The 115,343-nt window shown below is 56.2% G+C and carries 109 protein-coding genes and 3 tRNA genes (1 of these 112 running past the window's edge); 52 read left to right on the top strand and 60 right to left on the bottom strand.

The features are described 5' to 3' along the window. The 4 genes in view from hisA to VLY20_02185 are tightly spaced (at most 1 nt apart) and all read left to right on the top strand, a layout consistent with a single transcriptional unit that may run on beyond the window. Positions 1 to 332 carry the end of a 1-(5-phosphoribosyl)-5-[(5-phosphoribosylamino)methylideneamino]imidazole-4-carboxamide isomerase gene (hisA, locus tag VLY20_02200; GenBank protein HUK55452.1) on the top strand. It extends 400 nt beyond the left edge of the window, so the window shows 332 of its 732 coding nt (coding positions 401–732); its start codon lies beyond the left edge, outside the window; it ends in the stop codon at positions 330 to 332. Continuing rightward, positions 332 to 1,102 carry an imidazole glycerol phosphate synthase subunit HisF gene (gene hisF / locus VLY20_02195; protein ID HUK55451.1) on the top strand — a complete coding sequence of 257 codons (771 nt, stop codon included), beginning with the start codon at positions 332 to 334 and terminating at the stop codon, positions 1,100 to 1,102. Before hisA ends, hisF begins: the two co-directional genes overlap by 1 nt. After that, positions 1,099 to 1,779 carry a bifunctional phosphoribosyl-AMP cyclohydrolase/phosphoribosyl-ATP diphosphatase HisIE gene (gene hisIE, locus VLY20_02190; protein ID HUK55450.1) on the top strand — a complete coding sequence of 227 codons (681 nt, stop codon included), beginning with the start codon at positions 1,099 to 1,101 and terminating at the stop codon, positions 1,777 to 1,779. Before hisF ends, hisIE begins: the two co-directional genes overlap by 4 nt. Position 1,780: 1 nt before the next feature. Next, positions 1,781 to 2,125: a histidine triad nucleotide-binding protein gene (locus VLY20_02185; protein HUK55449.1), complete on the top strand. Its 345-nt coding sequence runs from the start codon at positions 1,781 to 1,783 to the stop codon at positions 2,123 to 2,125. Positions 2,126 to 2,228: 103 nt separating this feature from the next. Here the strand turns inward: VLY20_02185 and VLY20_02180 are convergent, their stop codons facing one another. Together VLY20_02180 and VLY20_02175 are read right to left on the bottom strand one after the other, a co-directional pair. Continuing rightward, positions 2,229 to 2,861 (bottom strand): hypothetical protein, encoded by a 633-nt coding sequence (locus VLY20_02180; GenBank protein HUK55448.1) that lies wholly within the window; start codon positions 2,859 to 2,861, stop codon positions 2,229 to 2,231. A gap of 209 nt (positions 2,862 to 3,070) precedes the next feature. After that, a complete protein-coding gene (locus VLY20_02175) occupies positions 3,071 to 5,065 on the bottom strand; it encodes an ATP-dependent helicase (protein ID HUK55447.1) in 1,995 nt (664 codons plus the stop codon). A 223-nt stretch (positions 5,066 to 5,288) separates the two neighbouring features. On the opposite strand from VLY20_02175, the gene VLY20_02170 reads away from it, so the two are divergent. Next, complete coding sequence (locus tag VLY20_02170) at positions 5,289 to 5,627, top strand: hypothetical protein (protein HUK55446.1); 339 nt, start codon at positions 5,289 to 5,291, stop codon at positions 5,625 to 5,627. A gap of 28 nt (positions 5,628 to 5,655) precedes the next feature. On the opposite strand, the gene gspK is transcribed toward VLY20_02170, so the two are convergent. After that, the gene (gene gspK / locus VLY20_02165; protein HUK55445.1) at positions 5,656 to 6,630 is read right to left on the bottom strand and encodes a type II secretion system minor pseudopilin GspK; all 975 of its coding nucleotides are present in this window, start codon (positions 6,628 to 6,630) and stop codon (positions 5,656 to 5,658) included. Between the two features lie 39 nt (positions 6,631 to 6,669). Here gspK and VLY20_02160 point away from each other — a divergent pair, with 39 nt between their 5' ends. Further along, entirely contained in the window at positions 6,670 to 7,569 is a 900-nt protein-coding gene (locus VLY20_02160; protein HUK55444.1) for a hypothetical protein, read from the top strand. Positions 7,570 to 7,574: 5 nt separating this feature from the next. On the opposite strand, the gene pilO is transcribed toward VLY20_02160, so the two are convergent. The 13 genes from pilO to VLY20_02095 all read right to left on the bottom strand — a co-directional run bounded on the left by pilO (position 7,575) and on the right by VLY20_02095 (position 22,442). Then, positions 7,575 to 8,162, bottom strand: a complete 588-nt coding sequence (gene pilO / locus VLY20_02155; GenBank protein ID HUK55443.1) for a type 4a pilus biogenesis protein PilO — start codon at positions 8,160 to 8,162, stop codon at positions 7,575 to 7,577. Beyond that, a complete protein-coding gene (gene gspL, locus VLY20_02150) occupies positions 8,159 to 9,778 on the bottom strand; it encodes a type II secretion system protein GspL (protein HUK55442.1) in 1,620 nt (539 codons plus the stop codon). Before gspL ends, pilO begins: the two co-directional genes overlap by 4 nt. Then, entirely contained in the window at positions 9,778 to 10,806 is a 1,029-nt protein-coding gene (gene gspN / locus VLY20_02145; protein ID HUK55441.1) for a type II secretion system protein GspN, read from the bottom strand. Before gspN ends, gspL begins: the two co-directional genes overlap by 1 nt. A 23-nt stretch (positions 10,807 to 10,829) precedes the next feature. Beyond that, on the bottom strand, positions 10,830 to 11,489 hold the full coding sequence (locus VLY20_02140) for a type II secretion system protein GspJ (GenBank protein HUK55440.1): 660 nt from the start codon (positions 11,487 to 11,489) through the stop codon (positions 10,830 to 10,832). Further along, positions 11,486 to 11,896 carry a prepilin-type N-terminal cleavage/methylation domain-containing protein gene (locus VLY20_02135; protein ID HUK55439.1) on the bottom strand — a complete coding sequence of 137 codons (411 nt, stop codon included), beginning with the start codon at positions 11,894 to 11,896 and terminating at the stop codon, positions 11,486 to 11,488. The genes VLY20_02140 and VLY20_02135 overlap by 4 nt, the downstream gene beginning before the upstream one ends. Beyond that, positions 11,856 to 12,407 (bottom strand): type II secretion system protein, encoded by a 552-nt coding sequence (locus VLY20_02130; protein ID HUK55438.1) that lies wholly within the window; start codon positions 12,405 to 12,407, stop codon positions 11,856 to 11,858. The genes VLY20_02135 and VLY20_02130 overlap by 41 nt, the downstream gene beginning before the upstream one ends. Then, positions 12,382 to 12,846 carry a type II secretion system major pseudopilin GspG gene (gspG, locus tag VLY20_02125; GenBank protein ID HUK55437.1) on the bottom strand — a complete coding sequence of 155 codons (465 nt, stop codon included), beginning with the start codon at positions 12,844 to 12,846 and terminating at the stop codon, positions 12,382 to 12,384. The genes VLY20_02130 and gspG overlap by 26 nt, the downstream gene beginning before the upstream one ends. A gap of 44 nt (positions 12,847 to 12,890) precedes the next feature. Further along, positions 12,891 to 14,153, bottom strand: a complete 1,263-nt coding sequence (gene gspF / locus VLY20_02120; GenBank protein HUK55436.1) for a type II secretion system inner membrane protein GspF — start codon at positions 14,151 to 14,153, stop codon at positions 12,891 to 12,893. A gap of 6 nt (positions 14,154 to 14,159) precedes the next feature. Continuing rightward, positions 14,160 to 15,872 carry a type II secretion system ATPase GspE gene (gene gspE, locus VLY20_02115; GenBank protein HUK55435.1) on the bottom strand — a complete coding sequence of 571 codons (1,713 nt, stop codon included), beginning with the start codon at positions 15,870 to 15,872 and terminating at the stop codon, positions 14,160 to 14,162. An 8-nt stretch (positions 15,873 to 15,880) separates the two neighbouring features. Beyond that, positions 15,881 to 17,539, bottom strand: coding sequence for a secretin N-terminal domain-containing protein (locus tag VLY20_02110; protein ID HUK55434.1), 1,659 nt, complete (start codon positions 17,537 to 17,539; stop codon positions 15,881 to 15,883). A 70-nt stretch (positions 17,540 to 17,609) separates the two neighbouring features. Beyond that, positions 17,610 to 18,494 carry a type II secretion system protein GspC gene (gene gspC, locus VLY20_02105; protein ID HUK55433.1) on the bottom strand — a complete coding sequence of 295 codons (885 nt, stop codon included), beginning with the start codon at positions 18,492 to 18,494 and terminating at the stop codon, positions 17,610 to 17,612. A gap of 115 nt (positions 18,495 to 18,609) precedes the next feature. Then, positions 18,610 to 20,391, bottom strand: a complete 1,782-nt coding sequence (locus VLY20_02100) for an XrtA/PEP-CTERM system-associated ATPase (protein HUK55432.1) — start codon at positions 20,389 to 20,391, stop codon at positions 18,610 to 18,612. 38 nt (positions 20,392 to 20,429) lie between these two features. Beyond that, on the bottom strand, positions 20,430 to 22,442 hold the full coding sequence (locus tag VLY20_02095) for a tetratricopeptide repeat protein (protein HUK55431.1): 2,013 nt from the start codon (positions 22,440 to 22,442) through the stop codon (positions 20,430 to 20,432). Between the two features lie 299 nt (positions 22,443 to 22,741). Between VLY20_02095 and VLY20_02090 the strand changes: the two genes are divergently transcribed. From VLY20_02090 to VLY20_02080, 3 genes are read left to right on the top strand one after another with little or no spacing between them, the layout of a single operon-like run. After that, positions 22,742 to 24,397 carry an AarF/UbiB family protein gene (locus VLY20_02090; protein HUK55430.1) on the top strand — a complete coding sequence of 552 codons (1,656 nt, stop codon included), beginning with the start codon at positions 22,742 to 22,744 and terminating at the stop codon, positions 24,395 to 24,397. Continuing rightward, a complete protein-coding gene (locus tag VLY20_02085; protein ID HUK55429.1) occupies positions 24,394 to 25,650 on the top strand; it encodes a HEAT repeat domain-containing protein in 1,257 nt (418 codons plus the stop codon). The genes VLY20_02090 and VLY20_02085 overlap by 4 nt, the downstream gene beginning before the upstream one ends. An 18-nt stretch (positions 25,651 to 25,668) precedes the next feature. Then, positions 25,669 to 26,121, top strand: coding sequence for a hypothetical protein (locus VLY20_02080; GenBank protein HUK55428.1), 453 nt, complete (start codon positions 25,669 to 25,671; stop codon positions 26,119 to 26,121). Between the two features lie 27 nt (positions 26,122 to 26,148). Here VLY20_02080 and VLY20_02075 read toward each other — a convergent pair whose 3' ends face one another. From VLY20_02075 to VLY20_02060, 4 genes are all read right to left on the bottom strand, one after another. Then, positions 26,149 to 26,673, bottom strand: coding sequence for a Slp family lipoprotein (locus VLY20_02075; GenBank protein HUK55427.1), 525 nt, complete (start codon positions 26,671 to 26,673; stop codon positions 26,149 to 26,151). A gap of 57 nt (positions 26,674 to 26,730) precedes the next feature. Further along, positions 26,731 to 26,994: a hypothetical protein gene (locus VLY20_02070; GenBank protein ID HUK55426.1), complete on the bottom strand. Its 264-nt coding sequence runs from the start codon at positions 26,992 to 26,994 to the stop codon at positions 26,731 to 26,733. A gap of 118 nt (positions 26,995 to 27,112) precedes the next feature. After that, positions 27,113 to 27,769, bottom strand: a complete 657-nt coding sequence (locus VLY20_02065) for a septal ring lytic transglycosylase RlpA family protein (GenBank protein HUK55425.1) — start codon at positions 27,767 to 27,769, stop codon at positions 27,113 to 27,115. A gap of 494 nt (positions 27,770 to 28,263) precedes the next feature. Further along, positions 28,264 to 28,680, bottom strand: a complete 417-nt coding sequence (locus VLY20_02060) for a PilZ domain-containing protein (protein ID HUK55424.1) — start codon at positions 28,678 to 28,680, stop codon at positions 28,264 to 28,266. Between the two features lie 144 nt (positions 28,681 to 28,824). Between VLY20_02060 and VLY20_02055 the strand changes: the two genes are divergently transcribed. After that, positions 28,825 to 29,313 (top strand): DUF4388 domain-containing protein, encoded by a 489-nt coding sequence (locus VLY20_02055; protein ID HUK55423.1) that lies wholly within the window; start codon positions 28,825 to 28,827, stop codon positions 29,311 to 29,313. 15 nt (positions 29,314 to 29,328) lie between these two features. On the opposite strand, the gene rpsR is transcribed toward VLY20_02055, so the two are convergent. From rpsR to VLY20_01970, 17 genes are all read right to left on the bottom strand, one after another. Then, positions 29,329 to 29,559 carry a 30S ribosomal protein S18 gene (gene rpsR, locus VLY20_02050; protein ID HUK55422.1) on the bottom strand — a complete coding sequence of 77 codons (231 nt, stop codon included), beginning with the start codon at positions 29,557 to 29,559 and terminating at the stop codon, positions 29,329 to 29,331. A gap of 125 nt (positions 29,560 to 29,684) precedes the next feature. After that, entirely contained in the window at positions 29,685 to 30,104 is a 420-nt protein-coding gene (locus tag VLY20_02045; GenBank protein HUK55421.1) for a single-stranded DNA-binding protein, read from the bottom strand. A gap of 5 nt (positions 30,105 to 30,109) precedes the next feature. Next, positions 30,110 to 30,511, bottom strand: coding sequence for a 30S ribosomal protein S6 (rpsF, locus tag VLY20_02040; protein HUK55420.1), 402 nt, complete (start codon positions 30,509 to 30,511; stop codon positions 30,110 to 30,112). A 117-nt stretch (positions 30,512 to 30,628) separates the two neighbouring features. Then, entirely contained in the window at positions 30,629 to 31,723 is a 1,095-nt protein-coding gene (ychF, locus tag VLY20_02035) for a redox-regulated ATPase YchF (GenBank protein ID HUK55419.1), read from the bottom strand. A gap of 6 nt (positions 31,724 to 31,729) precedes the next feature. After that, positions 31,730 to 33,757 (bottom strand): sodium-translocating pyrophosphatase, encoded by a 2,028-nt coding sequence (locus VLY20_02030; GenBank protein ID HUK55418.1) that lies wholly within the window; start codon positions 33,755 to 33,757, stop codon positions 31,730 to 31,732. Positions 33,758 to 33,830: 73 nt separating this feature from the next. Next, positions 33,831 to 34,403, bottom strand: coding sequence for an aminoacyl-tRNA hydrolase (pth, locus tag VLY20_02025; GenBank protein HUK55417.1), 573 nt, complete (start codon positions 34,401 to 34,403; stop codon positions 33,831 to 33,833). A 7-nt stretch (positions 34,404 to 34,410) separates the two neighbouring features. Next, positions 34,411 to 35,190: a 50S ribosomal protein L25 gene (locus VLY20_02020; protein HUK55416.1), complete on the bottom strand. Its 780-nt coding sequence runs from the start codon at positions 35,188 to 35,190 to the stop codon at positions 34,411 to 34,413. 14 nt (positions 35,191 to 35,204) lie between these two features. After that, on the bottom strand, positions 35,205 to 36,146 hold the full coding sequence (locus VLY20_02015) for a ribose-phosphate pyrophosphokinase (protein ID HUK55415.1): 942 nt from the start codon (positions 36,144 to 36,146) through the stop codon (positions 35,205 to 35,207). Between the two features lie 78 nt (positions 36,147 to 36,224). After that, positions 36,225 to 36,298 (bottom strand) — tRNA-Gln (locus tag VLY20_02010). Between the two features lie 102 nt (positions 36,299 to 36,400). Then, the gene (gene ispE / locus VLY20_02005; GenBank protein ID HUK55414.1) at positions 36,401 to 37,360 is read right to left on the bottom strand and encodes a 4-(cytidine 5'-diphospho)-2-C-methyl-D-erythritol kinase; all 960 of its coding nucleotides are present in this window, start codon (positions 37,358 to 37,360) and stop codon (positions 36,401 to 36,403) included. Positions 37,361 to 37,408: 48 nt separating this feature from the next. Continuing rightward, positions 37,409 to 38,848, bottom strand: a complete 1,440-nt coding sequence (locus VLY20_02000) for a sigma-54 dependent transcriptional regulator (GenBank protein ID HUK55413.1) — start codon at positions 38,846 to 38,848, stop codon at positions 37,409 to 37,411. A 2-nt stretch (positions 38,849 to 38,850) separates the two neighbouring features. Beyond that, positions 38,851 to 40,557, bottom strand: a complete 1,707-nt coding sequence (locus VLY20_01995; protein ID HUK55412.1) for an ATP-binding protein — start codon at positions 40,555 to 40,557, stop codon at positions 38,851 to 38,853. A 106-nt stretch (positions 40,558 to 40,663) separates the two neighbouring features. Continuing rightward, entirely contained in the window at positions 40,664 to 41,866 is a 1,203-nt protein-coding gene (locus VLY20_01990; GenBank protein HUK55411.1) for a type II secretion system F family protein, read from the bottom strand. A gap of 20 nt (positions 41,867 to 41,886) precedes the next feature. Beyond that, entirely contained in the window at positions 41,887 to 42,993 is a 1,107-nt protein-coding gene (locus VLY20_01985) for a type IV pilus twitching motility protein PilT (GenBank protein ID HUK55410.1), read from the bottom strand. A gap of 152 nt (positions 42,994 to 43,145) precedes the next feature. After that, a complete protein-coding gene (pilB, locus tag VLY20_01980; protein ID HUK55409.1) occupies positions 43,146 to 44,852 on the bottom strand; it encodes a type IV-A pilus assembly ATPase PilB in 1,707 nt (568 codons plus the stop codon). 88 nt (positions 44,853 to 44,940) lie between these two features. Beyond that, positions 44,941 to 45,795 carry a shikimate dehydrogenase gene (locus VLY20_01975; protein ID HUK55408.1) on the bottom strand — a complete coding sequence of 285 codons (855 nt, stop codon included), beginning with the start codon at positions 45,793 to 45,795 and terminating at the stop codon, positions 44,941 to 44,943. A 48-nt stretch (positions 45,796 to 45,843) separates the two neighbouring features. Continuing rightward, the gene (locus tag VLY20_01970) at positions 45,844 to 46,380 is read right to left on the bottom strand and encodes a CDP-alcohol phosphatidyltransferase family protein (protein HUK55407.1); all 537 of its coding nucleotides are present in this window, start codon (positions 46,378 to 46,380) and stop codon (positions 45,844 to 45,846) included. A 192-nt stretch (positions 46,381 to 46,572) separates the two neighbouring features. Here VLY20_01970 and VLY20_01965 point away from each other — a divergent pair, with 192 nt between their 5' ends. The 3 genes from VLY20_01965 (at position 46,573) to VLY20_01955 (ending at position 50,650) form a co-directional block, all read left to right on the top strand. Further along, positions 46,573 to 46,884 carry a hypothetical protein gene (locus VLY20_01965; protein HUK55406.1) on the top strand — a complete coding sequence of 104 codons (312 nt, stop codon included), beginning with the start codon at positions 46,573 to 46,575 and terminating at the stop codon, positions 46,882 to 46,884. 67 nt (positions 46,885 to 46,951) lie between these two features. After that, complete coding sequence (locus VLY20_01960; GenBank protein ID HUK55405.1) at positions 46,952 to 47,734, top strand: GAF domain-containing protein; 783 nt, start codon at positions 46,952 to 46,954, stop codon at positions 47,732 to 47,734. Positions 47,735 to 47,815: 81 nt separating this feature from the next. Further along, positions 47,816 to 50,650, top strand: a complete 2,835-nt coding sequence (locus VLY20_01955) for an FAD-binding and (Fe-S)-binding domain-containing protein (GenBank protein HUK55404.1) — start codon at positions 47,816 to 47,818, stop codon at positions 50,648 to 50,650. Here VLY20_01955 and VLY20_01950 read toward each other — a convergent pair. The 4 genes from VLY20_01950 to mpl are packed head-to-tail and all read right to left on the bottom strand — an operon-like array spanning position 50,640 to position 55,182. Then, entirely contained in the window at positions 50,640 to 51,659 is a 1,020-nt protein-coding gene (locus VLY20_01950) for a YCF48-related protein (GenBank protein ID HUK55403.1), read from the bottom strand. The genes VLY20_01955 and VLY20_01950 overlap by 11 nt on opposite strands. Before the next feature lie 47 nt (positions 51,660 to 51,706). Further along, complete coding sequence (locus VLY20_01945) at positions 51,707 to 52,624, bottom strand: LD-carboxypeptidase (GenBank protein HUK55402.1); 918 nt, start codon at positions 52,622 to 52,624, stop codon at positions 51,707 to 51,709. Beyond that, positions 52,603 to 53,748 carry a serine hydrolase gene (locus tag VLY20_01940; protein HUK55401.1) on the bottom strand — a complete coding sequence of 382 codons (1,146 nt, stop codon included), beginning with the start codon at positions 53,746 to 53,748 and terminating at the stop codon, positions 52,603 to 52,605. The genes VLY20_01945 and VLY20_01940 overlap by 22 nt, the downstream gene beginning before the upstream one ends. Positions 53,749 to 53,769: 21 nt before the next feature. Beyond that, complete coding sequence (gene mpl, locus VLY20_01935; protein HUK55400.1) at positions 53,770 to 55,182, bottom strand: UDP-N-acetylmuramate:L-alanyl-gamma-D-glutamyl-meso-diaminopimelate ligase; 1,413 nt, start codon at positions 55,180 to 55,182, stop codon at positions 53,770 to 53,772. 164 nt (positions 55,183 to 55,346) lie between these two features. On the opposite strand from mpl, the gene VLY20_01930 reads away from it, so the two are divergent. From VLY20_01930 to rnhC, 31 genes are all read left to right on the top strand, one after another. Then, the gene (locus VLY20_01930) at positions 55,347 to 55,568 is read left to right on the top strand and encodes a hypothetical protein (protein ID HUK55399.1); all 222 of its coding nucleotides are present in this window, start codon (positions 55,347 to 55,349) and stop codon (positions 55,566 to 55,568) included. After that, the gene (locus VLY20_01925) at positions 55,561 to 55,896 is read left to right on the top strand and encodes a hypothetical protein (GenBank protein ID HUK55398.1); all 336 of its coding nucleotides are present in this window, start codon (positions 55,561 to 55,563) and stop codon (positions 55,894 to 55,896) included. Before VLY20_01930 ends, VLY20_01925 begins: the two co-directional genes overlap by 8 nt. 79 nt (positions 55,897 to 55,975) lie before the next feature. Next, positions 55,976 to 56,425, top strand: a complete 450-nt coding sequence (gene rplM, locus VLY20_01920) for a 50S ribosomal protein L13 (GenBank protein ID HUK55397.1) — start codon at positions 55,976 to 55,978, stop codon at positions 56,423 to 56,425. A gap of 11 nt (positions 56,426 to 56,436) precedes the next feature. Then, complete coding sequence (gene rpsI, locus VLY20_01915) at positions 56,437 to 56,817, top strand: 30S ribosomal protein S9 (GenBank protein HUK55396.1); 381 nt, start codon at positions 56,437 to 56,439, stop codon at positions 56,815 to 56,817. Between the two features lie 81 nt (positions 56,818 to 56,898). Further along, positions 56,899 to 57,951 carry an N-acetyl-gamma-glutamyl-phosphate reductase gene (argC, locus tag VLY20_01910; protein ID HUK55395.1) on the top strand — a complete coding sequence of 351 codons (1,053 nt, stop codon included), beginning with the start codon at positions 56,899 to 56,901 and terminating at the stop codon, positions 57,949 to 57,951. A 24-nt stretch (positions 57,952 to 57,975) separates the two neighbouring features. Then, on the top strand, positions 57,976 to 59,193 hold the full coding sequence (gene argJ / locus VLY20_01905) for a bifunctional glutamate N-acetyltransferase/amino-acid acetyltransferase ArgJ (GenBank protein HUK55394.1): 1,218 nt from the start codon (positions 57,976 to 57,978) through the stop codon (positions 59,191 to 59,193). A 207-nt stretch (positions 59,194 to 59,400) separates the two neighbouring features. Next, positions 59,401 to 60,216 carry a 30S ribosomal protein S2 gene (gene rpsB / locus VLY20_01900; protein HUK55393.1) on the top strand — a complete coding sequence of 272 codons (816 nt, stop codon included), beginning with the start codon at positions 59,401 to 59,403 and terminating at the stop codon, positions 60,214 to 60,216. Next, positions 60,206 to 60,811 (top strand): translation elongation factor Ts, encoded by a 606-nt coding sequence (tsf, locus tag VLY20_01895; GenBank protein HUK55392.1) that lies wholly within the window; start codon positions 60,206 to 60,208, stop codon positions 60,809 to 60,811. Before rpsB ends, tsf begins: the two co-directional genes overlap by 11 nt. Continuing rightward, entirely contained in the window at positions 60,808 to 61,530 is a 723-nt protein-coding gene (gene pyrH / locus VLY20_01890; GenBank protein ID HUK55391.1) for a UMP kinase, read from the top strand. Before tsf ends, pyrH begins: the two co-directional genes overlap by 4 nt. 22 nt (positions 61,531 to 61,552) lie before the next feature. Further along, the gene (gene frr / locus VLY20_01885) at positions 61,553 to 62,113 is read left to right on the top strand and encodes a ribosome recycling factor (protein ID HUK55390.1); all 561 of its coding nucleotides are present in this window, start codon (positions 61,553 to 61,555) and stop codon (positions 62,111 to 62,113) included. 18 nt (positions 62,114 to 62,131) lie between these two features. Continuing rightward, positions 62,132 to 62,548: a PA2779 family protein gene (locus VLY20_01880; protein HUK55389.1), complete on the top strand. Its 417-nt coding sequence runs from the start codon at positions 62,132 to 62,134 to the stop codon at positions 62,546 to 62,548. Between the two features lie 63 nt (positions 62,549 to 62,611). Further along, the gene (locus tag VLY20_01875) at positions 62,612 to 63,178 is read left to right on the top strand and encodes a C39 family peptidase (protein HUK55388.1); all 567 of its coding nucleotides are present in this window, start codon (positions 62,612 to 62,614) and stop codon (positions 63,176 to 63,178) included. 5 nt (positions 63,179 to 63,183) lie between these two features. Next, positions 63,184 to 63,792: a tetratricopeptide repeat protein gene (locus tag VLY20_01870; protein HUK55387.1), complete on the top strand. Its 609-nt coding sequence runs from the start codon at positions 63,184 to 63,186 to the stop codon at positions 63,790 to 63,792. Next, positions 63,789 to 64,961: an alanine racemase gene (gene alr, locus VLY20_01865; GenBank protein ID HUK55386.1), complete on the top strand. Its 1,173-nt coding sequence runs from the start codon at positions 63,789 to 63,791 to the stop codon at positions 64,959 to 64,961. Before VLY20_01870 ends, alr begins: the two co-directional genes overlap by 4 nt. Continuing rightward, entirely contained in the window at positions 64,958 to 65,725 is a 768-nt protein-coding gene (locus VLY20_01860) for an ABC transporter permease (GenBank protein ID HUK55385.1), read from the top strand. Before alr ends, VLY20_01860 begins: the two co-directional genes overlap by 4 nt. 14 nt (positions 65,726 to 65,739) lie before the next feature. After that, a complete protein-coding gene (locus tag VLY20_01855) occupies positions 65,740 to 66,498 on the top strand; it encodes an ABC transporter ATP-binding protein (protein HUK55384.1) in 759 nt (252 codons plus the stop codon). A gap of 154 nt (positions 66,499 to 66,652) precedes the next feature. Further along, positions 66,653 to 68,098 (top strand): MlaD family protein, encoded by a 1,446-nt coding sequence (locus VLY20_01850; GenBank protein HUK55383.1) that lies wholly within the window; start codon positions 66,653 to 66,655, stop codon positions 68,096 to 68,098. Between the two features lie 98 nt (positions 68,099 to 68,196). Beyond that, positions 68,197 to 68,874, top strand: coding sequence for a heme ABC exporter ATP-binding protein CcmA (ccmA, locus tag VLY20_01845; protein ID HUK55382.1), 678 nt, complete (start codon positions 68,197 to 68,199; stop codon positions 68,872 to 68,874). Next, positions 68,861 to 69,538, top strand: a complete 678-nt coding sequence (locus VLY20_01840; protein ID HUK55381.1) for a heme exporter protein CcmB — start codon at positions 68,861 to 68,863, stop codon at positions 69,536 to 69,538. Before ccmA ends, VLY20_01840 begins: the two co-directional genes overlap by 14 nt. Positions 69,539 to 69,545: 7 nt before the next feature. Beyond that, entirely contained in the window at positions 69,546 to 70,250 is a 705-nt protein-coding gene (gene ccmC, locus VLY20_01835; protein HUK55380.1) for a heme ABC transporter permease CcmC, read from the top strand. 10 nt (positions 70,251 to 70,260) lie between these two features. Next, positions 70,261 to 70,758 carry a cytochrome c maturation protein CcmE gene (locus VLY20_01830; protein ID HUK55379.1) on the top strand — a complete coding sequence of 166 codons (498 nt, stop codon included), beginning with the start codon at positions 70,261 to 70,263 and terminating at the stop codon, positions 70,756 to 70,758. Further along, complete coding sequence (gene ccmE / locus VLY20_01825; GenBank protein ID HUK55378.1) at positions 70,751 to 71,203, top strand: cytochrome c maturation protein CcmE; 453 nt, start codon at positions 70,751 to 70,753, stop codon at positions 71,201 to 71,203. The genes VLY20_01830 and ccmE overlap by 8 nt, the downstream gene beginning before the upstream one ends. Before the next feature lie 24 nt (positions 71,204 to 71,227). Continuing rightward, positions 71,228 to 73,177 carry a heme lyase CcmF/NrfE family subunit gene (locus tag VLY20_01820; GenBank protein ID HUK55377.1) on the top strand — a complete coding sequence of 650 codons (1,950 nt, stop codon included), beginning with the start codon at positions 71,228 to 71,230 and terminating at the stop codon, positions 73,175 to 73,177. Continuing rightward, on the top strand, positions 73,174 to 73,728 hold the full coding sequence (locus VLY20_01815; protein HUK55376.1) for a redoxin domain-containing protein: 555 nt from the start codon (positions 73,174 to 73,176) through the stop codon (positions 73,726 to 73,728). Before VLY20_01820 ends, VLY20_01815 begins: the two co-directional genes overlap by 4 nt. Then, positions 73,725 to 74,210, top strand: a complete 486-nt coding sequence (locus VLY20_01810; protein HUK55375.1) for a cytochrome c-type biogenesis protein — start codon at positions 73,725 to 73,727, stop codon at positions 74,208 to 74,210. Before VLY20_01815 ends, VLY20_01810 begins: the two co-directional genes overlap by 4 nt. Positions 74,211 to 74,321: 111 nt before the next feature. After that, the gene (locus tag VLY20_01805) at positions 74,322 to 75,170 is read left to right on the top strand and encodes a tetratricopeptide repeat protein (GenBank protein HUK55374.1); all 849 of its coding nucleotides are present in this window, start codon (positions 74,322 to 74,324) and stop codon (positions 75,168 to 75,170) included. 155 nt (positions 75,171 to 75,325) lie between these two features. Beyond that, positions 75,326 to 75,874 (top strand): TlpA disulfide reductase family protein, encoded by a 549-nt coding sequence (locus tag VLY20_01800; protein HUK55373.1) that lies wholly within the window; start codon positions 75,326 to 75,328, stop codon positions 75,872 to 75,874. 2 nt (positions 75,875 to 75,876) lie between these two features. Further along, positions 75,877 to 76,623: a cytochrome c biogenesis protein CcdA gene (locus VLY20_01795; GenBank protein HUK55372.1), complete on the top strand. Its 747-nt coding sequence runs from the start codon at positions 75,877 to 75,879 to the stop codon at positions 76,621 to 76,623. A gap of 6 nt (positions 76,624 to 76,629) precedes the next feature. Continuing rightward, positions 76,630 to 77,727, top strand: coding sequence for a Do family serine endopeptidase (locus VLY20_01790; GenBank protein HUK55371.1), 1,098 nt, complete (start codon positions 76,630 to 76,632; stop codon positions 77,725 to 77,727). Next, positions 77,728 to 78,519 (top strand): prolipoprotein diacylglyceryl transferase, encoded by a 792-nt coding sequence (gene lgt / locus VLY20_01785; protein HUK55370.1) that lies wholly within the window; start codon positions 77,728 to 77,730, stop codon positions 78,517 to 78,519. 5 nt (positions 78,520 to 78,524) lie between these two features. Next, a complete protein-coding gene (gene rnhC / locus VLY20_01780) occupies positions 78,525 to 79,178 on the top strand; it encodes a ribonuclease HIII (protein ID HUK55369.1) in 654 nt (217 codons plus the stop codon). On the opposite strand, the gene VLY20_01775 is transcribed toward rnhC, so the two are convergent. The 5 genes from VLY20_01775 to VLY20_01755 all read right to left on the bottom strand — a co-directional run bounded on the left by VLY20_01775 (position 79,135) and on the right by VLY20_01755 (position 84,320). Further along, on the bottom strand, positions 79,135 to 79,923 hold the full coding sequence (locus VLY20_01775) for a C4-type zinc ribbon domain-containing protein (GenBank protein HUK55368.1): 789 nt from the start codon (positions 79,921 to 79,923) through the stop codon (positions 79,135 to 79,137). The genes rnhC and VLY20_01775 overlap by 44 nt on opposite strands. 11 nt (positions 79,924 to 79,934) lie before the next feature. Next, a tRNA-Ile gene (locus tag VLY20_01770) sits at positions 79,935 to 80,007 on the bottom strand. Between the two features lie 34 nt (positions 80,008 to 80,041). Continuing rightward, the gene (gene rpoD, locus VLY20_01765; protein HUK55367.1) at positions 80,042 to 81,865 is read right to left on the bottom strand and encodes an RNA polymerase sigma factor RpoD; all 1,824 of its coding nucleotides are present in this window, start codon (positions 81,863 to 81,865) and stop codon (positions 80,042 to 80,044) included. 107 nt (positions 81,866 to 81,972) lie between these two features. Continuing rightward, complete coding sequence (dnaG, locus tag VLY20_01760) at positions 81,973 to 83,766, bottom strand: DNA primase (GenBank protein ID HUK55366.1); 1,794 nt, start codon at positions 83,764 to 83,766, stop codon at positions 81,973 to 81,975. 95 nt (positions 83,767 to 83,861) lie between these two features. Continuing rightward, on the bottom strand, positions 83,862 to 84,320 hold the full coding sequence (locus VLY20_01755) for a GatB/YqeY domain-containing protein (GenBank protein ID HUK55365.1): 459 nt from the start codon (positions 84,318 to 84,320) through the stop codon (positions 83,862 to 83,864). Positions 84,321 to 84,505: 185 nt separating this feature from the next. Here VLY20_01755 and dksA point away from each other — a divergent pair, with 185 nt between their 5' ends. Beyond that, positions 84,506 to 84,910 (top strand): RNA polymerase-binding protein DksA, encoded by a 405-nt coding sequence (dksA, locus tag VLY20_01750; GenBank protein HUK55364.1) that lies wholly within the window; start codon positions 84,506 to 84,508, stop codon positions 84,908 to 84,910. Positions 84,911 to 84,914: 4 nt separating this feature from the next. On the opposite strand, the gene VLY20_01745 is transcribed toward dksA, so the two are convergent. The 3 genes from VLY20_01745 to VLY20_01735 form a co-directional block, all read right to left on the bottom strand. Beyond that, a tRNA-Val gene (locus VLY20_01745) sits at positions 84,915 to 84,989 on the bottom strand. Positions 84,990 to 85,101: 112 nt separating this feature from the next. Beyond that, a complete protein-coding gene (locus tag VLY20_01740; GenBank protein HUK55363.1) occupies positions 85,102 to 88,356 on the bottom strand; it encodes an efflux RND transporter permease subunit in 3,255 nt (1,084 codons plus the stop codon). Further along, positions 88,353 to 89,411, bottom strand: coding sequence for an efflux RND transporter periplasmic adaptor subunit (locus tag VLY20_01735; GenBank protein HUK55362.1), 1,059 nt, complete (start codon positions 89,409 to 89,411; stop codon positions 88,353 to 88,355). Before VLY20_01735 ends, VLY20_01740 begins: the two co-directional genes overlap by 4 nt. A gap of 205 nt (positions 89,412 to 89,616) precedes the next feature. Between VLY20_01735 and VLY20_01730 the strand changes: the two genes are divergently transcribed. After that, the gene (locus VLY20_01730; GenBank protein HUK55361.1) at positions 89,617 to 90,363 is read left to right on the top strand and encodes an FKBP-type peptidyl-prolyl cis-trans isomerase; all 747 of its coding nucleotides are present in this window, start codon (positions 89,617 to 89,619) and stop codon (positions 90,361 to 90,363) included. 7 nt (positions 90,364 to 90,370) lie between these two features. Here VLY20_01730 and VLY20_01725 read toward each other — a convergent pair whose 3' ends face one another. Continuing rightward, the gene (locus tag VLY20_01725) at positions 90,371 to 91,801 is read right to left on the bottom strand and encodes a sigma-54 dependent transcriptional regulator (protein ID HUK55360.1); all 1,431 of its coding nucleotides are present in this window, start codon (positions 91,799 to 91,801) and stop codon (positions 90,371 to 90,373) included. After that, positions 91,794 to 93,272 carry an ATP-binding protein gene (locus VLY20_01720; protein ID HUK55359.1) on the bottom strand — a complete coding sequence of 493 codons (1,479 nt, stop codon included), beginning with the start codon at positions 93,270 to 93,272 and terminating at the stop codon, positions 91,794 to 91,796. The genes VLY20_01725 and VLY20_01720 overlap by 8 nt, the downstream gene beginning before the upstream one ends. Positions 93,273 to 93,655: 383 nt before the next feature. Between VLY20_01720 and VLY20_01715 the strand changes: the two genes are divergently transcribed. From VLY20_01715 to VLY20_01690, 6 genes are all read left to right on the top strand, one after another. Then, positions 93,656 to 94,660 (top strand): sugar phosphate nucleotidyltransferase, encoded by a 1,005-nt coding sequence (locus tag VLY20_01715; protein HUK55358.1) that lies wholly within the window; start codon positions 93,656 to 93,658, stop codon positions 94,658 to 94,660. Next, positions 94,645 to 95,181 carry a BON domain-containing protein gene (locus VLY20_01710; GenBank protein HUK55357.1) on the top strand — a complete coding sequence of 179 codons (537 nt, stop codon included), beginning with the start codon at positions 94,645 to 94,647 and terminating at the stop codon, positions 95,179 to 95,181. The genes VLY20_01715 and VLY20_01710 overlap by 16 nt, the downstream gene beginning before the upstream one ends. Positions 95,182 to 95,268: 87 nt before the next feature. Further along, positions 95,269 to 95,679: a CBS domain-containing protein gene (locus VLY20_01705; GenBank protein ID HUK55356.1), complete on the top strand. Its 411-nt coding sequence runs from the start codon at positions 95,269 to 95,271 to the stop codon at positions 95,677 to 95,679. Positions 95,680 to 96,016: 337 nt separating this feature from the next. Further along, positions 96,017 to 96,586 (top strand): peptidoglycan-associated lipoprotein Pal, encoded by a 570-nt coding sequence (gene pal / locus VLY20_01700; GenBank protein HUK55355.1) that lies wholly within the window; start codon positions 96,017 to 96,019, stop codon positions 96,584 to 96,586. Between the two features lie 47 nt (positions 96,587 to 96,633). Beyond that, positions 96,634 to 99,600, top strand: coding sequence for a cbb3-type cytochrome c oxidase subunit I (locus tag VLY20_01695; protein HUK55354.1), 2,967 nt, complete (start codon positions 96,634 to 96,636; stop codon positions 99,598 to 99,600). Further along, the gene (locus tag VLY20_01690; GenBank protein HUK55353.1) at positions 99,597 to 99,776 is read left to right on the top strand and encodes a hypothetical protein; all 180 of its coding nucleotides are present in this window, start codon (positions 99,597 to 99,599) and stop codon (positions 99,774 to 99,776) included. Before VLY20_01695 ends, VLY20_01690 begins: the two co-directional genes overlap by 4 nt. Before the next feature lie 38 nt (positions 99,777 to 99,814). Here VLY20_01690 and VLY20_01685 read toward each other — a convergent pair whose 3' ends face one another. The 9 genes from VLY20_01685 to VLY20_01645 form a co-directional block, all read right to left on the bottom strand. After that, positions 99,815 to 101,152, bottom strand: a complete 1,338-nt coding sequence (locus VLY20_01685; GenBank protein HUK55352.1) for an MFS transporter — start codon at positions 101,150 to 101,152, stop codon at positions 99,815 to 99,817. Positions 101,153 to 101,249: 97 nt separating this feature from the next. Next, positions 101,250 to 104,153, bottom strand: coding sequence for a spermidine synthase (locus VLY20_01680; GenBank protein ID HUK55351.1), 2,904 nt, complete (start codon positions 104,151 to 104,153; stop codon positions 101,250 to 101,252). A gap of 5 nt (positions 104,154 to 104,158) precedes the next feature. Next, positions 104,159 to 105,376 carry a hypothetical protein gene (locus tag VLY20_01675; GenBank protein ID HUK55350.1) on the bottom strand — a complete coding sequence of 406 codons (1,218 nt, stop codon included), beginning with the start codon at positions 105,374 to 105,376 and terminating at the stop codon, positions 104,159 to 104,161. Continuing rightward, complete coding sequence (locus VLY20_01670) at positions 105,373 to 106,662, bottom strand: hypothetical protein (GenBank protein ID HUK55349.1); 1,290 nt, start codon at positions 106,660 to 106,662, stop codon at positions 105,373 to 105,375. Before VLY20_01670 ends, VLY20_01675 begins: the two co-directional genes overlap by 4 nt. After that, a complete protein-coding gene (locus VLY20_01665) occupies positions 106,659 to 108,011 on the bottom strand; it encodes a hypothetical protein (GenBank protein ID HUK55348.1) in 1,353 nt (450 codons plus the stop codon). The genes VLY20_01670 and VLY20_01665 overlap by 4 nt, the downstream gene beginning before the upstream one ends. A gap of 3 nt (positions 108,012 to 108,014) precedes the next feature. Beyond that, positions 108,015 to 109,271: a hypothetical protein gene (locus VLY20_01660; GenBank protein ID HUK55347.1), complete on the bottom strand. Its 1,257-nt coding sequence runs from the start codon at positions 109,269 to 109,271 to the stop codon at positions 108,015 to 108,017. Next, complete coding sequence (locus tag VLY20_01655; GenBank protein HUK55346.1) at positions 109,268 to 110,620, bottom strand: hypothetical protein; 1,353 nt, start codon at positions 110,618 to 110,620, stop codon at positions 109,268 to 109,270. Before VLY20_01655 ends, VLY20_01660 begins: the two co-directional genes overlap by 4 nt. Positions 110,621 to 110,686: 66 nt before the next feature. Next, positions 110,687 to 111,463, bottom strand: a complete 777-nt coding sequence (locus VLY20_01650) for a hypothetical protein (protein ID HUK55345.1) — start codon at positions 111,461 to 111,463, stop codon at positions 110,687 to 110,689. A 106-nt stretch (positions 111,464 to 111,569) separates the two neighbouring features. Then, positions 111,570 to 115,343, bottom strand: a 3,774-nt coding sequence (locus VLY20_01645) for a CARDB domain-containing protein (GenBank protein HUK55344.1), incomplete at its 5' end; no start/stop codon positions are given.

Here is a 115,343-nt window from a genome sequence, read left to right as displayed (position 1 = left end):
AGATATTAGTACAGGGATGGACTCAACCCACAGGGGAGGGTGTAATCGAATTTGCCAAAAAACTGGGCGGACTTAGAATCCTTTCCATCATCTTCACCGACGTCCAACAAGACGGCATGCTCCAAGGACCCAATCTCGATGCCATTCGGGAACTGGCCCACTCCGTGGAGATCCCGGTCATCGCCTCCGGAGGCGTTTCTTCTCTCGAAGACATCCGGTCGTTGTGCGAATTGGAGTCATCCGGGGTCGCCGGCATCATCATCGGAAAGGCCCTGTATACCGGCACCGTCAACCTCCGCGAGGCGCTTATGATCGGGCGAGGGGCGGTCTAATGCTGGCCAAGCGAATCATCCCTTGCCTGGATGTAAAGGATGGACGTGTCGTGAAGGGCGTCGGATTTCTGAACCTACGCGATGCCGGCGACCCCGTCGAGATCGCACGGCACTATGACGAAGAAGGCGCCGATGAGCTTTGCTACCTCGATATCACCGCTTCCCACGAGAAACGGAAAATCCTCCTGGACGTCGTGGAGCGGACGGCCGCCGAGGTGTTCATGCCGCTCACGGTCGGGGGCGGGATCCGGACCCTCCAGGACATCCGTGAACTCCTGCTCGCGGGCGCCGACAAGGTTTCGATCAACACCGCTGCCGTGGAGGACCCCCCTTTTGTAAAGACCGCCGTGGAACGGTTTGGCAGCCAATGCATCGTGGTCGCGATCGACGCCAAACGATCTCAGAATACCTGGCAGGTTTACACCCACGGCGGGAGAATAGCGACCGGGCTGGAGGCCGTCGCCTGGGCGGTCCGAATGGCGGAAGTTGGCGCGGGTGAAATTTTATTGACCAGCATGGATCAGGACGGCACTCGAAAAGGCTACGACATTGAACTCACGCGGGCGGTATCCGATGCCGTCTCGATCCCGATCATCGCGTCGGGCGGAGCGGGCAACTTGCAACACCTCTACGACGTATTGGCCGATGGAAAGGCGGATGCCGTTTTGGCGGCCTCGATCTTCCATTATAAACAGTATACCCTGCTCGACGCCAAGACGTTTCTCCGGTCCAAAGGCGTCCCGGTTCGCTTTCCGGTGAGGTTCAAATGAGGTTTTCAAAACGACTGCCCGCCGGTTTGAAATTCAATGCAGAAGGCCTGATTCCCGCGATCGTCCAGGATCAACGGGACAACTCGGTTCTGATGATGGCCTACATGAACCGCGAGTCGCTGGAAAAGACGATGCGGACCGGCCAGGCCCATTTCTGGAGCCGCTCGAGAAAATTGCTCTGGCACAAAGGGGCCACTTCCGGGAACTATATGAACGTGCAGGAAATCCAGATCGATTGCGACGGAGACACCCTCTTGGTCCGCGTCGAACCGGATGGACCTGCCTGTCACACCGGCCAGCGGTCCTGTTTCTTCAGAACTGTAAAGAACGGCCGTCTCCTTCGGCTGAAACCGACATCGGCAAGGGCGTTGGTCCTGGACCGTATCTATGAAGTTATCCTTGATCGAAAACAATCGCCTAAACGGAAATCCTATGTTTCCTGGTTGTTGACTTCGGGTCGGGATAAAATATTAAAAAAAATCGGGGAAGAATCGGGCGAATTGATCATCGGTTCAAAAAACAATCGCACGCCCGAGATCATCTGGGAGATCGCCGATTTGTGGTTTCACATATTGGTTTTGATGGGCTATCACAATATCGCCCCCGTCGACATCTATGAAGAATTGCAGAAACGTTTCGGCAAAATGAGCCGATTCATTCGAAAGAGGAGATCCTGACATGACCCAATGCCTGTTCTGTCGCATCGTTAAAAAAGAAATCCCGGGCCGCATCGTTTATGAGGACGAAGCGGTCGTGGCTTTTGAAGACATCAACCCTCAAGCCCCCGTCCATATTCTCGTTGTTCCACGGAAACATGTCGATTCGTTGATGAACCTGACCCAAGGGGACAAGGAACTGATGGGTTCTCTTTTTATGGTCGCAAACGAACTGGCGAAGACGCACGACCTCAACCCGTCCGGATTCCGAGCCGTGATCAATACAGGACCGGGAGGCGGGCAAACCGTCTACCACCTACACGTTCATCTGATGGGCGGCCGTCAAATGACTTGGCCACCGGGCTAATTTCCGAAAAGCATCAAGTTGAAAGCTCGTGAAGACGCTCTGAAAGATTAAGGCACTTGTATCGAAGGTCGGTGTCACAAATCTTGACCAATCGAGGAAATTGTCAGTATTGAAACGGGAGATGGAGACTGAGCAGCGCCCTGTTTTCATTCGGCGCCATGCGATATTCCAAGACGAGTCTGGAATGTTGGGAGAGATCCTTCTGAAGGCTGGCCCCCAGAATATCGTGCCCCGCCAAGAAATAGGTCAGATTGGAATGGACCGAGCCAAAGCTCGTCTGGAAGTTCAAGCCAAAATCCGCGTTGTTGACCAACATCAGGCTGCTTCGAAGTGCGTCCTGGGTTAAGGAATCGTCATGATTGCCGGCATGATTCAAGGATGGCCCTTCAAAATTTACGTTCCCATCACTAACTTTCATATTGGCCGTCGTCATGGCCCGACTGTACTCCTTTAATGTGTAGAGGAGATTTACATCGTTAACGGTGTCCTGAAGGGCTTTAAATAGGGCCTGTCGAGTCACAAAACGGCTTTCCTCATTCCGTTCGGTGTCCGACAATAGGTAAGCCGACCCTGCGTTTGTCGAAATATCACGATAATAAAGTGAGAGGAGCGGGTATCGGTCGTTCAGTGTTTTCTGGAAAGCCAGATCAAGATTGTTGGAGAAGGTCGTCAGAAATGTTCGGTTGTTTTCCTGAATAACATCGGCCTGGGAAGGAGTATGTATAATAGGATTCAAGGTCCCATCAAATGCATATCCTCCGCGGGGAGCACTCGTCAGGATGGTTAACAGTAAGACTAGAGTATGCGAGCGGACTCTTTTCACGGTTTAAACCTTCACTCTTTTTTTTATTTCCAATCAATTTTTTGATCACTTTTGTGATTTTTTTTAAATTTACCACCTAACGGCGTCTTTGTCAAATTTACAACTAATTGATTTCTAACACTTTACTCTAAAAGCGACCATGCGTCGAACAACGCCCGTGGGATCTCAGTTAAGAAACGGCTGGGCCTTGATAAAACCGTTCCTAAAACCTTCTCATAAACATTTATCGGATATGTAATGTATAACTCCTTCTTGGCACGGGTGGCGGCCACATACATCAACCGTCGTTCCTCTTCAAGTTCCTCTGTATTATCAAATGAATACATCGATGGAAATTTCCCATCCAGTGCCCAGATAATAAAGACGGCATGCCATTCCAGCCCTTTGGCCGAATGAATAGTCGATAGAATAAGCTTTTCATTTTCAGGACCGTTATGCTTTGCTGTTAGATCGCTCTCGGAAAGGGATTCGGCCGGCGGTTCAAGCGTGATATCGCTGAGAAACTCATCGAGCCTAAGATAACGTTCTGTAATCGCATACAGATGTTCAAGATCTTTGATCCGTTTGGGGTGGTCGTCAAAGCGTTGCGATAGGAGCGGCATGTAATAATCGTAGACCCGATTCAATTGCTCGGAGGGAACCGAAACGGTCCCCCGAAGGTCTTCGAATAAACGGGCCACCTCTTTCAATACCGCCCCACCTGAACCTTGCAGAGATTGCGCTTTCAATGCTTTGAGCCAATCCGTTTCCTTGGCCATGGCCGTAATTATCATCTGGCTCTTTTTCAGCCCCACCCCTTCGATCAACAGCAGGAGCCGGTTCCAACTCACGGCATCGCGGGGATTCTGTATAACCCGGAGATGGGCGAGGACATCCTTCACATGAGTCGTCTCGATAAACTTAAAACCTCCCCGCTTCACAAACGACAGGCCATGCTTGGCCAATTCAATCTCAAGATCAAAGGAATGGTGGCTGGACCGGAAAAGAACCGCGATTTCCCCCAGTGGCACTCCTTCGTCTCGCAGTTCCGATATTCTCTGACAAACGAACCGGGATTGCCAGTTCTCGGTCTCAGCCCGGACCAGCACCGGTTGACGTCCTTCCTTTTGATGCGTAAAGAGATGTTTGGAATATTTTTCACACGCTTGGTTGATAATCTCGTTCGTCAGATTGAGAATCGGCTGCGTGCTTCGATAGTTCTCTTCCAATTTGAAAATTCGCGCCTTGGGAAACTCCGTTGGAAAGTCCATGATGTTCTTGAAGTGGGCCCCTCGGAAGGAGTAAATACTCTGAGCGTCGTCGCCGACCACCATGATGTTTTCATGCCGAGCGCAGAGGAGACGAACAACACGCGCCTGAATTTTGTTGGTATCCTGATATTCATCCACCATGATGGTCCGGTAAGTCTCCGAAAGTTGCTCGCGGATGTCGCGTCGGGTTTCCAGAAGCTCCCGAAGCTTAAGCAACAGATCATCGTAATCCAGAAGCGCTCTTTGTCCTTTGTACTCGGCATAGGCCTTTTCCAACCTTAGAATCGGTCCGAGATGCTCGGAGAAGTGGGGATAACTTGTGAGAACAATCTCTTCAAGGGCGATGGCCTTATTCACCGAAGCGCTGAAGATGTCGGCGAGGGTATTCTTGCGAGGGAAGCGTTTTTCACGATCCCCAAGCCCGCGAGCGTTCCGCAGGAGATGGATCGCATCCTCGCTGTCGGATCGATCCAGGATCGTGAATGCCGGATCCAATCCGATGGCCGTCCCATATCGTCGAAGGATGGTGTTGGAGAAGGAATGGAAGGTCCCTCCGGCCACGCGATCGCACGCGGTTCCAAGCAGAAGGCCCGCGCGGTTCAGCATCTCCTGAGCCGCTTTTCGGGTAAAGGTCAGCAAGAGAAGATTTTGAGGGGGCAAACCCGATTCGATCAGACGGGCGACACGATAAACCAGGGTGCGGGTCTTGCCGCTGCCGGCACCGGCGATGACCAAAACGGGCCCTTCCAAGGCGCTGACGGCGGCATACTGCGCCGGGTTAAGCTCTTTTTCGTAATCGATCGTAAAACGCGGTGAAGCCTGAGTCGTGGATAGCCGTTTTAAAACATAGGAATGATCTTCGATCACGTTTGATCCTTAGGGCTTGAATTTCACAGCTGTTCTGCGTACACTATGGCGTGACTCTCGTGAGAAAAAACTATTGAAGGATAACACATCCGAGATCGGGCTTCAAGCGGTTGATCACACAATACGTGAATAAGCAAAACACATGCGTTTCCGTCTAATTCTTGTTGTCACGTTCTTCAGTCTTGTCTTATGGAATCGGCCGGCCCAACCCGCGAAAGTGCCAATGCCGATCACTCCCCTTGCCGTCCATGCGCACCGCTATCAAGACTTCCAGCGGAACGCGGTTGTTTGCGAGGTGTTTGGCGAAATCAAAAACACCGGAAGTCAACCTATTAAAAGCTTTACGCTTCATCTTGAGATGCTGGACTCGAAAGGAAAGGATCTGACTCAGGAAGATCTGACGCTGCCGCTTCGCGTCATCGTTCCCGGAAACCCGAAGGGCGAGCTGCGGCCCGTGAATCCGCAGGAGATCGGCAACTTCATCCAGGACACAAAAAACTGTCCGGACCGGTGGCTTGAGGGAAGGATCAAGTACAGTATCAAATCGGTCCAGACGGAGTGATGCTTCTGTTGATGATCATCGCACCGGATTATTCGATCTGCCATGAAACAAGGTTTGCCTTGCTTCCTTGCCTCTGAATCATGGCCGTAATGACCTTCTCCGTATCATACATCTTTCCGCTCGATTTCACCGAGAAGTAACTGCTCTGAACCCCGATCTGCCTGGAACAGACCGAAGACGGATCCTTGCATGGAGTGGCAACCGCACAACCGAAAAAATCGGACATCGAGCTGTTTTCATACGGTCGACGATCCTGGATGCAGGCCGCGGTTTCCGGGTCGATATTATCATCCAGTGCCTCCAGAACCGGCAGGCCGGCCGTGTTGACATTGATTGGACGGGATGGGGATGAGACCGTCGTCACATAGGGCCGGATTTTCTTGTAGATCTCCGGCGTGACCCCCTTCACTAAAAGCAACTCCGAAAGTGTATCCATCAGACCCTTTTTGCAATGATACGGCGGATTCTGTTGTTGATAATAAAACTCGTCCAGGCAGTCGTGCGCGGCGTCCGGATCCACCCAATTCTTGATCGCCTCGACAATCGGATCGATCACCCCGGGATCAACTTCCAACACCCTCAACAGCCTTTTCAACATATAGGCGGCGTCGTCTCTTGCTTGACTACGATTATTCCCCAGACGGTTGATATCGATTTTGCCGGCCTCATCCGCGATCTCGACCGAGACAAACCCGTCACCCACGGGATAAGGAGGGATGGGTTGGGCCCAGAACTCGGTCAAGGCGTCATACGCTCCGTGGTGCAGGGCGTCATCCTTCAACACCGCGCGGGCCGCGGCCACGCCCGATTTCGCCAGATAGACCGCCTGCACCTCATCCCGGAAATTGGCGGCCGTAATCAAATTCACTTTGGCGCCGTAATCGAATTCCACGATGATCGCCGTGAGCAATACCAGGATCACCAGGGTCAGAAGCAGCGCGACGCCCCGTTCATCACCCGGCAGCTTACGGTTTCCCATATTCACGACCGCCCGACTTTTCATTTTCAATCCGACGACCATTCTGCTAAAATGGTTTCCGGGATGAGTTTATTCTTCTCCATTAGAAATCTCCTGCCGGCCCCCGGATTTGTTTGGGCTCTGGGATTTTTTTTTCTTCCGCTTCTGCTCACGGCCTGCGGCGGGAAAAAAAACCAAGGGGTCGAGGCGTTGGTTGTGGCCGATTTCGGGAATTCCGACCCCAGCGGCGACAACGACAGCTGGCCCGACAGATTTATTAGTCCCAACAATTCAACGGTCACGGTCGGGGTGAAGAGCGTTCAGTTAATCAAGCCGGGTGAAACCTCTCCATCGTACACCGTCTTCGATACCCAGAGCACCACTGCGCCCATCGTCCTTAATCTGACCACGACGCCCCAATCCGCCGATGTGAACTCCGTCTATCCAAGCGCTTGTCCCTGCGACTTCAGCCAAGTGCAGGTCGAACTGACCTATTTCGAGATTCAGATCCCGGTGTATGAAAACGGCGCCCCTGTTAATCGGCGCTTTCGCTTTTATACGCTCGATCTCACCGATCCGACTCTCGGGGTTCCGGTCGATGCGGGCGACGTCCTGGTCGGCAATGTGACGGACAACCCACAGTTCAGCTGGATCGACACGAGCGATGGAACTTACGTGCCGCTCGCGGCGACTCGGCCCACCGTCCCTCTGCAGGTCCCTGCAGCCCGATTCCCCCTTCACGACTACAATTCCCTCATCACAATCGACCTTCCCAAGTTCTTCACGATCCCGGACAGCCCGAAAGGCATCTTTGCCCTGACCCTGACCGTTCACGCGGGCGGCATGTTCTTCTATGACGAAACAGACGCCACGGCCCCGCAGAACACCCGCTTCGACCGCTTCACGGACGGCCGGTTGGATGCAAACCAGCCCAACTCTCATTTCTATCCCGTCTACCCAAGCATCGACGCCGCCGGTCCCTAGCCCGTTCAGCCGGATTTCTCATAGGTGCTGACGAGGAAGGTCACATCTAAAAATTGGGGATCGGCGTAACGCGTCTTAAAATGGAGGTTCTTGATCTTCAGGACATGCGGGGCCTGTTCGATCGCCGAGAGAAACCGCACAGCCTGATCCAACGTGACATTCTCGATCTTCATCTCGACCGACGTCTCCCGGTACTGGTCCACCGGCACGGCCGCCTGGGGCCGCATGTAGGCGATCTTTGACCGGACATCGGTCGTCCCGGCCAGAGACTCGAGAAACGACAGAAGTGAAAAATTCCCCTGGTCCTTTCCGATCCGTTCATCCAGAGCACCGACTTGGCCTTTGATCTGGACATATTCCCGACGAAATTGATCCAGCGTGGTCAGAGCTTCTTCCTTCTGACGGATCAGCCGGTCGATTTCTTTCGTCCGATCGAGGTAAGAAGTGGCCGCGGAATAAAGTCCGTAGAGGAGGAGCCCGACCAGGGTCACGCCGCCGATGATGATATAGATCCGCTCGCGGGATGTGATCCGGTCGCGTCGAAGGCGCGCCAGAAGTTGCCGAACAAAATCCGCCCGGAAAAAAGCGTTCATCCCGCTCCTTTCGGCGCCACGGTCATCGTCAAACGGAAGCGCACGCGGGATTGATCGGCGCTGACCTTCGCGTCGCTGACCGTCACGTCCTTAAACGCCTCGAATTGCCCCAGCGACGCCTTGATCTTATCCACCGACTCGAAGCTATCCGTCTCGGCCTCCAGCCGAAGTCGCCCCGGCTCGATTACAAAATCCTGAACCTCGATCTTGACCGAGGGAGGGATCCGCCGGGTCAGTTCGGCCATCAGCTGCAACGGGGACCAATCATCCAGTCCAAACAGAGCCGATTTCTTCCTCATCTCGGTAACGGCCGTCTTCGCCTGCTGAACTTCATCCACCACATTCTTAACTTCCGGGAACATGGCATGGAATTCCTCTCGGACTTGGGTCTTCAGTCCCTGATACTTGTTGACTTGAATGTTGTACTTCATGTAGAGATCCGTGGCCGCGACGGCCGCCACGAGAAAGGCCCCGATCCAAACGTAGCGCGCGCGGGTCGCCGATACCGAGGTCTCTTGACCGTACGCAAACTCGCCCTTGCGAAAGTTCATCCGCGACCCGTCGGCGGTTTGGGTTCCTTTCAGCGCCAGTCCCAAACTCATGGCCAAGGCCGGATCCCATCGGTTTCCGTTGTTCGAAGCGATCTTGGGCGTGTGGGTGGAAGTGCGCACCCCCAGTTCGGATCCGAGATAGGACTCCAGACCTTTGAGCTTGCTCCCTCCGCCGTAAAGGACCAGTTCGGTTACGGTAGCCCGGTCCGCCGTCGGTTCCTGCCCCTGGTAACCATGGAAGGTCCGGACCAATTCCGACACCAGCGTATCCAGCGACTGACCGATGATCTTGGATACCCCTTTCTGGTGAAGGTGCGGAATCCCGTCATCCATCAAACCGGCCTGTCGCTTCCATTCCTCGGCCTCGGCCGGAGAAATCCCGCACCCCTCCGACAGGGCCGCCGTCGCATTCCGGCCTCCCCACAAAAGGGTCCGCAGAAAACAGGGCTGTCCCCGTCGCAGGATGCAGACTACCGTCTTCGATGCCCCGATATCCAAGACGGCCGTATCGTCGCTCGCGCGATCTCCTTCGCCGGGCGGTTCGGGAAACGCGTGGCGCGCAAGATTCGCGAGGGCCATGCCGTCCAATTCCACCGATTCCGGATCAACACCGACCCGGATCAGCTGGTCCAGATAATTTTTCATCAGACTGCGTGGAACGGCCGCCACCAAGAGATGGGACTTGCCGTCCCCGATGTCCATGACCTGATAGTCCACCACCACCTCTTCCAGCGAATAGGGAAGAAGGGCTTCGATCTCAAATGGAACCACCTTTTCGAGTTTCCGGGCGTCCTGAAAGGGAAGGGTCAGGGTTCTCAGCGAGATCAGATGGAGGGGCACCGAAACCACCACGCGGTCGGTTGCCAACCGATGCTCCGCAAGCCATTCCTTCAATCCTGAAAACGGCTCCTTGGCCCATTCAAAGAGGTCTTGTGTCCTGGACCAATCTCTCTGATACGCTCCGGCCCATTCCAGACCCGTCAGTTTTTTTCGTAGAGAAACCGCTTTGACGCAAGAAGATCCGAGATCAAGACCCAGAATGGGCTGTGTCAGACGAAAGTTCATCAATTACGGTCTCCCTGAACGTTTGGTCGGACAGGCGGCTGCGGGAAGGGTCCGGGTGCGGAAGACAAACCGGGACGAGCCGGAGCCATCGTGGACGGAGGTATCGATTTAACCTTCCGGTCGGTTCCCGCGGGCAGACTGGAACCGCCTGCACCAAGCGCCGGAAACGGAGCTCCGTTTATATACGGAATCGGTTGTTTCAAAGGCCCCCGAAGCGCAAAATCCAAGCGGCCGTCGGGAGAGGCCAGTGTAGACAACAATGTAAGCGGCCCGCTCGGCTTGTGTAACGATACGCGCGAGTTAAAGTTCAACAGGCTTTCCATAAAATCCGCCCGGAGCAGGAGGCTTCCGCTGCCCACCAGATCCAGGGCCTCTCCCTGAACGGAAAAGTTTTCCAGGTTGCTCATTCCGGCTTTCAAGGTCACATTTCCGTTCAGACGCTTGAAACGGATTTCCCACTGTTTAAGTTCCACCTCCGCCGCCTCCAACGACAAGACGCCTTGCCCTTGCATCCAGTCCTGATTCATCCAATCATGCTCAAACCGATTGATCCGAACCGTACCAACCACGCCCTCGGATGGAAGTTGAAACACGGCGGCCAACTTTCCGAGCTGAAAACCCTTGCCGCTCGCTTCCAGGCGGTATTGCATTCCCTGGGGCGCCCGGCGAGCCGTTAAACGGCCGTGGGCTTCTCCTCCCCAGGCCCGGACCGCCAGGTCCAGATCGATATGTCGCCGAAGGATCGCGCCGATCGGCCAGCCGACCGATATCCGATCCACCGCCATCAAGACCGGAGCAGGATGTCCCGCCCGACTTATCTCAACTCCATCCCAGACCAGAAGGAACGGAAACCGAACACGACTGTTCTGAACCGAAACCTGAAGATCCGTGGCCCGTTCGATCTTGATCCGGATCCACTCCGAAAGTTTCTGCCAGGGGAACGTCAGATAGACAAAAACCGTGATCGTGATCACGGCGGCGGTGGCGTACCCGATGGTCGTGATCAATCCGGCCCGATGCCGACTCACCCATTGGAGCCGCCTCCTAAGAGTCATGATGCCTGGCCGATAGGGATATCGGTTTGTGTAATGAACTGACGTTCCTGACCGGAGTAATCTTTGATAATGAGCTGAATCTCGACCGCCTTCGGCAATCTCTTTTTATCCGCATCGCTCCATTGATCCAACCAATTCTGTCCATCAAAATACCGAAAATTCAATCCGATCACCGATTCGGCCAGTTCATATTCTTCAAGACTGTTCTCCGATGGCTCGAGCGGGACGGTCTCCTCCCGGTGCATCAGAACGCTCGTCTGAGTTTCCGGGTCCGGAACCAATGCATACTCCACGACCGTGACGGTCGGATCGGCGCTCCCCTCGCCGACGCGGGCGTAGGAAAGCGTCGTAAACTGAAGCGTATCCGCGGGCTGATCGCTGTCGGAACTGTCCTGGCCGACGAACATAAACACCGTCGGCCCGCCGGTCCCGGATGAGGGGCGCCAATACGCCGACCGCAGTTCGTTCGTCATTCTTTCCATGCTGATCCGGACCATCTGATCGATTTCGCTCTCCGCATCCACCTCCTTCGTGGACCTGAGCACGGCATTAAAGGTCTCATACAGAAGCGTCACAACGATCGCGACAATTCCCAGCGCAACCAGCAGTTCCAGGAGCGTGAACCCCCGCGGGTCATTCCAGTGTCCTCTCCTCACGATTGTTCATCCATCACAAAAGTGACCAAAACGACCGATTGCGAATGCTCGCCCTCCCGCCAGGCCACCTCCATTGTAACTTCCCGGGCAAAATCCAACGGGGTGGTACCGACTGTCTGGGTCCAATGGAACATATCGTCCGGCTGGGGAAAATCGCCGGCCATAATGCCGAGCGGAGGGAAACCTGCCATCTCCACTTCCGAGATCTTTTTCTGGGCCAGCAACGTGGCACGGGTCAAGTATCGGGCCTCCAGATGCTGAAGGATGTCACGGTTCCGGAGTCCCAAGAGGACCACAAAGGTCACGGCCAGAATGGAAAGGGCGACGACCACTTCCAAAAGCGTGAACCCCTTCTGGGTCGATCGATCAGAAGGTCGATTTGGTCGTCTCTTCCTGATACCCTTCATATACCTTGACCCGTCCCGTAACCGGGTTGACGACGAGCGTCAAGTTGTCCTTCTGCTCATCGGTTAAATGCACCGTCGTCTTATCCACGCGCCCCACGGGAAAAAAATCCATGTAGGCCACGCCCAGCGTCAATTTACCCTGATGCAGGGTGTCTACATCCGCAAACCGAACCGTTTCCGGCAGGCTTGTGCGCGTCACGATGTCGGAGTCCGCCCGGACAAACTCGCCTTCCCCGGACTGGACGGTCACCCAGTACTCCCGGCGGTCCAGGTCGAAATTCAGACGATAGATCTGTTTGGTAGCCGCGGCCCGATCGGTCAGAAAATAGACGGTCCGGACCAGATGACGGGCCGACTGTTTCAAGGCGCTGGAGCCGAAGTTGTGGATGGTCGGAAAAGCCAGGGCCACAACCACGCCGAGGATCAGCATCACCACGGCCAGTTCGAGATACGTGAAGCCTGCCTGCCGGACAGGCAGGCCCCGTCTATTCGATATCCCAGCTTTCCACATCGGCGTCTTTCCCTTCTCCGCCCTGCTCGCCGTCCGCCCCGTAGCTCATCAAGTCATAATCCCCGTGGGAGCCCGGACTGATATAGACGTAATCATGGCTCCAGGGATCTTTGGGTAGCTTGGGCAGATAGCCGCCTTCCCGCCAATGCGGCGGGATCGAGCCGATCGAGGGCTTCGTCACCAGAGCCGAGAGGCCCTGCTCCGTGGTGGGATAAACACCGTTGTCCAGTTTGTACAGATGCAACCCTTCTTCGATGTTCTTGACTTGGACTTTGGCCGCGGTCCGACGGGCCTCATCCGTCCGGCCCATGATTTTTGGCACGACGATTCCGGCTAGCAGCGCCAAGATGAACACAACCACCATGATCTCAATCAATGTAAATCCAGATTGACGCGAAAAACTCTCCGGAACCGTCAAAGCGGGAGTACGGCGGTTCATGCACCTCCGGTCCGCGGCGTTTCGAACAGCGTGATCCATTACTTTTACCTCACAATTTGGCTGAGTTCAAATATCGGGAGAAGAATCGCCATCACGATAAATCCGATGATCGCCCCCATCACCAGAATCATGACCGGGGTCATCAGGGACGTCAGCGTGCTGATGATGGCTTCCACCTCGTTGTCGTAAGCCTCCGAGACCTTGACCAACATCGGCTCCAGTTCGCCGCTTTTCTCACCGACAGCGATCATGTGCGTCACGAGCGGAGGAAACATTCCGCTCTTTTTCAACGGTTCGGCCAAGCTCTGGCCCTCCCCGATGTTTTGTCGGGCCCGATCGATCGCCTCGGCCAGCACATTGTTCTGAACGACGTTTCGGACCACGTCGAGAGCCTGGAGCAGGGGTACGCCGCCGCTGAGCAAGGTGCTGAGCGTCCGCGTAAAACGCGAAATCGCCACCATCAGGGTCACCCGGCCCATAATCGGGACCCGCAACACGAAGCGATCATACTGGATCCGGCCCGCGGGCGTCCTGATGTATTGCTGCAGGGCAAATATTCCAACGACAACGGCCAACAAAATGAGCCACCAGTAGTCGTTCAGGAAATGGCTGACCGCGATGAGAATCACCGTCGGTAACGGCAGGACCTGATTCACTTCCTCAAAAATCAGCGTGATCTTGGGAACCACAAACGTCACCAATCCCAGCAAGATCAATCCGCCGATGACCACCATGAAGATAGGATAGGTCAGCGTTGAAACGAGCTGATTGCGAAGCTTGACCTGGTGTTCAAGATAATCCGCCAATCGGAGAAGCATGCCATCCAGAGTGCCGCTCGCCTCGCCCGCCCGCACCATATTGATGTAAATCTCCGAGAACGCGGACGGGTATTGGGCAAGCGCCGTCGCCAGAGAACTGCCTTCCTTGACCCGTTCGCGAACGCCCGCCACGACCCGCTTTAACTCTCCCTTTTCCAGTTGATCCATCAGGGCCGAAAGGGCCTCCATCAACGGAAGCTTCGCCCCGGTCAACGTGGCCAGATGGCGGGTCATGAGGGACACCTCCATGCTTCCAACCCGTTCCGCCACCCGGATGCGCGACAGCCACGAAAGGGAACGGTCCGGATGACCCGATGAAGCGGCGGAATCGGAGCCGTACGACGCTTCGCCTGCCCCCTCCACGACATCGGTGGGATAAATGCCCGACTGCCGTAGCTTGGCCCGCGCGGTCTTTGGGCTGTCCGCGTCAATGATGCCGGAGATATCCCGGCCTTCGGTCGTCAGGCCCTTGTACTCGTATACCGCCATCGCGCGTTACTCCATCACCAGTTCTTCCTGCGTGACCCGCAAGACCTCTTCCACCGTCGTGACGCCGTCCAGCACCTTTCGCGCGCCGTCGTCCCGGAGCGTTCTCATGCCCTTTTCGACCGCGCGGTTCTTAATCCGGTTGGAATCGACCTTGCTCAAAATCATCTGACGGATCTCGTCATCGATGAGAAGAATCTCGTAAATTCCGGTCCGCCCGTGATACCCGGTCCGTTTACAAAGGCCGCAACCCACCGCGCGGTAAAAGGACGGCGGCGATGCGCCCGCCTTGAAACCCAATTTGGACAACTCCTGCGATGTGGGCGAGTAGGCTTGCCGACAATCGGGGCAGAGCAACCTCACCAACCGCTGGGCGAGGATCGCAATCACGGAGGATGCGACCAAAAAGGGCTCGATCCCCATGTCAATGAGCCGCGTGATGGCGCCGGCCGTATCGTTGGTGTGCAGGGTTGAAAAAACCAGGTGGCCGGTTAGGGAAGCATGTATCGCGATCTCCGCCGTCTCGGCGTCCCGGATCTCCCCCACCATGATCACGTCTGGGTCCTGCCGGAGGATGGAGCGGAGGCCGTTGGCGAATGTCAGGTTGATCTTGGGGTTGACCTGCATTTGCCCGATTCCCTTGAGCTGGTATTCGATGGGATCTTCGATCGTGATGATATTCTTGTCCGGGGAATTGATCCGGTTCAACGACGCGTACAGCGTCGTCGTCTTTCCGCTGCCGGTCGGCCCCGTGACCAGCACGATGCCATGACTGAGTTGAATCAGATGGAACATGGTCTCTTGATCTTGCCTCGTCAGACCGATGTCCTCAAGGTTCAATAGACTGGTGCTTTTGTCCAGAAGCCGCAGAACAACCCGCTCCCCGTGGGCCGTCGGGATGACCGAGGCACGGATATCGATATCCCGGCCGGCGATCTTGATCCCGATCCGTCCGTCCTGGGGCAAACGCTTCTCCGCGATGTTCATTCCGGCCATGATCTTGATCCGGGAGATGATGCTGGACTGAAACCGCTTCGGGGGGGACAGAATCTTGTACATGATCCCGTCAATGCGGTACCGGATCTCGAGGTCGCGTTCAAACGGCTCAATGTGAATGTCGCTCACCCGGTCTTTGACGGCTTGAAACATGGTCGAGTTCACCAGCCGGATGATCGGCGCCTCGTCCGTAACCTCCAGCAGATCGACCGGTTCCTGCAGCTCGCTGGCCAACAGGTCCAGGTTCTCGGTGCTCAGGTCATCAATGACCTGTTGCGCCGTATCGGAAGCACGGTCGTAGACTTGATTGATGCAGCTTAGTATCACTCGGGCGGGCGACAGGACGACCTGAACGTCGCAACCCAGCAGAACGCGGGCGTCATCCAACGCGGCGAGCTGGAGCGGATTGGCCGTTGCCGTCATCACACGGCCGTTTTCCTCGCGAAGGGGAAGCAGTTCGTACCGCTTTGCAAACCCGATCGGGATTTTCGATAGAAAAACGGGGTCCACCTGGGTCGGAAGGATATCGGGGATGAAGGGAAGATGAAATTGAAGACCCAGGGCCTCCAGCACCTCGCCTTCCTTCACCGCATGCATCCGGACCAAAACCTCTCCGAGCAGCCCGCCCTTTTCCTGCTGAAGAGCCAGGGCCTCGCGGATCTGTTCGGCCGTGACGGCAAACTTCTCTTGAAGAATTTCACCGATGCGTTGCCACGGGCTGGACATGGACGGAACTACCTCTTGCCCTGGGGAGGGTTGATACTTTTCAGAAATTGTTCGCTCAGGGTCTGGTTCCTCAAGTCTCCTTCGGCCAACGTCCGCTGCATATCGATGCTCTTTTGCTGCCGGAGCGCATCCAGATCCTCGTTTTCATGTACGAGGTGGGGGGTGAGGAAGATGAGGAGATTCGTTTTGGTCAGATGTTTCGACTCATATTTGAACAGCCAGCCGATGAGGGGAATATCTCCAAGTAGCGGGATCTTTGATTCCGACTTATTTACATTATCCGTCATCAAGCCCCCGATGACGACCGTTTGATTGTTGGACACGATGACGGTGGTCGTCGCCTCCCGCTTATTCGTGGTCGGTCCCAGTTGAACCAGAACCGCCTGCGGGGTATCCGCTAAACTGGAGATCTCCTGACGGACATCCATCCGGACGCGATCGCCTTCCAGGATCTCCGGCGTGAGTTCCAGCGTTACGCCGACATCCTGACGGCTGATCTGTGTTTGCGTCACCCCCCCCACCGTCTGATTGTTCCCGGTGATAAACGGAACATTCTGGGCCACAACGATCTTGGCTTTCTGATTGTTGGTTGTCAGAAGTTGCGGCGTAGACAGGGTATTGACATCCGAAGAGCTCTGCAACGCGCTCAGAAGCACCTTGACATTCACAGTGCTCAATCCGATGTTCACTCCTCCCGTCCCGGCCAAGGTCGTGAGGCTCGTCAGATCCGAAATATCTTCATTCGCACCGCCGTAGGCCGTTAGTTTTTGATTGGTCGACTGGTAACCGCCCACGGCGCCCAACTGGGTTCCCAATTGACGCAGCTTGTCCTGGCTGACTTCCATGATGACCGCCTCGACATAGACTTGACGTCGACGCACATCGAGTTTCTTGATCACCTCTTTCAGCATCTCATAATCCTTGGGGGAGGCCGTGATCAACAAGGCGTTCGTCGTCTTGTCCGGAATAATCTGTACGGTTCCCTCGAACTCGCCCGTGGCTTTGACGATCGGCCGCCCGGCCGGCGCCGGGGCGCCGGTCCGGGTCACGATGCTGGTCAGCAGCTTGGCGGTGTCTTCCGCGTTGGCGTTTTCAAGATAGTAAACATTGATATCCCGTTCCGGCGGGACGTCCGACGCCGGGAGAATCTGAATGACATCTCCGGCAGGAACGGCCGCGAGTCCCTTGATATCCAGGACCGACAGAAAGACCGGGTAGACCTTATCGACCGAAATCTTGGCGGGTGAAAAGATCGTCACCTTTCCGCGTACCCGTTCATCGATAATAAAATTTTTCCCGATCATTTCGCTGACGAATTTCACGAAAACCGGAAGGTCGACGTTGTTGAAATCAAGCGTGATGAGCCGTTCCTTGGCCGATTTTGGCGGTTCCGGTATCGGAGACGTTGCGGGGGGATTTTGCCTCGGCGGTTCCGCTGTCGGGGATGTAGACGGAGGGGATGGGGTCACGGTCGTTTCCGGAGTGGTTGCGTCTCCCCCTTTTTGATTTTGTTTGGGCGATTCCGGTGCCGTAGACGGGAGCGGCAAGGGGTGTTGGGTCTCGGAAGGTTCCTGAGCCTGAGCAATGGCCGCAACGTCGGCCTGCAGAAGAAATCCGGAAGACAGGACCGCCCCGAACATCAGAAAAATCCATTTCAAGATCGGCATGCGCTTCCGCATTTGACATGTTCGAACTCGTCTTCGGCGGCCGGGCGACCGCAACTCGACCCGAGTCCCTCTAACGAATTTCATAGGTGAACGACTCTTTTTGGTTGTTTCGCATCAGATCCATCGTGATGTTGGTTTCATCTTTCAGTTGTGTAAAAACCTGCATAAAGGTCTGGGGATCCTTGACTTCGATCCCGTTGATCTGCTGAATGACATCTCCGTTCCGCAACCCGATCCGCTCATAAAAACTCGACGGAGAGATCGAGACGATCCGGAATCCGTCGCTTTGGCCATTGGGGCCTAGGTCCGGCACCACACGCGCCTTGGTCAAGAGCTGCGGCAGATTTTCCAAGGCGGACGCCACCTCCTGCTTGTCCAGAACCCAACTGTTCTGGGGTCCGGCCGGTCGGGGGGTCACGGGGGGCGTCGCGGAGTTGGGTTGGTTTGAGGAGGTTCGGCCCGGCACAGCTTGGCCCGGCGTGTCTTCCATCTCAACCGCCAAGGTCTCCCGAACCTTCCCGCGTAAAAACGTCACTTCATCACGACTCACCTCGATCAGCTTGGCATCCGATCCAACAATATCTTCGATATGATAAAGGCTTTGTTCCTTGGTCCCGAGATCCTCAATGACGGCGAAGGATTCTTCCGGGCCGCCCACAACCGTTCCCACCAACCGGAGTCGGAGCGGCGGCAATTGAACCTCCTGAGGCGCCGTTTCTGCAGGGCTTGCGATGGCCGCCGCCGGTTTGATCCCAAAAATATTCCGGTCGATAATGGAGGAGTAAACTTCTGTTGTCGGTTTCACCTGCGCCTCGGTCGTGGCGGCCCATTCCGCCACGGGCGAGCGGGACGGCAAATCCAGTTGACGACCGATAAACAGGCTCACCAAATCGGCCACAAAATAACTAAAACCCAACAGAAATAGAACATTCAACGTCCAAAGATATTTTCTCATGGCGAATCTCCCCCCCATAATCAGCCTGGCCGGTATGCTGACGTAAACGCATTAACCTTGTTCAATTATAGACGTTTTCTTGATAAAGTTCAAATAGAAACGCTCCATATCCATTCTATAGATTCCCTGCTTGAAGTCCGGGCGTTCCCCGGAACATGACTCTCGATAAAACGAGGTAACTTTCGAGATCGAAAACCCCATCATCCTTTAGGCCGTATTTTTGCTTGAAAAAGCGAATGGCTCGTTTGGTATTCATGCCCATTATCCCATCCGTCTTTCCCACATACAGTCCCTGGATCTTAAGGGCCTTCTGAACCGTTTTGACAGACGGATCCGCCGTTTTCGTTTTTATTAATGGTAAAGCGATTCCGGGAAACCGTTTCCAGTAGATCATCCCTTCCTCTCCCCACAACCCCTTTAACACGTCCAGACTGACCGTGATCTCCCCGCTCAAAGGATCCAAGACCGTCGCATCCTTCTTGGTGAGATTGGTTAGCACCGCATAGGTGGTGGCCGTGGTATGGGCCCAATGTCCACGGATCACGCAGGGGTAATCAAGTAGGCGGATCCGTTTCAAGTTGACCGTGAAGAGATGGGTTGAAAACCCTTTCGCGGACATGAGCCGATCGGCATTTAAGGATTTGAATTCTTCGGCTGAAGGATTCTGGGGGGTCCCCCAGATTTTCAGAAGCGTCAATAAGGCTGCCTTGTACGTCTCTTCAGGACGGGTCACTCGAAACACACCGTTTTCGTCAAACCATCCGGCCCGGTTTTCTCGTGGTGACAATGTGACGGACTCGGCCGGTGGAAGCACGGCCGCCGGCGGCGGCCTGACGGCCTCGGTCGGGATGTCTGGAACCGAGTTCGAGGCTATCGAAGATTTCGGCGAGGCCGCATTCATAACGGAGGGGTGGGGATTGAACCAGACCGGCACTCCCCACACCAGAGCAGAAAGCAGGGCAAGCAACAAGCCGATGACGGTTGTTCCCATAGGCGTGAACCAACGGGTATCCGATTTGCGTTTCTTTTCCATCGGGCGGTGGCGTCGGCCGGTTTTCTCGACCGGCAGGTCTCGACGAACCGGGGTTGACGACGGCCCTTCGAGCTCCGCAGCCGCCTGGTGGACGGTCGCATCATCGACCACGTGGCTTTCCCGTGCGTACGCGGCCAGGAGCGCTTTATCGCACAGAACGTTGATCAGTCTGGGAATACCGCCGCTGTGCTGGTAAATCTTTTTAAGCGCCTTGGGCGTAAAGAACAAGCGATCCTGGCCTCCCGCTATTTTCAGACGATACATCACATACGTCTTCGTTTCCTCCAAATCCAGCGGATCAATGTGATATCGGATCGCGATACGTTGATTCAGTTGGCGCAGCGCGGGGAGCCGAAGCATCTCTCGTAGTTCCGGCTGGCCGAGCAAAAGGATCTGTAGCAGTTTTTCCTTCTCGGTTTCCAGATTGGAAAGCATCCGAATCTCTTCCAGGCACTCGATCGAGAGGTTCTGGCCCTCGTCAATGATCAGGAGGGCGTTCCCCCCGTCCGCCAAGGTACTCAGGAGAAACTGGTTTAGCCTCATCAATAAACCCTTCTTCGACGGGCCCTCCTCGGAGATCCCGAAGTCCTGGTTGACCGCCTGCAGCAGTTCGATCGTGTTGAGGCTGGGGTTGAAGATCATCGATGTCCGGACTTTTTTGTCCAGTTTTTCCAGCAGCAGCCGGGAAAGCGTGGTCTTGCCCGTTCCCACCTCGCCCGTCACAACAATGAATCCTTTCCGCTGCTCAATCCCGTAGCGGATATGATCGAAGGCCTCTTCGTGTTCCTTGCTGAAGAAAAAAAATCGGGGGTCGGGGGTTAGATTGAAGGGCGGCTCGTTAAACTGGAAGAACTTCTCATACATTAACGACCAAATCCTCGTTAACCCGTTTCTCGAGGTCTTTATTCATAGCGATTGCCGTTCAGGTCCGAATACCGCACCCGCGTGTCCTTCTGGATTACCGTTCCGGCTCGAAGACCGGTCTTGGTCTTTACATTGACTACAAACACCTTTTTTTGATTCGGCGCCAGCTCCGTCACCTGCCACACCAAACCGCCTTCCGGCCGGTCGGACGGTTGCGGATCGGAATTGACATATTCCAGCTCGGTTGGAAGCAGATCCGTAATGACCACGTTCCGGGCGATTCCGGAACCCGAATTGATGGCGGTCAGTTGGTAGGAAATAATCCCGCCCGGGATGCTGTCCCGAGCGCCTTGCTGCGTCGAAACCGTCACGATCGGCAACGTGTAATGGAACACTTTGGTCGTGCGGGCCGAAACCGCACGGTCCAGCTTGGACTGGGCCATGAGACGCGCCTCGAGTTTTTGCCCATCGGCCTGCCGAACCGGAACGGTCACATGAACCATCACCGGAAAGGCTTCCCGGCTGCCCAACGGCGGGGTCTCGGTCAGGACCGGTTCTCCGGATTCATACCGGCCGTCGTTATTTTGATCGGTGTAGACCAGACCTTCGACGGCTTCATCGCCCTCCAGGCGGAGGCTGAAACTGTCCGCACCGTTGCCCATATTTTTGACCAGGTACGGAAGATCCAAAATATCGCCGGGCGTCACGGTCATTTCCTCCCGCGATCCCTCCAGGTTTACCATCGCCACTTGTTCCACCGTCACCAAGGGGGACGATAAGAGCATCGGCTCACCGCCGGCCGCCATTTCGAGTCCGCCCCGGTTGGTGATTTCCTGCCCCGCCGTCGCCTCATCCCCGACCTTGAAGCGGACCTCCATCCGTTTGGAAGATTGGCTGGGAAAGTTATCCAGCGTCCAGGCCAGCGTGCGGGAGGCCTGTTCAACGATGTTGGGCGTCGGCTGAGCCGAGAGAAAGATCAGGTTGGGATGATAGGTGTACTGAAATTTCACCTCCCGGGCTTCGGCGCTTCCGGTATTCTGGAGGACCAGCGTATAGCTCAGGCGATCGCCCGGTTTGACGCGCTCCTTGTCGGCTTTGAAGTCGGCTCGAATCAAGGGCCCCTTGGAATTCACGGCGGCCTTCACCAATTGTGAAATGTTCGGATCGAACGAAGAGGAGACCAGAATCTCAAACTCTTGCCTCTGCCCGTCCGGCGTTGTCGGAGGAAGATGAAGTACGAGGACGGCCGAAGCCGAACGGTTGACGTCAAGCGACGGCGTGGCCTGGACCGCCCGTTCACTCGCATCGATCTGCCCGTTCCCGTTGCTGTCCAAGTAGAAGACGGGCTGATATTCGGGCGGAAGCGTCGTCCGGAAAGTAAAGCTGTCCTCGGCATTGCCGGTATTGGTCACCTGAAACGGGATGGCGCCCGACTCCCCCGGGTAGACCGAGAGCTGCACCTCCTTGGCCTCGACCTTAAGGTCGGCCACTTGCGTAATCGTGAGCGAAAATCCTTTTGACGATCCGCCGGCGGGAACGGGCAGGGTCTGGACCACCGGCGGTTTGGTTTTTCGCGGAGCGGGCGGTTTGGGAGCGGGAGACGGCGCCGCACTCTTCGTCGATGGAGAAGCGGGAGGAGAGACGGATTTCTCGGCCACCTTCGGTGGCGGAGCCGGCTTTGAAGGTTTTGGAGCGGTCGCCGGAGGAACGGCTTCTGCGACCGGCGGTTGCGGTTTAAGCGATCGAGCAGCCACTTCCTTGTTCAGTTTCGGAACCAGCGGGCTATCCGGAAACTCCCGTTGAAGCTCGTGCAAGATCGTTTCGGCTTCGGAAGTCCGATGAAGGTCCAGATAGGCCCGGCCCAGCCAGTAGAACGTCAGGTCACGAATGTTGCTCTTCGGGTATTTTTTCAGAAGCTCGTTGAACTTGGTCGCGGCCTCCTCGGGATGCTTTTTTTCCATCAGGGACTGGCCCTGGTAAAAAAGAGTCGTGTCTTCCTGTTCCTCGGCAGCGGCGATATCGGCCCAAAGCAACGGCAGAAGTATGAGCACAAGACAAGCGGAGAATAGGATCCTCCGCATCGTCCAAGGACAACGGGTCATAAGATGGAGTCTCGGTCGCATGAGGGGCCTGAACCAATGATAATCTGTCATATTTCAAATGGATTGTCAACAGACACGGCCTCTCCCCCGTAGGACGAACGACGGAAACGGCGGATCCTGTTCGGCCGCGGACCGAATGCCGTCATCGGTAAGGCAGTCCGTGACATAGCCCAAGACGCAATGTCATCGACGTTGACTCTCCCAGAGGCGTATGATATAAACTTGGCACTTTACCGAAGGGGTCCTTCGTGCCATTTCGCTCCCGGCTAGGCTTCCGAGTCATCCGGATTCTTTCCTTTGCATTGGATGTCGCCGTCTCCTACCGCATTCATTTCTGGTGTTCGCCGTTTTACCGCGAAGAGACCCTCCTCCGGAGGCGTTCCCGTTTACATCAGAAGAAGGCCGACCGACTGTGTCGTCTGGCCATCGAACTCAAAGGCATTCTAATCAAACTGGGACAGTTTTTGAGCGCCCGGGTCGATCTCCTGCCGGAGGAGTATACCCGAACCCTGGCCCAGCTTCAGGATTCCATTCCCCCAAGCGATTTCGCGGTGATCAAACGACGTCTGCGGATGGACCTGGGTAAAAGTCCTGAGGAGGTATTCGCGGTCTTTCACGAAACCCCGATTGCGGCTGCTTCGCTTGGACAGGTTCACGAGGCCGTTCTCAAAGACGGACGAAGGGTCGCGGTCAAGGTCCAGTACCCCGGAATCCGGCGGATCGTCCAGGCGGATCTTCGCGCGGCGCGTTGGGCCGCCGCGTTTCTGCAACGGTTTCTCCGTCAGATCCGCTTCGACATCCTCTACCAGGAATTTTCCCGGATCCTCCAGCAGGAGTTGAATTACCTTCAGGAAGCGCGGAACGCCGAGCGGTTTCGTCAGAATTTCGAGGGGGACGACCGGATCGTGGTCCCCGAAGTGATCTGGGACTACACGACGTCGCATGTCCTGACGCTGGAATTCGTGGACGGAATCAAGATCGCCGAATTCGAGGAGATCCGGGCCGCGGGCGTGGAACTCCCGGCCCTGGCGCGGCTTCTGATGGAGTCCTACATGAAGCAACTTTTCGCCCACCGGTTTCTTCACGGGGATCCGCATCCCGGAAACCTGTTCGTCCGCCCGGGCCCGACGTCCGCGGACGGCCTCGCCCGCGACCCGGTTCTGATTTTCGTCGATTTCGGCCTGATGCAGCCCCTCACGCCCGCCATGCGGGAAGGCATCAAGACCACGGTCGGAGGGATCATCGACCGGGATATCCCCCTCATTATGCGGGGGCTGGCGGACCTCGGCTTTATCGACCGCGCGGGCGATCACCACGCGATTGAAAAAGTGGCGGCCTTTTTCATCGAGAGATACCGGGACATTTCGCCCAAAGCCTTCCAAGAGATCGGCATCGGCGACATCGCGTACGATCTGCACCAGATCTTCAGCGTCTCCTCGACGCTGCAGATTCCCAACGACTTCATCCTGATCTGGCGGACGCTGGGGATGCTAAACGGGATCAATTCCAAACTGGATCCGAACATGAACATCATCGATCTGGCCAAACCTTTCGCCGTTCCGTTTATCCGATCGGAAGAGGATGCGTTCGACCGGCTGTGGAAAACCGGACGGGAGATCGGCGGCTCTCTCCTGGCTCTGCCCAAGACGCTGGAGACCTTTCTGACCCTGGCCAACCGGGGCGAGTTCAAGACCAAGATGTCGTCGGATGACGTCACCGGCGCCTTGCTGAGGCTTTATCGGTTGGTTTACCGCGCCATCCTGGCGGCATTTCTTCTGGCTCTGCTGATCATCGCCCGTTTTTTCCAGCATCAGGGGGACACCTTGGAAAGCCGCACGGCCTGGGCCGCCGCGATAGTCCTGGGCGGCTTTCTCGTCCGGTCTCTTATGAAGGGTCGGCGATGAGCCGGTGGCCCGTTGGAAAAAAGGCCTTTCAGATGACCGGTCTGGCTCTCCTGTTGATCGTCATCGGTCTCATTCTGACCCGATCGTTGTCCAAACAGGGTCTGAACTTTCAAATCCGGGAAAGGTCTCTCAAGATCCTTCAGGACACTCTCCAGGAACAGGATCCGTTTTCGCGCGGCGCGGCGGCCAAGGCGATGGGAGACAGCCGTGATCCGGCCGTTCTTTCCTGGCTTGCGACCGCCTCGAAAGACACCGATTCCACCGTTCGCCTTTTTACAGTCGAGGCCGCGGCCCGCTTCGGCGCTCAGACGGCGATTCGGTTCATCGATCCGGCGCTGGCCGATCCGGACCCGTCGGTCCGGCTGACGGCCGTTCGCGTCCTGAGCGGATTGAAATCCGCGGCCCCTCCATCGCTCCTGAAAAAAGCGTTGACGGACGAAGACCCGGCCGTACAATTGCTGGGACTGGGCACCGCCGTCGGTGCCCTGGGAATGGATTCGTATCCCGGCGCGCTCAAGATTTTTGAGAAGGCATTGAAAAACGAAAATCCGGAAACCCGTCTCATCGCAGCGACGGGTCTCGGCAAAACGGGCGATGTCCGCGCATTGCCTCTGCTCGCACACACCCTCCGGGACCCGGATGCCACCGTCCGGAGCTACGCCGCCCAGGCCCTGACCGATCTCGGCACCGTTCATGCCGTTCCGGTGTTGTCCAACGCGTTAAGCGACCCCGATGCCGGAGTCCGCAGTCAGGTCGCGCTCGCGCTGGGCGCGTACAGAACATCCGACGTCTCTATTCTGCTTCAACAGGCCGCCCAAGACAGCGATCCGTTCGTAAGGCTTTCGGCCGCCGTGGCCTTGTCCAAACAGAACGACCCTCAGACCCTGGATTTGTTGAAAAGAGCCCTGGCCGATTCCGATTACGGGATTCGTAGCGCGGCCGCGCGGTCGTTCGGAGAAATTGTTCCGTCGGAGGACCCGGACTTTGGAAGAAAGGCGGCTGCGCTGCTTGTGCCTTTGTTGAAGGATCCCTCTTCGAGAGTGCGCTCGGCCGCGACGCGCGCACTGGGGATGATCGGAAAACCCGAGGTCTTGCCGGACCTGACCGAACGGCTGAACGATGCCGAAGGATCCGTGCGATGTTATGCGGCCGGCGCAATTCTGCGGATCCTTCATGAAGCGCCGCAAACGCCAGCGACGCGTCGCGATGCGTCGCTACAAAACCCGATGGTCTTTCGCACCCATCCATCCTAAGAAAGGAGTTCTGTTCCGATGAAATCGTTTTTTAAGTTCATCTCTTTTCTGTTCCTATTGATCGTTGCATTCGGAGCCGGATATCTCACGGGCTCTTTCAAGGCGGAAAAGCTCAACCGGCTTTTGACCGCCGCCAAGTCCGAAATGTCGATGAAAGTCGTCGGCCTGGAAGGCGAAGTCCGTTCACTGCGGTTTCGAATGCAACTCACGACGGCCCGCGACCGGATGCTTTCGGCCGAGAACAACATCAAGGAGCGAAATTTTGGAACGGCCGAGAAGGAATTGACGTCGGCCAAGGAGGAGCTTCATACCGCGCTCCCGATGGCGTCAAAAGAAGTCGGGGAAGCGCTGACCGGGCTGGAAAGTTCCCTTGGTGGCGTGATCGAGACCGTTCACCGGTCCGATCCGCGGGCCAACACGAAATTGAAGGAGGTGAAGACGGGGTTGGACCGGCTGATCAACCGATCCTGATTCGGCCGATGTTAAAATGAACATGAATCATCTCGAGAAGACGGCCCCGAAACCCAGGTTGAAATGAAAGGCCGGCTCCTGGGCGGGCCCCCAGAGCACCAACTGCTTGTCCGCCACGACCGGGTAGCGGTATTCCGCCTCGTCCAGCAATCGAGTTTCCAGGCCCCGGACCTCCCCGACGAGCGTGACCTCGCGGCCTCGTCCATAAACGGCCGGATCCAAGAAGCCATCGTGACGGATTAAAAAACGCCCTTCCGATGCCTCTCTTCGTATCGGGCGATCGTCGCCGGCCAACGGCTCCTGCACCAGTTCGATCCAAGTCACGTCCTTCGCGTTGCGGGTTCGGATGATGATCCCCCCCCAAAGAACCGTCTTGCCCTTGTAGGCGTCCGGGTCGTGAAACACGGCCTTGAACGTCGCGGTCGGATCCGCCTGATCCCGGACTCCTTTCGAGATGACCGGCGCGCCGCAACCGTTGATGATGAAAAAAAGCGCCGCGGCCCAGACGACCCGGGCAAGGCTCAGCGCCCCGACAGGGCCATTGATATTCATAGATGTTCCCCTATCCCATCACGCCGTCGATCATACCGATGATGAATTTGAATTTCGCTAACCGGCTTTGACTTCTTTTTCAGCGGCCGGTTTCTCCGCCGCCGGGGTCTTTCCCTTTTCCAATGTCTCACCCTTGCCCTTTATCCCGCGCTGCAGAAAGGCGGCCAGGACTCGTCGCCGGCGTTGAAGACGCTTCAACCGTTTTCGAACGGGCCGGAGTTCAAGCGGGCGTGCTTCCGACTCCGATTCTTTTTTTCTTTTTTCTGATAACGTTTTCTTAACGCGCTTTATCTTCTCTTCCAGTTTAGCCACATCGGCCATCGCATTTCTCCTTTGAACAGGTTCGATTGAGTTCCTGAAGCCCGCTGCCGTAAACTTGGCGACGTAACGAGGGCCGCGCACCAGGATTTTCATCCGAGTCGTGGCCGTATTTGCAATCTTAAGGATCTTTCCGCGTCACGAAGGGGTCCAGCCGTTCTTCCCTGGACAATCGCTCGGCCAGTTCAAATGCAACCTCTTTTCGACCAAGCAAACCCACCCTCACACGGTAAATCATGCTCTGATTCGACCGCATCGTCATCAAATAAACATCGGGGTACTTCTTCCTCAACCGTTCCGCCAATTGTTTTGCATTCTCCTCCACCTCGAACGCACCCGCCTGTACGGTAAACAGACCGCCCGCCGTCATCGAGGAATCTTTCGGGAGGAAGACCACCTCGATCAGGACGGGAGCCGTACCGGTCCCGGTCATGCCCAAAGCCCTGGCCGCTCCGTAGGAAAGATCCAGAATGCGTCCCCGCACGAAGGGGCCTCGGTCGTTTACCCTCACCATGACCGATTGTCCAGTCTCTCGGCGGGTGACCTTGACCGTCGTCCCGAGCGGCATCAGACGGTGGGCGGCCGTCATGGCGTACATGTTATACGTCTCACCGTTGGCGGTCGGTCTCCCTTGAAATTCCTCTCCGTACCAGGAGGCGATACCGCTCTCTCGGTACCCGACCGGATAATCAAGCCGAGACCGGGGAATCGAGGCGCAAGAAACAACGGCCATCGCCAGAATGAATCCCGAAAGCGGCATGAATACGGGATGTTTCATCCGCGCGCTCAACGTTGGGGCGACACCCGAATTTTGACGACCCGGACCTTGCAGGAAGGACAATAGTCGGTTGGGGTTAATTCTCCCCCGCAAGTGGGACAGAACTCTTTGCGCCGACCGGCCTTGCGCCGTTCCGTTTTGCGGCGTTCATTCGTCCGTCGGTCACGAAGCGGATCCCTACGATCCCTTCGTTTTCGCTTTTCCGCCTCCGGTTTGGCCGTCTTCGTCTTTCCGCCCATCCAGAAAAGCCTCTCTTTTATCCGGGTCGAAGGCCGCGGCGGCTTACACTTTAGTTTCAGGGACGAGCTTCGGAAGCCCGTAAACCCCGGTGACGGGCCGTGGCCTAAACCTGAAGGTCCATGAATCGGTCTGCATGCCGAACAGTTGGCGGATGGAGAAGTAAAATGGGATAACCCGAGGTGATCGTCGCAGAAATCGGAACCGTGCTACGCGGCGGGATCGGTACCGATGGACCCCATAGATCCACGACCTTCTCAGGCCTGTTTCTTTTTGGAGGTCTCCTGTTTCTTGATCCATTGACCAATCGCTTTCATTTTTTGGTCATTGAGATCCACGAAACGGACGCCGATGCCTTCCGAGCCGGCTCCCTCCGCCGCATAAGACCGCGTCCAGGTGACCTCTCCGGTGCAGTTGATCTTGGTTTTCCTGTCCGGAAGGACAAACTCGATCGGAAACTGTTCCCCGGCTTGAAGGGGACGTTCGGTGGACATGAACAGACCGCCGATGCTGATGTTCTGCGTATGACCGATGAATACCTTGTTGTATTTTCTCCATCTTATTTCCAATACGAACAAGGGCAAACGAAGTGACCGCCGCTTTTCGATAAAGGCCTGAAGGCCGTCCTTATTGGGTGAAACCGGATTAAACTGTGTCTGGGACTTGATTTTCAATTCCGACTCCGCCGAGGACCCTACTCAATGCCCGAGAACTATAACAAGTTGCGGTTCATCCGTCAAGAAAATTTATATCCGGCCGGGGTTCTCATTCTTGACAAGGCGTTTGGTTTGGATATAATTAAAACAACGCGGCCAACGATGACCAACCATGAACCCTTTTCCGGTAACCTTCAAAACATCCCTTTATCGGACCTCCTCCAGAATCTCCAATCATCCAAGGTTACCGGAACACTGACTCTGCAACACGACGGGCAGGAAAAATCGATCTACGTTAAGGACGGGAACATCGTCTCTGCGTCATCAAACTTATCGGGGGACCGGCTGGGATATATCCTGATCAACGCCGGAAAACTCAGACGCGAGCAAATGGATGCGGCGCTTAAACTCCAGGGTGCCACCCATAAAAAATTCGGCGCGATCATTGTGGAGCTGGGATTTCTAACTCCCAAGGAATTATTCGACGGACTCAAGCTTCAAGTCAAGGAAATTATCTACAGCCTCTTTCGGTGGGAAGAAGGTCATTTTCAGTTTACGCCCGGCCATCTGCCGGATCAAGCCATCCCGCTTGTGCTCAATCCGATTGAACTCATCTCGGAGATCATCGAACGGCTTCAGAAAGAACCTTGAGACGGGTCACGAATTCTATCGTTCTTCGGCAAACGCCAAAAGAGCAATGCTCCGGGCCCTCTTAATGGCTTGGCCGACATCTCTCTGATGGGACGCGCAATTGCCGGAAATCCGTCGCGGAACGATCTTGCCCCGCTCCGTCACAAAGTTTCGCAACAGCGAGGTGTCTTTGTAATCGATAAACTTGATTTTGTCGGTGCAAAAGCGGCAATTCTTCTTCCGCTGGGTAAACCGGCCTTTCTCCACTGAATCCTCCTTGTCGTTGCCTGAAGTGGTCTCGCTTTTTTATTTATTTATGGCCATGCATGCCGTCGCTTTGTGCTTCGCACGCAGACCTTCGATCGGGTCATGGATTAAACGCGCCGGGGAAATTAGAACGGCACATCGTTTTCCGCTCCCCCCAAGGCCGGCTCGACATCTTCCGAAACGGAGTCCGCCTTTCCGCTTGGAGGGGCCGACTCCCCGCGCTTAGGCATGAAACGGACGGCCTGAGCCACCACTTCATGCTTGCTTCGTTTCTGGCCGTCCTCGGTCTCCCATCGGCGCTCCTGAAGCCGCCCATCCACGATGACGCTCTGTCCCTTATTCAAATACTGGCCGCAATTCTCAGCCTGTTTTCCAAAAACGACCACATCGATGTAACAGACCTCTTCCTTGAGGTCGTCGCCCTGCTTGTATTTGTGGTTGACCGCAAGACGGAAGTTGGCCACCGGCGTGCCGCTGGGCGTGTAACGGATCTCGGGATCTTTGGTGAGGTTGCCGATCAGGATGACCTTGTTGTAACTGACCATCTATTCTAATCCGCCTTTTTACCCGATTCCGACCACCGGCGATCGTCCCGGTCATGTCCGGATCGGCTCCGGAAGGGGCGTCCTTCATCCGGTGACGGCATGACCAGCGTGCCCGAATCGCCTTTTGAAGGCTTCACCGTGAGAAACTTGATGATGGAATCCTCCATTCGATAGTTGTGCTCCAGGTCGTTGATCACTTTTCCGTCTCCCTTAAAACGAAAAATGACGTACGTCCCCTTTTTTTCCTTTTCCACTTCATAGGCCAGCTTCCGCTTTCCCCAGTTTTCGGACTGCAGGATGGTGCCGCCGTTTTTCTCGACGGCCCCTTTCATTTTTTCAACCACCTTCGTCACTTCTTCCTCCGTCAAGGTCGGCCGAAGGATGAAAATGGACTCATACATCTGCATAAAATTCGCTCCCTCCTGGATGTCAAGCCCTCAAGCCACGTTGAGAGCGAGGTGTCCTGATACGGACAATGTGTAACCCTTGTAACACATCCTTCCCGTTAAAATCAACAGGCCTTTTCAGACCTGAAACCTGAAGTGCAGGATATCTCCATCCCGAATGACATAATCCCGGCCCTCTACTCGAAGCAAGCCCCGTTCACGAACCGAGGTCGCATTTCCGCAAACCATCAGGTCGGAATACGCCATCACCTCCGCGCGGATGAAGCCCTTTTCCATGTCGCTATGGATTTTTCCGGCCGCTTGCGGGGCCTTGGTGCCTTGTGAAACCGTCCAGGCCCTTGACTCCGGCTCGCCGGCCGTGAAAAAGGTGATAAGCCCCAGCATTTGATACCCGGCCTGTATGAGGCGATCCAGTCCGGACTCGGCCAATCCCAATTCCTTCAAGAATGCAGGCCGATCCTCTTTGGGCAGCGCGATCACCTCGGCCTCGACCTGACCGCTGATCACGATCACACGAGCCGCTTCCCGCTCCGCGATTTTACGAACCTGCCGAACATAATCGGTTTCCCGACCCAGATCGGCTTCCGACACGTTGGCCACATACAAGACCGGTTTATCCGTCAGAAGATGCACCTCGTGCAGCAGCCGCATCTGCTCCGGCGTGTAAGGTCTCCCGCGGATCGGTTCACCTTTGGCCAACAACGCGTGAAGCTGCTGCGTGAAGGCATGCTCCTCCGCGGCCTTCGCCTCTCCCGATCGGACCTTTTTCTCGACAGTCTGAAGGCGCCGCTCCACCGTTTCCAGATCGGCCAAAATCAACTCGGTCTCGATAATCTCGATATCCCGCGCGGGGTCGACCGAACCCGAAACATGCGCCACATCCGGATTTTCAAAACAGCGAACGATATGGACGATCGCGTCCACGTTTCGGATGTGACTTAGGAATTTATTGCCCAGCCCTTCGCCTTGGCTCGCTCCTTTGACCAGTCCGGCGATGTCGACGAATTCCACCGTTGTCGGAACAATCTTTTTGGACTTGAAGATCTCGGCCAAGCGATCGAGTCGATCGTCCGGAACTTCCACGACTCCGACGTTCGGCTCGATCGTGCAGAACGGATAATTGGCCACGGCCGCGCCCGCGGCCGTCAAGGCGTTAAAGAGGGTCGATTTCCCCACATTGGGAAGCCCAACGATGCCGCAGTTAAATCCCATACTCGATTACACGAGCAACGGGATCATCAACAAGGCCACAATGTTGATGATCTTGATCATCGGATTGATGGCCGGGCCGGCGGTGTCTTTGTATGGATCACCGACGGTGTCGCCCGTCACGGCCGCCTTATGGGCCTCGCTTCCCTTGCCTCCGTAATTTCCCTCCTCGATATACTTTTTGGCGTTGTCCCACGCGCCCCCGCCGCTGGTCATCGAGATCGCCACGAACAGGCCGGTGACAATGCTTCCGACCAGGACTCCCCCCAAGGCCTTTGGTCCCAGGATCAACCCGACCGCAATCGGCGAGAGAACCGGAATCAATCCGGGAATGATCATTTCGCGGATCGCTGCACGGGTCACAATGTCCACGGCCTGGCCATAGTCCGGTCGGCCGGTCCCCTGCATGATGCCGGGAATCTCGCGGAACTGGCGACGGACCTCTTCCACGATCATTCCGGCGGCCTTCCCCACGGCCTCCATGCTCAACGCCGAAAAGAGATACGGCAGCATACCGCCGATGAAAAGGCCGACCAAGATATAGGGATCGCTCAGAGTGAAGACGACTTTGATATCGAGCAGGTTGTTCAGATCCTGCGTATACGATGCGAAAAGAACGATCGCGGCCAGACCGGCCGATCCGATCGCGTAGCCCTTGGTCACGGCCTTGGTCGTGTTGCCGACCGCATCCAGAGGGTCGGTAACGGCTCGGACGCTTTTATCCAAACCGGCCATCTCGGCGATTCCGCCCGCGTTGTCGGTGATCGGACCGTAGGCGTCCAGCGCCACAACCATTCCGGCCATGGACAGCATTGAAACGGCCGCCACGGCCACGCCGTAAAGGCCAGAGAGGTGAAACGCGGCCAGGACTCCCGCTCCGATCACCAGCACCGGCAGCGCCGTCGCTTTCATGCTCACGGCCAGACCGGCGATAATGTTTGTTCCGTGGCCGGTGGTGGAAGCCTTCGCAATGCTCCTCACCGGCCCGAAAGAAGTCGACGTGTAATATTCCGTAATCATCACCAGTGCAGCCGTTACCGCCAAACCGACAAGCACGGACCCGTAGATACGTGTCGGATCGACCGTCCCCAGTCCTTGAAAGATCCAGGCGGTCACAAAGTAAAGCGCGATCGCCGCGAGGAGTCCGGAGACGGCCAGACCCTTGTACAACGCGCCCATGATATAGCCTTTGATGCCGATGCGTGCGAAAAAGGTACCGATGATCGAGGAGATGATCGAGACCCCGCCCACGACCAGCGGGTAGACCAGGACCTGTGAGGCGTCTCTGAAGACCAGAAGGCCCAGAAGCATGGTTGAGATGATCGTGACGGCATACGTCTCGAACAGATCGGCCGCCATGCCGGCGCAGTCTCCGACGTTGTCGCCGACGTTGTCCGCAATGACGGCCGGGTTACGCGGATCGTCCTCCGGAATTCCAGCCTCCACTTTGCCGACCAGATCCGCACCGACGTCGGCCGCCTTCGTGAAGATCCCGCCGCCCAGCCGAGCGAAGATGCTGATCAGGCTCCCTCCAAACCCCAGACCCACCAAGGGGGTGATATCGACTTTCTGGCCGCTCGGTGTAAGTCCCACCAAAATGCCGTAGTACCCGGCGACCGATAGAAGGCCCAGGCCGACCACGAGAAGACCGGTAACGGATCCACCCCGGAAGGCCACGTTAAACGCCGCGGAGAGTCCTCGTTTTGCCGCTTCGGCTGTCCGCACGTTGGCCTTCACGGAAATGTTCATTCCGATATAACCGGCCGCCGCGGACGAGACCGCACCGATCAGAAATCCGATCGCCGTTTTGGCTCCCAGAGTGGCCCACAGAATGACAAACAAGATCAGACCGACACCCGCAATCGTCGTATATTGGCGGTTTAAAAAGGCCTTCGCTCCCTCCTGAATGGCCTTCGCAATCTCCTGCATCCGCTCCGAGCCGGCCGGAAGGGCCAGAACCCATCGAGCCGCCACAGCCCCGTAAACCACCGCCGCCGCCCCGCAAACCAGGGCAAAAAAGATCGAACCGCTTGTCAAATCCATGCTTGACGCCTCCTTATCCGCTCATCGGTCTGTGAGATTGAAATCCGTGCATGTCGAACTTTTTCTGTTAATGAAAGCGGTTCATGGTTGCTTCCGGCCCTTCCTTAAGAAAGCAGTCCAAGGCCATGACGGATCGCGCGATCATTCCCTGTACGATGGATCTTTCTTCCGGAAGAAAAAGCGAGAGAACATATTCATCCGCCGCCAAGTGCGCGGGCGGGCGGCCGATGCCTACTCGGAAGCGATAAAACTGGTGGGTCTGGAGTGACGCGATAATGGATTGAACCCCGCGATGACCGCCATGCCCTCCTTTGGACTTAAGCCGGAGACGCCCGAGACCCAGATCCAAATCATCGTGAACCACGAGAAGATCCGACGGACCGGCTCCGGTTTCCCGGAGCAGTTCCAAGGTCGCGGAGCCGCTTCGATTCATATAGGTCTGCGGCTTCGCAAGGATCACGCGTTCATCGTTTCGGTCTCGGCCGCGGATCGTACCGAAGGCGGTCACCATCCGCGAAGATGTTTTCCGAAAAGAAACAGCCAGGGACTTCGCGAAGGCATCGAGAACCATAAAACCGACATTGTGACGGCTGCGCGCGTAGTCCGCCCCGGGGTTTCCAAGTCCCACAAGGATCTTCAATATGAAATTAACCTTTCGCTCCAGTCTCCTTCTTCTCTTCCTTGCCGCTTGGTTTCGGGGCCTTGCCCTCGCCCTTGGCCTCGGCTTTCTCACCCGCTTTTCCGCCGGCCGCAGGCTCCGCCGCCGCTTCCACTTCCCCTTCCTCCTTCTTCTTCCCGATGACCTCGGGCTCCTTCGTCTCGGCCGGCGTTCCCGCCAGAATTTCCTCCAGCTTCGCCTCCGACATCGGAGCCGCGACCGATACAATCGCGAGATCCTTATCTTCCAGAATCCGGATCCCCTGTTCAACCTGAAGGTCTCTGACGTGAATCGACTCCCCGATCTTCAGATAGGCCGCGTCAACGTCAAGATGGTCCGGAATCATGGACGGAAGACACTCGATCATCATCTCCCGCAGGTTGTGCTGGAGGACGCCGCCCAATTTGACACCCTCCGGCACGTCGCCCTTGACCATGATGGGGACTCTCACCCGGATCGCTTTATTCATGTTGATCTCGAACAGGTCCGCGTGCAAGATGCCCCCCGTGATGGGATCTTTTTGAAAATCGCGAAGGATCGCCGTCCGGGTCTCGACGGATTTTCCGCCTTTAATCTTCAGATTGATCAGAGCGTTCTCGCCCGACTCCGATTTTAAAATTTTAATCAGATCCGCGGGGACAACGGCCAACAGGCTCGATTTCCCTTCGCCGTACAAAACCGCGGGAATCTTCCCGGACCGCCGAAGGGCGCGGGCCACTCCTTTTCCGCTCTGCTGACGCTGCTCCGCTTCCAAATCCATACGCTGCATTTTTCACTCCTTCTTCAAACAAACAGTGAACTCACCGACTCTTCATTATGAATCCGACGAATCGCCTCGCCCAAAAGCGGGGCCACGGACAGAACTTCGATCTTCTTGCAGATTTGCTCCTTACCGGCCAAGGGAACGGTGTTTGTGACGATCACCTGGCCCAGCACCGAGTCGTTGAGACGCTGCAAAGCCGGGCCGGATAAAACGGCGTGCGTACAACCGGCCAAGACGCGACGGGCCCCTTTATCGGCGCACGCCTGGGCCCCCTGGGTAATCGTTCCGGCGGTGTCGATCATGTCATCCAGGAGAAGGACATCCCGGTTGTCGACGTCGCCAACGATGTTCATGATCTTGGCCTGATTCGGTCCTTCGCGGCGCTTATCGATGATCGCCAGACTCGCGTTGAGTCGCTTGGCAAACGCACGGGCCCGCTCCACACCGCCGGCGTCCGGCGACACCACCACCAAGTCCTTCAAATCCATCGAACGAAGGTGGTTCAGAAGCACCGGCGTCGCATACAAGTGATCGACCGGGATATTAAAGAACCCCTGAATCTGTCCGGCGTGCAGATCCACCGTCAAGACCTTATGGGCGCCGGCCGTCGTGATCAAATCCGCCACCAACTTGGCCGTAACCGGCACCCGCGGTTGATCCTTCCGATCCTGTCGCGCGTAACCGAAGTACGGAATGACGGCCGTAATCCGACGGGCCGAGGAACGTTTCAGCGCGTCGATCATGATGAGGAGTTCCATGATGTGCTTGTTGACCGGATCCGAACAGGATTGAACCACAAACACATCCATTCCGCGAACGTTCTCTTCAATCCGGACGAGAATTTCCCCGTCGCTGAACGCCGAGACGGTCGCCGCGCCCAAGGCAACCCCGAGGTGGTCGCAGATCTCCTTGGCCAGCGGAATATTCGAATTTCCAGAAATCAGTTTTAATTCGTTCAGCACAAAGAACCCACCGTAAAATTAGGCACAGCGGGAGCCCCTTCCCGCATCATTCCGATGCTAATGGCCGATGCTTATGGTTGGTTCGGAGGTAGGGACTCGAACCCCAATTCGCAGCTCCAAAGGCTGCTGTCCTACCGTTGGACGACCTCCGAATATTCCCCTTGTATACTATTTCGGTCTAACGCGCGTCTTAACCAGCCAGGGAACTCATGGAACCCTTGGAAGGCACGGAACGATCAAACCGGTCCTTGACCCTACCAGGGAGGCCGGACCAGCAGCCTCGCCACCCGGATCGTCCAGCCCCCGTCCGGATGCGGCCACCCCCTCAACGTATCCTGTCGAAGGATCGCGGCCGCTTCGTGCGCGCACGAGCGTTCCTCAAACAATCCAAAAACGGTCGGTCCGCTGCCGGACATCAATGCCCCCTTCGCTCCCAATGAACACAGGCGCTCCTTCATGGTTTCAATGACCGGATATCGTCTGATCGTGATCACTTCCAAGTCATTGTGGAGGGGGAATGATCGATTCGTCAGCGGGAAGGTCTTGCTCGCACGGGGAAAGATTTTATGCCGATTCCGGTTCAAAGTCAATCCTATTTTTTTCATGGATCTTCTCTGCGGAATGCCTCCCGCGGTCCGGACCCGATCCAGCTCCGAATAGACCCAGGCCGTCGAGACCTCAAAACCGGGATTGGCCAATACGGCCCAGAGGTTTTCTCCCAGCGAGGCGGGACGAATTTGGTCTCCCAGCCCGGAGACCCACGCGGTAGGCCCACCGAAAAAAAACGGAACATCGCTTCCAAGACCCCGGCCCAAGTCTGCGAGTTCCGAATGAGGACGGCCCAGCCGATAGAGAGAATCAAGCCCGTAGAGCGTCGCCGCGGCATCGCTGCTGCCCCCCCCCAGTCCCGCGCCGAGGGGGATGGCCTTGTCCAAATCGATTCTCAAACCGGTCAGGATGCCGTAATGCTTCATAAAAATACGGGCCGCCCGGGTGATGAGGTTATCTTCGCCCAAGGGCAGGGTCCGTGTCCGTGTCACAATCCGAATCCCATACCGCTTCGGCCGCAACGTCAAGGTCAAGCGGTCCAGTAGATCCACCATCTGCATCAAGGAGAGGATCTTATGATATCCGGTCGCTTGACGCTTCAGAACATATAACAGGAGGTTGATCTTGGCCGGTGCGCGGACGGTTACGGTTTCGCGTGAACGCATGCGAGAGGATTCGTCCAATGAAATTCGGTGGAAGGTGATTGAAACCGCTTAAGGAGCGGAGGTGTCCGATTCCATTTCATCATTTTCCGGAGCGTCCGGAGGAGAACCGGGTTCACGATTTTTCCGGATACCGTGCTTTTCCAAACGGTACCGGAAGGACCGCATATTCAACTGGAGAAGCTTGGCGGCGTTCCGCTTGACCCAGTTGGTTCTCTCCAAGGCTTTCACGAGAAGTGTTTTTTCCAAATCTCCGATCACTTTATCGAGATCCAGTCCTTCGGGAGGCAGGGTCGTCAACGACGATTCCTTGAAACCCGCCGGCCGTTGCAAACATTCCATTACATCCTTGAGTTCGATGGCCTCTCCCGTGGTTAGAGCCACAACGCGCTCGATGACATTTTCAAGCTCCCGCACATTTCCCCGCCAGGGATGAGCCTGTAAGGCTTTCATGGCGTCGGGCGTAATGGCCCGGATCTTTTTATTCAACCCATGATTCATAACGGTTAGAAAATGGCGGGTCAGGAGTGGAATATCCTCCATCCGATCGCGCAGGGGCGGCAGATGAATGGGGATGACATCCAACCGATAATAGAGATCTTCCCGAAACGTCCCCTCCGCAACTGCCTTTTCGAGGTCTTTGTTGGTGGCCGCAATGATTCGGACATCGACATGAATATTCTGCGTCCCGCCGATCCGTCGGAACTCCTTCTCCTCCAAAACCCGCAGCAGCTTGGCCTGAATCCCCGATGGGGTATCTCCAATTTCATCCAGGAAAATCGTTCCCTCATGGGCGATCTCAAACAGACCCGGTTTGTTCGCATGCGCTCCTGTAAAGGAACCCTTCATATGGCCGAACAGTTCGCTCTCAAGAAGCGGCTCGGGAAGCGCGCTGCAATTCACGGTGACAAAGGGTTTGTCCTTCCGCAGACTGTCCGAATGAATCGCCTGGGCCACCAGTTCCTTCCCGGTTCCGCTCTCGCCGAGGATCAAGACATTGCTCTGGGTATCCGCGACTTTCTTCACCACCTGGATGACGCTCTGCATGGCTCCGCTTTGGCCAATCATATCCTCCAGCGTAGCGGTGCCTTTTACTTTTCTCTTCAAAAGCTGATTTTCTGCCCGGAGCCGTTTCTTTTCCAAAGCATTCTGGATAATCAGTTTCACTTCTTCGATTTGAAACGGTTTGGTGAGGTAATCGTACGCCCCCTCCTTCATGGCCTCGATCGCCGTCTCGGTGGACGCAAAGGCTGTAATCATCACCACGATGGTGTCCGGCGACGTCTCTTTCACCGTTTTGAGGACTTGCAGGCCGCTCATCTTGGGCATCTTCACATCCGTCAAAACCAGATCAAAGATTTCTTTCTGGACCAACCGGCTCGCCGTCTCGCCGTCTTCGGCGGTCGTCACCGCATAGCCCTCCTTCTTGAGCACGATGCTCAGGAAGTCCCGCATGCTTTTCTCGTCATCGACGACTAAGATCTTCTCCACGGTCAATGGCTCCTTGATTTATCAAGTCGGGTTGCGGACGTCGTTTCCCCAACCGGCAACAAGACGATAAACCGCGTTCCTTTGCCCAGCTGGCTCTCCACGTGCACGCGGCCCTGATGGGTCTCGATCACGCGGTGCACGATCGAAAGACCCAGACCTGAACCGCGATCCTTGGTTGTAAAAAAGGGGTAGAAAATCTTGTCCATATGTTCTTTGTCAATCCCATGACCGCTGTCTGAAAACGCCACTTCGACCCAGGCGGTTTCGAGAGATTTTTTATCGGAGTGCATCGCGACGGGACGGGTCGTCACCAGCAGCCGTCCACCCTTAGGCATGGCCTGACACGCATTGATCGACAGGTTCCAGAAAACTTGACGGATCTGATCCGCGTCCACAACGGCCTCCAATGGTCCCAGGGACAAATTCGACTGGATATCAATATTGTCGTGATATTCCTTGCCGTTTTGTAGAAGGCTCAACGTATCCATCACGAGCTGGTTAATGTCCCACTGTTTTTTGTTCAACGGCGAAGGCCGGGCGTATAATAGAAAGGCGGTGATGATGCCGTTCAGCCGTTCCGTCTCTTGCAACGCGATCTCCATCAGCCGATGCGATTCCTCATCATCCAGCCGAGGGTCACGGCTCAGCACCTGCATGGACCCGCTCAACGAGGCCAGGGGATTTCGGATTTCATGAGCCATACCGGCAGCCATCTCGCCGATCGTCGCGAGTCTTTTCCTGTGTTCGATCTCAAGTTCCATCTTTCGGATACGGGTCAGGTCCTGGAAGATCCAGACTCCGCCGATCTGCCGCCCTTCTTCGTTTTTTAGAGGGGATACGGTCATGCCCAACACCAGGCGCCCCCCGTCTTTTCGGCGGCACTCCCGGTCGAAACGGAAGGGTTCCATCAGCGGTTTTTCGGTGCTGATCAATTCTTTTAACTCGGGCGCCCCGAAAATCTCCCACCAGGGTTTTTCCCTTACCTCTCCAAACCGATATCCCATCATTTCTTCGGCCGCCCGGTTGAAGGAGGTAATCACACCGGAAAGCCTGGTAGTCATCAAGCCGGTGCTCATGCTCTGCACCACATGTTCGTGAAAAGCCTGTAACTCCGCCAAGCCGGCCGCTTTCTCTTTCAGGCGTTCGCGCGTCGTGCTCAATTTTTCGGCCAGTTCCCCCCCCAAATACGCCACGGTCAGAAACCCAACGACATTTAAAAAAAGGAAATAAAGTGTTTGCCGATTGGAATAGGTGCCGGCTCCCGTTTCGGGCAGAAGTCGAAAATATTGGAGGTCGACCAGCAAACCGAACAGTACGCTGGCCATGGACGCGGTCAGGACCCCGCCTTTCCGGCCCAGGATCACGCTCGCGGCCATCAAGGTGATCATATAAAATGGTGAAAACGGGCTTTCGATGCCTCCCGTTAAATAAACCAAGAGAGTTTCAAAGTTCAGATCAAAGAAGATCTGGGCGTAGGCAAACAGTGTGAGGTGTTTCAGCCGATTGAGAAGAAGGCTGTAAACGATCGTGAGACAATACGTTGAAGCAATCAGATAAGAAAACGAGGTGGTCGTTTTCCCGACATGTCCGTAACCGACCTGGAGAACGATCGAGGCACCCAGCAAAACCGTAACGATCACGACACGCAGGACCATCAGCCACTTCAGCTTGGCCCGCATTTCTTCCTGCTGGATCCATTGGAGCTCCATCGCCCACATCACAATCCGGCTGAGGTAAACAGAACGAGAGGAGGGGCCGCCCTATAAAAGTTCCGGCCGCAAGATTGGAACCTCGATATAGGAGACATCTGTGATCCTAGATGGTGCCGGCCATCTTGAAGATCGGCAGGTACATGGCCACCACAATGAACCCGATAATGGCGCCCAGGAAAACCATCAGAAGCGGCTCCAAGAGAGACGTCAACGCCGCAACCGCCGCGTCCACTTCTTCCTCGTAAAAATCGGCGATCTTGCCCAGCATCGCATCCAAGGCCCCGGTTGTTTCACCCACCGCAATCATCTGAACCACCATCGGGGGAAACACCTTCGTCCGTCCGAGCGGATCGGAAACCGTCTTGCCTTCGCTGATGCTCTGTCGGGCGACCATGATGGCTTCTTCAATGACCTTGTTGCCGGACGTTTTGGCTGTAATGTTCAGTCCTTCCAGGATTGGAACGCCGCTGCTGATCAAGGTCCCGAGGGTCCGAGTAAATTTGGCAACGGCCGCTTTGCGGATGAGATCACCGATCACCGGCATCTTCAGCGCCAGCTGATCCATGAGCTTTCGACCCATCTGCGTCTTGTAAGTCCGCTTCAATCCGAACCACGCCGCCACAGCCCCCACGGCCATATACGGTGCATAATGCTTCGAAAAGTTACTGGCGTTGATGACGATCTGAGTCGGCGCGGGAAGGGTCCCACCGAAGTCGGAGAACATTTTGGCAAAGACCGGGATAACCCAGATCATTAGAATGGCCACGATGACCACGGCCACACCCATAATCGTGCTCGGATAGACCATGGCCGACTTGATCTGTTTTTTCAACTTTGCGGCTTTCTCGATATGTTTGGCCAAACGGTTGAGGATGGTGTCTAGAATGCCGCCGGCTTCTCCGGCCGCCACCATGTTCACATACAGTTCGTCAAAAGCCTTAGGATGTTTCCTCAAAGCATCGGCATAGGTGGAGCCCGATTCCACTTCCTGTCGGACATCGCCCACCGTCTTGGCCAGGAATTTGTTTTCGGTTTGCGTCGAAAGAATTTCCAGGCATTGAACCAGGGGCAGCCCGGCGTCAATCATCGTGGCGAACTGCCTGGTAAAAACAACAATGTCCTTGTCTGAGACGGAGCCGCCGAAACTAAGATTGAGATTAAATGCCCCCGCCTTTTGCTGAATCGAAGTCACCAGGATATTCTGCTTCCGAAGAAGCCCGATCACTTCCTCCCGGCTTTTGGCCACAAGCTCGCCCTTTTGCGGAGATCCTTGTCTCGTTTTTCCTGTCCAAGCAAAGGTAGCCATAAATCCGTCGCGCTCCCGGGTTAGCGGACTGCCCGCTGTTCCTTCGCCGGTTGCGGAGCCATTCCGCTCCGGCCCAGCATATTCATCAACTCTTCCACGTTGCTGCTGCGGTTAATGGCATCGTCATAGGTGATCAACCGCCGTTGGTAGAGGTCGAACAAGGACTGATTCATCGTCTGCATGCCATACTTTGACTGGCCGGTTTGCATCGTGGAATAGATCTGATGGACTTTATCTTCTCGAATCAAATTACGGATAGCGGGGTTGGGAACCATGATCTCCAAAGCCAGAACTCTTCCCTGTCCACTGGCCTTGGCCATGAGTTGTTGGGATATGACGCCTTCCAGAACAAACGACAACTGGGCCCGCACCTGGGGCTGCTGAAACGGGGGGAAGACATCGACGATCCGGTTGATCGTCTGGGCGCAAGAGTTGGTATGGAGAGTGGCAAAAGTGAGGTGTCCCGTTTCGGCAATGGTCAAAGCGGCCTCGATCGTCTCAAGATCACGCATTTCACCGACCAGCACCACATCGGGATCCTGCCGGAGAATATATTTGAGGGCGGTCTTAAACGATTTGGTGTCCGAATTGACCTCCCTTTGATTGACCAGGCATTTTTTATGAGGATGAAGGAATTCAATCGGGTCCTCGATCGTCACAATATGTTCATGCCGCTCGGAGTTAATGCTGTCGATCATCGTAGCCAGGGTGGTTGATTTCCCGCTCCCTGTCGGACCGGTAACCAGAATCAATCCACGGGGACGCTTGACCAAGTCCCTCACAATCGCCGGCAATCCCAATTCCTCAAAGGTCATGATCTTGAACGGAATGGTCCGGATCGCTGCGGCCACGGCCCCACGCTGCATGAAAACGTTGGCGCGAAACCGGCTCAACCCTTTTAATCCAAAGGAGAAGTCCAGTTCGTTCTCCTCTTCAAATTTGTGTTTCTGGGCGTCGGTGAGAACGCTGTACACCAGCTGCTTGGTCTCGGCAGGCGTCATAGGCGGGGCGTTTAACGGGACCAGATCGCCGTCCACCCGGATTTGTGGCGGACTTCCCGTGGTGATGTGGAGGTCGGAGGCACCTTTCTCAATCATAGTCTGGAGTAACTGATACAGATTGGCCATTCGTCTCCTTGCTGTGACTATGTTAGTATACCGGGAAACCTCCCGGAGTTATAGCTTACTCTCCTCTTCACAACCGGCAAAGACCCCCCGCCGGGGCATCCAGTTATCGGAAAACTGCATATCAGATGTAAATCATCATGATTTTCTTAGTGTCAATCCGAAAAAGTCGAGTCCACAACCTCTTCCAACGTGGTCGATCCTTCGCGGACTTTGGCTAGGCCGCTCATCCGCAACGTTTTCATTCCTCCGCTGATCGCCCGCTTTTTGATCTCATCTGCTGAAGCCCCTTGAAGGACCAATTCCCGAACCCCTTCCCCGATCGGCATCACTTCATACAAAGCCACACGTCCCTTATACCCTGTATCGCTACATGTTTGGCACCCTTTGCCTTTGTAACAGACCGCATTTTTAGCTTCCTCTTCCGACATGCCCGCTTTGATAAGCGTCTGGACCGGAATCTTTTCAACTTCTTTACATTCCTTGCAAATCCGCCGAACGAGCCGTTGGGCCAAGATCAACACCACTGAAGAGGCCACCAAGAACGGCTCGATCCCCATGTTGAGAAGACGGTTGATCGTACTGGGTGCATCGTTGGTGTGTAACGTGGACAAGACCAAATGACCGGTCAGGGCCGCCTTGACACCGATCTCGGCCGTTTCATAGTCCCGGATCTCGCCGACCATGATGATGTCGGGATCCTGTCGGAGGAAAGAACGAAGGGCCGCTGCGAAATTCAGACCGATTTCGTCCTTCATTTGGACTTGGTTGATCCCCATCAGGTTGTACTCGACAGGGTCCTCGGCCGTCATGATGTTCACATCGATAGTATTAATATAATTTAAGGCCGAATAGAGCGTGGTGGTTTTTCCGCTTCCGGTTGGACCCGTGACCAACACCATGCCATAGGGACTACCGATCGCTTTCATAAAATCTTCCAAGGCATTGGGCTCAAATCCCAGCTTGGTGAGATCCAGCGTCAGGTTGCTCTTATCCAACAGACGCATCACAATTTTCTCGCCGAACAGGCATGGAAGACATGACACGCGAAGGTCAACCTCTTTTTCCTCAAATCTCATTTTAATACGCCCGTCTTGAGGAAGTCGCCGTTCGGCAATATCCAAGTCGGCCATGATCTTCAACCGGGAGGTGAGGGCCGCTTGGAGTTTCTTCGGCGGAGCCATCACCTCGTAAAGGGATCCGTCCAACCGGTAACGTACCCGGAAGCTGTGTTCATACGGCTCGATGTGAACGTCGCTCACTTTCTTCTTGATCGCCTCCACCAGGATCAGATTCGCCAGCTTCACCACCGGCGCATCCTCCACCTCCGCCTTCAATTTATTAATATCCACTTCCTCTTCGCGTACGACGGAGAGATTCGCCTCGGATTCCTGCACTTCAATGTCTTTAAGCACCGTCTGGAGTTGCTTGGTCGAAGCATCGTAGGACTTGGTAATGGCCGCCGTCACAGCCGCTTCTGAGGCGACCATGGGCTCGATCTCGTATCCGGTCATGAACTTGATATCATCAACCGCAAAGACATCGGTGGGATCCACCATGGCTAGGCTGAGCGTGGCACCGGAGCGTTTGACCGGTATGACATGGTATTTGTGAACCACTTCGGCCGGTACCAGTTTCGTGACGGCGGGATCGATCTGGATCTTCGAAAGGTCAATGGCGGGAATACCATAATGCTGGCTTAGAAACTTAAGGAGCTTATCCTCTTCAACAAAATTCATCTTGATGAGGATACCTCCCAGTCGGCCGCCCTCCTTTTTCTGGATTAGAAGAGCTTTCTGGAGCTGTTCCTCCGAAATGAGTCGAGCCGCCGTCAACACTTTCCCCAATCGTTCAGGAACCAAGGTTGTCACCTCTAATTCGGACGAACGAAACCCCTGCTTTTTCAGTTTACTGGATGGTTTTCAAATTGTCAATGTCGTCTCCCGACTCCTATCCCATGATAGCCCGCCCAACGGCCTCCCGCATGACATCCACCGGAGGTCGTTGACCGGTCCAGATTTCAAAGGAAAGCGCCCCTTGATGAACCAGCATCCCAAGTCCCGTGATCACCGTGGCCCCGGCCGCTTGTGCCTGCCGAAGCAGACCCGTCGTTGCCGGTTTATAAACAAGATCACAAACAATATGACGCGATTTCAAAACATCAGACGCAAGAAGGGGGGGATCAGACGGATTCATTCCCACCGATGTGGCATTAATAATGATATCGGTCTCTTGAACGGCTTTTTTAAGAGCCTTTTCAGTCCAGGGAAGGACAGAAAGGAAACACCGGTTCGGCGATCGCCCTAGATCACGGGCCAGCCCATGGGCCCTCGCCGATGATCGATTTGAGATGAACATTGTTGCCACGTTTTCAAGGATCAATTGAAACGCAACCGCCCGCGCCGCCCCTCCCGCTCCTAAAAGCAAAACGCGCTTGTCTGTTACCGTTTGACCGGTCACTTCCATGACGGATCTAAGGAATCCCCGACCGTCCGTATTGTGACCGATCAATCTACCTTGGTGAATATCAACGGTGTTCACCGCTCCAATGAGCTTGGCCTCCGGGGTCAACCGATCCAGATAGGCCATAATCCGTTGCTTGTGGGGAATCGTCACGTTGAAACCTCGGAACTGCAGCCATCGCAACGCTTTTACCGCGGATCGCACCCGAGGGGGTTCAACCGTCAAGGGAATGTAGCAGTAATCAAGGCCCAGCGCCTCGAAAGCGGCATTATGCATCAATGGGGAAAGGGAATGACGTATGGGATACCCGATGATGCCAAACCATCGGGTTCGATTGTTCATCAATTGGCCTATTTTAGATGGACTACCCGGCTGCCGTTAAAGCACTCACTAAACGTGTTCAGAATTCAAATGACGCACTCCCCGATAGATATAATGAAGACCGGAGAGAATCGTCAACGCCACCGTTGCCACTAGGACTGGAAATAAACCAACTGTGTTGCCCCGAACCACCGCAACAAATAAAACCAAAGTGACATAGGCCAACTGAAGCGCCGTTGTGCTTTTTCCAAGAAACGTAGGTGAGATTTCCAGACGAGCCTGGGTCAGGTGGAGAATCAAGGCGCCTAAGATCAAAATCATGTCACGACTGACGACGATCACGGCACTCCACACCGGAATAATCTGCAGGATTGCGAGGGTCAGAAAGGAGGCTGTTAGGAGCAACTTATCCGCCATGGGATCAAGATAGGTCCCCAGTCGCGTTCTCTGATTTGCGAGCCTCGCGATCAGACCATCCAGACTGTCCGTCAAGCTGGCAAAAAGAAAAACAGCCAGGGCCCATGCATGGTATCTGTAGATCAACAAATTAATGAAAACCGGTATCAACAGAATGCGAAGGATCGTGAGTAAATTGGGTAAGTTCATCCTCAACGGCCATGGGTCACAGAAAGCTTTATGGATTATAAGAAACAAGGGATGGATTGTCAAACGACTGCGACATCCCTATCCGGTTTCATGCAGGCGAATCGAAACCCGTTAAGCCCATCGCCATGCAAAAAAGTTATTGATTGCTCAGGTTGAAGTCGCTATAATCAGCGCCATCCTGGAGAGGGGTGGATGCAGCGCATTACCGAACGACACCAAATCGAAGGACAAGACGAGCGACAACGGGTCTTCAATCGGTTGGTGGATATTCAGCGAATCGACAAAGGGTACAAGGCCGTCTTTCATTATGAGGGACTGACGTTTGAGACGGAGGCGTTCCGGACCGTCGACGACGCGCTTCGCAGTTTCGTTTCTCAATTACAACGGTCCGGCTTCTCCAACCTTCGCACCCGTTTGAATTTCCGGGGTCCCCGCTATCTCGCAGAGCGAGAACCTTGGGTGAGTTATCCCGAAAGGGCGTTGAACAAAGCCGGTCGCGCCTGACATCGGCGGACGTTGGTTTCGTCACCAGGTTCGCGGCGCGCAGGGAGAGATTGTTCAGGTCCATCTTATGAGCCCAACCAAAAAGATGACCCCGGTTGAAAAGAAGCGATGGGAGCTCTGGGCCATCTCCTTCTTCCTCCTGCTATCCTCGGCCGGAACCGTCATCGTTTTCAGCCTTGTAACAGAACAACCCCCGATCATCATCATCTTCCTGGGCGTTTTTTTTCTGCTCTTCTGCGCTTACATCATAGACAATGAATTCAAACTTCAAAAGATCCAGAAACAACTGCGGGAGGAACAATTTAGAGTGCTTGAGGAACAAATCAAAATCTCGGCACTGCAGGTGCGGCTCAAGGAATTGACGGTGCTGCAGAAAGCGATGGCGGCCATCGGAATGGAAACACAACCCGAAAAAGCTCTCGACACGATCCTGAAGGCCGCCATGGAGCTTTTTATGGCCGATCGCGGTTCCATTCAACTGGTTGATGAGGCAAACCAAAGGCTTGTCATCGCCTCGTCCGTGGGCATCAAACCGGAAGTCCTGGCCCAGAGCCGTCCCAAAATCGGCGAGGGATGCGCGGGGTACGTCGTCCAAACCGGAGAGGCTTTGCTCCTGCCCTCCAAGATCAATCCGGACCAGTTTAAGAACTTCGAGGTCAAAGCGACCGAATTGCGCTCCGGAATCTGCGCTCCGCTACGCAGTCGGAACAAAATCATCGGGGTCATCAACTATTCCATCACCGACCCCACAAAACGGCACTTTACGGAATACGACCTCAAACTTCTCATGATCTTCGCACAGTACGCCACGCTGGTAATCGAGGCGGCCGGAGCCGCCCGCTTAAAGTAGAGGGCCTGTTTACCGACCGATCACTCATTTTTCAGCAACCTGCGCATTGCGCACCCGCGTCGGGCTTGTTATAATGTAGTCATGACCGCTTCGGTCTCCTCCCTCGTTTCAGACCTGGTTCATCTTCTCGGAGAGTCAAAGGTTCTGTCCGACTATGCCGCACGGACCGCTTACGCGATTGACGCCAGCATCTACCGGATCGACCCGCAGGCCGTTGTGCTGATCGAACAGGAAACCGACCTCCTGAAGGTGATCGAATATGCCCGACGACGCCGGATTCCCCTCACGGCGCGGTGCGGCGGATCCAATCTAACCGGCAACGCCATCGGAGAAGGGATCATTCTCGAATTTTCTCGACTGAACCGCATCCTTGAATTGAATCGCGAAGAAAAATGGGTCCGGGTTCAACCCGGAAAGATCTACGGCGAGTTGAACCGGGATCTGGAACGCCACGGTCTTTTCTTCGCACCTGACCCTTCCAGTGGCGAAGTTTGCAAGATCGGGGGAATGTTGGGCAACAACTCGGCGGGCCCTCACACCCTCAAGTACGGAGCCACGAAGGACAACGTCCTTGAACTCCGCGCGATTCTGTCCGATGGGCGAGCCCTTGCGGCCCGTCCCTATCCATTGGGTCGTCCCGAATTCGAACGGCTGATCGATCAAGAGACCCGTCTTCGCGAACTCTACGCCTTATTACAATCCAACCGATCCTTGATCCGGAGGCATCGGATCGGCGTGAGCAAGAACAGCAGCGGTTACAATCTTTTTGACATGGTCGACCATCTGGAACAAGGTCTCTTCGATCTCACAAAACTCTTTATCGGAAGCGAAGGAACATTGGGTTTCACCACAGAAGCTCGGCTGCGGTTGAGGGACCGTCCGGCCCGGACCGCGACGGCGCTGGTCTACTTCAACCGTCTGGAGGAGGTCGGCCATGCGGTCAATGACCTTCTTCCCCTTCATCCCAGCGCGATGGAATTGATGGATGCCAGTTCGCTCGACTTGATCGGCCGGGGCCGTTTCGGCATCCCGCCCGAAGCCGCAGCCATGCTCCTGGTTGAGATCGACGAAGAACCGATCGAGCAAAAAATTCATCTCATCCGTGAAGCGACAAAGACCTATCGGCTCAGCCGGCCGGTGGAGGTCGCCCGAAGCGACGAACCCGATGGGCAGGAACGACAAGAGGCGCTTTGGCGGGTCCGCAAAGCGATCTACCCGACCCTTTACCGGTACGACGCCAAAAAAAAACCGATCAATTTCGTGGACGACGTCGTGGTCCCGGCCGCACGGCTCCCGGAACTGATCGCCTACCTGGATCACTATTTCAAAGAGATGAGTATCCCCGTGGCGATCTACGGCCACATCGGCGACGGCAACGCCCACATCAATCCGCTGATGGACCTGAAAAATTCGGAAGACATACAGCGGATGGCAACCATCTCGAAAGAGATTCATTCCATCGTCATCCATCAATTTGGCGGATCGCTATGCGGAGAGCACGGGGACGGGCGGGTCCGGGGCGAGTTCCTGCGCGAACTGTACGGGGAAGAAGTCTATGCCCTCTTCACTCAGGTCAAGCAACTTTTCGATCCGGACCGAATCCTCAATCCGGGGGTCAAACTCACCGATGTGCCGTTCACGAGCCATCTGGACGTTGAACGGTTAACGAAACCCTGTGCCACCTGCGGCAAATGCAACACCGTCTGCCCGGTCTACGACGTCACACAGGAAGAATCGAACGGGGCCCGCGGCTGGTTCCACATCCTCACCGCGCCCGACTATTCCTATGAAAAGGCTTCCCGCACCGTCGAGGCCTGTGTCAACTGCAAATCCTGCTACGCCGTCTGCCCCGCGGGCATCGATGTCTCAAAATACGTTCTTGAAAAACGCGCGGAACACCCGAACCGGTTGACCGGTTTTATTTTCGGTCTTCAAACGCGACCCCTGCTGTTTGAATCCTTGCTGAAGCTGGCGGGGCTGACTCAAGCGGTCTGGGATAATTCCATCGGGCGATCGGTTCTGGATTATCTCACCCGGCCGGTCTTAAAAGGACTTTCACCGACCGCACGCTTTTCCCGCCATATCATCCTGCCCCGGCTGGCCACACGGACACTACGCCAACGTTTTGCCTCCTTGACGGATGACGCGGGGAGCAATGGAACGCTGGCCTATTTCCACGGCTGCGCGGCCAACTATTTCCGGGACGGCGTTGGGGACGCCGTGATCCGTCTTCTTCAACGGCAGGGGACAAGCCTTGTGCTTCCCCGGCAGCGATGCTCCGGAACGCCGATCGAGACCTACGGTCATCGGGATCGGGTCCGGGAATACGCGCGGTTTAATATCGAGTCCTTGCGCCGGTTTGAAACAGTCGTGACAGGATGCGCCTCCTGCACCTTCATGTTGAAGGATTACGGGCGACTTTTCTCGAACGAACAGGAACGAAACCAGGCGACTGATCTGGCCGGACGGGTGAAGCATATCACGGAATACCTGGTGCAGTCAGGAATCGATTTACCCGTCGCCGAGACGGACGTTATCCCAAAGACGGTCACCTATCACTCCTCCTGCCATCTACGCGCGGCCGGGGTCACCAAAGAACCGAGGGAGTTGCTCCGCCGATTTTCCGGCATGCGGTTTATCGAGATGCGGGACGCCGACCGCTGCGCGGGCGGGGCGGGAACCTTTATCATCAAAAACGATGCGCAGTCCCGGCGGATCTTCGAGCGTAAGCAACGGGCGATCACCGAGTCCGGGGCGGACGTGATCGCCACCAGTTGCCCTGCCTGCATGATCCAATTAAAAACCGGAACGCAAAACGGGATCCCCGTAAAGCATATAGCCCAGATCCTCGAGGAGGCGTACGAAACGGCGACAAGGGCCGCCGATGCTTCGCCTCCCCCTCCGCCTATCGCTTAAACTGTTTGATCCAGAAGCTTCCTCCATCGACGGAATACAGAATCGTTCCGTTGTCCCCCACGGCCCAACCGGTCTTGTCATTGATAAAAAAAATCGCACGCAGGGTCGCGTCCGTACCGGTGGACCGGGGTATCCAAAACGTGCCAACATTGGATGCCGCGCCGCCCGTGGTCTGAAGAAGGGTTCCACCCTCCCCTGAAATCCAGCCGACCGTCGAACCCGAAAACAGGATATCGGTCAAGGTGCCCGTCGCGACCGTTTGGGGGCCGCGCACCCAGGTCAGACCATCGTTCGCGCTCTGGAGAAGAACACCGCCCTCCCCCACGACCCATCCGGCGGTGTTTCCGTTCCAGTAAATGGCGTTCAGGTTTCGGGATGTGCCGCTGAGTTGGGCGGACCAGAGCGCCCCGCTCGTGCCGGTGGTGGTATGCAGAATCAAACCTTGATCGCCGACGATCCAACCGGTGTCGGGGTCCCTGAAAAAAACGTCGTGAAGATGGCCGTTTCCCGCTCCGACCTGGGTCATCCATGAAAATCCTCCGTTGACGGTGTGGAGGATCGTTCCGTTGTCCCCCACGGCCCAACCGACCATCGTTTCATTCGGCCGGAAGAAAACGCTGTTCAGCGGATTCGACGTGCCGCTGGTCTGTCGGACCCAATTCAGTCCGGAATTGGCGGTCTGAAGAACAACGCCGCCGTCCCCGACCGCCCATCCCGCATTCGAGGTCGAAAACTCGATGGCCCTCAGGTCCAGGGTCGTCCCACTCTGTTCAGAGAACCATGTGGCCCCTCCATTTCGCGTGTGGAGAAGGGTGCCGCCGTTCCCGACGATCCAACCCTCACTCGCATTGAGGAAATAAACATCGTTTAAGCGTTCGGTAAATGAAGCGGACGATGGGGACTCCGAAAGGATGTCACCCGATCCGGCGCACCCCGAGACGATCAAAACCGCAATTAATAGATCCACCAACTGGCCCAATCGCATCAAACGGCTGCCGGATGCAATCATGGTCCCCCCCCCGTTACGTTATACAAGGTCAATACTCCGGTTTGATTTTATTGAACCGCCGATTCCAAAAGCGTTACCGTGGCCGTTTCTCCATCGATTCGCACCGGAATCCCGATGGGAAGCGTCACCTGATCCCCGCCGTGGCCGGCCGGAAATCCGTACAGAATCGGAAAGTCTTGATCGGCCAACAGATCACGGATGACATCTTCCAGGACGTAAGCGGAACGGGTCGGCGGCTGGCATCCCGGCATTTTTCCGAAGATCATCCCTTTCACATTGCGAAACTTGGACGCGGCCTTCAACTGGTTCAACATCCGATCGATCCGATAAGGGGCTTCGTCAATGTCCTCCAAAAGAAGGACGGCTCCGTCGGTCTGAATCTCGTAGGGGGTCCCAAGCGCGCTGCAGAGCATGGTGAGACAACCGCCCACCAGCGGACCTTGACCCTGTCCTCCCCTCAAACTTTTCACACCCTCTACCGGGATCGGACCTTCCCCGTGACTACCCATTAAAATTTTCCGAAACCACGTATCGGTCAACCTCGACGGCAGCTTGCCGAAGTTCGGCGCCACCATCGGACCGTGGAACGTGACCCATTCAAATTGCTGGTGCAGATAATTGATCAAAAGGGTGACATCGCTGCTTCCGACCAGAATCTTCGGGTGGGAGGCGATCATGCCCCTATCCAAATTGGGAATGATCCGCGCCGTCCCGTAACCGCCGCGGGCGCAGACAATGGCCGCTATCTTGGAATCCGAAAACATCCGGTTCAGATCGTCCGCACGCTCGCGATCGGTTCCGGCCAGATAACGAGACCGTTTGGCAACCGCTTCTCCCAATGCGACATGAAATCCCATTTCCTTTAAACGGTCCGCTCCTTGCGCCAATTCGGAGGGATCCACCGAACCGGCCGGTGCAATGACGCCGATCGTGTCGCCCGGTTTTAGCCTCTTCGGTTTGACCATGGTCGGCCCCCCGGAACGATTTCCTGGACAATGAGATCATGAATAATCGGGCGGAACCTCCGGATTTTAATATTCCGGCTGGTCGGATGTACCCGGTTCGTCAGCAACACAACGACCAAGTCTTGTTCCGGATCGATCCAGATCGAGGTGCCCGTATATCCGAGATGGCCAAAGGAACGCGCGGAAAAGAACCGGCCCGAGGAAGACGGCGTCCCGGAAGACTCCGATGGGGTATCCCAGCCCAATGCCCAGCTTGAGCCCGGCGTCGTCTGTCGTGACACGAAACTTTTCGCGGTTTTCTGGGAGACAAAACTGCAGCGACCGCGCAACGCTTCCAACATTCCCTGTGCGAAGCGATTCAGATCGGCCGCCGTTCCGAACAGCCCCGCGTGCCCCGCGATTCCTCCCATCACATAGGCGTTGTCGTCATGCACCTGACCGATCACGATACGACGCCGCCAATCGCTTTGCTCGGTCGCCGCGAACCTTCCGGAACGGCGGGTTCCGGTCTTGATAAAGAAGGTCCGTTTCAGACCGAGCGGACGGAAGACGTGCTCACGACAGAAACGGTCCAAGGTCAGCCCGACGGCCCGTTCGACCACCTCACCCAAAAGGATGAATCCCAGATCACTGTAGAGACTCTGGGTTCCGGGCTTGTAGACCAGCCGGCTGCGGTGGATCCGATTCAGCACCCATCGCTTCGCATCCGAACTTCCGACAAAACCGATGCGGTTTTTGGCCTCCTTGATGGCCTCTTTGCAGAGAGGCTCCCATGCCCGGAGCCCGGAAGAATGGTTCAGAAGATCCCGGACCGCAATCCGATCTTTTTCACTACCTGAAAATTCCGGAATCCAGCGGTTCACCCGATCGTCAAGCTTCAAGACGCCCCGATCCACCAGCCGCATCACGGCCGCAGTGGTTGCGATCGGTTTTGTCAACGAAGCCAGATCAAAGAAAGTGGAACGCGTCAAGGGCACCTTCCGGGGCATGAGCACCGCAAAACCAACCGCCTGATGGATTTGGATTTGACCCCGGAAAGCGACCAGCAGCACGGCCCCCGGAAAAACTCCATCACGGACGGCGTCGTTCAAGGCGTTTAAGATCAAAGAATGCGGGTTCGTCATTTATTAGAAGAAGGATCGGGGTCAGAACCTTTGTTCCAAGGCCTTCAGAAGTTTTCCATGGATTCCATCGAATCCGCCGCTCGACATCACGCAGATTAGATCGCCGGAATTCAACTGGGGAGTGATCACGCGGACGATCTCGTCCGCGGTTGGGATGAACTCGGCCTCCTTGCCCAGACGCTGAAGGTCCCCGGCCACCTGTTTGGGATCCAACCGAAGCCCGGCCGGGAGCTTTTCCGGAGCAAAAATATCGGCGATAACGATCCGGTTGGCCGGATCAAACGCGGGAGGAAACTCCTTCTGGAACACACCCCTGCGACTGGTCGCTGACCGCGGCTCGAATACGGCCCAGATCCGCCGCTGCGGGTAGCGCAGACGGAGACCGGCCAGGGTTTCCCGAATCGCCGTGGGGTGATGAGCGAAATCATCCATCACGATGACGCCGCCCACCTCGCCCAACACCTCCTGACGCCGCTTAACCCCCTGGAAGCTTGCGACGCCTTTTTGAATCATCTCCGGAGACAACCCCAAAACCGAGGCCAGCCCGATCACGGCCAACGCATTGACCAGATTGTGGCGGCCCACCATCGCGCTGTGAAACAGGCCCAGGTCTCGCCGACCGTTTCTCACATGGAAGGAAACTCCATTGGTGTCGAACCGCACCCGGTCGGGATACCATACCGACGATGAATTCAAACCATAGGTAGATACCGGACAAGACAGGTCCCGGGTCACTTCACGGACCCTCGGATCGCCGTCCGCCGCCAGAAGGATCCCGTCGGATGGAATCAACCGGACGAAGCTCCGAAAGGCCGCCTGAATCTCGTCGAGGCTGTTGTAGATGTCTCCGTGATCAAATTCGATGCTGGTCAGGATCGCCGCGTGGGGACGGTAGTGAAGAAATTTAGGGCCCTTGTCGAAGAAGGCCGTGTCGTATTCATCTCCCTCCACAACGAAATAACGGCCCGTGCCCGGACGGCTGTTTGCGTCAAAATTCTTCACCCAGCCGCCGATCAAGAAACCGGGATCGAACTCCGCGCATTCCAGCACCCAGGCCATGAGCGCCGATGTCGTCGTCTTGCCGTGGGTTCCGGCAATCACGACCGGGGTGCGGTCCACAAGAAAGAATTCGGCCAGAGCCTGCGGAAAGGAACGGTACGGGATTCCGCGATCCAGAACGGCCCGGACCTCCGGATTGGTGTTTGATACCGCGTTGCCGATCACAACCAGGTCGGTATCGGGTTCGATATTTTCGGGGCGGAATCCAATCCGGCAAGGAATACCCTGCCGTTCCAGCATCGTGCTCATCGGGGGATAGACATTCGCGTCCGAGCCGGTCACCCGGTGACCGGCCACCTTGAGCATCCGGGCCAATGCGGCCATTCCGGTTCCACAGATCGCGATGAGATGGATATGCCGATAGGTGCGCTCCATGTGACTTTGAGTCTAACACACCATCCCAAAGGGTGCAACCGCGGGTCTCATATCCCGCTGACGATCGATCGTCTATGCATTGATTATTATCATGCGGCTTGTTAACATGGGTTTCATCTAACAAGCCAGTTGCCCGTTCGTATACTATGGGGACAGATTATCTCATGAAAAGTGCGTATTCGATGGACCTCATTTTCCTTATCCTCGTGGGTCTATTGACCGGGTGTTCCAACACAAACGGTGACGAGGAGGAGGATGAGGACGATGAGGAGGATGTACCGAATGAAGCGGAAAACGGCGGAGGAGAAGATGAAGAAGACGATGACGATGAGGATGAGGAAGACGACCTAATTGAACGTTCAAAAGAACGGATCTTCCATGCCTGAATGGATGTCCGATCCAAAAACATTCAGGATTACCACCGACCTGATCGTGGGCTCGATCATCATGGGAACGACCGGTGCCGTGATTGGTTTAAACCTCGGAGGGCCTGTTCTTACGGTTATGGGAACGTTCCTCGGAATCATCCTCGGGGGATTTATTTCGACCTTGGACGCCCGTCGATTCTTTATTTGCGTATTGGTGGGCATGTTTATCGGCGGCGCGCTGGCCCTGTGGCTGGGCGGACCCTACGCCTTCATCATCGGCGCCGGTTCGGGCGGCGCCACCGGTGGATTTATCGGCGTCAATATCGAGTTGTTTAAGAGAGGCTGATGAAACACGATTAATTACACTTGACATGCGGAATAACTTTATTTTATGATTAAATGTTTTTAATTGAATCGGGGATGTCATGAAAACGGTTTCAGCCAAGAAAAAAGATTTCAACCGAGCCTGGTACCTGGTGGATGCCCAAAACAAAATTTTGGGTCGTCTGGCCTCCGAGGTGGCTTCGATCCTCCGGGGCAAGCACAAACCGACCTTTACACCCCATGTGGACTGCGGCGATCACGTTGTGATCGTGAATGCCGCAGGAATCCAGCTCACGGGGGACAAACTCGTGAGCAAGGTTTATGCCCACCATTCGGATTATCCCGGCGGATTTAAATCCACCACTGCCGGCAAACTTTTAAACGAGCGGCCCGATCGTCTGGTCCGCTGGGCCATTCAGGGCATGTTGCCCAAAACCAAATTAGGCCGAGCCATGATCAAGAAACTGAGGGTGTACGCCGGTCCGGAACATCCTCATAAAGCCCAGTCGCTTCAAGCTCTGGAAGTGGCCGGAACAAGGAGAAACGGATGAACACCACCGGCATGATCGCAGCCACCGGAAAACGAAAAAACGCCATCGCGCGCGTCCAGTTGAAACCCGGTACGGGCCAGATCCTGATCAACGATCGGCCCCTGGAAAATTATTTCCCACGGGAGATTCACCGGATTCAGGTCCTCCAGCCTTTTCAGGTGACCAGCACGACCGGGAAGTTCAATGCGGCCGTCAATGTGCAGGGGGGAGGCGAGATGGGCCAAGCCGGTGCGGTGCGGCACGGGATCGCCAAGGCCCTGCTTCAGATCAACGGCGCACTGCGTGAGCCTTTGAAGAAGGAAGGCCTGCTGACCCGCGATTCCCGCGTGAAGGAGCGTAAAAAGTACGGCCAGAAAGGCGCGCGGCGGCGGTTCCAGTATTCCAAACGTTAAGGGTAACGTTGAATTGAAAAGGGGCCGCAGGGCCCCTTTTTTATTTCCCCTTTTTCGAAAGCGAACCAGGGAGGCGATATCATGTTCAAGGTTGCCGTACTCGGCGCCGGCGGCTATACCGGCGGAGAGTTACTCCGGATTCTCAGCCAGCATCCCGACGTCACACTGGCCGCGGCCACTTCGGAACAGTCGGCCGGCCAGCCGATCGACAAAGTCTTTCCGAATCTCAAAGGGCGGATGTCGCTGGCCCTGGAACCGTTGAATCTGGACCGCCTGATCGACAAAGCCGACCTGTTTTTCCTGGCGCTGCCGCACACGACCGCGATGCCGGTCGCGGCCCGGCTGATTCAAGAGAAGAAACGGGTGATCGACCTCAGCGCCGATTTCCGATTAAAAGACCCGAAAGTCTACGAGAGATGGTATAAGACGCCCCATCTGTATCCCGGACTGCTGGCGAAAACCCGCTACGGTCTGCCCGAACTCCACCGGAATGCGATCAAATCCGCCCGACTCGTGGCCAACCCGGGCTGCTACCCGACCGGCGCTCTTCTCGGGCTTCTTCCGTTGTTCCGAAAGCCCCTGATCGATGCCGGCCACATCATCATCGATGCAAAATCCGGGATTTCCGGGGCCGGACGGAGCCCGGGGCTGCCCTACCATTTTCCGGAGGCCCACGAGGCCGTATCGGCGTACAGCATCGGCCGGCATCGGCACCGGCCCGAGATCGAGCAGGAGCTGTCCGGGTTGATTAAAAAAAGGGTAACGGTAACCTTTACACCCCATCTGGTGCCGATCAACCGAGGAATCCTGTCGACGATTTACGTGAAGCTCACGAAACCGAACGAAACCGACGCCGTTCTGAAACTCTACCAGGACTTCTATAAAAGAGAACCGTTCGTCCAAGTTCTTCCGTCGGGCGAACTGCCCAATACGCGAAACGTGCAGGGGTCAAACGACTGTCACATCGGTCTGGTGGCCGATGGACACGCGGATCGCGGGGCGGCGACCCTCGTCGTCGTCACGGCCATCGACAACCTGGTCAAAGGAGCGGCCGGCCAGGCTGTTCAAAACATGAACCTGATGATGGGTTATGAAGAATCCCTGGGACTCACGGCCCCGGGACTGTTTCCGTAGAACAGCGAGGTCTAGGATACCAACATGGATCATGTGATGAAAGCGGTGAAAGGCGGTATTACGGCCGTCCCTGGATTTCTGGCTTCGGGAGTCCATAGCGGGATCAAAAAAATCAACGAACCCGATCTGGCCTTAATTTTTTCAAAAAATCCCTGTACGGCCGCCGGCCTTTTCACGACCAACCGGGTCGCTGCCGCCCCCGTTCGTCTAACCCAGGAACACATCCGGTCCGGCCGACTTCAAGCCATCGTGGCCAATTCCGGCAATGCCAACGCGTGCACCGGATCCCAGGGAGAAGCCGCCGCGCGGGAGATGACCGAGCGGGTCGCCCGATATCTCGGTTTCGCGCCCGAACTGGTCGCTGTGGCGTCGACCGGCGTCATCGGAGAACCGTTCCCCTTGGAGGCCTTCCGCACCGGCATTCCAAAATTGGTGAAAACACTCAATGGTCAAGGCAGTCGAAGCGCCGCACGGGCCATCATGACCACCGATACCAAACCCAAAGAGGCGGCCGTCCGCTTCAAGATCGGGAAGGGGTGGGTTACTGTAGGGGGGATTGCAAAAGGCTCCGGAATGATTCATCCCAACATGGCCACGATGCTTGCCTTCCTGACAACCGACCTGAGCATCGAACCCTTCCTCCTCCGGACGATGTTGACATCCGCCGCAAACCGCTCCTTCAATATGATCACGGTGGATGGGGACACCAGCACGAACGACACGGTGATCTGCCTGGCCAACGGCCGGGCCGGGAACCCGGATCTCAAACGATCCGAAAGCGCCCGATTAAAATTCCAGACCGCCCTGGACGCGGTCTGTCTCCAACTGGCGCGGATGATCGTCCAAGATGGCGAGGGCGCCACCAAATTGATCGAAATCCATGTCAGGGGCGCCGTCGACCCGGAAGGGGCGAAAACAATCGCGATGCGCGTGGCCAATTCCAACCTGGTCAAGACCGCTTTCTTCGGAGCGGACGCCAACTGGGGAAGAATCATGGCGGCCATCGGGGCGGCGGGAGTTGAACTGGATCCTTCCCGAATTGATATTTTCTTCAACCATGCTCCTATGGTTAGAAACGGGACTGGTTTGGGTAAAGCGGCCGAACGGAAGGCCGCCCGTGTGCTCAAAAAGCCGTTCTTTGTCCTGACAATCGAACTCCATACCGGTACGGCCTCGGCCACCGCGTGGACCTGCGATCTTTCGGACGAATACATCCGTATCAATACGGCCTACCGGTCCTAACCTCCCTTAGATGATAGGTCCACCTTTTTTCTTGCAAATCGATCTTTAATATGTTATTTTTCGAAGGGTTTGATGTAACTCATTTCACACGCCCGACCGTTTCTCGCTCGACAAGAGAAATCGGCGTTCGGAGTGGTGTCCGCCTGTATGCGGTCGGACGATCCGAACGGACAGACGGGCGGAGGATCAACCACAAAGGAGGTTTTCATGTCCGTGATTTCAATGAAAGAACTCTTGGAGGCCGGGGTTCACTTCGGCCACCAAACAAAACGTTGGAACCCCAAGATGAAAAAATACATCTTCGGGGAACGCAACGGGATTTACATCATCGATCTCCAGAAAACGATAAAGCGGTTTCTGACGGCGTATGAGTTTGTCAAACAGACCGTCGCGGAAGGACGGTCCATTCTCTTCGTCGGCACGAAACGCCAGGCTCAGGAGGTGGTCGAGACCGAGTCCAAGCGCAGTCAGATGTTCTATGTCAATCAGCGTTGGCTTGGAGGGATGCTGACCAATTTCCAGACCATCCGCAAAAACATCGACCGTCTGAAAAAACTGGAAGCCGCGCGGACGGACGGCACCCACGACCGCCTCACGAAAAAGGAAGTCGCGAATCTCGAAAAGGATCGGATGAAGTTGGAAAAATATCTCAGCGGGATCAAGGAAATGACGACCCTCCCGGGAGCGGTGTTTATTATTGACACCAAGAAAGAGCATATCGCGGTTCAGGAAGCCAAGCGCCTTGATATCCCCGTCATCGCCATTTTGGATACGAACTGCGATCCGGAGGACGCCGACCTGATCATCCCGGGAAACGACGACGCGCTCCGCGCGATCAAACTCATCACCACCCGCATTGCGGACGCCGCCGTAGAAGGGCTGCAGCTCCGCGCCAGGAAAAACCCTCCACCGGAAACGGCGGGCGCGGCCTCCTTGGCCGAGAGGAACTTGCCCGAGATACCGATCGCGGCTGCCGCCGGGGGGCCGACCGAAGGAATTGTGGAGGCGGATAATGTCCATTGATGCGACACAGGTGAAGGACCTGCGCGAAAAAACCGGCGCCGGCATTCTGGACTGTCAGAAAGCTCTGACCCAATCGGGAGGAGACGTTGCGAAGGCCATCGATTTTTTGAGGCAGAAAGGCCTGGCCACGGCTCAGAAAAAAGCCGGTCGCGCCACCAACGACGGTCTGATCGTCTCCTATATCCACGCCGGCAATAAACTCGGCGTTCTCCTCGAAGTCAATTGCGAGACCGATTTCGTCGCCAAAACGGATGATTTCCAGGAGTTGGCCCGGGACCTGGCCATGCATATCGCCGCGGCCGACCCGCAGTACCTCAAGCGGGAAGACATTCCCGCCGCGGTCCTGGAAAAAGAGAAAGAGATATTTTTAGCCCAAGCGAAGGAGAGCGGGAAACCCGCGGCCGTTCTGGACAAAATCATCGCCGGCCGCCTTGAGAAATTATACACCGAGCTCTGCCTGCTGGAGCAACCCTTCGTCAAGGACCCCGCAATCACGATCAAAGACCTTCTCGGTCAGAAAATCGCCAAGCTCGGCGAGAATATCTCCGTTCGCCGATTTACGCGGTTTCGCCTAGGTGAGATCGTCGAGGAATGACTGCGCCGAAATACCAGCGGGTGCTATTGAAGATCAGCGGCGAGGTTCTGGCCGGAGATCAAGGCTACGGCATCGATCCGAAAGTCATCGACGCCGTTTCTTCCGAAATCAAGGACATCCATGATCTGGGCGTTGAAGTGGCCGTCGTGATCGGGGGCGGCAACATCTTCCGTGGACTGGCCGCAAGCGCCGGGGGAATGGAGCGTTCCTCCGCCGATTACATGGGCATGCTGGCCACGGTCCTGAACGCGCTGGCGCTCCAGAATACCCTCGAACGCAAAGGCGTGTTCACCCGCGTGCAGTCGGCCATCGAGATGCGGCAATTGGCCGAAAGTTACATTCGCCGGAGGGCCATTCGGCATCTGGAGAAGAAACGGGTCGTCATTTTTGCGGGAGGGACCGGCAACCCGTATTTTTCGACCGATACCGCGGCGGCGCTCCGCGCCATGGAAGTCGGCGCGCAAGTCATCCTAAAAGGGACCAAAGTGGCCGGCATTTATGACGCCGATCCGATGAAGCATCCCAAAGCGAAACGGTATGACGAGCTGACCTTCTTTCAAGTCATTGAAAAAGACCTCCGGGTCATGGACGCGACGGCCGTCACCCTCTGCATGGACCACAGCCTGCCGTTAATCGTATTCAACCTGAAAGAAACCGGAAACATCAAACGGATCGTTCTCGGACATAAGGTCGGCACCATCGTCCGAAAAACGCTTTAACCCACGGCCGCGAGCGACTTATATGTCGGCAGATATCAAAAAAACCGTTAAGGAAAAGATGGAAGGCGCCGCCGAACATCTTCGTAAAGAGTTGGCCGGCGTGCGAACCGGGCGAGCCTCGTTGGCGTTGTTGGACAATGTCAAGGTGGATTATTACGGCACGCCGACCCCGTTACGCCAGGTGGCTGCTCTGTCTGTTCCTGAGAACCGATTGATCGCCATCCAGCCCTGGGAACCGAACCTCATCGTCGAGATTGAGAAGGCCATCCTGTCTTCCGATCTGGGCCTCACACCCAACAACGACGGCAAGGTCGTCCGGATCAATATTCCTCCCTTGACCGAAGAACGACGCAGGGATCTGGTCAAGCATTGCAAAAAAATGGGTGAGGATTCCAAGGTCGCCATTCGAAACTTTCGTCGGGATGGAAACGAAGAGCTTAAAAACCAACAGAAGTCCGGCTCATTGAGCGAGGATGCCCTCCGAAAGTTTCAGGACGAGATCCAGAAGTTAACCGATGAATTCATCAAGAAAATCGATGAAATCATTAAACATAAGGAAAGCGAGATTCTGGAAAAGACCTAGGGAACGGAGGTATCGTTCATGTTTCCGTTGTTTCTCACTCGACTTCGTTTTCTGATCGTTTGGATGCTGGTTGTCACGACCTTCAGCCTCGCGGTTGAAACACAGGGAGCCTCGGCCGCCCTTCTTCCCTCCGAGGCAACCTTGGACATGGGGATCCCCGGACCGGATCGAGAGAGTTCGATCAAAAAAATCCAAGCCGTCCTGGAATCCCGGATCATCGGCCAACGTCTGGCCGATCTTGGACTGACCCCGGAAGAAATAACGTCGCGCTTGGATCAACTCTCAGACCAACAGGCTCACGAGATCGCAACTCAATTAGACGCTTTACAACCGGGAGGGGATGCCCTCGGGACGGTCGTTTTGGTGCTGGTGATCGCGATCCTGGTGGTGATCCTTCTGCAGTTGACGGGCCACAAGATCATTATCACGAAGTAGATAGCCGGAGGGGAAGCGAAGCGAGCCCCTAATCATACAGACAACTTCCCTGCGTGGCATCGGTTGCGCTACCATTCATCATTAACAGAAACCCTGATCGTCGGAATCCTGACGCTGTTGTTTTTTGCGGATGGACGCACGGCATTTTCCGAATCCCCGCCCGCCGAAACATTACTGATCACCGGCGTTCCATTTTATCCCCAAGAAGAACTGGGATGCGGACCGGCGGCCGTCGCAAGCCTCTTGGCGTACTGGCGTCATCCGGTCTCGCTGGAAGAAATCACGCGCGAGGTTCAACTCGAAAAGGTAAAAGGCAGTTTGCCCATCGACCTCGAACGGGCCGCGCAAAAGCGAGGTCTCGCCGTCTCCTCTTACGCCGGCAGTCTGGAGGATCTCCGCCTTCATTTACGCAAAAACCAGCCCTTAATCGTCTTTCTCAATTTAAGATGGGTCGTTTTCCCGCAGGGCCATTTTGTCGTCGTCACCGGCTACGATGGAATTCACTCCATGGTCATCGTCCACTCCGGGGAACGCGCCTATGAAAAGATGCCGGTCGAGGTCTTCTTGAGGGCATGGTCCAAAACGGGCAACTGGAGCCTGCTGGTTCTTCCACAGGAGGTGACCTCATAACACCCATGAACAGCACCATCCAAACGCTGCTCGGACTGGGACTTCTTTTCGCAATGGGGGGTTGCGGATCCCTGCCGCGGATCGTCGTTCTCCACGACCCGTTGACCCCCGAAGAACATGTGCAACTCGGCGTAAGTTATGAATCGCAAAAAGATTGGGACGCGGCCGAGAAGCAATATCAGGCCGCTCTGGCGCAAGATCCGGACTTTTTACCCGCGCTGGCCGATTTGGGAAATGTGTATGCTCACCAGGAACAGTACGCCTCCGCCGAAAAAATGTACCAACGCGTGTTGCGCCACGATCCGAACCATCCCATGGCCAACAACAACCTGGCCTGGATTTATATCGCACAGGGGACCCACCTGGCCGAAGCCGGGGAACGGATCGACCGGGCCTTGGCGAACGATCCACAACACCGCGCGTTTTATGAGGACACCCGTGCCCTTCTTCTCTTAACCCTCGGGCAACCGGGCCGGGCCCAGGCCGCGTCGCGTCGGGCCGAAACCGCCGCCGGATCGGAACTGCCGGGCTTCGCACAGCAACACAATGAGACACGGTCGAAGATCGAGGCGGCCACGGCCACCCGGGGTTCCCAGGGGGCGGAGGGTCCGTGACGCTCGCCAAAACGCTGAAAAAAGCACTCGCGGTCCAACCGCCCCATCCCACCGTGGCCGAAATCGACCTGGCGGCCTTCCGCCAGAATCTCCGCTGGGTCCGTGAACGAATCGGTTCGCATCGCGGGATTCTGGCGGTGGTGAAGGCCAATGCCTACGGTCACGGCATCGTTCCAATCTCGCAGGCCGCCGTGTCCGAAAATGTCCGGGGATTGGGCGTCGCGTTCATCGAAGAGGGCGTACAAATTCGACGGGCCGGGATTACCGTGCCGATTCTGGTCATGGGCGGTTTTCTCCCTGAAGAAAGCGAAGGATTCTTGAAACACAATCTCACCCCGGTGATTTCCCACCCGGATCAACTGGAACCCTTAAAACGACTGGCGCAAAAAGCCCCCCGTCCCATCGGTGTCCATCTTAAAATTGATACCGGCATGGGCCGACTGGGATTGTTGGATCATGAGATTGGGCCCTTCATCGAACGGGCCCGCGCCGTTAAAAAAATCGAGATCCTTGGGTTGATGTCCCATTTTTCCGACGATGAACTGACCGATTGCCGATCGGCCGAAGATCAGATCGAGCGCTTCGAAAACGTTCGGCGCACGATCGAATCGCTCGGTCTTAATATCCCGTTGCTCCATATGTCGAACAGCGCCGCGATCGTGGGCCTGGAACGCGCCTGGTTCAACCTGGTGAGGCCCGGCATCGTGTTATACGGCTACGCTCCTGCATCTTCCGCGGTGGATACCACCCCGATTAAGCCCGTGATGACCCTGAAAACGAAAATCATTCATCTAAAACGCGTCCCGGCCGGGACGCCGATCAGCTATGGTCGCACATTCACCACGCCCCGGGAAAGCCTGATCGCTGTCCTGCCGATCGGCTATGCCGACGGCTACAGCCGCGCCTGGTCGAACCGGGGACAGGTGCTGATCGGCGGGCGACGCATTCCGGTCATCGGACGGGTCTGCATGGACATGACTGTGGTGGACGTCACGGCTCTGCCGGCCGCAAGGACCGGAGAGGAAGCCGTCCTGATCGGCGCTCAGGGATCCGAGTCCCTTTGGGCCGACGAACTTGCCCGGCAGCTCGGAACCATCCCGTATGAAATCCTGTGTGCCGTCAATCACCGGGTGCCCCGTCTTTATCGTAACGGAGTCGATCCCTCATGAGGTGGCTTGAACTGATCGGCTCCCGGACGACGAAATTCATCGAAGAGGTCGGAAATGTGTCCGTGCTTTTTTTGAGAACGGTGAAATGGTCTCTGCGTCCCCCGCTCGGATTTCGGAACATCCTGAAGCAGATGGAGGAGGTCGGCGTCCGTTCGGTTCCGGTCGTCCTGATTACGGCCGTTTCGACCGGCATGGTGCTGGCCCTTCAAAGCCACACCGGCTTCAAACGGTTCAATGCCGAGAGCCTGGTCGGAACCGTCGTAGCCCTATCGATGACCCGCGAGCTCGGGCCGGTCCTCACGGCCTTGATCGTTGCCGGCCGGGCCGGCGCGGCCATGGCGGCCGAGCTCGGGACGATGCGGGTCACCGAACAGATCGACGCCCTCAGCACCATGGCCACGAACCCGATCAAATACCTGGTCGTGCCGAGGTTGCTGGCCGGGATGTTGATGCTGCCGATCCTGACGATCTTCGCGGACGCCATCGGGATCGCCGGCGGCTATTTAGTCGCCGTCCAGATGCTCGACGTCAACCCGGTCGTCTACATGCGACGCACCACCGATTATCTGGAATACGATGACATCTTCGGCGGCTTGCTCAAGGCCTTCGTGTTCGGGATGATCATCGCGACGATCAGTTGTTATAAAGGATTCAACACCCAGGGAGGCGCGGAAGGCGTGGGCAAGGCCACGACCGGCGCGGTCGTCATCTCCTCCATGCTGATCCTGATCTCGGACTATTTTCTGACCTCGATGCTGTTCTAATAAGAAGGAACGTCGTGGGCGAACCGATTATTCAGCTTGTGGACGTCTACAAATCCTTCGCGGACAATCGCGTGCTCCAAGGCGTCACGCTCACGATCGAACGCGGCGAGACGATGGTGATCATCGGCGGGAGCGGAAGCGGAAAGAGCGTGATCCTCAAACACATCATCGGGCTGATGAAGCCGGATCGCGGAAAGGTCATCGTCGCCGGACAGGATCTCTCCACGTTGAAGGAGCGCGCGTTGGATGAGCTGCGAAAGAAATTCGGGATGCTCTTTCAATACGCCGCGCTGTTTGACTCTCTCTCGGTGTGGGAAAATATCGGTTTTTCGCTGCGCCAGAAAACCCTGATGACGGACGACGAAATCCGGCGGATCGCGACCGAGAAGTTGGGGATGGTCGGACTCCGAGGGGTCGAAGACCGAATGCCGGCCGACCTCTCCGGTGGAATGAAAAAGCGGGTCGGACTCGCCCGGGCGCTGGCGATGGAACCGGAAATCCTGCTGTACGATGAGCCGACGACCGGACTGGACCCAATCATGGCGGACGCGATCAACGAGCTGATCCTTGAGATGAAGCGCCGCCTTCAGGTGACGGGAGTGGCCATTACCCACGATATGACCAGCGCGTACAAAATCGCGGACCGCATCGCCATGCTGTACCAGGGGAAAATCCAGGCCGTGGGAACGCCGGACCAAATCAAGAACAGCGACAATCCGATCGTTCATCAATTTGTCACCGGCAGCTCGGTCGGGCCGATTATGACGGTTTAGGTATTTTCCGGAAGGATCCTCCGGCTCGTCCTCTCTGCAGGTGGTAACCCAACGAGCACGGCGAGCGAGAGGGGGGAAGCTCCATTCGGCTTTGGCCGATGGAGGGGGCAACGGGAGCCCCTACCCATAGAATAGAAAGGACACCGCCACTATTATGCGCTTGAGCACCGAAGCCCGAGTTGGACTGGTGGTTCTGCTCGGGGTTCTCATCCTGACCTATATGACGTTTAAGGTGGGCGGCTATCGTTTTGGCACCGAAGCCGGCTATCGCATTTTCGCGCTTTTCGACACCGTGGCGGGGCTGGATACCAAATCCAAGATCCGGGTCGCCGGGGTAGAGGTGGGCCAAGTTGAAACGATCACGCTGCTGGACGGACAGGCGAAGGTCACCTTGAGGATCAATCCGGACATCAAACTTCGCAAAGGAACCCAGGCAGCCGTCCGCGCCACCGGACTCCTGGGAGATAAGTACCTCGAACTCGTTCCGGGAAAAGAAGAGGGTTATCTGAAGGACGGCGATAGCATTCCCCAGAGCGAACAGGTGGCCGATTTGGACCGGCTGATCAACCAATTTAGCAGTATTGCGACCGACATCAAGGCGGTCAGCGCCTCCCTGCGCGAAGCGCTCGGAACGAAGGAAGGCGAGACATCGATGAAGGAGATCGTGGCCAACATCCGCGATCTGAGCCACAACCTCAGCGGCGCGGTGAAAGACAACCGCGAGAATTTTACCAAGGCCGTTGCCAACATTCAGGACGTCAGTGCATCGCTCAAAACGGACCTGCCCAAGTTGATGGAAAGTCTCAATCGCACCTCCGAAAAACTGGAGGCGATCGCGACCAAGGTTGAAAAAGGCGAAGGGACATTGGGAAAACTCGTTCAGAACGACGACGTGTACAACAAGCTGGACTCGGCCCTTCAAGGGTTGAACAATATCACGCAGAAGGTCGAAAAAGGAGAGGGCACGATCGGGAAGCTCTTCACCGATGACAAGGCCTACGATCAGATCACCACGGCCCTCGAGGGCTTCGGCAACGCCGTGAACCGCATCGAGCGGTTCAAAACCACGATCGGATTCCGCAACGAGTACCAACTTGACACTCACGAAAACAAAGGTTACTTTTCGGTTCAACTCCAGCCCCGAGAAGACAAATTTTATCTATTGGAGCTGGTGGACGATCCCCGGGGACGGGTCATCAAAACCATCACGCAGTTCGATAACAACGGCCCCGTGACGCAGTATGAAACCCAGCACCGCTTGAAGTTCAGCGCCGAGTTCGGCCGCCGGTTCTCGGATCTGGCCCTGCGGGTCGGGCTGATGGAAAACAGCTTCGGCGGGGGCGCCGATCTCTATCTCTTCAATGACGCCCTGAAGCTCAGCGCGGATATTTGGGATTTCAACAGCGATGATCCGCTGAACCCGCATCCTCACATCAAGACCACGGCCGGCTACACCTTCTTCAAATACCTCTTCGTCCAAGGCGGCTACGACAACTACCTCAACCGGAAGCTCGACACCGGCTTCATCGGCGGCGGCCTCCGATTCGAAGACGACGACCTTAAATACCTCCTGGGCAGCGGCGCGCTGAGAGTCCGATAAAGAATGATCCGTGGGGCCGTCTTTCCCGTCATTGACAAACCGGCCGAGATTAAAGTATCGTTACACATTTGATTTGCGCCGACGGGATGAACCCAATCATGTCCGCGATCCGAGGAATACAACTCAGCAAATCGTACCGTCATTACCAGGTTTTGAAGAACGTTTCATTCGAGGTGGCGTCGGGAGAATGCTTTGCGTTGTTCGGACCGAACGGCGCCGGGAAGACCACGCTGTTAAAGGTTTTGGCGACGCTGCAGAAGCCGTCCTCGGGCCGGTTCGAAATGATGGGTTATGACGGAATCCGGAATCGGAATCAGGTCCGTGAAATTCTACTGATGATCGCCCACGGGTCGTACCTGTACAGCGAGCTCGACGCCGTGGAAAACATCCGCTTCGCCCTGGGGCTTCGCGGACGGGTCCCGACCACTCATGAGATCAAGGTCACGTTGGATCGGGTCGGGATCGGAGCCTTCGCGGCCTTCAAGATCCGTTCCTTTTCCGAGGGAATGAAAAAGCGGCTCTCGATCGCCAAGGCAATGCTGATCCGTCCCAAAGTTCTTCTGATGGACGAGCCTTACTCGTCCCTGGATGAACGGGGGATGACGATGATGAACCACTTCATCCGGGAGAGCACCGCGCAGGGTGCGGCCGTTCTCATGACCTCCCACAACCGGGTTCAGTCCGCCGAGGTCGCCGGCAAGGCCGGTGTGCTGCATCAGGGAGTGCTGCGTGAAATCCCCGTGAAGGATCTGGTCGCCGCCCATGAACTTTTTTAACGTGATCCGATGGCTTGCGTGGAAAGACCTGATCAGCGAGATGCGAAGCCGGGAGAACATCTCCTCCATGTTTTTTTTCGCGCTCATCGTCATTCTCATCTTCAGCTTCAGCTTTTCGATGGACCAGAAAACGGCCGAGGAGCTGATGCCGGGGATCATGTGGGTCGCCTTCATCTTCACCGGAATCATCGGCCTCGGCAAATCCTTCACGGCCGAACTGCAGAACGACTGCCTCGAAAACCTCCAGATGAACCCGATTCCACGGGGGGCCATCTATCTGGGAAAGCTGGCGAGCAATTTCTTGTTCATGTTGACCGTCGAGGTGATCCTGTTTCCGCTGTTCGTGATTTTTTTCAACCTGGATATCTTTGATAAGATTCCGCTCATTGTGCTAATATTGGTGGCTGGAACCTTGGGTATCTCGGCGGTCGGCACGCTTTTTTCGGCGATGACGGTCCAGATCCGTGCCCGTGAGGTGATGCTTCCGATCCTGCTTCTGCCATTGATCGTTCCGGTCCTCATCGGCGCGGTTGAAGCCACGGGCGGCGTCTTACAGGGAGAATCCGCCGCCCTTTATCGGCCATGGATCCAGTTGCTGATCATTTTTGACGTCATCTTTACGATCGTCTCCTTTTGGGTGTTTGAATTTATTCTGGATCACTGAGTCAACCATGTCCATCATCCGTAACATCCGACGTTTTGAAGGCTGGTTTGGAGCGGCCGGAGCCGTCTGCATCGCGATCGGCCTCTACTTCGGCCTGGTGGCCTCGCCGCCCGATTCGTACCAGGGCGAGGTTGTCCGGATCATGTACGTCCACGTCCCCTTCGCCAGCACCTCGATGGCGGCCTACGGCGTTTTGACGATAGCCAGCCTGTGGTATCTCTGGAAGCGCGACCCGATCGTCGACAACATGGCCCATGCCACCGCGGGCATCGGCGTCTTTTTTACGGCCGGGGCGCTCTTCACCGGATCGGTCTGGGGCAAACCGACCTGGAACACCTGGTGGACGTGGGACGCCCGCCTGGTCTCCTTCACCATTTTACTGCTCATTCTGATCGGCTATCTCATGTTGCGGACATTTATCGAAGAGAAGGAACGGGAGGCGCGCTACGCCGCCATTCTGGCGATTGTCGGAGCCGTGGACCTTCCGATCGTTCATTTTTCTGTGGAGTGGTGGCGCACGCTGCACCAGCCCCTTTCGATTTCCCAACGCGGGATAGCGATCGCCAGCGTTATGCTCTATCCCCTCATCTTCATGTCGGTGGGCTTCTACCTGCTCTTCACGTATATGGTGGGAGTCCGCACCCAGATGCTTTACCTGCAGCAGCTTCTGGAGGCCAAGAAAGGCCGCCTGCTGGGGGAGGTTCGTTTGTGAGCGCGGGGCGATGAAGGGATTGTATCTCCGCTGGGGAGGACTGCTTTTGGTTGGTCTCTGGATCGCCGCCGTCGGAACGCAGCGCTATAACCGCGACGTGCGGCCTCTGACCCCGGATCAGGTCTTGAAAGATCATCCCGCCGAATCCGTTCGCATGTTGGGAATGATCGAGGCCGGAAGCCTTCGGAAAGACCCCGTCACTTCCCACAGGCTGTTTTTCATCGTGGGAAAGGGGCAGCGCGTTCCGGTCGACTATCAAGGAAGCGACACGGACGACCTCCGTGAACTCAAGACCCTGGTCGTGGTCGGACGGTGGGATAACACCGCGCAACAATTCGTGGCTCAGGACATCGACCTGATTCCTAACTATGGATTTATTATCGCAGCGTATCTCGTCATGATTCCCCTGGCCCTTTTTCTTTTTATGATGGAACGGCGTGTCCGATTATTGTATAATGAGATCAAACAATCCAAGCAGTACGAACCCGATGTCGGTGACTTTGAGTAAGAGAAAAAAATACGGCCTGATTCTCAGCCTGATCGCGATCGCGGGAGGATTGCTTTACCTGGGATTGGGGCAGTTCGGACAGAATTTAGTCTATTTTTTCACCCCATCCGAAGTGGTTTCTTTCTCGCCGGCCTATTACGGCAAAAAGGTCCGGGTCGGAGGAATGGTCGTCAAAGGGAGCCTTCAGGTCGTCCCCAATACGCTGAAACTAAGTTTTGCATTAACGGACGGTGAGGCCGCAATCCCGGTAGACTTTGAAGGAATTCCGCCCGACCTGTTCAAGGAAGGCAAAGGGGCCGTCGTTGAGGGTTTCTGGGATTCCCAAAAACGGTTTCACTCCAACCTGATCATGGCCAAACATTCCGAGGATTATATGCCGATTGAAATGAAACGAGCCGGGGTGCAGTTTCCCAAGAAAGACCTCTTGAAAACCCTACAACAATAAACGACCCCCGCGAAAGAAAACCGGATGTTTATTGAAATCGGTCATTTTTCCGTCGTTCTGGCCTTGGTTCTCTCGGTCGTCGCCATGGTCAGCCCGATCGTGGGCCTGAAAACCGGCCGTCCCGATTTGGTTCGGGTCGCCCGTCAGGCCGTAACGCTGAATTTCTTTCTCGTTTCGATCGGCATGGCTTCATTGATCTATTCTTTTCTGACCAATGACTACTCCGTAAAATACGTGATGGCCACCTCCAACAGCAAACTCCCGGTCTTCTACAAAGTGGCGGGTCTGTGGGGAGGCCACGAAGGATCTCTGATGCTTTGGGTCTGGATCCTGACGGCCTACAGCACCCTCGCGGTCTGGCTGCACTGGAGAACCCAACCCGTCATCATGCCGTATCTTTTGTCGATCCAATCGTTGATCATGTTCGGATTCCTGAGCATGATCGTTTTTCTATCCAATCCTTTCGAACGTCTCTATCCGGTCCCGCCGGACGGACGAGACCTCAATCCGCTTCTTCAGGATCCCGCGATGGTCGTTCATCCTCCGATGCTCTACCTCGGCTACGTCGGCTTCTCGATCCCATTCGCTTTCGCCATGTCGGCCCTCTTTTCCGGACGGCTGGGGGAGGAATGGATAAAAGTCACGCAACGGTGGACGCTGTTTGCCTGGATTTCTCTGACGACGGGCATCCTCATGGGCGGGTACTGGGCGTACTATGAGCTGGGCTGGGGCGGATATTGGGGGTGGGACCCGGTCGAAAATGCCTCCTTCATGCCTTGGTTGGTCGGCACCGCCTTCCTGCATTCCGTCATGGTCCAGGAGAAGAGGAAGATGTTCAAGGTCTGGAACCTTTTTCTCATCATCGTGACCTTTTCCCTCTCGTTGATCGGAACCTTTTTAGTCCGCAGCGGGGTTCTCTCGTCGGTTCATTCCTTTGCAACCGATCCCGGACGAGGACTGTACATCTTGGTCTTCCTGGCCGTCATGATGTCGTTGGGTTTCGGAACGCTGATTGCCCGTTCGGGCAGGCTCCGGAGCCAGATTGAGATGGACTCGGTCGTTTCAAAAGAGTCCGTCTTTCTCTTTAACAACCTTTTCTTCCTCGTCGCCGCGGCGACCGTTTTTCTGGGAACCCTCTACCCCCTTCTGGTCGAGACGCTCAAGACGGCGAAGGTCAGCGTCGGCCCCCCTTATTACAACGCCGTTTTTATGCCGGTGGCGCTCGGTCTGCTTCTGATGATGGGAATCGGTCCCTCCATCGCATGGCGAAAGGCCTCGTTGGACAATCTTAAAAAGAACTTTCTCCCCGCCGCGTTCGTGGCCGTTGGAATGACCGCCGTTGCGTGGCTTATCGGAATCCGAACGGTGTTCGGAGTGGCGGGCGCCTTGGTCGTCTCCTTTGTCTCCACGACCATTTTTGTGGACTTTGGAAAGGTCTCGGCCCTTTGGGCCCGCCGCCATGAGACCAATTACCTGATCGGTTTTTATCAGGGGTTCACGAACAATCAGAGACGTTCTGCAGGTCTTGTCACCCATCTGGGCGTGCTGATCATGGTCGTCGGCATCATCGCCTCCACCATCTACCAGGTTGAGAAGGTGGTTCCGATGCGGATCGGCGACACCATCCAGTTAAAAAACTACACGATCAAAATGGTCGGGCTGCATGAGGTCTCGGGAGCGAATTGGACAGCCCAGGAGGGTCTCTTCGAGGTTTACAAGGGCGACCGACTGCTTACGGTCCTCAAACCTCAAAAACGCATTTATCCCGTGTCCGAGACCCCAACGACGGAGGCCGCCCTCTATACCATCCATCTGGGACATATTTTTCTGACTATGCCCGATGTCGGATCGGACAGCGTGACGGTCCGGGCGCTCATCAACCCGCTTGTTCTGCTGGTCTGGATCGGGGGCGGCATCATGGGATTGGGGGTCATCCTCAACATTTTCAGGCCGAAGACAAAGGTGTCCGGATGAAAATCTGGCATTTTATTCTCGTCATCGCGTTGGCGGGACTCCTGGCTCTTTTCTATAAAGGACTGTGGGGCGACCCCAGGGCGATTCCGACCGTCCTGATCGGCACCCCTGCAGCGACGTTTTCCGGGCCGGAGGTTCGCACCGGAGAAATTCTGTCCTTGAACCGCTTTCAAGGCAAGGTGGTCCTCGTGAATTTCTGGGCCTCTTGGTGTCTGGAATGCCGCACGGAACAGGAAAATCTTTTGGCCCTCAATCGACGATTCAGTCAGCGCTCGGATTTTGTGATGCTGGGGATCGATTATCAAGATCGTCTGGAAGATGCCCAGCAATACCTGAAGATGTACGGCAGCAACTTCGACCACGTGCGGGATCTGAAGGGAACGATCGCAATCGACTACGGCGTCTACGGTGTTCCGGAGACCTTTGTGATCGACCGGCAGGGCATCATCCGCTACAAGTACGTCGGCCCGCTGGTGGGTCCCGGCTACGCCCACTTGGCCGACGATGTCCTACAGCCCTTGCTGGAAGGACGCTCCATCTCCCGTTCATGAAGAAAGCCCCGATCGCGTTCATTCTTCCTATGCTCCTGCTGCTCTCGAGCCCTCTGCCCGCCGTCCTGGGTGCAACGGTCGAAGAGCAGCAGATCGATCTACAGGTGCGCGACATCGCCAAAACACTCCGCTGCACAATCTGCCAGAACGAATCCATCTGGGAATCGCAGGCGGAATTGGCGCAGCAGATGCGCGATCTCATCAAGGAAAAACTGCTCGAAGGCGATTCGCCCGATCAGATACGGGCCTATTTCCTGAGTCGGTACGGAGATTATATTCTCCTGACGCCGAGAAAGAGCGGATTGAACTGGATCCTGTGGGCCGGCCCCTTTGTCCTGTTGGGCATCGGCGGGATTTTCCTCTACCGAACCGTGGCACGATGGGTCGCACAAACAGCCGCCGTAAAACACGAAGACCCGCCGCCCATCGATGACCGCCTCCGCAAACGCATCGAAGAGGAGTTGCAAACCCGGGGAGATTAATCGGGTACCCCATCCATGCTCGTATTCGCCCTTACAGCCGGCCTCATCCTCATCGCCGTCATCCTTATATTGGCTTACCCTCTATGGAACAAGGATGCCCATCCGATTCCCATGGGCCTCGAAGCATCCATGAATCAAGAGCGGATCGACCTCGAGATTGAAAAACAGACCCTCCTGAACTCGTTGTCCGAATTGGATCTCGACCTGGCCCAAGGCCGGTTGAACCCCTCCGATCATCAACGTCTCAAAGCGGTGGATGAGGCCCGGTTCGGTCGAATCTTGGACAAACTCGATTCCTTCTCCAAACAAGATCCGCCGTTAGGAAGTCGAACCGTGAAATCGGCATCAGGATCCTCCGGGCTGCTGAGGTGGGCCGGGTCGGTCACTCTCGGTCTTGTGGTGGTGGGAAGCGCCGTCGGGATCTACGAATACATCACGGCCAAGATCGGTCTCGAAGCGCAACGACGGTTCGCGGAAAGCGGAGACGCTGCCGGTCCTCAAGGAATGCCGAATCCGGCCGAGATGGTCGCGCAGCTTGAGCAACGTTTAAAAAACAATCCCAACGATCTGCAAGGTCAGATCATGGCCGGGCGCTCCTACATGACCTTAAAGCGGATTGACGATGCCCAAAAGGCCTGGAGCAAAGTGGTCGAACTGGACCCCGGAAACTTTGAAGGAAATTTTTTCCTGGGGTTAATCCAACTCCAGACTTCTCCTCCGGATGATCGGAAAAGTTCGCAGGAGGCTCTCGGTCGCTTCGAAACGGCGTTGGTCACCATGCCGAGGGACCCGGCCGTGCTTTGGTACAAGGGCGTGGCTCTCGTGCGGCTGAAACAATACGATTTAGCGGACCGAAGCTGGACCACTGCCTTTCAGAATCTCACGCCTGGCACGGAAGATGCCGAGTTCGTTAAGAAAGCGTTGCAGAGCCTTCGAGCTGGAAATCCCCCCGCGCTCTGAGGGATAAACCGCATATCCCGCTTGTCCTTCGGAGGGATCTGTTGTATAATAAGACGATTTGAAATTGCCTCTGAAAGGTTTGAGGTCCTCTGATCATCGGTTTTATTCATTTACCCCGTGATTCAAACATTCCGAAGGTTTTCGGCACAAAACTCATGAGAGCGTCCGTTTACCCAGTCACCATCTCAATTGGTTTGGCGCTGCTTCTTGTCAGTTGTCAGCAGGCTTCTACCCAGGCCGGCGCAACCGCCATCGCCACTGAAGAAGCGCCACGAATCGGGTATCTCGCCCCGAATTTCCGGTTAACCAATCTTCATGGCGAAGAAGTCAGCGTGGCCAGTCTGGAAGGCAAGGTCGTTTTTATCAATTTCTGGGCCACTTGGTGCGGCCCTTGTCGGGCTGAGATGCCTTCTATGGAAGCTCTGTATCATGACTTCAAGGATCAAGGACTGGAAATACTGGCCGTTTCGAGCGATATGGACGGAGCATCGGCCGTTCAACCGTTTATTCGAAAACTCGGCCTGTCGTATCCTATCCTGCTGGACCCGGATTTCCGGGTGGACGATAAATACCTGATCCAGTCCGTTCCGACAACCATCTTGGTGGATAAGAAAGGGGTCATCACGCACCGACTGGTGGGTGGGCGGAACTGGAGCAATCCGGAATCACGAGACCTGATTGAGAAACTTTTAAAGGACAAGTAACCATGTCGGAAGCTCCCCCAACCGTTTCGTTTATGATCGCCTTCACGGCCGGATTTTTGTCCTTCGTATCCCCGTGTGTTTTGCCGCTGGTACCATCGTATGTTTCCTACATCACAGGCCTTTCTCTGGAACAATTAACCGATCCCGCCGGACAAAAAAAGGCTCGTTGGGTAACGATCAAAAACTCGCTTCTCTTTATCCTCGGTTTTTCGCTGGTTTTTATCGCATTCGGCGCATCCGCCACGGCGGCGGGTCAAGCCCTGTTGACCTATCAGGGAATCCTTCGAAAGGTCGGCGGGATTTTAATCGTCGGTTTCGGCCTGTATCTGATCGGTATTTTGAAGATCCCTTTTCTCATGACGTATCGACAATACCAGTTTCAAAACCGACCGGCGGGGGCCCTCGGATCCGTTCTGATCGGCGTCGCATTTGCAGCCGGGTGGACCCCCTGTGTCGGGCCGATCCTGGGAACGATTCTCCTCTACGCCAGCGCCACCCAATCCATGGCGGGTGGGATCGAACTGCTTTTGGTCTACTCGATCGGACTCGGCCTTCCTCTCCTCGCCACCGCCCTCGGCGTCAACCTATTTCTGATCTCTTTTAGAAAATTGAAAGACTACCTGTGGATCGTCTCCTTGGTCAGCGGAATCTTTTTGATTATCGTGGGGGTTATGATTTTCACAAATTCCCTCCGATGGCTGGCCGCGTGGCTGACCCGCTATGGAATCGGGTGGTCCATTGGACAATAAACCGTCATGAACATTCAAACCCGTACTTGGTTCGGTTTTTGTTTTGCGCTTCTGGCATCTGGATCGACGGTCGTCTTTGCGGACCCGGGGAACCAGCACCCGCTCCAGCCGGAACCGAAATTTTTCTCGTTCGCCGATATCGTCCGTAAAGAAAAACCGGCCGTCGTCAACATCAGCACGACACAAAAAACTCCGGCCGCGGAGAGCCCGCTTCCCGAGGATCATCCCCCGTTGGGGGATTTTTTTGGAAAGATATTTCCAAAGGAATACAAAGGAGAGAGCTTGGGGTCGGGATTCATCATCAAGAAAAACGGATTGATCCTCACCAACAACCATGTGATCGAAAAAGCGGATAAGATTATCGTGCGTTTATCCGACGAGCGCGAGTTCGAAGCGAAGGTGATCGGCCGAGACGATAAAACCGATCTGGCCTTGATCAAAATTCCGCATCAGGACAATCTCCCAACCGCCCGGCTGGGGGATTCCGACCAACTCGATGTCGGAGAATGGGTCGTTGCGATCGGCAACCCCTTCGGTCTGGAACAAACCGTCACGGTCGGGATCGTCAGTGCCAAAGGACGCGCCATCGGCAACGGACCGTTCGATGATTACATTCAGACCGACGCCTCGATCAATCCCGGCAACAGCGGCGGCCCGCTTTTCAATACCAACGGGGAAGTCATCGGGATCAACACCGCGATAAGCCCTTCCGGTCAAGGGATCGGGTTTGCCATCCCCATCAATCAGGTGAAAAAAGTCCTGGATCAGCTGGAAACGTACGGGAAAATCACGCGCGGATGGTTAGGTGTCATGATCCAGGAGTTAAACGACGACCTCGCTCGCTCTTTCCACCTTAAGAGTAAGAACGGAGCACTGATCTCGGATGTATTTGAAAACAGTCCCGCGTTTAAGGCCGGGCTCCAGCGCGGGGACGTCATTGTCGAATTTGACGGCAAAGAAATTGTCCAGATGCGCACGCTGCCCTTAATCGTTGCGGAAACACCGGTGGGAAAAGAGGTCAAACTAAAGACCGTTCGCGACGGTCAAGAACGGACCGTCCTGATCCGGGTCGGTCCGATGGAAGATAAGGGAGAAAAAAAGTAAATGCATCCCATCCTGCTCCAGATCGGCAACGTGGAAATTCGATGGTATGGAGTCATGATCGCCCTGGCCTTTCTGGCCGGAACTTTTCTCGGCGTCCGCGAAGCCCGTCGAAGAGGATACGATCCGGAACTGGTCTATGATCTCCTCTTCTATGTTATGATTGCCGGCATCGTCGGAGCCCGTCTTTACTACGTCATGGTTTCCAATCCGGTTTATTTCGCCCATCATCCTCTTGATATCGTCGCGATCTGGCGCGGCGGATTGGCCTTGCACGGCGGATTGATTGGAGGAATGCTGGCCGGAGTCTGGTTCTGCAAGAAGCGGCAACTGGCTTTCTGGAGCTTCGCCGATCTCCTGACCCCTTCGATCATGTTGGGGCAGGCCATCGGTCGCGGGGCCTGCACTTTAAACGGCTGCAGTTATGGAAAACCGACCACGCTCCCCTGGGCGATCACCTTCACCAATCCGGCGGCGCAGGCTCCGCACAATATCCCGCTCCACCCGACCCAGTTTTACGAAATGGCCACGGACCTGCTCATCTTTGCGGTCCTGTGGAATCTCCGAAAAAGAACCCGGTTCGACGGCCAACTGTTTCTGATGTATGCGGTCGTCTACGCCGTCGCACGGTTCGTACTGGAATTCTTTCGCGGTGATTCCCTCCTGTTCGGTGGTCTTTTCCCGGTTCCCCAAGTGTTCAGCGTTTTTCTGTTTATCACGGCGCTCGCAGTGTATGTCTGGCGACAATCGACCTCCGAACGCCTTCCCTCCGGCACCGTATCCATTCAGCAGTGAAACCGGTGTCCACCCAAGACTCGTGGATCGGTCTGGATGAATCCGGAAAGGGGGATTATTTCGGGCCGCTGGTGGTAGCCGGCGTTCAAGTCGACCCGGAGATCTCGGTCCGACTGACGGCATGGGGCGTGAAAGACAGTAAGCGGTTGACCGACAAGCGCATCTTGGAACTGGAGCCGATGATCCGACAAGCCTGCCGACATGCGGTCGTGGCGATCGGACCGGAGCGATATAACGCCCTGTACGAGAAAATGCGTAATTTGAATAAGTTGTTGGCTTGGGCGCATGCCCGGACCCTCGAGAACCTCCTTACGGAGACCGAATCCCCCCGGGCCATCGCGGATCAGTTCGGGGACGAGCGGTTCATCAAAAACGCTCTCATGGAAAAAGGACGTCAGATCGTGCTCGAGCAGCGCCCCCGCGCGGAAGAAGACCCCGCCGTGGCGGCGGCCTCCATCTTGGCGAGGGCGGAATTCTTGAAACGGCTCAAACAATTGTCGGAAGAGCACCGGATGGACTTACCCAAAGGGGCGTCGGATCAAGTACGACAAGCGGCGGTCAAATTGGTGAAGGAACGGTCGGCCGAGGCCTTAAAAAAAGTGGCGAAATGGCATTTCAGGACGACGCAGCAGGTGCTCCAGGAGTGCCCGCCTCATTAATCATCACGGCGGCTTGTTCGATGGAAGAGGGCCAAAAAAGAATCCTCTGACACTGGGAACAGGTCAGAATGCGTTGTCGGGCCTTCACCTCGGCCACCATCTGGGGCGGAATGTTCATGTGGCAGCCGCCGCAGGTTCCATGCTGGATCGGAACAACGGCCAACTCCCGGTGAAGATTTTTAAGCTGCTGATAAATCTTCAGCAGTTTCGGATCGATGGTCGGGATGACCGCAGCCCGTTCTTTTTCGACGACGTCCCGTTCCGCCTTTAACGCTTCGGATTGGTTCTCCAGTTGGCTCCGCTCCGAATCGAATTTTTGCTCGGCAGCCTTGATGGTCTGGGCCAATTCCGTTTCTCTGCGTTTGTAAACATCAATCTGCTCCATTAAGATCAGCAATTCCTCCTCCACTCGACCTTTCTCGGCCTTGAACGTTTCGATCTCCTGGAGATGTACCTGATACTCTTTGTTGGTCTTGATCTCGCTTTGGCGATTACGGGCTTTTGAGAGCCGCTCCTCGCAGGTTTCAAGATCCCGCTCTTTGTCCCGCTTACGCTGGTTACACGCCTCCCAATCCGCGTGACTTTGAGCAAACTGTTTCTGAGCTTCGGTCAAGAGTTTTTGGGCGGTTTCCACTCGTTGCGGAATACGGGCGATCTCACTTTTTATGATGCTCAGACGGTTGTCGATCTCCTGAAGGCGGATGAGATGCTCCAGTTGGTCTTTCAAACGGGTTTCCTCTGACACCGGATCTCCTCTGGGCCCACCTGGGATCGAACCAGGTACCTGACCCTTATAAGGGGTCTGCTCTACCAAATGAGCTATGGGCCCGAAACCACTCTGCAATCCATAAAACGGCTTGAAATTACAAACTTTCCACAAAACTTTTTAACTTCTTACTCCGGCTGGGATGACGCAGTTTTCGAAGCGCTTTCGCCTCAATCTGGCGAATTCGTTCTCGGGTGACCTCGAAATCTTGTCCCACTTCTTCAAGGGTATGGTCGGTGTTCTCTCCAATCCCAAAACGCTTTCTTAAAACTCTCTCTTCACGCGGCGTCAGCGTCTGGAGTATGTTCGTGATCTGCCGTTGAAGATCGTACCGGATCGCCGCCTCGATCGGAGAAACCGCTTTTTTGTCCTCGATAAAATCACCGAGATGGCTATCCTCTTCCTCTCCGATCGGCGTCTCCAATGAAATCGGCTCCTTGGCAATCTTCAGGATCTTTCGAACCTTTTCGATGGGCAAATCCATCTTTTCGCCGATCTCTTCCGGCATGGGCTCACGGCCAAGTTCCTGCACCAAATGCCGAGAGGTGCGGATCAACTTGTTAATGGTCTCGATCATATGGACCGGAATCCGGATCGTTCGAGCCTGATCCGCGATGGCCCGGGTGATCGCCTGCCGTATCCACCAAGTCGCATAGGTGCTGAATTTGTATCCCCGTTTGTATTCGAACTTGTCCACGGCCTTCATCAGCCCAATGTTTCCCTCTTGGATAAGATCCAGAAATTGGAGCCCGCGGTTGGTATACTTCTTCGCTATACTTACCACCAGCCGGAGATTGGCCTCCACCAAGTCGGTTTTACCGGATTTGATCTTATTTTCCCCCTGATCGAGGAGTTTGACGGCTTCTTTGATTTCCTCGGCCGTCACCATGGCCAGGGTTTCCGCCGCCCGGATCTTTTTCCGGGCCTCCCGGTAAATCTTGTCGACGTCATGGAGCGCTTCGGCGGAGAGATTGGTCTTTCGACGAACCGACTTGAGGCCAGCCGGACCTCTTCCGATTTTTTTGAGGAGCAGAAGGCCCTCTTCGCCCGATACCCCCAATCGTCGTTTGCAATTAGTGATCTCCCGCTCGGCATGCATGATATCGACAGCCAAGGCCTTGACTTGACCGATCATTTTCTCGATCAACGTCGGATGCAGGTTGACTTGTTCGATCCTTTCCGCGATCTGGAGTTTTATCTCGCGAAGTTCGACCTTAATCTTGCGACGCTTTGCGGAGTCGGAGCCGGATCGTTTTAATCGTTGATACCCTTTCATGAGATCTCGGTACGGACCTCTCATCTTTGAAATGGCTTCGATGGTGCGAGCCGTCAGTTCGGCGTCATCCTGTTCTTGAACCACCCCTTCCTCGTCGAACTCCTCATCAAAGGCCGAGACCACTTCCCGAATGCTGATTTTTCCGTGCCGCAGCTTTTCACTGATTGACAAAAGGTCCTTGATGATCATCGGGGTCCCGAAAACAACGGTCGCGACCTCCTTTTCGCCCTCTTCGATTTTCTTCGCAATTTCGATCTCACCCTCACGGGAGAGCAACGGAACGCTTCCCATCTCCTTCAGATACAATCGGACAGGGTCGGCGGTCCGGCTCAGAACTCCGGGCGTCAGATCGATCTCCTTGACCTTTTCCTCCTCTTCGCCCTCCTCTTCCCCCTCCTCCAAGCCTTTAAACTCCGTCCTCCCCTCTTCGGGCTCCGTCATCATCTTCTGATAACGTTCCTCTTCTGGCGTATCGATAATCTCGATATCCATCTCCCCGAACATCATCATCAGGTTATCGATTTGTTCGGAGGAAACCATGTCCGCCGGAAGAGCGTTGTTCAGTTCATCATAGGTCAGGTATCCTTTTTCTTTGCCAAGCGAGATCAGCTGCTTGACTTCATCGACTTTCTCATCTTTGGACATGAAACCTCCTCCGGGGCATTCAGCCGTCCGCGGCCATCGAACCCGTCGTAAAAAACACCGCTTTTCATATCGGCGGGATCAAAAACGTGTCGATCACCGTTCATGGTCTAACTGTTCACTTCCAAACTCATTTTTTTAAGTCCGATCAATTGATCCAGCAAGGATTTGACATGGGACCCATTTCCGGACTGTTCCGCGTCCCGGATCTGGGTCTCCAGGGTCTTCATGGCCGTTCGGATTTTCTTCACCCGAAGAGTCCGTATGCAATCCTTCAACGTCTGCTGGGAATCCTCATAATCAGGTTCCTTCACCATCAACGCCGATAGGATCGAAGCCCGCCGGGGATCGGCCATGTCGGTATGGATCGGCATGTCCGAACGCAGGGCTTCCCCTCCCGTCCGTGATATTTCAACACATCGACTGAAAATCTGTCGGAGTTGACCATCTGTAAAATGATCTTGATCGATCTGCTGAAGCAAAGTCGGGACCGTGACACGACGATGCAGCAAAAGATGGATCAGGATTTGTTCCTCCTGTGGCAGTCGCGATAGGGAACCTTCCGTAAACGGCGCGGCCGTCGTAACGGTTTCACCCAATTGAGCCATTTCTTTTGCGAGGTCCCGTTCTTCCAATCCGAGACTTTCCGCAAGATGTTTGACATAGTAACTGCGCTCGACCGGTCGTTTCACTTTTCGCACGACGGGAAGAATGCGATCCACGATCTTGAGCTTTCCTTCAATGGTTCCGGAAGTGGGTTCGGACAAGCCCCGCCGGATTGCAAAATCCAAAAGCTTGGTGGACTGATTCAACAACCGATTAAAAGCCTCGGCACCGCGTTTTTTAATAAAACTGTCCGGATCTTCTTCACGGGGCAACAAAACCACTTCCCCGGCCACAGAACTTGGAATAATCAAATCCAGGGTTCGCAGCGCAGCCCGGATTCCGGCATCATCCGGATCAAAAATTAATTTAACCGTCGGTACAAACCGGTGTATCCGCTCCAGATGATCCGATGTCAGAGCGGTCCCCAACGTCGCGATGACCGGATGAATACCAGCCTGATGGGCCGCGATGGCGTCAAAGTAACCCTCCACCACGGCCAGGTAGCCGCACTTACCGGCGGCCTCTCTCGCTTTGTCCATGGCATACAGTTGGCGGCCCTTGCTGAAAATCGGGGTTTCCGGAGAATTGAGATACTTGGGAAGACTGTCATCCAGCACCCTCCCGCCAAAACCCGTCACCCTATTTTGCAAATCAAAGATCGGGAAAATTATCCGATCTCTAAAGCGATCGTAATAATGCTTTCGTCCCGGAGCCGACTGAGCCTTGGCAATAATAAGGCCGGCCTTTTCAATCTGTTCCGGAGACCAGCCCTTCTTGACGAGAACCTGTTGGAGTCCGTTCCAGCCGGGAGGTGCAAAACCCAGAAAAAACGCATCAAGGGTCTGCTTCAAAATTCCCCGTGCGTGAAGGTATTCCCTGGCCCGTTGAGCTTCCGGGTTGTTTAACAATACCGAATGATAATATTCCGACGCATCCCGATGGATCCGATAGAGTTCGTCTCGGAGTTGTTCGGCTTTATTGGCCTCCGCCCCCCGTTGCTGAAGAATCGGTATGCCCAGCCTCTCAGCCAACAGCTTGATCACCTCCGGAAACGTCAACCCATCCATTTTCATCAAAAACCCGATGAGGTCTCCCCCAACACCGCACCCAAAACAATGGTAAACCTGCTTGCCGGGACTTACCGTGAAGGAGGGGCTCTTTTCGGTATGGAACGGGCAGAGCCCGACCCAGTTCTGTCCCGTCTTCTTAAGCGAGACGTACCTGGACACCCATTCCAGAATATCGCTCTCTTGCTTTATCTTCTGGACAAGCTCTTCTGAAAAATATCCCCGCTCCATGATCGACCCATAAAAATTTTCTAGGTAGAAAGTGAAGATAAGAGAATGGCGGCCGTCTCTTTACAAGCAAAACGAAAAGCGGGTGTCAGACCCGTTTAGGATGACGGGGTTAAAAGGTCCTTCACCACCTGCCCGACAACCGAGCCATCAATTTTCCCCGCCACTTGAGGCATCAAGATCTTCATGATCTTCCCCATATCTTTCTGCCCGTTTGCGCCGATCTCCTTTATGAGAGCCTGGGCCTTGGCCTTGAGCTCTTCAACAGAAAGGGATTGTGGAAGATAGGTTTGTAGAATCTCAAGCTCATTTCGTTCCTTGGCCACCAGATCCATTCGTTTCCCCTTGGTGAACTGCTCAATGGAATCCTTGCGTTGTTTCGTGGCCGATATAATCGTTTCCAGTATATCTTGTTCGGTCAAAGGATTTTGTCTTCCCTTCGAAATCTCCTTGTTTTTAATCGAGGCCCGGAGCAATCGGATGACGGAAACCTTCAACGCATCTCCGTCACGCATAGCCGTTTTCATTTCTTCGAGGAGACGTTGTTGTAAAGACATCGGTGGGCTAAACTGTTTGAAAATAAATTATATATGTAAATGTCAATTATATCAGGTAAATCTCTTGGTGTCAAGGAAGCCTTTTAACCTTAATCTTATTGACTCAAAATCGTCTTTCTGATATAGTTTCGCATTCGCTGGTGTTGTCATCGGCAAATTTGACCACCACAAATAAGGGGCGCTCTATGGTCGGAAAAGATCGAAAAGTAAAGAAAGAACGCGAACTAAAAGAAGGAAAATACGAAGGAATCAAAAAGGACCTGGAACGCCAGAAAGCCGTTCTCTTGGCCGAATCCGGTGAAATCATTTCGGGCGGTCTAAATCCGGGCACGGAGAACTTTCCGGACATGACCGATCAGGCCTCGGCCGAGACGGATCAAAATTTTATACTGCGCCTCCGTGAACGAGAACAAAAACTGCTGAAAAAAATCGACGAAGCATTGGACCGCATCAGCAATGGAACCTTCGGCATTTGTGAAAGCTGCGGCGAAGAAATATCCCTGAAGCGACTGGAGGCCAGGCCCGTCACAACGCTGTGCATCGATTGTAAAACACAGCAGGAAGCGGATGAGAAAATCCGGGAATCCTAAAGCATGGTGGGCGATGCTGGTATCGAACCAGCGGCCTCTTGCGTGTGAAGCAAGCGCTCTACCACTGAGCTAATCGCCCCTGACAAGCCGTTTTTGTAACACAGTCATTTCGATATGTCAATGATGGATTGAATTCCGGTTTCTCGGCTCCGTTCTTTTCTATTATGTTTAGGTGGAGTCCAAGTTATTCCTTAGGTCTTTTTTCTCTTCTCCTCCCACTCTCCTAAAATTACGTAGATAACAGGAATCACAATCAGGGTCAGAAGGGTCGAAACAAAGACACCGAACAACAGCGAAACCGCCAATCCCTGGAAGATGGGATCAAAGATGATGACAAACGCCCCCACCATTAAAGCCGCGGCCGTCAGGAGAATCGGTCGCGTGCGCACCGCCCCGGCCCGAATCACCGCCTCGGACAACGCCTTGCCGTCCTTCTGCTCGGCCAGAATAAAGTCCACCAGCAAGATGGAATTCCGTACGATGATACCGGCCAGGGCGATAAAACCGATCATCGACGTGGCCGTGAAGTAAGAACCGGTTAGCCAATGGCCCGGAACAATTCCCACCAAGGTCAGGGGAATGGGGGCCATGATCACAAGAGGGGTGACGAAGGATTGAAACTGGGCCACGATAAGAAGGTAAATCAGAAGAAGGGCGACGCCAAAGGCGATACCCATGTCCCGGAAAGTCTCGTAGGTGATCTGCCATTCTCCGTCCCACTTCAGCGCCGGTTTTTCTTCTGATCCGGGCGGCCCTGTATAATATTCCTGAATCGAGTTTCCCCCCGGAAAGCGTAACGCCTTCAGTCCCTTGCTGATGTTGAGGATGCCATAAATGGGGCTCTCCTCCCTTCCGGACACATTCCCGACGACATAGGTCACGGACTTCAGATTCTTATGATAAATGGCTTGCTCCACCCGTCCTTCACCGACCCGCACCAACTCTGAAATCGGGATCATCCGACCGGAAGAATGCCGCAAGTAAATTTGTCCCAGTCCCTCGGTCCCCGAACGCAGCGGTCGGGATAGTCGAAGATCGATCACGACCGGATTTTTTTCCTGCAGGATGTGGGCGAGGCCAGTTGCATGGCCTCCAAGGGCCAGTTCGAGGGTTCGGACGATCTCTTCGGTGGAGATACCGTCCAAGCCGGCCTTCACGGTATCCACCCTGAACTCATACTGAACTTGGTCGGCCTCGATCGAGTCGTCAACATCCACGATACCGGCTGTCTCCTCAAAAACCTCACGAACCCGCCGGGCCAGTTCGGTGCGTTTTTCATCATCCGTTCCGTACACCTCCGCAACCAGAACCGCTTGGACCGGCGGTCCGGGCGGAACCTCGACCACCTTGACATTCGCGCCGAACCGCTTGGCAACGGTCTGGACCTCCGACCGGATCCGATTTGCGACGTCGTGACTCTGGCTCGACCGCTCCTGTTTTTCAACCAGATTGATCTGGACGTCGGCCATGGAGCCAGCTTCCCTTAGGAAGTAATGCCGGACCAGGCCGTTAAAATTAAAGGGCGAGGCCGTTCCCACATAGGCCTGGTAATGATCCACCTCGGGAACGGTTTTCAGGTACGACGTCAGGGACTGGGTTGCCCGGGCCGTTTCTTCCAGAGGAGTCCCCTCCGGCATGTCGACGACGAGTTGCAGCTCGCTCTTGTTGTCAAAGGGCAGCATCTTCATTACCGTCAGCTTGAAATAAAACAGAGAGAGAGAGCCCAGCAGCAGGAGACCCACACCGCTTAAGAGAAGGACGCGATTTCGGACACTGCGAATCAGCGGGGTCAGGAGCCATCGATAGAACCGATCCAGACCGGAATCGCGCGAAGACTCATCGGGACCGGACGTACGATCTTCGAAGGATAGATTCTGATGACAGATCCGGCAAAACCAGGGCACGATCACAAAAGCGACCAGGAGGGAGAAGAACATGGCGATGGAAGCGTTGACCGGGATGGGCCTCATGTAGGGCCCCATGAGACCTGAGATAAAGGCCATCGGAAGCAAGGCTGCAATCACCGTCAATGTGGCCAGGATGGTCGGATTGCCAACCTCGTCCACCGCCAGGATCGCGGAGAGGATTCCTCCGTCACGCCGGTCTTTCGGTTCCAGCCGGAGGTGGCGATAGATATTCTCGACGATCACGATCGCATCGTCGACCAAAATACCGATCGAGAAGATCAGGGCAAACAGCGTGACCCGATTAATCGTGTAGCCGATCAACCACGAGACAAACAGGGTCAGGGACAAGGTCAATGGAATGGCCAGGGATACGACGCCGGCTTCGCGAACCCCCAGGGCCAGTCCCAGAAAAATCACCACGGCCAGGATCGCATAGAGAAGATGCTTTAAGAGTTCGTTGGCTTTTTCATTGGCCGTCCGGCCATAATCCCGCGTTACCGTCACATGGATATCCGACGGAATTACTGAACCTTTCAGATCCTCCACCTTTTGTATAATGGCGCGCGACACCTCAACAGCGTTGGTACCGGCCTGCTTGCCGACCGCCAGAGTGACCGCGGGGTAATCCGATGAAGCATCGATGGCAGGATCGGACATTGAATCCCGGGAGGATTCGTTCGCCCGATTTCCGGCACCGGTCCCGAACCATACATAACGAGACGCCTCTTCCGGACCATCCCTCACTTCCGCCACGTCCCTTAGAAAGACCGGCCTACCTTCATGCATTCCGACCACGAGCCGTTCCAGATCTTCCGGACTTTTGATAAAGTCGCCGGATTCAACCTGATACTCCCGGTTTCCGCGTTGAAAGCGGCCGGCAGGAAGCTTTTGATTGCCTTCTTGGATCGTCGAGACCAGTTCAAGCGGGGTCACACCGTAGGATTTCATCCGCCCCGGATCCAGGATCACACGAAACCGGCGTAGCCTTCCGCCCACGATGAATCCGCCGGAAGTCTTCGGAATTTTCTTCACCTCTTCGAGCAGATGATCCGCGACGCGGCGCAGTTGAAAATCATCGTAGCGCGGGCTCCAAAGCGTCAGGGTCACGATCGGCACATCATTGATGTCCCGGGGCTTCACCATAAAGTCCGGGGCGCCCGGAGGCAACAGATCGCGATTGGACATCAGTTTGTCGTACAGATCCACCAAGCTTTTTTCGAGGTCCTCGCCGACATAGAAACGGACAATGAAAAACGCCATGCCCGGCTGCGAGGTGGAGTAAACGTATTCCACCCGACGAATCTCGGTCAGCTTGCGTTCAAGGGGTCGGACCACCAGTTCCTCCACTTCCTTGGGCGAAGCCCCGGGGAAAGGGATAAAGACATCCGCCATGGGAACAACAATCTGTGGCTCTTCCTCCCGAGGGGTGACCAGGATGGCAAAACTTCCCAGCAAGAGCGAAGCGATCATGATGAGCGGGGTAAGTTTGGAGCGGATGAAGACCTGCACGATCCTTCCGCTCAGACCCAATCCGGTCATGGTCGGTCGCCCTTCCCCTTCTCGATAACCGCCCCCTCCCGACCCTCCGAAGCGCGGGTCAGGATTCGCTCGCCGGGCGCCATCCCGGAGAGGACCTCGACCCGATCTCCCTGCATCTGTCCCAGTCGGACCAGTCTTGACTGGACAACCTCGGATTCGCCCACAACGTAGACCCGGGATAGTTCTCCCTCCGTCCGGACGGCGGCTTGAGGAATCACCAAGGCCGTTCGTTGTCCGATGACGAGGATCATCCTTCCATACAAACCGGTCTTGATCCCGGGAATGGACGGTAGATCCGCCTTCATCCAAAAAGAGTGCGTTGACGGATCGGCGGACGGCAGGATCTGGACGACACGGCCTTCGATAACCCTGTCTCCCAAGACGTCCAGACGGACCACGACCGTTTGGCCGATACGCAGGCCGGCGACATCCATTTCGGCCACGGGAACTTCAAGACGGAGATGTTCTTGATCCTCGATTCGCAACAGGGATCGCCCCGGCGAAGCAAGTTCTCCGACCTCGATCATCTTTTCCGTGATCACACCGTCGAAAGGGGCTTTGATGATCGTGTAAGACAGATCGGCCCGGATCGCACTTAATACCGCTTCCGCCACTTTATAGGCTCGTTCGGCATTATCCAGCTCTTGTTGGGTCGCCGAACGTTCCGTAAACAACGTCTTGACCCTCTCAAAATCGATCTTCGCGTTCTCAAGCTCGGCCTCCGCCCGTTCACGTTGAGCTTGGAGAGCCCGGCTGTCCAAGATGATCAAGACTTCACCCGTATGGACCCGACTCCCTTCTTTCACCCGGATTTCTTCCACCAGCCCGAGCCCCTTGCTTGCGAGGGTGGCCTCGGATGCGGCGGTGACGGTTCCCGTAACCTCCCTGTACACCGGGATCTCTTCCGAATGGAGAGTGATCACTTCTGCTCGGATGACCGGCCTTTCGAACCGAAGGGGACCGACCTTTTTTCCAGGGATCGTCAGGAATACTGCAAAGAGGATCAACGACAGGAGACCGGCCAGCCAGACCCATTTCCACCGGATGGTACTCATTCAGAGGCCTCCTTGCGTCAAGGGCTTAATTACTCCTTGGCACGTCGCCGTAATATTAACATAATGATTGACTCGATCAGGGAATTCGATTATACAGGAGAGGCACAAATAACAAAAGTTCCATGAAATTACCTATCCCAGCGATGCCTGCGTAGGAAACGGCCAGCACAGCGCCGGGCATTGATCAACCCAGAAAGGAGATCTTATGTTATTGCGACTGGTTGCCGTATTCGGTATTGCCCTGCTGCCCGGTTCGGTGCTCGCAGCGGATTCCACGGTCCTGAAGACCGAAAAGGACAAGGTCAGCTATAGTATCGGGCTGGATATCGGAGACAATTTCAAAAAACAATCCATCGAGGTCGATCCGGATCTGTTGGCCCGAGGCGTCAAAGACGCGATGTCGGGTGAGAAACCCCTGCTCACGGAAGAGGAGGTCCGAGCCGTCATGTCTGCGTTTGAACAGGAGATGCAGGCCAAGACGATCGCGCACAACAAAGAACTTGGAGACAAAAACATGAAGGAAGGGGAAGCCTTCCTGGCCGAGAACAAGAATAAAGAAGGCGTGGTCACGCTTCCGAGCGGTCTTCAGTACAAAGTGATCACAACCGGCAAAGGGAAGAAACCCAAAGCCACCGACACGGTCACGACTCAGTACCGTGGCACTCTGATCGACGGCACCGAGTTCGACAGCTCGTACAAACGCGGACAGCCCGCCACGTTCCCGGTAACCGGCGTCATCGCCGGCTGGACCGAGGCGCTCCAGTTAATGCCGGTCGGCTCAAAATGGCAGCTCTTCGTCCCTGCAAATCTGGCCTACGGCCCGCGGGGCGCCGGACAGGTGATCGGACCCAATGCCGCACTCATTTTTGAAGTGGAACTGCTCTCGATTCAGGAAAAAGCGAAAACTCCAAAAGCACCAAGTCAGGGAAAAGCAAAAACTCCGGTGAAGTGACATCGTCTTAGGGCGACTTCCCTTTTTCGGTTATTGAGGGCGTCAAACTTCCGCCGGGAGTGAGCCCGTACTGACGAATCTTGAGACGAAGGGTTTTGTAGTCGATCCCCAAGACCTTCGCCGCTTTGACGCGGTTCCAATTGGTCTGGAGGAGGGTTTCCACGAGAAGAACTCGTTCCGCCTCTTCCGCGGCATGTCGGCTGACCTCCCGAAGGGAGCTCGCCTTGGTCCGGTCTTCCGTCGCACCCGGAACGCTCGCAGGCGAGGGAACGTCGAACGGATAGAGATGTATTTCTCGGGAGGTGATGACTTTTCCATCCGAGAGGATGATCGCCCGTTCGAGGAGATTCTCAAGTTCCCGGACGTTTCCTGGATAATGATATTTCATGAGAGCTTCCAAGGCCTCCGGAGATATCTGCACCTTCCGTTTTCCCTCCGTCTGAAATTTTTTCAGAAAGTATTCCACCAACTGGGGAATGTCTTCCTTCCGTTCGCGGAGTGGCGGTACGGTAACCGGCACCACGTTGAGACGATAGAAAAGGTCTTCGCGAAATCGTCCCCCGCGAACCTCCTCTTGTAGGTTTTTATTGGTGGCGGCAATGACCCGAATATTGACCCGGTGTGTGCGTGTTCCACCGACGCGTTCAAATTCTTTGGTCTGAAGCACTCGAAGCAGTTTGCCCTGGATATCGCCGTCCATCTCGGCCACCTCGTCCAAAAAGAGCGTACCCCGATCGGCCAGTTCAAACCGACCCGGTTTGGCCAGCGTCGCGCCGGTGAACGCCCCTTTCTCGTGTCCGAAAAATTCGCTCTCCATCAGACCCGCCGGAACTGCGGCGCAGTTGACGACGATAAACGGGGCTTTTTGCCGGGGACTCCTCTGATGAATGGCCCGCGCGATGAGGTCTTTTCCCGTTCCGGTCTCACCCTGAAGCAAAACGGTGGCCTTGTCATCTTGGGCCACCTTGGCGATGATCCGGTGAATATTCTGGATGGCTTCGCTCCTCCCGATCAGCCGGACGGAATCTTCGAGGAGGCCCAATTCTTCGCGGAGATAAACATTTTCCCGAACCAGTTCTTGATTTTTGATGGCGCGCTGAATGGTGATCAGGAGTTCCTCTTTCGAGAAAGGCTTCATGACATAATCAAAAGCCCCTTCGCGCATGGCTTTTACCGCGGTCTCGATCGTTCCAAAGGCGGTCATGATGATCACGTGAAGGTCCGGATTGATTTTCCGGAGCCGTTTCAGCAGTTCAATCCCGTCCATCTGGGACATTTTCATGTCGCTGATTACCAGATCGAAGGACTGGTTTTGGGCCACGGCCAGGGCCTGTTCCGGATTGTTCTCCGTGGTCACATCAAAACCCTCATGGGTCAGGATGTCGCCCAAAATACTGGTCTGCACTTTTTCATCATCGACAATCAGAACGCTAGGCATGGCCCCCTTCCGTTTGGATCGGGAACAGGAGCGTGAAAACCGAACCCTCTCCGACCCGGCTTTCAACCTTGATCCTCCCGCCGTGCTCCTGAACAATCCGCTCGACGATCGAAAGCCCCAACCCAAAACCGCGCTCTTTGGTGGTGAAATACGGACCGAACAGTTGCGGCAGGTTTTCAGGGGGGATTCCGCAACCGGTATCCCGGACGGAGACGGCAACCGCTTCGGTCCCGTTGTTGGAAACCGATGTGGAAAGGTGAAGCTCGCCGCCATTCGGCATCGCCTGCAAGGCATTGATCAATAAATTGAGGAGCGCCTGACGTAGTTGGTGATAATCCACCCACAGTTTTGGAAGGTTCCCCTGATACTCCCGATAAATCTTGACCTGTTGTTGGTCCACCTCGGGGGCGATCGAGGCCAAGGTTTCATCGATCAAGCCGTTGAAATCCGTTGGTTGCCGCGACAGAGAGGTCGGCTTTGCGGATCGAAGAAAGCCTTCAACAATTTTATTGAGTCGATCCACCTCCCGCTGCATGTTGGTGGACAAGTCCATAAATTTCTCTCGTTCCGGGTGACCGGCCGGGGCAAACCGGTCTCGTATATGATCGATGATAAGGCCGATGCTGTTCAGCGGGTTCTTAATCTCGTGGGCCACCCGGGCGGCCAACTGGCTTGCGATCTCCAGCTTTTCCACCCGTTTTTGCGCTTCCTCCAGTTTGACAATGCCCTCGCTCATCCGGTTGAAGGTGGCCATCAGGACGCCGACCTCGTCCCGGCGGGACTCGTCCAGGCGCTGATTAAAGTCCCCCTGGCCGATCCGGACCGCCGCCCGGACCAATTCGCCGATCGGCCGGGTCACACTTTTCGCGAAGTAGGAAGCAAAAATCAGACCGATCATAAAAAGACCCGCCGTCGTGATCAAACCCCAAAGTTTGATCCGGTTCAAAAGCGCCACCGCATAATCCATCGACATCTCGATCCGCCCAAGTCCCAGAAGCTGTTCTTTATGGAAAACGGGAAAGGTCATGAACATAAAGGTCCGATCACCCCGCTTCTGGATCCGGGTATCGATCTTATTCTTTTTCAGGTTGGCCAGGGTCTCCGGAGTGATTTGTTCATTCGGCGGAAGAGTCCGTCCCTCGCTTTGCGCCGGATCGTCGATGACGACTTTATTCTGATCGTTAATAAAATAGAGGTCGTTGATTCCTTCATTAACACTGAAAATATCGAAGCGAGACTCCTCTTCGCTGAAATGCCGTATGAACTCTCGGATTTGTTGTCGGTCGTCATCCGAAAGGTTGGAAAGAACCTGATGATCCGTTTTTAAAAGCAAGCGCGATAGATTCAGTTGAAGGGTCTTGCCCATGAGCAGGGCGCGTTGACGGATCTGATCGGTCAGAACCTGTTTTTCCATTTGATAGTTCAGAATGAACAGCAGCCCCGTCGTCGTCAACAGGATCAGAAGCATCATCCATGTAAGGCGCCACCTGAACGACCAAATGGAATACATGCCGTTTATGCTACCATACGAAGTGGTCACGTCACAAGTCACGGTCCTGCCTCGCATAGAATTCTCAAGCAAATTTCAGACCATCTTCCACGGTGGCCTTAATCCTGCTAAAAAGGGTTTATCATCCTAATCAATCAGTCATCGCCTCCCGAAATCCGGGTATGACGACCCCACTTTCAGTTCCTTTTCTGGTACTCATTCATAGCGATAAGCAGCCAGGTAATCACATTTTTGTCTGGTATGGTCCTTGCAGATGGCGTCCACTGAGTCCGCGACATCTCGGACGCAATGATCATCCGTTGGGGGTGAAAACCATGATCAAAAAATGCTACAGAGAAGACTGGTTGAGCGAACCCCTGCGTTGTGGGATCGTCTTGGCGGCGGGTGACGGAAAACGCCTGCGATCGTTTATCCACCGGCTTCGAGGGGACGGAATCCCAAAACAGTTCGTCAATTTCCTGGGAACCCGTTCGATGCTCGAGCAAACGTATCACCGCGTCGAAAAACTGATCCCCCCGGAATATCTCTTAACCATCGTCAACAGGGATCACCTTCGTTATCTCGATGTCCGCCGTCAGCTTTCGAGTCGGTCCGAAAAAACGGTCATCGTTCAGCCCGAAAATAAGGGTACCGGTCCCGGACTTTTCCTGCCGTTGATGCATCTTTCCAAACGCTATCCGGCCTCCGTTGTCGCCGTCTTCCCTTCGGACCACTTCATTCTGGAAGAGGATTCATTCATAGAGCACGTCGCGACGGCCTTTCGGTTTGTTGAACGAAATCCATCCCGCCTCGTGTTGTTGGGGATCCAGCCGTGGGAACCGGAGTCGGAATACGGCTATATTCTTCCGGGCTCACAGGTCGAGGATCTCGATTCGGGGGAGGTCCGAAATATCCTGGAGTTCGTGGAAAAACCCGAACCCAGAATAGCCAGCGTCCTTATCCAAAGAAGCGGGTTGTGGAATTCTTTTGTGATGGTCTTCCGAGCCAAAACGATGCTGGATCTGATGGCGCTCAATTCCCCGGATCTCTATCTCGCCTATCAACGCATCGAAGATGCAATCGGGACGGCCCTGGAGCGGGACGTGGTCGAATCGGTCTACGCACAGATACCGACGATGAATTTTTCAAAGGAGGTGTTGGAAAATATTGTGCGAAGCTACCCGTCCCACTTGGCGGTGTTGACCGTTGCCGACATTACGTGGAGCGATTGGGGGTCAGAACGCCGCATTTTGGGCGATTTGAGGCGATTGGGTTATCTGAACCGCTTGGATGAAATCGGCCGGTTAAAACATGCGGAAACCAAGCCGCCTGAAAGCGAAGGGGGTGATTTTGTATGGGAAAATTCATGAATGTGGGCGGCGGGGCCTTATTGCTTGCGTCCGTTGTTTTGGTGGTTCTGTTCCCGGTCCCGGCCTCGCCCGCGGTGCAATTAGAAAAGGGAGATCTCTGGATTAAAACCGCCTTGGAGTCCGTCATGGAAAAAGATGGCCGTCTGGACTTGAACCGCATCGGAGTGTCGTCCCGCAAAGGGATCGTCAAATTGGAGGGAACGGTCCTGACCGGCGAGGAAAAGGGCCTGGCCGAACTGCTCGCGATGCAGATCCCCGGTGTTCGAGGGGTTCAGAATAATATGCAGGTCATACCGCCGCTCAATCAGGACATCGCCATCGAAAAAGAGACCCAGTCGGTCTTGATCGAAAACCCCCTGATCGATATTGAGGCGCTTCATGTTCGCGCGAATAACGGCATCGTAACGATGTCGGGGATCGTCGATCGGCCTTGCGAGAAACATCTGGCGGATCGACTCGTTTCCATGTTGCCGGACGTCCACAAGGTCGTCGACCGGATGGAAACGCTTCAGCGGACCTGATCGGATTACAGGAAAGGGGATATTCAGACCAGGGGGCTCGACCGGACGTTCCGTTCGGTCCGCGCTCTTATCTTAAAGGAGGCCATCATGGCGATTCAAACGCTGTATCGGATGATTCAGGATATCAAAGGAACCAACACCATGCGCATCCATACCGGAACGGGAGGCATGGCGGTTGCTCAGATGTTGCTTTCGGCGCACACCCCGGAAGTCCCGGTCGTGGACAAGCAGGGCCGCTTCGTCGGCCATGTCGGCGAATCCGAACTGCTCCAGGTCATTGAATCCGGGAGAGAACTGCGGTCGGTCAAGGTGGAGGATATTATGAGCCGGGAACTTCATGGCGTGCCCGAGACCACCCCGATCGAGACGGCCCTGAGCTTCATGAAAAAAAATCGCCTGCTCAATCTTCCCGTTGTGGAGAACGGCATTTTGATCAAGACCGTCAGCACCCACGATCTTCTCAGGGCGATGGTCGACGCCGGACTCGGACTGGAATAGGAACACCCCAGGATGCATCGTAAAAAAGACCCGATGAGGGAGGATATTCTGCGGCGCGGGAGGGGACTAGCGTACAGGAACGATGCCATGAACCCTTTTTATGGAAAGGAGGAGCCCATGGAATGTCAACGATGTCATGGAATCATGATTGAAGAACGGATCTTTACCCGGGACGGGGGAACTCCCATGGTTCGATGTATCCATTGCGGAGATCTGGTCGATACGGTCGTCATTTCCAACCGGAACCGGTCCGCGGCACACTTCCAAAAGGGCCGTGAGAGACGGGACCCGTATCTATGAATCGATCATTTTGAATTCTGACGAAAGGAGTACGCCGATGCGACCTCTGCAATCCGGTATTCCGATCTTTCTCCTATTGATGATCCTGACGGTTGTGACGGCTTGCAACCGGAAAACGGCGACGGCCACCGTCAAGGCCGCCGCTTCCTCAAACACCGGAGCCACGAAAGCTCCGGAACCCCCCGCGGACGCGGCCTCCGTTCCCAAGAGTCAGATACCGGAGTCGGTCGAGGCCTCCAAACCGATGAACGTCGGACTCTCCGGTCAATCACTCCACGACGCCTTCTTTGATTTTGATAAGTCTCAGATCCGGAACGACGCCCAACGGTCCTTGCAAAAAGACGCCGAGATCTTGAATCACAATCCCGGCCTGAAGGTCCGGATCGAGGGACACTGCGATGATCGCGGAACGGAGGAATACAATCTGGTCCTGGGAAGCCATCGGGCGGAAGCGGTAAAACAATATTTGGTCACATTGGGTGTGGATGCTTCGCGGATCTCGACCATCAGCTACGGAAAGGACAAACCCTTTTGCTCCCAACACAACCCAACTTGCTATCAGGAGAACCGACGCGGTCATTTTCTCCGCTTAAGCGCGGGAACGTAAGGGCCATCCTTTAAATAAATGTGTCCTTCCATTCAAGGAGACATCGCATGAATGACGAGGTCCTCGTCAACCGATCGTTAGTGAAACAATGGCTGGCTTGGGCCATGGTCTGGCTGACCGTCTTTCCTCTCGTAGGCCTGCTCGTTTCGATCAAGTTCCATGAGCCCGACTTTCTGGGCGGCATTTCGTGGCTGACCTTCGGACGCTTGCGTCCGGTTCATGTCAACGGCGTAATCTTCGGAGCGTTCTCCACCACCTTCATCGCCCTGGCCTACTATTTCGTCCCCCGCCTCTGCGGGGTCCGGATGTATAAAGAAGAATGGGGCCGGTGGTTGTTGTGGATCTGGAACGCCTTTATCGTCTTCGGCGCCATCTCCTTCATGCTGGGCTACAACTCGGGACTGGAGGCCGGAGAATTCGAATGGCCCTTCGCGATTCTGCGTTTCATTGTCCTGTCGGCGGTCACCATCCAGATCATGGGAACGATCTGGCGGCGCAAGGAGAGGCGGTTTTACGTGGCGATGTGGTACACCACCGCGGCCTTCATCTGGACCGTGATGAACCTGGTTTTAGGGGATGTCATTCTGAAATACGTCCCGGCCTTCTCCGGCGTCAACAGCGCCGCGATGCACGGCCTGTATATTCATTATATCGTCGGGCTGTGGCTGACGCCGGCCGGACTCGCGACGATTTATTACTTTATTCCGGTCAGTTCCAAGAACCCCCTCTACAGCCACCGCCTGTCGTTGTTGGGATTCTGGTCGCTGGCCCTCTTCTATCCCTTCGTCGGAATCCACCATTATCTTTACAGCCCGATCCCGAACATGAATCAGACGATGGCGATCACGACCAGCATGTTTCTGATCATTCCGGTCTGGGCCGTGACCGTCAATTTCTTCGGGACGATGGCCGGCCGCTGGGGAACGATCCTCGGCGGCGGAGGAGGAGACAACTACGCCGCCAAGTTTTTAATTCTCGGCGCCATTTATTATTTCCTCGGCTGCTTTCAAGGATCAACGGAGGCGCTCCGAAGGGTCCAGCAGCTGACCCATTTCAACGATTTCGTGATTTCGCATTCCCATCTCACAGTCTTCGGGGCCATGGTCCTCTGGGTCATCGGCGGACTTTACTATGTCTGGCCGCGGGTGACAGGGCGTGAACTGTGGAGCAACCGCTTGGGCAGCTGGCATCTCTGGCTCACCATCACGGGGTTCAGCCTGATGGCCGCCGTCCTGACCGCCATGGGGTTTGTCCAGGGCTCGATGCTGGAGTACCAGGCCAATTTCGTCGATACCGTGAAAGAGTTGAAGCCCTGGTGGGCGGTCCGCAGTCTCTCCGGGCTGACGATGGATATCGGCTTCGTACTGTTGGTGATCAACCTATATAAAACGGCGCGCGAAGGAAAACCGGTGGAGCGGGAGGTTCCGGACACCTCCCTTTGGGAGCCAACCCCGTCAACAATGGCCCCGCCCCGAGGGAGTTGGGTCGAGACCCCCTCCACGGTTTTCCTCGCAGCCGGACTGGGATTTTTCTTCCTCGCGGTCTTCGTGCAGGGGATCGTGCCGTGGATGATGCCCCAGACTCGCACCGATACGGTGATCGATGAAGCCACGAAAAAACCGATCCGTGTGGCCGACTACACGCCGCTCGAAGCCCGAGGGAGAAAGGTCTATATCCGGGAGGGATGCTGGTATTGTCACTCCCAATATGTCCGCTCCGTCACGGGAGAAACGCTGCGTTGGGGACCGGTTTCTCAGGCCGGCGAATACGCCTATGATTTCCCCCATCTCTTCGGAACGCGCCGCATCGGTCCGGACCTGACACGGGTGGGAAGAAAATACGGGGATGACTGGAACACGGCCCATCACTGGAACCCGCGTCATGTCGTTCCGGACTCGATCATGCCGTCGTTTCCCTGGCTTTTCAATCCGGCGAAAGGAAACGAACCACCCCGACTGAACGACGATGGGAAGGCGCTCGTCGCGTACCTCCAGCGGTTGGGTACGGGAATCGGAGACTGGCGCGAGACATTTATACCAACCCGCTTATCCTCCGGAGTTTCGCTCACGATGGCTCCCCGGGAGCGAGCGCAGCTCGTCTTGTTGGGAAAAGAAGTCTACGAACGGCGTTGCATCGGCTGTCATGGGGAAAACGGTGACGGACAGGGGCCATCCGCCGTCTTTTTAGACCCCAAACCGCGGGACTTCACCCGAGGGGTTTTCAAATTCCGCTCGACGCCGGGAAAGGATTCCCTGCCGACCGACGGTGATCTTTTTATTACCGTCACCCATGGACTATGGGGAACGGCCATGCCGACCTGGCAGGAGATCTCGGAGCGTGAACGGATCGCGGTTATCCAGTACATTAAAACCTTCTCGGATCGCTGGGCGAAAGAGCCGGTCGGTGAACCGATCCCCGTGCCGCCCGAGCCTCCGGTCACCGAGGCTTCGATCGAAAACGGCGAGAAACTGTTCCACGGCAAAGCCATCTGTTATTTATGCCATGGTGCAGCAGGACAAGGCGACGGGATACTGGCCAAAGGACTGACGGACGTTTGGGGTCATCAGGAACATCCGGCCAACTTTACGTTGCCGGCCGGCGAGCACGGCGGGGTAAAGCTGGGCCATGACGGAGACCACATCTTTAAGACGATCATGACCGGCGTGGGCGGAACCCCCATGCCGGAATTTGAAAGTCAGCTCATCCCCCCGGATTTGAGAAAGCGTAATAGTTGTGCGGCCCCTCAGGGTCTGACCCCCATGGGGATTTGGGACATTGTGCACTATGTGCAGTCCTTGCGCGTCCAGGCCCATGCCGGCGAACTGGTGGCCGTGGGACTGAAAACATCGGACCGGACCGAGGCGCTGTCCACGGTCTGGGCCTCGCTGTCGGACGCCGCGCAAACAGGTCACTTGGATCACGGTGTGATTCAAGAGGAGCTGGCGCAATTGGATAAGCATCCATTGAAGGTTGCGCAGGGGCCGGCGCCGGCCTTCCCCGGAGGTCGACCATGAACAAAGAAGCCAAACCACCCGATCAAGAAACGCACGGTGAAGGGGAACTCTATCTGTACAAAGAAGCCGGGATTTCGGAACGACACGGAAAAATTCCACCATGGCTCGTGGTCGTCGCGATCGCCCTGCTGATCTGGGGGGTCTATTACACGATACAATACTGGAGCACCGACTAAGGGGATGACCGATTTGTAAACTGAGCCAAGGATGAAATCTAATCCGGCAGGGGCTTCCCCTTCGTTTCCGGCGCGAACGGAAGTACGACGATTCCCAGAAGATAGACGATGCCGATCAAACTGGCCGCCTTGCCGGGTTCAAGCAGCGTCCCCAGGTACCCTTTGACCAAGGGCCCCGTCGAAGCCAGAACTCGCCCGATGTTGAAACAAAATCCGACCCCGGTCGCACGGATCGAGGTGGGATAGAGTTCCGGAAGATAGATCGGGAACCCGCTGAAGATCCCGTTGTTGAAAAAACCCAAGATCGGCAGCAGCCATAATACAATGGTATAGTCCTTCGTAGTATAAAACGTGACGGGCAGCATCACAAAACTGCCCAGGCACATGAAAAAGAAAGCGGCGCGGCGGCCGACGCGATCGGCGATCGGCCCAAACGCCAGATAGCCCGCCAGCGCGCCGAAATTAAGGCTCATCACGGAATAGCTCACGTACCGGTTGACCTCATCGGGATCCAGGTTCTGGGGCACCAGCAACTCACGGACCAAGGTCGGGGTCCAATTCGTGGCCCCCCAGAGACCGAAGACAGCAACGAAGGCCAAGAGAGACCCGACGAGCGTGCGACTCCGGAGGTCTCGGCGGAACAATCGTTCGAGGCTGAACGCGATCAGCTCCTGTTCCCTCTCCGATCGCGGGGTGTGGGCCTCCTTCTGAAGCGCATGTCTCCGGTCCTCCCTCGCCTGCAACCACCGCTCCGGTTCCCTTACCGTAAAACGAACGAGGAGGGTCACCAGCGCCGGCAGTACACCGACGAGAAACAGGATTCGCCATCCGTAGGCGCCGATGAATAAATTGGCCAACGCCGCCATGAAGAATCCGGCCGCCCAGGCCGATTGAAGCATCCCCGCGGCTTTGGCCCTTTTAGCTTCCGGCCAGATCTCAGCCACCAGCGAGGCTCCCGCCGCCCATTCGCCGCCGATGCCCAGCGCGGTCAAAAACCGGTACCCCATCAGTTGCCACCAGGTCTGCGAGAGCGCGGCCAGGCCGGTGAAGATCGAATAGATCAGAATGGTAAGCACCAGGGTTTTTGTCCGACCGAGATAATCCGCCAAGATGCCAAAAAACACCCCGCCCAGCGCCCACCCGATGAGGAAAACGGAAAAGATGACGCCCCCGTACAGTTCAACGCCCTGCGTCGAACCTCCGGGACCCAGCAGTTCATGAAGAGCCGGCTGTAGCGCCACGGCATAAAGGGTGGAGTCCATGGAGTCGAAGACCCATCCCAGCCAGGCCACGATCAGAACCAGCCACTGGTATCCGGTCACTTCGGCCCAAAAACGCTTCGGTTCCCGTTCTCCTTGGCGCTCCTGGCTGCTCACGGCTTTTCTCCCGACATCGATTTCATCTCCGCTCTCGGCCCCCGTTTCGCTCCATCGTCCGACGGCGGCTTTGTCGCGTTCCGGGACCCGGTTTCGATCATGGGGCGGGGCGCAACGTTTCCCCCGTCGAAGCCCGTGGAATCGGTGCGCCCGTGCGGGGATCGATCCCGAAGGTCTGCTTCATCCACATCCAGAAAGACGGAAGCGGGATTTCCTCGGCGGACTTCACAGGGATGTCTTTCGCCGTCGTCAGAAGCTGCGCAAAACGCTCCTGCGTCAAACGTTGGGCCTGATCAATTTGACCGGACATGCAGAGTGCATAGATACGGAGGCGAAACGCAGCTTCACGAAGCGGCGGGAGTTGTTCGGCTTGGGTCAGGGGTTCCACGGCCGCGGCGTAATCGCGTTCGGAAATGAGGCCGATCCCGAGCTGGAATTGCATGGCGGGCTCTGCCCGTTCCGCGGGCTCCGCATCGGCCACGATCCGCTGAACGTCCCGATCACTTCCCAGGCGCCAGAGGACCGGGGTAATCAAGTGGGATCGGGTGAGGAGATGATGCGCATCGAGGATGCCGGGGTGCTGCTTTTGCATTGTACCGTACCAGTGGGCGTTTATAATGTCCTGAAATTCGAAATAGGGAAGCGACGCGTTCAGCAGCGGCTCCGGCCACAGGCGTTTGATCAGGGGGCTCCGACGGAAGCGTTCTTTCGCGGCGGCCACATCGGTGAAGCTCTGAAAGAGCCGGGCGACTTCTTCTTGAGAACCCAAGGGGGCCTCGATGAGCTTCGGATAATTATCCACCAGGGGCGGAGAATCGGCGATGATCCCTTTCAGATACTCGGCATCCCCGATGAAAAGCGCGCCAAGCTGCTCCGGCCGTTCGAAACCGACCGCCTTCATCTCACGCGCCACAACCGGATCGCTCCACTGACGCCTGAACTGGTCCTCGGAAACCGGACCGTTGGCATTCCGGGTTCCCACCATCATCAAACTCGTGCCCATGCCGTTCCAGAGCGAGCAGTCTCCGAACACGTCGCAGAAGGCTCGGAGAATCGCCTTGGTGCTCACATCGGAAAGCGAATGGAGAGGCAGCCAGTAGGTGACGATTCCTCCATCCGCAAGCCGGTCGTGAAGCAGTTGGAAGTACTCGCGCGTGTACAGATTCTCGACCCCGGCGATGCCCGGGGGCGGCGGTTCGGCCGTGATCAGATCGAAGCGCCGTTCGGTCGTCTGGAGAAAGTACCTCCCGTCTTCGATATGTACGCGAACCCGAGGATCTTGAACGGGCCGATCGGCCGGATTGGGATAGACCAGGTTGTTCATCTCCACAACATCGCGGGAAATATCCACCACATCGATGGTCTCAAGACTCTTCGAATCGGTCATCGCTTTGGCCGTGTTCCCTACCCCGTAGCAGATCAGGAGAGCCCGTTTCAGGTTTGGATGAACCGCCATCGGCCAGTAGACATAGAGCTTCATGTAGCGGCGGGATGCGTCCTTGGTGCCGGACATCGACACCGAGTTGGTCAGCATCGTGTAGTACGCCGGTTTTCCAAACACCAATGTCTCAAAGTAGATGATGGTCTCGGTGAGACCCTCGCGTACGCCGGCTATCCGGCTTTCGGTATTTTGACGAAGATACCGCTTCACGGGTACTTGCAGAAGACGCTTCTCCATGGACCCGAAGGGAAAAAGAACGACGCTCAACAAAAATACGGCGGCCGTCGCATAGGCCATTCTCCGCGGGGCCCGGCCCTTCACAAGCAACAGCGCCCCCAACCCCCCGTAGAGGATCGCGATCAGGAAGAACGACTTCTCCATCCCCAAAACGGGAAGAAAAATAAATCCGCCCACCAGAGACCCGAGCGCGGCCCCGATGGTGTTGGCCAGGGTCAGGACCCCGGTCGTCGCCGTCTCCGAAGCCAGATGATGGCGCAGAGCCGCACCCACCAGGGTAAAAAAGATCCCCGAAAGGAAGGAGACGGGAATCATGAGGGGCAGGCCGACATGGATAATGTCGAGGGTCTTGCTGATCGCGTACGGCGAGGTTGCGAAGGGCATCATGATCAGCGGGAAGGCGGCATAGGAACCCACGCACAAAAGGCCTGCCGCGAAGGCGATCGGGGCGGCGAAGCGATGGGCGTCGGGCGAGTGGCGAAGCCATCGGGAAGCCGCCAACCCTCCGAGCGCGATACCCGCGAGAACAACGCCCAGCATGAGCGAGAAGGCCGCCGAATGGCCCATGACAAACAACAAAAGGAACCGGAACCAGACGACTTCCAGGGCCAGAAGGCAAAATCCCGAAAGGCAGGCCGCGATGAGCCAGTACCATCCCGCGGTCCAATAGGGTTCCCCCCGTCCCGCTCCCTCGGGGGACGGGACGGGACGCAGGGCCCGGGTCGAGAGCCACACCGCCGCCGCGGCCGCCGCAATGTTCAAGGCTCCGGCCATCACCGCCGTCCCGTGCACGCCCAAAGCACCGATGAGATACGTCTCGCCGACGACCACTCCGATCACCGCACCGAGGGTGTTCCACCCATAGAGCCGGCCCAACACGCGGCCAAAGCTGGGATCGTACGCCGCGAGAACTTTCGTAAGCAAGGGCAGTGTCACCCCCATGGCCGTCGACGGAGTCAAGAGCAAGGCGAACGCGATCAAGAGCCGGAGGGGGTTTAAAATCCATGAATACTCCAGCAGCGGCCGAAACCAGGGGGCGAGTGCGGCCCCGAAAACCGGAAAGAGATAGACGATTCCGACGCCGGATAAGGCGATGGCCCCTTCGACGACGGCGTAGGCGCGGACCGGATTGCCGAAGCGATTTCCGTACCGTGCGGCCAGCGCGTTGCCCATGGCCAGTCCGCCCATAAAACCCGAAAGGACCAGGCTGGAAGCCCAAACGCTGTTGCCGAGCGCCAACCCGGCCTGGCGAAACCAGAGCGTTTCGAAGATGAGCGCCGACGCCCCCGAAATGAAGAAGATCCCGCAAACGAAAATCGCCATCCTATTCACGGCTTCCCGTTCTCTTCGGTCCGGAAAATCCAAGCGGAGGGAGGCATGGTCGTCCCCACATAGAATGAACCCTGAAACGGGGTCATGGCTTCGATGGACAACGCGCTGAGATTTCCGACCTCGTCCCAGTTCCGCCCGTTTTTCGTGCGAAAGATAAAACCATTAACGGCGGCATAGAGGGCGTCTTGATAAACGGCCATGGAACCCACGTATTTCCCCGGCCGGCGGGTCGTCGCGTCGAAAACATCATCCCACAGAATTCCATCTCCCGTTTTCCAAATATGCCCCGTCCGCGTGGTTCCGACATAGAGAGCGTTCTGAAACACGGCCGCCCCTCGAACTCCGCCCGACTGCGTCACCGTTGGCGCCACCTCCGTCCAATGAACTCCGTCTTCGGTCCGGTAGAGCTTCCCGGACTCTATCCCCGCATAAAGACGGCCATGGAATTCCACGAGAAACCGCACCCAGGCGGGGAACCCCGCGACGGTACCCGCCTCCAAAGTCCCCGCTGCATCCCATCGCTTCCCGTCCCGGGATCGGTAAATCCGGGCCCGCCCCGTTCCGGCATAGAGGAAGCCCTTGAAGACTCCCATGCTGATCACCCCGCGGTCTTCGGACGGAAGATGGGCCGCCGGATTCCAGTGGACGCCCTCCGGGCTGGTCCAGATCTCCGGGTCGGGATTATTGGTTCCCGCGTAAAGCGCCCCCTGAAAACGCGTAATCCCATAGACGGTGACGTGCCCCGTCCTGGCCACCTCCGCCCAGCGGAGTCCATCGGTGGTGCGATAGATCATACCATTTCCCTCGACGCCGGCATAGAGAACATCTCCGTCGGCCGTGAGAGAGACCACATTCCAGCCGCCGGGAATGATCCCCGCTTTTTTCCATGTGTGCGGGTAGGGTTTCTTCAAGGGAGAAAGGCCGTTCAGATAACGGCCGATCGTCTCAAATTCACCGTCGGTCATCCGGCACCCGAACGCCTCTCGCATCCAGCCGAGCACCATGACCCAGTCCCGGGACTGCGTGCGGTGCACCCGTAGACCCTGACAGTCGCCCGCCAAACACAAGCGGTTGACCTCCAGCGCGTGACAGGATCCGCAGACCCGCCTCACCGTTTGTTCCGGAGTATCTTGAGGCATGGCCGGCCCCGGCCATAGGACCGAAAAGAGAATCGCTCCGATCACGAACCCGTTGAAACCGCCCGATCGCATCATTTCTTCAGGGTATACCGGGTTAAGAAATCGATGATCTTCCGCGAATCATCCGGTGTGAGACGGGCCCGCTGGCTCATTCGACCGACGGTCATCCCCCAATCCCTTCGGTTCGGCGGAACCCGCCAATAGGTCTTCTTCTTGTTGAGGAAGGGGTCGGCCCAGCCATGACATCGGTTACACTTGAAAAACTCCGCCGGAACGGACGGCTCGGAAGAAATTCCCGTGCGGGCGGATGAACCGGAAAGGGAAGCCACGATTTCGTTGACGCTCATCAGGGGATAGCCTTTCAGAGGGTTCCACCGCTCTCCCCCGTCGATGGTTTTAACAAGACCCTGATACGTCGTGCCGGCGTAAAGAATCTTCGAATTTCCGGGAGCCATCGCCACGCTTCGGATATCCTTGACCGGCAGTCCGCCGTTGGCCTCTTTCCACGTGGCGCCTCCATCGAGGCTTTTTATGATTCCATGCCCGCGCGTTGAAGCGTATAGGATCCCGGAGCCGTGAAGATCAAGGGCGATATCGCTGATCCAGACATTTTTAAATCCTCCACCCAAGGCGATCCATGTTTTTCCACCGTCCCGACTTTGAAGCAAACCGTTTTTGACCGTTCCCGCATAAACCGCCCCCGTCCTCGGGTCCCAAGCGAACGCGGTGATATGGGCTTCCTTGACGGGCAAAGCGACCGCCGCCCATTTGGAGGCGTTCCTTTCCCGTTCAAATAGGCCCCGACTGGTTCCCAGCAAAAGCTCAACCGGACCGGAAGGCAAGGCGATTAAACGTTCGAAAATCTCGATCCGGGCGATCGGAAGCCCTTCGCCGTAAAAGATCCAGCTGGCTCCCCCGTCCGGGCTTTTGAAAACACCCGACGTCGTCGCTACGTAAACCATCTCGGGATGGCCCGGACTCAAGACAAGATCCTCGATCGCGGTATTGCCCAGTCCACGATTCATCTCGGTCCAATGAATCCCGCGATCCAGACTCTTCGATACGCCGCCGCCCCAAGCACCCGCATAAAGGATATTGGGATCGGAAGGGTCGACGACCAGCGCATGATGCGTATAACTTCCAATGCCTTGATTGATCAAGGCCCAGGTCGTTCCGCCGTCGCCGCTTTTGAGGATCCCGTAGTTACTCGTCGCGGCATAGACCATCTGAGGATTTTGCGGATCGACCGCGATCCGGTGAATCACGAAAGGCCCTTCTTTCTCTTCGGCCGCTCCGGCCGGTTCCGTTGGAGTGAGTCCGATGAAGGCCACCAAGACCCAAAGGAGACAGGCTCGTCTCATCGCTCGGGCGCTCCGCTCCGTTGTTGGCCGTACGCCGTTAAAAATCGAATGACCGCTTCCTGCTCGCCCGCCGTCAAGCCGGCCCCCGGACTCATCCGCCGAACGGTCGGCTGCCAATCGCGTTGATTGGGGGAAACCCGCCAGTAGGTCGCTTTTTGGTTCAACAACGCATCCGTCCAGCCGTGGCATTTATTGCATTTGAAAAAAAAGGGCGGAGGCGCGTCCTGCGGCGGCCGGGGTTGATCGGCGGGAGATGGTCCGGAAAGGGAGGCGATAATCTGCTTTAAAGGCTCGACCTCAATCTTTGAAGGAGGATTCCATGTTTTTCCGCCATCCCTTGAGGTAAAAAGACCGTCGTTGTGTGTCCCGGCGTAAAGAAACTTCGGGTTTTCCGGATCAATGGCCAAACTCTCAACCTCCAGCTCCGGAAATCCGGAATTGATCGCCTCCCAGGAAGAACCCCCGTCTGAACTTTTAAAGAGCCCGTGGCTGACGACCGACGCATACATTGCGGCCGGCCTCCCCGGTTCCATGGCGATGAAGCGAATTTGTTGCTTTTGAAACGGCCCTCCGACCGGTTTCCAATGCAAGGGGGACCGTACAGTCATGGGTTCGGCGCTTGCGGCGTCGGGACCCAGGGAGGCTTTAAAAAGTCCGTGATTGATTGTGCCGGCATAGAAGGCCCGGCCGGAGGAATCGTGAGCCATGGCCGTGATGATGTCATCGTGAAGATTGCCTTCAACGGCCCGCCAGGCTGGAGAAGAAAAGGGCCGCATAAAAAGTCCGCCTTGAGCCAGGTAGAATCCTCCGGGATCTTTCGGGAAAATGAGAAGCGTCGAGATCACATCCCCGGGAAAAATGGGCAGACCTTCGTTAAAGGGGTTCCAGCTTCGACCGGCGTCGTCGCTCTTGAAGAGTTCGCCGGTTGAAGTCGAGACGAGGAGCCGGTCGGGTTGAAGGGGATTCAAGGCCAGTGCGTGGATATTCGTGTTTCCCAGACCGCGATTCACCTCGAACCAATCGTCGCCGCCGTTCTCGCTCTTGTAAACTCCTCCGCCGAACGTCGCCGAATAAAGGATTTGGGTGTTCTTCGGGTTCACGATGATATAGTAGACGCTGGTGTTCATCAGACCGCGACGAACCGGGCGCCAGCTTCCTCCCCGATCCGTGCTTTTGAGGACCCCTTGGGGTCGTGCCGCGGCGTAAAGGATGCTGGGATTCCGGGGGTCGATCACGATCTGATTGATCAGGAGCGGCTCCTGGAACGCGGCCCAAGCCGTGTTCAAACAGAAAAGGGAACCCAGACCGAGGGCGAAAAGGAGTTTCGAATAAAGGGGGCGGAGGGCCATGGCTTAACGAGGGGGGCCCACGAAGCGACCGATACTGGCGGCCGTGCCGGTCCGATAATCCTTCCAGACCACGAAATATTCGCGGCCGTTGGAGGCCACTTTGGCAAAATGGTTTCCGACGGCTGCGGTCGCGATCATGATCTCACGAGGGGTCACCGTTTTTTGTGAAAGATCGATCCAGGCCCCTTTCACATCCCGAATGACATCTTGAATCCCCCGCGGCTTTCCTCGGGACTGTTCCTTTTCCCACACAACGAGGCACCGTTGTCCCGAACAACGCACCGAAGGAAACATGTGGAGGTTTGGACTGCTCTCCACCACGAACCCGTTCGAGTCGTCCACCTTCCCGGCGGAATCGACCCGTATCCCGGCCAGGGTGTGAAGGGAGGGGGCCGGCTGATCGGCCCAGAGGACGACATAGCGGTCTTTTCCCCACGCCACGGCGGGAAAACTGGGATTTACGGAGGAACGGGAAAGAACGAATCCATTCGGATCGAGCAACTTTCCGGATGCGGAAACACGCGCCCCTGAAATCCGTGGGGGGCTGCCCGGGGGATGGTCCATCCAGACCACCAGATATTGATTATCCCCCCAGGCCAACACGGGATTGGATTGATCACCCGGGGACGACGCAATAAGAATCGGATCCGGATCCACGACCCCCCCGTCCGGACTCACCCTGGCCCCTACGATATCCCATCCCCGGCCAGGATTTTCTTCCATCCAGACGACCAGAAAATTTCTCCCGTCCCAACCCACCTGCGGATGCCGGGCGTTGCCCCTCCCGGTCGCGATCGGGATTCCGTCGGGATCGAGCACCTTGCCGTCGGAACGAAGCCGCGCTCCGTACACCTCCCAGCGCTTGTGACTGCGGAGATCCTGCCAGACCACGAGATATTGTCCATCGCCCGTGGCGATGTCGGTAAAGATCTGGTTGGAAGGGGCCGTCGAAACCGGAATGCCCCGTGGGTCGAGAATCTTTCCTTCCGAGCTGACCCGCGCGGCGTACACATCGTAATCGTCGAGGCTTTTTCGATCGCTTTGCCAGACCACCACATAGCTTTTCCCATCGGAAGTGATGACCGGATCTTCTTCTTCTGTTGCGTGAATGATCGAAATCGGGATCTCTCCGGGCAAAAAGCCCTTCGGTTGTTCCGGCGCGGCCGGCGCCGGTTGACTGGAAGACACGATGAATGAGCATGCCACGATCAGCAGCAGAATGAAATAAGTCCCTTTCGCCATCGTCGTCTTTCTCTTCACCGTTTCCCCTCACTGTAGCTGTTCAGGAATTCCGTGATCCGGGCCTCCTCCGCCGGCGTGAGCAACGCCCCCTTGCTCATCCGTTTCACGCTCACCGCCCAGTCCCGCCGGTTCGGAGCCACACGCCAGGTTCCCCGGGTACTGTTGATCCGGGGATCGATCCAACCGTGGCACCGGTTGCACTTTTGAAACTCAGGCGGAGGCTTGATCTTCGAATCTTTCTTGGCCGTTTCATCTTCACGGATCAGGTCGGCGAGGATTTGCTGCATCGTCTGGTGCGGCCCCAGCGGAAGCGGCTTCCAGGTTTCCGCGGCGTCCCTAGACCGGAATATCCAGTCCCCGTGGGAACCGGCGTAAAGAATACTTGAATCATGGGGGTCCATGACCAGGCTCCGAATATCCCGCTCCGAACCCGTAAACCCGGCGTTCATTTCTTTCCAGGTCCGGCCGCCGTCGATGCTCTTCAACACCCCACGGCCGGTGGTGGCCAGATAGAGTATCGTGGGATTCGTCGGATCGATTAAAATCTCCCGAATCCAGTCCTGGTCCAATCCTTTATCCAGCCGCGTCCAATTTTTTATTTGACCGTCGCTTACAAACAACCCTCCGTCATGAAGGCTCTCGAGTTTCCCCCCCTCCAACACTGCGACATACAGGCGGCCCGTCCGGGGATCAAAAGCAAGAGCCGAGATCCGCTTCCCCTCAAAAGGTTTTCCAACCGATACCCAGCCCGCGTCTCCCTCCTTCCGCGTATAGAGACCCTGCTTGGACGCCAGGTAGAAGGTGGGGGGCGAGGTGGGGAGAACCGCCAGCGCCTGGAACTGCTGGCTGTAGGTGAAGTCGTCCCCTTGATTCATGGCGATCCAGCTTTTTCCTCCGTCCGGACTTTTGAACAGGCCCGTGGACGTGACGATATAGACCGTCTCGGGATCGTTCGGATGAAGGACCAGAATGCCGATGTCCGTGTTCTGGAGGCCGTCATTCATCTCCTTCCACGTGGAGCCGCCGTCCGTGCTCTTGTACAACCCCGCTCCCCCGGCGCCCAGATAGAGAATGTTCGGATTTTTCGGATGAACGGTCAACTGATAGAGGGAGTAGGTCCGAATACCCCGGTTGATCTGAACCCAGGTGTTTCCCCCATCGGTGCTCTTTAAAACGCCGATGCTGTAGGTGGTCAGTGCATAGAGGCGGTTGCTGTCCTTTGGATTGATCGCGATCTGGGAGATGAAAAGCCCTTCCGACGGAGCGGCCGCGGTCGCGGGTTCCGCCCCCCAAATAAAGTTCAACATCAGAAAGAAAACAGACAGGGCCTGACCCGGAATGGAAACAGGCCGATCTTTTCTCATCATCTTAGCGGACCTGGTTTGAAAGGAAACCTTTGAGGGTCGAAGCGATTCCGAGGTGTGCCGATCGGATCACGATTTGGAATTGATTCCGTAATAAAGGGGTTGAACCGTGTCACCGCGAAGCACGACAATATTAAACACGCCACCCCGATTCCCCTGACTCTTTCCCAGGATCTCCAGTATCTGCCGGAAGCGGTCCGGAGAATCCACACCCATGCCGTTGATTCCCACGACCAGATCGGTTGATTCAAGACCCAGGGTCCGGAGTAAATCGCCTTCGGTATGCGACAAATCAACGGCCGCCCCCACGGAGGTTGTGGTCAACACCGGCGAGCTACCCTTCAGTTGATCTTCAAAATAGCTCACAAAGCGGTTGACATCATCGCGGGAGATGGCCATTTTCGCCTTTTCCACCCGCGCATCATAGGGAGGGATCACCTTCGATATGACAATCTGGCGGGCGCGCATGGGATCCTGCAAAGCGACCGGGACCGGGATGGGATCCATGGCGTGATAATCGTCCGGAGTTCCGGCGGTTAGATGAAGCGTAACGACGTCCCCGTTCCGCTTCAGGAGAACCTCTTGCCGTCGAATTTCGGTTAACGTCGCCCCCCCGAGGGCTCCACCGAGCTGCACCAATTTCTGTTTTTTGGTTTCGGGGTCCTCAAAGACGGCGCCGGCCTGTTTTGAGTCTCCATGGATAATGCCGATCAGCTTATAAGCCCTGGGGTCCTTTTCAACAGGCGGTTGAAACGATTCTTGCGAGCACCCTGCCGCCAAGGCCAGTCCGGCGACAAGCAAAAGACGCGCCCCGATGCCCACCCAATTCCAGCGATCACCGGCCATCGTCTTTCTTCCCCCCCTTCACTTGGCCAATTCCCCGGCCGCCTCCTTAAAGATTACCAGGTTGGCTCCAGCGGATTCAAGCCCATTTTCAAACTCCCCGGCCGGTTTACGGCACAATGATCGTGGAGATCGTACACAGGGAGTTATTGGTCTCATCCCCTTCCGTTACGGTATTGTTGACGTCGGCCATGGCACAAACATAGTAGGTGCCGGAAGGCGTTAATCCCGGCACGGTCAACGTTGTCGTGCCCGCGCTGGTAGCCCCGATCGCCAGAGATCCCACTGAACGGGTTTGGGTAATCGCAACGTCATCCCCGTCGCCAAAGGTCGTGTTGGTGGAGAGATGGAAGCCGATCGCAAAGGAACCGGCCTTGCTTCCGCCCTGGTTTTTAACGGTGTTCGAGAGGGAGAAGTTCGCCCCCTTGGCGACGGTGGTCGCGGAAGTTGACACCGCGGTCGTGATCAGATCCGGAGGCGGAACCGTGACCGTGGTGCTGCTGCACAAGGTGTTGTTGGTCTCATTCGATTCCGTCACCTGGCCCAGGGAGTCCGCCATCGCGCAGACATAGTAAACTCCCGGCGGCGTTGTGGCCGCAATGGCCAGGTTCGTGGTGCCCGAACTTGAAGCGCCGGCGGCCAAGGCCCCCACCACGCGCGCGGTCGTGATGGTCACGTCATCCCCGTCCCCGTACGTCGTGTTGGTGGAGAGATGGAAGCCCACTCTGAAACCGGCGCCGGTGGACAACGCGCCTTGATTCATGACGGTATCGCTCACCGAGAGCGTCGCTCCTTGATTCACCGTTCCCGCGTTGGGCGTCACGGCGGTCTCAACCAGATCCGGCCGCGTCACTTGAATCGTCGTGCTCGTGCAAAGGCTGTTATTGGATTCATTGGACTCCGTAACGCTGTTGCCGCTGTCCGCCATGACGCAGACGTAGTACGTCCCCAACGGCGTCGCGGTTGGAATCGTGAGGGCCGTGGTGGCCGTGCTGGTGGCTCCCGAGGCCAACGAGTTGACGGTGCGGGTCGTGCTGAACGCAATATCATCCCCGTCGCCGTAGGTCGTGTTCGTGGAAAGGCTGAACGCGATCGTGAAGCTTCCGGCCGGGAAGGCCCCCGGATTTTGGACCGAGTTCGAAAGCGTTAAGCTGCCCCCCGGCGCCAAAACCGTCGCCGTGGTCGATACCGCCGACGTGATCAGATCCGACTGCGGCACGCTGACGGTGGCCGCCGAGCAGAGCGTGTTGTTGGTCTCATCCAACTCCGTCACGGTATTGGCCGAATCCGCCTTGGCGCAGACGTAGTAATTTCCCGGCGGCGTGGTGTTGGGAATCGCCAGCGTCGTGGTGGCCGTGCTCGTCGCCCCGGCCGCCAGCGTGCTGATCGTTCGCGTCGTCGTGATCGCGATGTCGTCCCCGTCCCCGTACGTCGTGTTGGTCGAAAGGCTGTAGCCCACCTTGGAGCTGCCGGCGGTCACCGCCCCCTGGTTCTTCGCCGAATCGGTGACCGACAAGGTCGCCGTGGGGCTCACCGTCCCCGAATTGGGGGTCACGGCCGTCATGATCAGATCCGGACGCGTCACTTGGATCGTCGTCGTGGTGCAGCGGGCGTTGTTCGTCTCATCCCCCTCCAACACGCTGTTCGCACTGTCCGCCGTGGCGCAAACATAATACGTCCCCAGCGGCGTCGCGGCCGGCACCACGAGCGAGGTCGAGGCCGTGCTGGTGGCCCCGGCCGCCAGCGAACTCACTGTCCGCGTCGCGGTGATCGTCACATCATCCCCGTCTCCATACGTGGCATTGGTCGACAGGTGGAACGCGATGGTAAAGCTCCCCGCCGAGGCGCTTCCCTGGTTCTTGGCCGAGTTGGAAAGCGTGAAGCTTCCGCCCGGAGCCACTCCGGTCGCCGCGGTCGAGACCGCCGACATGATCAGATCCGGAGTGGCGGGACCCACCGTAAGCGTGCTGCACAGACTGTTGTTGGTCTCATTGCTCTCGCTCACCGCACTGCCCGAGTCCGCATTCGCACAAACATAGTAGGTGCCGGGCGGAGTGGAACTTGGAATCAACAGGTTCGTCGTGGCCGTGTTCGATGCTCCCGCCGCCAACACGCCCACCACCCGCGTGGTCGTAATCGCCACATCGTCCCCGTCGCCGTACGTCGTGTTGCTCGAAAGGCTGTAGGCGATCGTGAAGTTACCGACGGTCGGCGCGCCGCCCTGATTCTGGACCGTGTCGGTCACCGACAAAGTGCCGCCGGGCACAAACGACCCGGAATTCGGCGTCACGGCCGTCATCACCAGGTCCGGACGAACCACGTCCACGGTGACGGTGCTGCAGAGGGGATTGTTGTCCACGTTGCTCTCGGCCAACGCCGCGGTCGAATCGGCCGTGGCGCAGAGATGATAGGTGCCGGGCGGCGTGGTGCTGGGAATGAGCAGGCTGGTCGTCGCCGTATCTGTCAGCCCCACCGCCAACGGGCCGACGACCCGCGTGGTCGTGATCGCGACGTCGTCCCCGTCCCCGTAGGTCGTATTGGGCGAAAGGCTGTAGCCGATGAAGAAGCTGCTGTCGGTCGAGGCCGTCCCCTGGTTTTTCACCGAATCCGTCACCGACAGCGTTTCGCCGGCCGATACCGTTGCGGCATTCGGCGTGACATCCGTCATCAACACGTCGGGCGAGGGCGGAGCGGCGATCCCCGGCGTGACCGTGAGCTGCATGGCGTCGTTGAAGCTTCCGGTGATGGTCGTCACCGGATTGCCGTCGGAATCGTTGACGAAGACGTCGAAAAGCAGCGACGTGTACAAGCGGGTCCCGTCCGGCGTGATCCCGATGTCAAACCCCCGGCTCGTCGCCATGGTCATCGTGGAGACATACGTATTGGCCACGGCATCGATGATATGCGTCCCCAACACCTGGTCCGCGACATAGAGCGTGCTCCCGTCCGGCGAAACGACCCCCGCCCGGGGCAGGGCGCTCGCAGGCAGTATGATCGATCCGATATTCGACCCGGTCCCCCCGTCGAAGACCTCCACGGTCGCATGGCCTCCCCCGCTCCCGTCGTCCCGGGCCACGAAGACCTCGCTCCCGTCCGGCGTGATCGCCATCGCATTGATCGAGGTATTGTTGGTCGAATCCCGGGTGAAGGTCGCCGTGATCGTGGGCGTGTTCGAGGCCGTGTCCACCATGTAGAACTGATCGGGCGAGCTGGAAACGGTCGGCCGGCAGGCCGTATAAACCTGGCTCCCATCCGGGCTGACGACGATTCCCAGAGGAGCGGCGCAACCGTTGAAAACCGGGTCGGAGATGGTCGTCACCAAGGAAGGACTGTGGGAATCGGTTGTGTCATACACCTTGATCTTCAGCGTCGAATTCAACAAATCCCGATAGACGAGGTAAAGTCTGTGGCCGTCCGAGGAGACCGCCAGATGGTTTGAGCTGTCCCCCGCGCCCGACAGCGAAGCGAATTCGCTGTTGGTCGGCACATCGATCACCGAAAGATTTTTCCCGGCCATCACATAGACCGCGCTGGCGTCCGGATGCGACGCCAGTTCCGTGGGATTATTCCCCGTGACCACGATGGAAGGAAGGATCTGGGTGTTCGTGACCGGATCGATGATCATCACCCGGTCGTTCGACCCCCCTTCCGGATCGGAAAGGTAAATGCGGGGGGGGATGGATCCGACGGAGCCCGGTTTCGTCTTGAATGAATAGGCGTAGGTGCTCCGGGTCGTCCCGTGCGCGGAGGTGGCCTCGTTGATAACCCAGTATCGCTTGTTGCTCTGAAGCCCCGTGAGACCGGCCACATGGTGAGCCACGAGCGTGGAGTCGGTGAAGGTCAGACAAGACCCGCTGCAGTGGAAGGTGCCCGGATCGAATAA

Source organism: Nitrospiria bacterium (assembly GCA_035517655.1).
Classification (GTDB): Bacteria; Nitrospirota; Nitrospiria; order JACQBZ01; family JACQBZ01; genus JACQBZ01.
The sequence above is the reverse complement of the archived record's forward strand: the minus strand, read 5'-3'. Positions and strand labels throughout refer to the sequence as shown.

What these genes read in the sequence shown, in the direction of transcription:
- hisF (HUK55451.1), top strand. Translation starts at nt 332, where the DNA reads ATGCTGGCCAAGCGAATCATCCCTTGCCTGGATGTAAAGGATGGACGT.
- hisIE (HUK55450.1), top strand. Translation starts at nt 1,099, where the DNA reads ATGAGGTTTTCAAAACGACTGCCCGCCGGTTTGAAATTCAATGCAGAA.
- VLY20_02185 (HUK55449.1), top strand. Translation starts at nt 1,781, where the DNA reads ATGACCCAATGCCTGTTCTGTCGCATCGTTAAAAAAGAAATCCCGGGC.
- VLY20_02170 (HUK55446.1), top strand. Translation starts at nt 5,289, where the DNA reads ATGCCGATCACTCCCCTTGCCGTCCATGCGCACCGCTATCAAGACTTC.
- gspK (HUK55445.1), bottom strand. Translation starts at nt 6,630, where the DNA reads ATGAAAAGTCGGGCGGTCGTGAATATGGGAAACCGTAAGCTGCCGGGT.
- VLY20_02160 (HUK55444.1), top strand. Translation starts at nt 6,670, where the DNA reads ATGAGTTTATTCTTCTCCATTAGAAATCTCCTGCCGGCCCCCGGATTT.
- pilO (HUK55443.1), bottom strand. Translation starts at nt 8,162, where the DNA reads ATGAACGCTTTTTTCCGGGCGGATTTTGTTCGGCAACTTCTGGCGCGC.
- gspL (HUK55442.1), bottom strand. Translation starts at nt 9,778, where the DNA reads ATGAACTTTCGTCTGACACAGCCCATTCTGGGTCTTGATCTCGGATCT.
- VLY20_02135 (HUK55439.1), bottom strand. Translation starts at nt 11,896, where the DNA reads ATGAAGGGTATCAGGAAGAGACGACCAAATCGACCTTCTGATCGATCG.
- VLY20_02130 (HUK55438.1), bottom strand. Translation starts at nt 12,407, where the DNA reads ATGTGGAAAGCTGGGATATCGAATAGACGGGGCCTGCCTGTCCGGCAG.
- gspG (HUK55437.1), bottom strand. Translation starts at nt 12,846, where the DNA reads ATGAACCGCCGTACTCCCGCTTTGACGGTTCCGGAGAGTTTTTCGCGT.
- gspF (HUK55436.1), bottom strand. Translation starts at nt 14,153, where the DNA reads ATGGCGGTATACGAGTACAAGGGCCTGACGACCGAAGGCCGGGATATC.
- gspE (HUK55435.1), bottom strand. Translation starts at nt 15,872, where the DNA reads ATGTCCAGCCCGTGGCAACGCATCGGTGAAATTCTTCAAGAGAAGTTT.
- VLY20_02110 (HUK55434.1), bottom strand. Translation starts at nt 17,539, where the DNA reads ATGCCGATCTTGAAATGGATTTTTCTGATGTTCGGGGCGGTCCTGTCT.
- gspC (HUK55433.1), bottom strand. Translation starts at nt 18,494, where the DNA reads ATGAGAAAATATCTTTGGACGTTGAATGTTCTATTTCTGTTGGGTTTT.
- VLY20_02100 (HUK55432.1), bottom strand. Translation starts at nt 20,391, where the DNA reads ATGTATGAGAAGTTCTTCCAGTTTAACGAGCCGCCCTTCAATCTAACC.
- VLY20_02085 (HUK55429.1), top strand. Translation starts at nt 24,394, where the DNA reads ATGAGCCGGTGGCCCGTTGGAAAAAAGGCCTTTCAGATGACCGGTCTG.
- VLY20_02080 (HUK55428.1), top strand. Translation starts at nt 25,669, where the DNA reads ATGAAATCGTTTTTTAAGTTCATCTCTTTTCTGTTCCTATTGATCGTT.
- VLY20_02075 (HUK55427.1), bottom strand. Translation starts at nt 26,673, where the DNA reads ATGAATATCAATGGCCCTGTCGGGGCGCTGAGCCTTGCCCGGGTCGTC.
- VLY20_02070 (HUK55426.1), bottom strand. Translation starts at nt 26,994, where the DNA reads ATGGCCGATGTGGCTAAACTGGAAGAGAAGATAAAGCGCGTTAAGAAA.
- VLY20_02065 (HUK55425.1), bottom strand. Translation starts at nt 27,769, where the DNA reads ATGAAACATCCCGTATTCATGCCGCTTTCGGGATTCATTCTGGCGATG.
- VLY20_02055 (HUK55423.1), top strand. Translation starts at nt 28,825, where the DNA reads ATGACCAACCATGAACCCTTTTCCGGTAACCTTCAAAACATCCCTTTA.
- VLY20_02045 (HUK55421.1), bottom strand. Translation starts at nt 30,104, where the DNA reads ATGGTCAGTTACAACAAGGTCATCCTGATCGGCAACCTCACCAAAGAT.
- rpsF (HUK55420.1), bottom strand. Translation starts at nt 30,511, where the DNA reads ATGCAGATGTATGAGTCCATTTTCATCCTTCGGCCGACCTTGACGGAG.
- ychF (HUK55419.1), bottom strand. Translation starts at nt 31,723, where the DNA reads ATGGGATTTAACTGCGGCATCGTTGGGCTTCCCAATGTGGGGAAATCG.
- VLY20_02020 (HUK55416.1), bottom strand. Translation starts at nt 35,190, where the DNA reads ATGCAGCGTATGGATTTGGAAGCGGAGCAGCGTCAGCAGAGCGGAAAA.
- ispE (HUK55414.1), bottom strand. Translation starts at nt 37,360, where the DNA reads ATGCGTTCACGCGAAACCGTAACCGTCCGCGCACCGGCCAAGATCAAC.
- VLY20_01995 (HUK55412.1), bottom strand. Translation starts at nt 40,557, where the DNA reads ATGGAGCTCCAATGGATCCAGCAGGAAGAAATGCGGGCCAAGCTGAAG.
- VLY20_01990 (HUK55411.1), bottom strand. Translation starts at nt 41,866, where the DNA reads ATGGCTACCTTTGCTTGGACAGGAAAAACGAGACAAGGATCTCCGCAA.
- VLY20_01985 (HUK55410.1), bottom strand. Translation starts at nt 42,993, where the DNA reads ATGGCCAATCTGTATCAGTTACTCCAGACTATGATTGAGAAAGGTGCC.
- VLY20_01975 (HUK55408.1), bottom strand. Translation starts at nt 45,795, where the DNA reads ATGAACAATCGAACCCGATGGTTTGGCATCATCGGGTATCCCATACGT.
- VLY20_01970 (HUK55407.1), bottom strand. Translation starts at nt 46,380, where the DNA reads ATGAACTTACCCAATTTACTCACGATCCTTCGCATTCTGTTGATACCG.
- VLY20_01965 (HUK55406.1), top strand. Translation starts at nt 46,573, where the DNA reads ATGCAGCGCATTACCGAACGACACCAAATCGAAGGACAAGACGAGCGA.
- VLY20_01960 (HUK55405.1), top strand. Translation starts at nt 46,952, where the DNA reads ATGAGCCCAACCAAAAAGATGACCCCGGTTGAAAAGAAGCGATGGGAG.
- VLY20_01955 (HUK55404.1), top strand. Translation starts at nt 47,816, where the DNA reads ATGACCGCTTCGGTCTCCTCCCTCGTTTCAGACCTGGTTCATCTTCTC.
- VLY20_01950 (HUK55403.1), bottom strand. Translation starts at nt 51,659, where the DNA reads ATGATTGCATCCGGCAGCCGTTTGATGCGATTGGGCCAGTTGGTGGAT.
- VLY20_01945 (HUK55402.1), bottom strand. Translation starts at nt 52,624, where the DNA reads ATGGTCAAACCGAAGAGGCTAAAACCGGGCGACACGATCGGCGTCATT.
- VLY20_01940 (HUK55401.1), bottom strand. Translation starts at nt 53,748, where the DNA reads ATGACGAACCCGCATTCTTTGATCTTAAACGCCTTGAACGACGCCGTC.
- mpl (HUK55400.1), bottom strand. Translation starts at nt 55,182, where the DNA reads ATGGAGCGCACCTATCGGCATATCCATCTCATCGCGATCTGTGGAACC.
- VLY20_01930 (HUK55399.1), top strand. Translation starts at nt 55,347, where the DNA reads ATGAAAAGTGCGTATTCGATGGACCTCATTTTCCTTATCCTCGTGGGT.
- VLY20_01925 (HUK55398.1), top strand. Translation starts at nt 55,561, where the DNA reads ATGCCTGAATGGATGTCCGATCCAAAAACATTCAGGATTACCACCGAC.
- rplM (HUK55397.1), top strand. Translation starts at nt 55,976, where the DNA reads ATGAAAACGGTTTCAGCCAAGAAAAAAGATTTCAACCGAGCCTGGTAC.
- rpsI (HUK55396.1), top strand. Translation starts at nt 56,437, where the DNA reads ATGATCGCAGCCACCGGAAAACGAAAAAACGCCATCGCGCGCGTCCAG.
- argC (HUK55395.1), top strand. Translation starts at nt 56,899, where the DNA reads ATGTTCAAGGTTGCCGTACTCGGCGCCGGCGGCTATACCGGCGGAGAG.
- argJ (HUK55394.1), top strand. Translation starts at nt 57,976, where the DNA reads ATGGATCATGTGATGAAAGCGGTGAAAGGCGGTATTACGGCCGTCCCT.
- rpsB (HUK55393.1), top strand. Translation starts at nt 59,401, where the DNA reads ATGTCCGTGATTTCAATGAAAGAACTCTTGGAGGCCGGGGTTCACTTC.
- tsf (HUK55392.1), top strand. Translation starts at nt 60,206, where the DNA reads ATGTCCATTGATGCGACACAGGTGAAGGACCTGCGCGAAAAAACCGGC.
- pyrH (HUK55391.1), top strand. Translation starts at nt 60,808, where the DNA reads ATGACTGCGCCGAAATACCAGCGGGTGCTATTGAAGATCAGCGGCGAG.
- frr (HUK55390.1), top strand. Translation starts at nt 61,553, where the DNA reads ATGTCGGCAGATATCAAAAAAACCGTTAAGGAAAAGATGGAAGGCGCC.
- VLY20_01880 (HUK55389.1), top strand. Translation starts at nt 62,132, where the DNA reads ATGTTTCCGTTGTTTCTCACTCGACTTCGTTTTCTGATCGTTTGGATG.
- VLY20_01870 (HUK55387.1), top strand. Translation starts at nt 63,184, where the DNA reads ATGAACAGCACCATCCAAACGCTGCTCGGACTGGGACTTCTTTTCGCA.
- VLY20_01860 (HUK55385.1), top strand. Translation starts at nt 64,958, where the DNA reads ATGAGGTGGCTTGAACTGATCGGCTCCCGGACGACGAAATTCATCGAA.
- VLY20_01850 (HUK55383.1), top strand. Translation starts at nt 66,653, where the DNA reads ATGCGCTTGAGCACCGAAGCCCGAGTTGGACTGGTGGTTCTGCTCGGG.
- ccmA (HUK55382.1), top strand. Translation starts at nt 68,197, where the DNA reads ATGTCCGCGATCCGAGGAATACAACTCAGCAAATCGTACCGTCATTAC.
- VLY20_01840 (HUK55381.1), top strand. Translation starts at nt 68,861, where the DNA reads ATGAACTTTTTTAACGTGATCCGATGGCTTGCGTGGAAAGACCTGATC.
- ccmC (HUK55380.1), top strand. Translation starts at nt 69,546, where the DNA reads ATGTCCATCATCCGTAACATCCGACGTTTTGAAGGCTGGTTTGGAGCG.
- VLY20_01830 (HUK55379.1), top strand. Translation starts at nt 70,261, where the DNA reads ATGAAGGGATTGTATCTCCGCTGGGGAGGACTGCTTTTGGTTGGTCTC.
- VLY20_01820 (HUK55377.1), top strand. Translation starts at nt 71,228, where the DNA reads ATGTTTATTGAAATCGGTCATTTTTCCGTCGTTCTGGCCTTGGTTCTC.
- VLY20_01815 (HUK55376.1), top strand. Translation starts at nt 73,174, where the DNA reads ATGAAAATCTGGCATTTTATTCTCGTCATCGCGTTGGCGGGACTCCTG.
- VLY20_01810 (HUK55375.1), top strand. Translation starts at nt 73,725, where the DNA reads ATGAAGAAAGCCCCGATCGCGTTCATTCTTCCTATGCTCCTGCTGCTC.
- VLY20_01805 (HUK55374.1), top strand. Translation starts at nt 74,322, where the DNA reads ATGGGCCTCGAAGCATCCATGAATCAAGAGCGGATCGACCTCGAGATT.
- VLY20_01800 (HUK55373.1), top strand. Translation starts at nt 75,326, where the DNA reads ATGAGAGCGTCCGTTTACCCAGTCACCATCTCAATTGGTTTGGCGCTG.
- VLY20_01795 (HUK55372.1), top strand. Translation starts at nt 75,877, where the DNA reads ATGTCGGAAGCTCCCCCAACCGTTTCGTTTATGATCGCCTTCACGGCC.
- VLY20_01790 (HUK55371.1), top strand. Translation starts at nt 76,630, where the DNA reads ATGAACATTCAAACCCGTACTTGGTTCGGTTTTTGTTTTGCGCTTCTG.
- lgt (HUK55370.1), top strand. Translation starts at nt 77,728, where the DNA reads ATGCATCCCATCCTGCTCCAGATCGGCAACGTGGAAATTCGATGGTAT.
- rpoD (HUK55367.1), bottom strand. Translation starts at nt 81,865, where the DNA reads ATGTCCAAAGATGAGAAAGTCGATGAAGTCAAGCAGCTGATCTCGCTT.
- dnaG (HUK55366.1), bottom strand. Translation starts at nt 83,766, where the DNA reads ATGGAGCGGGGATATTTTTCAGAAGAGCTTGTCCAGAAGATAAAGCAA.
- VLY20_01755 (HUK55365.1), bottom strand. Translation starts at nt 84,320, where the DNA reads ATGTCTTTACAACAACGTCTCCTCGAAGAAATGAAAACGGCTATGCGT.
- dksA (HUK55364.1), top strand. Translation starts at nt 84,506, where the DNA reads ATGGTCGGAAAAGATCGAAAAGTAAAGAAAGAACGCGAACTAAAAGAA.
- VLY20_01740 (HUK55363.1), bottom strand. Translation starts at nt 88,356, where the DNA reads ATGACCGGATTGGGTCTGAGCGGAAGGATCGTGCAGGTCTTCATCCGC.
- VLY20_01735 (HUK55362.1), bottom strand. Translation starts at nt 89,411, where the DNA reads ATGAGTACCATCCGGTGGAAATGGGTCTGGCTGGCCGGTCTCCTGTCG.
- VLY20_01730 (HUK55361.1), top strand. Translation starts at nt 89,617, where the DNA reads ATGTTATTGCGACTGGTTGCCGTATTCGGTATTGCCCTGCTGCCCGGT.
- VLY20_01725 (HUK55360.1), bottom strand. Translation starts at nt 91,801, where the DNA reads ATGCCTAGCGTTCTGATTGTCGATGATGAAAAAGTGCAGACCAGTATT.
- VLY20_01720 (HUK55359.1), bottom strand. Translation starts at nt 93,272, where the DNA reads ATGATGCTTCTGATCCTGTTGACGACGACGGGGCTGCTGTTCATTCTG.
- VLY20_01710 (HUK55357.1), top strand. Translation starts at nt 94,645, where the DNA reads ATGGGAAAATTCATGAATGTGGGCGGCGGGGCCTTATTGCTTGCGTCC.
- VLY20_01705 (HUK55356.1), top strand. Translation starts at nt 95,269, where the DNA reads ATGGCGATTCAAACGCTGTATCGGATGATTCAGGATATCAAAGGAACC.
- pal (HUK55355.1), top strand. Translation starts at nt 96,017, where the DNA reads ATGCGACCTCTGCAATCCGGTATTCCGATCTTTCTCCTATTGATGATC.
- VLY20_01695 (HUK55354.1), top strand. Translation starts at nt 96,634, where the DNA reads ATGAATGACGAGGTCCTCGTCAACCGATCGTTAGTGAAACAATGGCTG.
- VLY20_01690 (HUK55353.1), top strand. Translation starts at nt 99,597, where the DNA reads ATGAACAAAGAAGCCAAACCACCCGATCAAGAAACGCACGGTGAAGGG.
- VLY20_01680 (HUK55351.1), bottom strand. Translation starts at nt 104,153, where the DNA reads ATGGCGATTTTCGTTTGCGGGATCTTCTTCATTTCGGGGGCGTCGGCG.
- VLY20_01675 (HUK55350.1), bottom strand. Translation starts at nt 105,376, where the DNA reads ATGATGCGATCGGGCGGTTTCAACGGGTTCGTGATCGGAGCGATTCTC.
- VLY20_01670 (HUK55349.1), bottom strand. Translation starts at nt 106,662, where the DNA reads ATGAGACGAGCCTGTCTCCTTTGGGTCTTGGTGGCCTTCATCGGACTC.
- VLY20_01665 (HUK55348.1), bottom strand. Translation starts at nt 108,011, where the DNA reads ATGGCCCTCCGCCCCCTTTATTCGAAACTCCTTTTCGCCCTCGGTCTG.
- VLY20_01655 (HUK55346.1), bottom strand. Translation starts at nt 110,620, where the DNA reads ATGATGAGAAAAGATCGGCCTGTTTCCATTCCGGGTCAGGCCCTGTCT.
- VLY20_01650 (HUK55345.1), bottom strand. Translation starts at nt 111,463, where the DNA reads ATGGCCGGTGATCGCTGGAATTGGGTGGGCATCGGGGCGCGTCTTTTG.